General features: G+C 71.2%; 105 protein-coding genes, 3 tRNA genes and 1 riboswitch (2 of these 109 running past the window's edge). Of the genes, 50 read left to right on the plus strand and 58 right to left on the minus strand.

All coding sequences use genetic code 11. The features are described from left to right. Positions 1-790 carry the 5' portion of a non-homologous end-joining DNA ligase gene (gene ligD / locus ABEB12_RS01090; protein ID WP_221497741.1) on the minus strand. It extends 98 nt beyond the left edge of the window, so 790 of the gene's 888 nt are visible here — the first part of the coding sequence; it begins with the start codon at positions 788-790; the stop codon falls past the left edge of the window. Positions 791-849: 59 nt separating this feature from the next. Between ligD and ku the strand changes: the two genes are divergently transcribed. Next, complete coding sequence (gene ku / locus ABEB12_RS01095; RefSeq protein ID WP_185058506.1) at positions 850-1,785, plus strand: non-homologous end joining protein Ku; 936 nt, start codon at positions 850-852, stop codon at positions 1,783-1,785. 169 nt (positions 1,786-1,954) lie between these two features. Here ku and ABEB12_RS01100 read toward each other — a convergent pair whose 3' ends face one another. From ABEB12_RS01100 to ABEB12_RS01110, 3 genes are all read right to left on the minus strand, one after another. Next, positions 1,955-3,364, minus strand: a complete 1,410-nt coding sequence (locus tag ABEB12_RS01100) for a CoA transferase (protein WP_185058507.1) — start codon at positions 3,362-3,364, stop codon at positions 1,955-1,957. Positions 3,365-3,627: 263 nt separating this feature from the next. After that, positions 3,628-4,614: an LCP family glycopolymer transferase gene (locus ABEB12_RS01105; RefSeq protein WP_185058508.1), complete on the minus strand. Its 987-nt coding sequence runs from the start codon at positions 4,612-4,614 to the stop codon at positions 3,628-3,630. 257 nt (positions 4,615-4,871) lie between these two features. Then, positions 4,872-5,831, minus strand: a complete 960-nt coding sequence (locus ABEB12_RS01110; protein ID WP_185058509.1) for a pirin family protein — start codon at positions 5,829-5,831, stop codon at positions 4,872-4,874. Positions 5,832-6,062: 231 nt separating this feature from the next. Between ABEB12_RS01110 and ABEB12_RS01115 the strand changes: the two genes are divergently transcribed. After that, positions 6,063-6,722 (plus strand): TetR/AcrR family transcriptional regulator, encoded by a 660-nt coding sequence (locus tag ABEB12_RS01115; protein WP_185058510.1) that lies wholly within the window; start codon positions 6,063-6,065, stop codon positions 6,720-6,722. Positions 6,723-6,736: 14 nt separating this feature from the next. Here ABEB12_RS01115 and ABEB12_RS01120 read toward each other — a convergent pair whose 3' ends face one another. From ABEB12_RS01120 to ABEB12_RS01155, 8 genes are read right to left on the minus strand one after another with little or no spacing between them, the layout of a single operon-like run. Beyond that, the gene (locus ABEB12_RS01120; protein WP_221497522.1) at positions 6,737-7,942 is read right to left on the minus strand and encodes an AGE family epimerase/isomerase; all 1,206 of its coding nucleotides are present in this window, start codon (positions 7,940-7,942) and stop codon (positions 6,737-6,739) included. 56 nt (positions 7,943-7,998) lie between these two features. Next, entirely contained in the window at positions 7,999-9,147 is a 1,149-nt protein-coding gene (locus ABEB12_RS01125; RefSeq protein ID WP_185058512.1) for a GNAT family N-acetyltransferase, read from the minus strand. Between the two features lie 58 nt (positions 9,148-9,205). Then, positions 9,206-10,375 carry a thiolase C-terminal domain-containing protein gene (locus tag ABEB12_RS01130; RefSeq protein WP_185058513.1) on the minus strand — a complete coding sequence of 390 codons (1,170 nt, stop codon included), beginning with the start codon at positions 10,373-10,375 and terminating at the stop codon, positions 9,206-9,208. Then, a complete protein-coding gene (locus tag ABEB12_RS01135) occupies positions 10,372-10,827 on the minus strand; it encodes a MaoC/PaaZ C-terminal domain-containing protein (RefSeq protein WP_185058514.1) in 456 nt (151 codons plus the stop codon). The genes ABEB12_RS01130 and ABEB12_RS01135 overlap by 4 nt, the downstream gene beginning before the upstream one ends. Further along, the gene (locus ABEB12_RS01140; RefSeq protein ID WP_185058515.1) at positions 10,824-11,726 is read right to left on the minus strand and encodes an OB-fold domain-containing protein; all 903 of its coding nucleotides are present in this window, start codon (positions 11,724-11,726) and stop codon (positions 10,824-10,826) included. Before ABEB12_RS01140 ends, ABEB12_RS01135 begins: the two co-directional genes overlap by 4 nt. After that, the gene (locus ABEB12_RS01145; RefSeq protein ID WP_185058516.1) at positions 11,723-12,892 is read right to left on the minus strand and encodes an acyl-CoA dehydrogenase family protein; all 1,170 of its coding nucleotides are present in this window, start codon (positions 12,890-12,892) and stop codon (positions 11,723-11,725) included. Before ABEB12_RS01145 ends, ABEB12_RS01140 begins: the two co-directional genes overlap by 4 nt. A 13-nt stretch (positions 12,893-12,905) precedes the next feature. Beyond that, a complete protein-coding gene (locus ABEB12_RS01150; protein ID WP_345702467.1) occupies positions 12,906-14,015 on the minus strand; it encodes an acyl-CoA dehydrogenase family protein in 1,110 nt (369 codons plus the stop codon). Positions 14,016-14,073: 58 nt separating this feature from the next. Then, positions 14,074-16,314, minus strand: coding sequence for an acyl-CoA dehydrogenase family protein (locus ABEB12_RS01155; RefSeq protein WP_185058518.1), 2,241 nt, complete (start codon positions 16,312-16,314; stop codon positions 14,074-14,076). Between the two features lie 106 nt (positions 16,315-16,420). Here ABEB12_RS01155 and kstR point away from each other — a divergent pair, with 106 nt between their 5' ends. Both kstR and ABEB12_RS01165 read left to right on the plus strand, forming a co-directional pair. Continuing rightward, complete coding sequence (gene kstR, locus ABEB12_RS01160; protein ID WP_185058519.1) at positions 16,421-17,011, plus strand: cholesterol catabolism transcriptional regulator KstR; 591 nt, start codon at positions 16,421-16,423, stop codon at positions 17,009-17,011. A 26-nt stretch (positions 17,012-17,037) separates the two neighbouring features. Then, positions 17,038-18,441: an MFS transporter gene (locus ABEB12_RS01165; protein WP_185058520.1), complete on the plus strand. Its 1,404-nt coding sequence runs from the start codon at positions 17,038-17,040 to the stop codon at positions 18,439-18,441. Here the strand turns inward: ABEB12_RS01165 and ABEB12_RS01170 are convergent. Then, positions 18,408-19,124 (minus strand): GntR family transcriptional regulator, encoded by a 717-nt coding sequence (locus ABEB12_RS01170; protein WP_185058521.1) that lies wholly within the window; start codon positions 19,122-19,124, stop codon positions 18,408-18,410. The genes ABEB12_RS01165 and ABEB12_RS01170 overlap by 34 nt on opposite strands. Before the next feature lie 98 nt (positions 19,125-19,222). Between ABEB12_RS01170 and ABEB12_RS01175 the strand changes: the two genes are divergently transcribed. Further along, the gene (locus tag ABEB12_RS01175) at positions 19,223-20,191 is read left to right on the plus strand and encodes a hypothetical protein (protein WP_185058522.1); all 969 of its coding nucleotides are present in this window, start codon (positions 19,223-19,225) and stop codon (positions 20,189-20,191) included. A gap of 27 nt (positions 20,192-20,218) precedes the next feature. On the opposite strand, the gene ABEB12_RS01180 is transcribed toward ABEB12_RS01175, so the two are convergent. Both ABEB12_RS01180 and ABEB12_RS01185 read right to left on the minus strand, forming a co-directional pair. Further along, entirely contained in the window at positions 20,219-21,115 is an 897-nt protein-coding gene (locus tag ABEB12_RS01180; protein ID WP_185058523.1) for an SDR family NAD(P)-dependent oxidoreductase, read from the minus strand. Positions 21,116-21,144: 29 nt separating this feature from the next. Beyond that, positions 21,145-22,161 carry an alcohol dehydrogenase catalytic domain-containing protein gene (locus ABEB12_RS01185; protein ID WP_185058524.1) on the minus strand — a complete coding sequence of 339 codons (1,017 nt, stop codon included), beginning with the start codon at positions 22,159-22,161 and terminating at the stop codon, positions 21,145-21,147. 70 nt (positions 22,162-22,231) lie between these two features. Here ABEB12_RS01185 and ABEB12_RS01190 point away from each other — a divergent pair, with 70 nt between their 5' ends. After that, positions 22,232-23,104: a LysR substrate-binding domain-containing protein gene (locus ABEB12_RS01190; protein ID WP_185058525.1), complete on the plus strand. Its 873-nt coding sequence runs from the start codon at positions 22,232-22,234 to the stop codon at positions 23,102-23,104. Positions 23,105-23,168: 64 nt separating this feature from the next. Then, the gene (locus ABEB12_RS01195) at positions 23,169-23,297 is read left to right on the plus strand and encodes a hypothetical protein (RefSeq protein ID WP_345702468.1); all 129 of its coding nucleotides are present in this window, start codon (positions 23,169-23,171) and stop codon (positions 23,295-23,297) included. Between the two features lie 55 nt (positions 23,298-23,352). Here the strand turns inward: ABEB12_RS01195 and ABEB12_RS01200 are convergent. The 4 genes from ABEB12_RS01200 to ABEB12_RS01215 all read right to left on the minus strand — a co-directional run bounded on the left by ABEB12_RS01200 (position 23,353) and on the right by ABEB12_RS01215 (position 26,645). Further along, a tRNA-Arg gene (locus ABEB12_RS01200) sits at positions 23,353-23,425 on the minus strand. A gap of 38 nt (positions 23,426-23,463) precedes the next feature. Continuing rightward, positions 23,464-23,553 (minus strand) — tRNA-Ser (locus ABEB12_RS01205). Positions 23,554-23,651: 98 nt separating this feature from the next. After that, positions 23,652-25,628: an acetoacetate--CoA ligase gene (locus ABEB12_RS01210; RefSeq protein ID WP_185058526.1), complete on the minus strand. Its 1,977-nt coding sequence runs from the start codon at positions 25,626-25,628 to the stop codon at positions 23,652-23,654. 312 nt (positions 25,629-25,940) lie between these two features. Continuing rightward, the gene (locus ABEB12_RS01215) at positions 25,941-26,645 is read right to left on the minus strand and encodes a dienelactone hydrolase family protein (protein WP_185058527.1); all 705 of its coding nucleotides are present in this window, start codon (positions 26,643-26,645) and stop codon (positions 25,941-25,943) included. Between the two features lie 59 nt (positions 26,646-26,704). Between ABEB12_RS01215 and hisC the strand changes: the two genes are divergently transcribed. After that, positions 26,705-27,760, plus strand: a complete 1,056-nt coding sequence (gene hisC, locus ABEB12_RS01220; protein WP_185058528.1) for a histidinol-phosphate transaminase — start codon at positions 26,705-26,707, stop codon at positions 27,758-27,760. Between the two features lie 113 nt (positions 27,761-27,873). On the opposite strand, the gene ABEB12_RS01225 is transcribed toward hisC, so the two are convergent. Beyond that, positions 27,874-28,140 carry a GlsB/YeaQ/YmgE family stress response membrane protein gene (locus ABEB12_RS01225; RefSeq protein ID WP_185058529.1) on the minus strand — a complete coding sequence of 89 codons (267 nt, stop codon included), beginning with the start codon at positions 28,138-28,140 and terminating at the stop codon, positions 27,874-27,876. A gap of 187 nt (positions 28,141-28,327) precedes the next feature. Between ABEB12_RS01225 and ABEB12_RS01230 the strand changes: the two genes are divergently transcribed. After that, positions 28,328-28,762, plus strand: coding sequence for a DUF1905 domain-containing protein (locus ABEB12_RS01230; protein ID WP_185058530.1), 435 nt, complete (start codon positions 28,328-28,330; stop codon positions 28,760-28,762). 1 nt (position 28,763) lies between these two features. Here ABEB12_RS01230 and ABEB12_RS01235 read toward each other — a convergent pair. Beyond that, a tRNA-Ser gene (locus ABEB12_RS01235) sits at positions 28,764-28,848 on the minus strand. Positions 28,849-28,957: 109 nt separating this feature from the next. On the opposite strand from ABEB12_RS01235, the gene ypfJ reads away from it, so the two are divergent. After that, positions 28,958-29,917: a KPN_02809 family neutral zinc metallopeptidase gene (gene ypfJ, locus ABEB12_RS01240; RefSeq protein WP_185058531.1), complete on the plus strand. Its 960-nt coding sequence runs from the start codon at positions 28,958-28,960 to the stop codon at positions 29,915-29,917. 612 nt (positions 29,918-30,529) lie between these two features. On the opposite strand, the gene ABEB12_RS01245 is transcribed toward ypfJ, so the two are convergent. Beyond that, positions 30,530-32,476: an Hsp70 family protein gene (locus ABEB12_RS01245; protein WP_185058532.1), complete on the minus strand. Its 1,947-nt coding sequence runs from the start codon at positions 32,474-32,476 to the stop codon at positions 30,530-30,532. 215 nt (positions 32,477-32,691) lie between these two features. Here ABEB12_RS01245 and ABEB12_RS01250 point away from each other — a divergent pair, with 215 nt between their 5' ends. The 4 genes from ABEB12_RS01250 (at position 32,692) to ABEB12_RS01265 (ending at position 38,221) form a co-directional block, all read left to right on the plus strand. Further along, positions 32,692-33,456 (plus strand): IniB N-terminal domain-containing protein, encoded by a 765-nt coding sequence (locus ABEB12_RS01250; protein ID WP_185058533.1) that lies wholly within the window; start codon positions 32,692-32,694, stop codon positions 33,454-33,456. Between the two features lie 449 nt (positions 33,457-33,905). Continuing rightward, complete coding sequence (locus ABEB12_RS01255; RefSeq protein ID WP_185058534.1) at positions 33,906-34,730, plus strand: IniB N-terminal domain-containing protein; 825 nt, start codon at positions 33,906-33,908, stop codon at positions 34,728-34,730. 129 nt (positions 34,731-34,859) lie between these two features. Beyond that, positions 34,860-36,728 carry a dynamin family protein gene (locus ABEB12_RS01260; RefSeq protein WP_185058535.1) on the plus strand — a complete coding sequence of 623 codons (1,869 nt, stop codon included), beginning with the start codon at positions 34,860-34,862 and terminating at the stop codon, positions 36,726-36,728. After that, positions 36,725-38,221 (plus strand): dynamin family protein, encoded by a 1,497-nt coding sequence (locus ABEB12_RS01265; protein ID WP_345702469.1) that lies wholly within the window; start codon positions 36,725-36,727, stop codon positions 38,219-38,221. Before ABEB12_RS01260 ends, ABEB12_RS01265 begins: the two co-directional genes overlap by 4 nt. A gap of 98 nt (positions 38,222-38,319) precedes the next feature. On the opposite strand, the gene ABEB12_RS01270 is transcribed toward ABEB12_RS01265, so the two are convergent. Beyond that, positions 38,320-41,013 carry a LuxR C-terminal-related transcriptional regulator gene (locus ABEB12_RS01270; RefSeq protein ID WP_185058536.1) on the minus strand — a complete coding sequence of 898 codons (2,694 nt, stop codon included), beginning with the start codon at positions 41,011-41,013 and terminating at the stop codon, positions 38,320-38,322. Between the two features lie 352 nt (positions 41,014-41,365). Further along, entirely contained in the window at positions 41,366-42,508 is a 1,143-nt protein-coding gene (locus tag ABEB12_RS01275) for an N-acetylmuramoyl-L-alanine amidase (RefSeq protein ID WP_185058537.1), read from the minus strand. A 272-nt stretch (positions 42,509-42,780) separates the two neighbouring features. On the opposite strand from ABEB12_RS01275, the gene ABEB12_RS01280 reads away from it, so the two are divergent. Further along, positions 42,781-44,601 carry an acyl-CoA dehydrogenase C-terminal domain-containing protein gene (locus ABEB12_RS01280; RefSeq protein WP_185058538.1) on the plus strand — a complete coding sequence of 607 codons (1,821 nt, stop codon included), beginning with the start codon at positions 42,781-42,783 and terminating at the stop codon, positions 44,599-44,601. 171 nt (positions 44,602-44,772) lie between these two features. Continuing rightward, positions 44,773-45,684 (plus strand): DUF559 domain-containing protein, encoded by a 912-nt coding sequence (locus tag ABEB12_RS01285; RefSeq protein WP_185058539.1) that lies wholly within the window; start codon positions 44,773-44,775, stop codon positions 45,682-45,684. A gap of 45 nt (positions 45,685-45,729) precedes the next feature. Here ABEB12_RS01285 and ABEB12_RS01290 read toward each other — a convergent pair whose 3' ends face one another. Then, a complete protein-coding gene (locus tag ABEB12_RS01290) occupies positions 45,730-46,587 on the minus strand; it encodes an EamA family transporter (protein WP_345702528.1) in 858 nt (285 codons plus the stop codon). Positions 46,588-46,665: 78 nt separating this feature from the next. Between ABEB12_RS01290 and ABEB12_RS01295 the strand changes: the two genes are divergently transcribed. Beyond that, positions 46,666-47,286, plus strand: a complete 621-nt coding sequence (locus ABEB12_RS01295) for a cupin domain-containing protein (RefSeq protein WP_221497523.1) — start codon at positions 46,666-46,668, stop codon at positions 47,284-47,286. Positions 47,287-47,369: 83 nt separating this feature from the next. Here the strand turns inward: ABEB12_RS01295 and ABEB12_RS01300 are convergent, their stop codons facing one another. The 5 genes from ABEB12_RS01300 to ABEB12_RS01320 form a co-directional block, all read right to left on the minus strand. Continuing rightward, complete coding sequence (locus ABEB12_RS01300; RefSeq protein ID WP_185058541.1) at positions 47,370-47,804, minus strand: CBS domain-containing protein; 435 nt, start codon at positions 47,802-47,804, stop codon at positions 47,370-47,372. Positions 47,805-47,871: 67 nt separating this feature from the next. Next, positions 47,872-49,926: a VanW family protein gene (locus ABEB12_RS01305; protein WP_185058542.1), complete on the minus strand. Its 2,055-nt coding sequence runs from the start codon at positions 49,924-49,926 to the stop codon at positions 47,872-47,874. Positions 49,927-49,953: 27 nt separating this feature from the next. Continuing rightward, entirely contained in the window at positions 49,954-50,247 is a 294-nt protein-coding gene (locus tag ABEB12_RS01310; protein WP_185061051.1) for a co-chaperone GroES, read from the minus strand. Between the two features lie 263 nt (positions 50,248-50,510). Then, a complete protein-coding gene (locus ABEB12_RS01315) occupies positions 50,511-51,701 on the minus strand; it encodes an AAA family ATPase (protein ID WP_185058543.1) in 1,191 nt (396 codons plus the stop codon). Positions 51,702-51,772: 71 nt separating this feature from the next. Next, positions 51,773-52,453, minus strand: a complete 681-nt coding sequence (locus tag ABEB12_RS01320) for a nitroreductase family protein (RefSeq protein WP_185058544.1) — start codon at positions 52,451-52,453, stop codon at positions 51,773-51,775. A 111-nt stretch (positions 52,454-52,564) separates the two neighbouring features. Here ABEB12_RS01320 and ABEB12_RS01325 point away from each other — a divergent pair, with 111 nt between their 5' ends. Further along, a complete protein-coding gene (locus tag ABEB12_RS01325; protein WP_345702529.1) occupies positions 52,565-53,065 on the plus strand; it encodes a DUF4262 domain-containing protein in 501 nt (166 codons plus the stop codon). A gap of 48 nt (positions 53,066-53,113) precedes the next feature. On the opposite strand, the gene ABEB12_RS01330 is transcribed toward ABEB12_RS01325, so the two are convergent. Beyond that, on the minus strand, positions 53,114-53,632 hold the full coding sequence (locus ABEB12_RS01330) for an FxsA family protein (RefSeq protein WP_185058546.1): 519 nt from the start codon (positions 53,630-53,632) through the stop codon (positions 53,114-53,116). Positions 53,633-53,711: 79 nt separating this feature from the next. Here ABEB12_RS01330 and ABEB12_RS01335 point away from each other — a divergent pair, with 79 nt between their 5' ends. Continuing rightward, positions 53,712-54,560 carry an alpha/beta fold hydrolase gene (locus tag ABEB12_RS01335; protein ID WP_185058547.1) on the plus strand — a complete coding sequence of 283 codons (849 nt, stop codon included), beginning with the start codon at positions 53,712-53,714 and terminating at the stop codon, positions 54,558-54,560. A 224-nt stretch (positions 54,561-54,784) separates the two neighbouring features. On the opposite strand, the gene ABEB12_RS01340 is transcribed toward ABEB12_RS01335, so the two are convergent. The 5 genes from ABEB12_RS01340 to ABEB12_RS01360 all read right to left on the minus strand — a co-directional run bounded on the left by ABEB12_RS01340 (position 54,785) and on the right by ABEB12_RS01360 (position 60,572). Then, positions 54,785-56,323 carry a 2-oxo acid dehydrogenase subunit E2 gene (locus ABEB12_RS01340; protein ID WP_185058548.1) on the minus strand — a complete coding sequence of 513 codons (1,539 nt, stop codon included), beginning with the start codon at positions 56,321-56,323 and terminating at the stop codon, positions 54,785-54,787. Next, positions 56,320-57,303, minus strand: a complete 984-nt coding sequence (locus ABEB12_RS01345; protein ID WP_185058549.1) for a transketolase C-terminal domain-containing protein — start codon at positions 57,301-57,303, stop codon at positions 56,320-56,322. Before ABEB12_RS01345 ends, ABEB12_RS01340 begins: the two co-directional genes overlap by 4 nt. A 119-nt stretch (positions 57,304-57,422) precedes the next feature. Continuing rightward, positions 57,423-58,922 (minus strand): glucose-6-phosphate dehydrogenase, encoded by a 1,500-nt coding sequence (zwf, locus tag ABEB12_RS01350; RefSeq protein ID WP_185058550.1) that lies wholly within the window; start codon positions 58,920-58,922, stop codon positions 57,423-57,425. Between the two features lie 24 nt (positions 58,923-58,946). Then, a complete protein-coding gene (gene pdhA / locus ABEB12_RS01355; protein WP_185058551.1) occupies positions 58,947-60,125 on the minus strand; it encodes a pyruvate dehydrogenase (acetyl-transferring) E1 component subunit alpha in 1,179 nt (392 codons plus the stop codon). A 159-nt stretch (positions 60,126-60,284) separates the two neighbouring features. Then, complete coding sequence (locus ABEB12_RS01360; protein ID WP_185058552.1) at positions 60,285-60,572, minus strand: Rv0909 family putative TA system antitoxin; 288 nt, start codon at positions 60,570-60,572, stop codon at positions 60,285-60,287. 190 nt (positions 60,573-60,762) lie between these two features. Between ABEB12_RS01360 and ABEB12_RS01365 the strand changes: the two genes are divergently transcribed. From ABEB12_RS01365 to ABEB12_RS01390, 6 genes are read left to right on the plus strand one after another with little or no spacing between them, the layout of a single operon-like run. After that, positions 60,763-61,689: a transporter substrate-binding domain-containing protein gene (locus tag ABEB12_RS01365; RefSeq protein ID WP_185058553.1), complete on the plus strand. Its 927-nt coding sequence runs from the start codon at positions 60,763-60,765 to the stop codon at positions 61,687-61,689. A gap of 7 nt (positions 61,690-61,696) precedes the next feature. Continuing rightward, entirely contained in the window at positions 61,697-62,629 is a 933-nt protein-coding gene (locus ABEB12_RS01370) for an ABC transporter permease subunit (protein WP_185058554.1), read from the plus strand. After that, a complete protein-coding gene (locus ABEB12_RS01375; protein WP_425572182.1) occupies positions 62,626-63,399 on the plus strand; it encodes an amino acid ABC transporter ATP-binding protein in 774 nt (257 codons plus the stop codon). The genes ABEB12_RS01370 and ABEB12_RS01375 overlap by 4 nt, the downstream gene beginning before the upstream one ends. A 30-nt stretch (positions 63,400-63,429) precedes the next feature. Then, positions 63,430-63,696: a ribbon-helix-helix domain-containing protein gene (locus ABEB12_RS01380; RefSeq protein ID WP_185058555.1), complete on the plus strand. Its 267-nt coding sequence runs from the start codon at positions 63,430-63,432 to the stop codon at positions 63,694-63,696. After that, positions 63,693-64,070, plus strand: a complete 378-nt coding sequence (locus ABEB12_RS01385; protein ID WP_185058556.1) for a twitching motility protein PilT — start codon at positions 63,693-63,695, stop codon at positions 64,068-64,070. The genes ABEB12_RS01380 and ABEB12_RS01385 overlap by 4 nt, the downstream gene beginning before the upstream one ends. 45 nt (positions 64,071-64,115) lie before the next feature. Then, on the plus strand, positions 64,116-64,787 hold the full coding sequence (locus ABEB12_RS01390; protein ID WP_185058557.1) for a DUF4383 domain-containing protein: 672 nt from the start codon (positions 64,116-64,118) through the stop codon (positions 64,785-64,787). 226 nt (positions 64,788-65,013) lie between these two features. Here the strand turns inward: ABEB12_RS01390 and ABEB12_RS01395 are convergent, their stop codons facing one another. Then, positions 65,014-65,604: a peroxidase-related enzyme gene (locus ABEB12_RS01395; RefSeq protein ID WP_185058558.1), complete on the minus strand. Its 591-nt coding sequence runs from the start codon at positions 65,602-65,604 to the stop codon at positions 65,014-65,016. A gap of 53 nt (positions 65,605-65,657) precedes the next feature. On the opposite strand from ABEB12_RS01395, the gene ABEB12_RS01400 reads away from it, so the two are divergent. Beyond that, positions 65,658-66,002, plus strand: coding sequence for a DUF3024 domain-containing protein (locus tag ABEB12_RS01400; protein ID WP_185058559.1), 345 nt, complete (start codon positions 65,658-65,660; stop codon positions 66,000-66,002). A 19-nt stretch (positions 66,003-66,021) separates the two neighbouring features. On the opposite strand, the gene ABEB12_RS01405 is transcribed toward ABEB12_RS01400, so the two are convergent. The 3 genes from ABEB12_RS01405 to ABEB12_RS01415 all read right to left on the minus strand — a co-directional run bounded on the left by ABEB12_RS01405 (position 66,022) and on the right by ABEB12_RS01415 (position 70,730). Continuing rightward, positions 66,022-68,004: a hypothetical protein gene (locus tag ABEB12_RS01405; protein WP_185058560.1), complete on the minus strand. Its 1,983-nt coding sequence runs from the start codon at positions 68,002-68,004 to the stop codon at positions 66,022-66,024. 321 nt (positions 68,005-68,325) lie between these two features. Further along, on the minus strand, positions 68,326-68,526 hold the full coding sequence (locus ABEB12_RS01410) for a YbdD/YjiX family protein (protein WP_345702470.1): 201 nt from the start codon (positions 68,524-68,526) through the stop codon (positions 68,326-68,328). Then, positions 68,523-70,730: a carbon starvation CstA family protein gene (locus ABEB12_RS01415; protein ID WP_345702471.1), complete on the minus strand. Its 2,208-nt coding sequence runs from the start codon at positions 70,728-70,730 to the stop codon at positions 68,523-68,525. The genes ABEB12_RS01410 and ABEB12_RS01415 overlap by 4 nt, the downstream gene beginning before the upstream one ends. A 231-nt stretch (positions 70,731-70,961) precedes the next feature. On the opposite strand from ABEB12_RS01415, the gene ABEB12_RS01420 reads away from it, so the two are divergent. Further along, complete coding sequence (locus ABEB12_RS01420) at positions 70,962-72,182, plus strand: ABC transporter permease (protein WP_185058561.1); 1,221 nt, start codon at positions 70,962-70,964, stop codon at positions 72,180-72,182. A gap of 69 nt (positions 72,183-72,251) precedes the next feature. On the opposite strand, the gene ABEB12_RS01425 is transcribed toward ABEB12_RS01420, so the two are convergent. Further along, on the minus strand, positions 72,252-74,075 hold the full coding sequence (locus tag ABEB12_RS01425; protein ID WP_185058562.1) for a phosphoenolpyruvate carboxykinase (GTP): 1,824 nt from the start codon (positions 74,073-74,075) through the stop codon (positions 72,252-72,254). A 318-nt stretch (positions 74,076-74,393) separates the two neighbouring features. On the opposite strand from ABEB12_RS01425, the gene ABEB12_RS01430 reads away from it, so the two are divergent. Next, positions 74,394-74,819, plus strand: a complete 426-nt coding sequence (locus ABEB12_RS01430; protein ID WP_185058563.1) for a DoxX family membrane protein — start codon at positions 74,394-74,396, stop codon at positions 74,817-74,819. Positions 74,820-74,846: 27 nt separating this feature from the next. Here ABEB12_RS01430 and ABEB12_RS01435 read toward each other — a convergent pair whose 3' ends face one another. The 3 genes from ABEB12_RS01435 to ABEB12_RS01445 are packed head-to-tail and all read right to left on the minus strand — an operon-like array spanning position 74,847 to position 78,665. Further along, positions 74,847-76,256, minus strand: a complete 1,410-nt coding sequence (locus ABEB12_RS01435; protein ID WP_185061055.1) for a metallopeptidase TldD-related protein — start codon at positions 76,254-76,256, stop codon at positions 74,847-74,849. Between the two features lie 2 nt (positions 76,257-76,258). Next, positions 76,259-77,770, minus strand: coding sequence for a metallopeptidase TldD-related protein (locus tag ABEB12_RS01440; protein ID WP_185058564.1), 1,512 nt, complete (start codon positions 77,768-77,770; stop codon positions 76,259-76,261). Further along, positions 77,754-78,665: a helix-turn-helix domain-containing protein gene (locus tag ABEB12_RS01445; protein WP_185058565.1), complete on the minus strand. Its 912-nt coding sequence runs from the start codon at positions 78,663-78,665 to the stop codon at positions 77,754-77,756. Before ABEB12_RS01445 ends, ABEB12_RS01440 begins: the two co-directional genes overlap by 17 nt. Before the next feature lie 497 nt (positions 78,666-79,162). Here ABEB12_RS01445 and ABEB12_RS01450 point away from each other — a divergent pair, with 497 nt between their 5' ends. From ABEB12_RS01450 to ABEB12_RS01490, 9 genes are all read left to right on the plus strand, one after another. Next, positions 79,163-79,720: a hypothetical protein gene (locus tag ABEB12_RS01450; protein ID WP_185058566.1), complete on the plus strand. Its 558-nt coding sequence runs from the start codon at positions 79,163-79,165 to the stop codon at positions 79,718-79,720. A 143-nt stretch (positions 79,721-79,863) separates the two neighbouring features. After that, positions 79,864-80,370, plus strand: coding sequence for a diaminobutyrate acetyltransferase (gene ectA / locus ABEB12_RS01455; RefSeq protein ID WP_185061056.1), 507 nt, complete (start codon positions 79,864-79,866; stop codon positions 80,368-80,370). 18 nt (positions 80,371-80,388) lie between these two features. Next, the gene (gene ectB, locus ABEB12_RS01460; RefSeq protein ID WP_425572184.1) at positions 80,389-81,660 is read left to right on the plus strand and encodes a diaminobutyrate--2-oxoglutarate transaminase; all 1,272 of its coding nucleotides are present in this window, start codon (positions 80,389-80,391) and stop codon (positions 81,658-81,660) included. 2 nt (positions 81,661-81,662) lie between these two features. Next, entirely contained in the window at positions 81,663-82,073 is a 411-nt protein-coding gene (locus ABEB12_RS01465) for an ectoine synthase (protein WP_185058567.1), read from the plus strand. Between the two features lie 14 nt (positions 82,074-82,087). Next, on the plus strand, positions 82,088-83,659 hold the full coding sequence (locus ABEB12_RS01470; RefSeq protein WP_221497524.1) for an AMP-binding protein: 1,572 nt from the start codon (positions 82,088-82,090) through the stop codon (positions 83,657-83,659). Next, positions 83,656-84,894: an acyl-CoA dehydrogenase family protein gene (locus ABEB12_RS01475; protein ID WP_185058569.1), complete on the plus strand. Its 1,239-nt coding sequence runs from the start codon at positions 83,656-83,658 to the stop codon at positions 84,892-84,894. The genes ABEB12_RS01470 and ABEB12_RS01475 overlap by 4 nt, the downstream gene beginning before the upstream one ends. Positions 84,895-84,905: 11 nt before the next feature. Beyond that, entirely contained in the window at positions 84,906-85,652 is a 747-nt protein-coding gene (locus ABEB12_RS01480; RefSeq protein ID WP_185058570.1) for an enoyl-CoA hydratase-related protein, read from the plus strand. Positions 85,653-85,719: 67 nt separating this feature from the next. Continuing rightward, positions 85,720-86,664 (plus strand): VOC family protein, encoded by a 945-nt coding sequence (locus tag ABEB12_RS01485; RefSeq protein WP_185058571.1) that lies wholly within the window; start codon positions 85,720-85,722, stop codon positions 86,662-86,664. Further along, positions 86,665-87,720: an acyl-CoA dehydrogenase family protein gene (locus ABEB12_RS01490; RefSeq protein WP_185058572.1), complete on the plus strand. Its 1,056-nt coding sequence runs from the start codon at positions 86,665-86,667 to the stop codon at positions 87,718-87,720. On the opposite strand, the gene ABEB12_RS01495 is transcribed toward ABEB12_RS01490, so the two are convergent. Beyond that, positions 87,714-88,505: a GDSL-type esterase/lipase family protein gene (locus tag ABEB12_RS01495; protein ID WP_185058573.1), complete on the minus strand. Its 792-nt coding sequence runs from the start codon at positions 88,503-88,505 to the stop codon at positions 87,714-87,716. The genes ABEB12_RS01490 and ABEB12_RS01495 overlap by 7 nt on opposite strands. A gap of 151 nt (positions 88,506-88,656) precedes the next feature. Here ABEB12_RS01495 and ABEB12_RS01500 point away from each other — a divergent pair, with 151 nt between their 5' ends. Both ABEB12_RS01500 and ABEB12_RS01505 read left to right on the plus strand, forming a co-directional pair. Further along, positions 88,657-89,346 (plus strand): DUF3159 domain-containing protein, encoded by a 690-nt coding sequence (locus ABEB12_RS01500; RefSeq protein WP_185058574.1) that lies wholly within the window; start codon positions 88,657-88,659, stop codon positions 89,344-89,346. Between the two features lie 208 nt (positions 89,347-89,554). After that, positions 89,555-90,394, plus strand: coding sequence for a hypothetical protein (locus tag ABEB12_RS01505; protein WP_185058575.1), 840 nt, complete (start codon positions 89,555-89,557; stop codon positions 90,392-90,394). A 153-nt stretch (positions 90,395-90,547) separates the two neighbouring features. Here the strand turns inward: ABEB12_RS01505 and thiE are convergent, their stop codons facing one another. After that, positions 90,548-91,228, minus strand: coding sequence for a thiamine phosphate synthase (gene thiE, locus ABEB12_RS01510; protein WP_185058576.1), 681 nt, complete (start codon positions 91,226-91,228; stop codon positions 90,548-90,550). A 29-nt stretch (positions 91,229-91,257) separates the two neighbouring features. Then, positions 91,258-91,368, plus strand: a riboswitch (TPP riboswitch). Between thiE and thiO the strand changes: the two genes are divergently transcribed. From thiO to thiG, 3 genes are all read left to right on the plus strand, one after another. Then, a complete protein-coding gene (gene thiO / locus ABEB12_RS01515; RefSeq protein ID WP_185058577.1) occupies positions 91,362-92,573 on the plus strand; it encodes a glycine oxidase ThiO in 1,212 nt (403 codons plus the stop codon). It overlaps the preceding riboswitch by 7 nt. After that, positions 92,551-92,751 (plus strand): sulfur carrier protein ThiS, encoded by a 201-nt coding sequence (gene thiS, locus ABEB12_RS01520; protein ID WP_185058578.1) that lies wholly within the window; start codon positions 92,551-92,553, stop codon positions 92,749-92,751. Before thiO ends, thiS begins: the two co-directional genes overlap by 23 nt. Positions 92,752-92,753: 2 nt before the next feature. After that, the gene (thiG, locus tag ABEB12_RS01525; protein WP_185058579.1) at positions 92,754-93,512 is read left to right on the plus strand and encodes a thiazole synthase; all 759 of its coding nucleotides are present in this window, start codon (positions 92,754-92,756) and stop codon (positions 93,510-93,512) included. 26 nt (positions 93,513-93,538) lie between these two features. Here thiG and ABEB12_RS01530 read toward each other — a convergent pair whose 3' ends face one another. Beyond that, complete coding sequence (locus ABEB12_RS01530; RefSeq protein ID WP_185058580.1) at positions 93,539-93,991, minus strand: MarR family transcriptional regulator; 453 nt, start codon at positions 93,989-93,991, stop codon at positions 93,539-93,541. A 57-nt stretch (positions 93,992-94,048) separates the two neighbouring features. Between ABEB12_RS01530 and ABEB12_RS01535 the strand changes: the two genes are divergently transcribed. Then, positions 94,049-94,912: a Gmad2 immunoglobulin-like domain-containing protein gene (locus ABEB12_RS01535; RefSeq protein WP_185058581.1), complete on the plus strand. Its 864-nt coding sequence runs from the start codon at positions 94,049-94,051 to the stop codon at positions 94,910-94,912. Between the two features lie 21 nt (positions 94,913-94,933). On the opposite strand, the gene ABEB12_RS01540 is transcribed toward ABEB12_RS01535, so the two are convergent. From ABEB12_RS01540 to ABEB12_RS01550, 3 genes are all read right to left on the minus strand, one after another. Next, positions 94,934-95,560, minus strand: coding sequence for a hypothetical protein (locus ABEB12_RS01540; RefSeq protein ID WP_185058582.1), 627 nt, complete (start codon positions 95,558-95,560; stop codon positions 94,934-94,936). After that, complete coding sequence (locus tag ABEB12_RS01545; RefSeq protein WP_185058583.1) at positions 95,557-96,090, minus strand: gamma carbonic anhydrase family protein; 534 nt, start codon at positions 96,088-96,090, stop codon at positions 95,557-95,559. The genes ABEB12_RS01540 and ABEB12_RS01545 overlap by 4 nt, the downstream gene beginning before the upstream one ends. A 69-nt stretch (positions 96,091-96,159) precedes the next feature. Beyond that, the gene (locus ABEB12_RS01550; RefSeq protein WP_221497751.1) at positions 96,160-96,873 is read right to left on the minus strand and encodes an alpha/beta fold hydrolase; all 714 of its coding nucleotides are present in this window, start codon (positions 96,871-96,873) and stop codon (positions 96,160-96,162) included. A 120-nt stretch (positions 96,874-96,993) separates the two neighbouring features. Between ABEB12_RS01550 and ABEB12_RS01555 the strand changes: the two genes are divergently transcribed. Beyond that, the gene (locus tag ABEB12_RS01555; RefSeq protein WP_185058585.1) at positions 96,994-97,863 is read left to right on the plus strand and encodes an MBL fold metallo-hydrolase; all 870 of its coding nucleotides are present in this window, start codon (positions 96,994-96,996) and stop codon (positions 97,861-97,863) included. 1 nt (position 97,864) lies between these two features. Here the strand turns inward: ABEB12_RS01555 and ABEB12_RS01560 are convergent, their stop codons facing one another. The 3 genes from ABEB12_RS01560 to thiC are packed head-to-tail and all read right to left on the minus strand — an operon-like array spanning position 97,865 to position 101,194. Next, positions 97,865-98,671, minus strand: a complete 807-nt coding sequence (locus tag ABEB12_RS01560) for an ion transporter (RefSeq protein ID WP_185058586.1) — start codon at positions 98,669-98,671, stop codon at positions 97,865-97,867. 21 nt (positions 98,672-98,692) lie between these two features. Beyond that, positions 98,693-99,532 (minus strand): bifunctional hydroxymethylpyrimidine kinase/phosphomethylpyrimidine kinase, encoded by an 840-nt coding sequence (thiD, locus tag ABEB12_RS01565; RefSeq protein WP_345702472.1) that lies wholly within the window; start codon positions 99,530-99,532, stop codon positions 98,693-98,695. Next, complete coding sequence (gene thiC, locus ABEB12_RS01570) at positions 99,533-101,194, minus strand: phosphomethylpyrimidine synthase ThiC (protein ID WP_185058587.1); 1,662 nt, start codon at positions 101,192-101,194, stop codon at positions 99,533-99,535. It abuts the gene before it with no gap. 190 nt (positions 101,195-101,384) lie between these two features. Between thiC and ABEB12_RS01575 the strand changes: the two genes are divergently transcribed. Next, complete coding sequence (locus tag ABEB12_RS01575) at positions 101,385-101,978, plus strand: Uma2 family endonuclease (RefSeq protein WP_185058588.1); 594 nt, start codon at positions 101,385-101,387, stop codon at positions 101,976-101,978. A gap of 4 nt (positions 101,979-101,982) precedes the next feature. On the opposite strand, the gene ABEB12_RS01580 is transcribed toward ABEB12_RS01575, so the two are convergent. Next, positions 101,983-102,903, minus strand: a complete 921-nt coding sequence (locus ABEB12_RS01580; protein WP_185058589.1) for a trypsin-like peptidase domain-containing protein — start codon at positions 102,901-102,903, stop codon at positions 101,983-101,985. 92 nt (positions 102,904-102,995) lie between these two features. Here ABEB12_RS01580 and ABEB12_RS01585 point away from each other — a divergent pair, with 92 nt between their 5' ends. After that, positions 102,996-104,141 (plus strand): low temperature requirement protein A, encoded by a 1,146-nt coding sequence (locus tag ABEB12_RS01585; RefSeq protein WP_185058590.1) that lies wholly within the window; start codon positions 102,996-102,998, stop codon positions 104,139-104,141. Here the strand turns inward: ABEB12_RS01585 and ABEB12_RS01590 are convergent. Then, positions 104,107-104,694 carry a peptide deformylase gene (locus ABEB12_RS01590; protein WP_185058591.1) on the minus strand — a complete coding sequence of 196 codons (588 nt, stop codon included), beginning with the start codon at positions 104,692-104,694 and terminating at the stop codon, positions 104,107-104,109. The two genes, ABEB12_RS01585 and ABEB12_RS01590, sit on opposite strands and share 35 nt — an antisense overlap. 320 nt (positions 104,695-105,014) lie before the next feature. Between ABEB12_RS01590 and ABEB12_RS01595 the strand changes: the two genes are divergently transcribed. Further along, positions 105,015-105,290 carry a DUF3263 domain-containing protein gene (locus ABEB12_RS01595; RefSeq protein ID WP_185058592.1) on the plus strand — a complete coding sequence of 92 codons (276 nt, stop codon included), beginning with the start codon at positions 105,015-105,017 and terminating at the stop codon, positions 105,288-105,290. Next, positions 105,287-106,246 (plus strand): LytR C-terminal domain-containing protein, encoded by a 960-nt coding sequence (locus ABEB12_RS01600; RefSeq protein ID WP_345702473.1) that lies wholly within the window; start codon positions 105,287-105,289, stop codon positions 106,244-106,246. The genes ABEB12_RS01595 and ABEB12_RS01600 overlap by 4 nt, the downstream gene beginning before the upstream one ends. Before the next feature lie 336 nt (positions 106,247-106,582). On the opposite strand, the gene pssA is transcribed toward ABEB12_RS01600, so the two are convergent. The 3 genes from pssA to moeA form a co-directional block, all read right to left on the minus strand. Further along, a complete protein-coding gene (gene pssA / locus ABEB12_RS01605) occupies positions 106,583-107,605 on the minus strand; it encodes a CDP-diacylglycerol--serine O-phosphatidyltransferase (RefSeq protein ID WP_185058593.1) in 1,023 nt (340 codons plus the stop codon). 10 nt (positions 107,606-107,615) lie between these two features. Further along, positions 107,616-108,338, minus strand: a complete 723-nt coding sequence (locus tag ABEB12_RS01610; protein WP_185058594.1) for a phosphatidylserine decarboxylase — start codon at positions 108,336-108,338, stop codon at positions 107,616-107,618. Between the two features lie 397 nt (positions 108,339-108,735). Further along, positions 108,736-109,995 carry a molybdopterin molybdotransferase MoeA gene (gene moeA, locus ABEB12_RS01615; protein ID WP_345702474.1) on the minus strand — a complete coding sequence of 420 codons (1,260 nt, stop codon included), beginning with the start codon at positions 109,993-109,995 and terminating at the stop codon, positions 108,736-108,738. Positions 109,996-110,111: 116 nt separating this feature from the next. Here moeA and ABEB12_RS01620 point away from each other — a divergent pair, with 116 nt between their 5' ends. Together ABEB12_RS01620 and groL are read left to right on the plus strand one after the other, a co-directional pair. Further along, on the plus strand, positions 110,112-110,315 hold the full coding sequence (locus tag ABEB12_RS01620; protein WP_185058596.1) for a cold shock domain-containing protein: 204 nt from the start codon (positions 110,112-110,114) through the stop codon (positions 110,313-110,315). A gap of 244 nt (positions 110,316-110,559) precedes the next feature. Next, on the plus strand, positions 110,560-111,190 hold the 5' portion of the coding sequence (gene groL / locus ABEB12_RS01625; RefSeq protein ID WP_185058597.1) for a chaperonin GroEL. Its footprint extends 1,001 nt past the window's final position; 631 of the gene's 1,632 nt are visible here — the first part of the coding sequence; it begins with the start codon at positions 110,560-110,562; the stop codon falls past the right edge of the window.

Consider the following 111,190-nt stretch of genomic DNA (forward strand, 5'->3'; position numbering starts at 1 on the left):
ACCACCGCGCGCCGGTCGCGTCCAGCTTGGGCAGCGGCTCGGTGAACGGCGACTCGGCCCGGTCCACCAGCGCCGTCCGCAGTGCCCGCTGCATCGCGTCCCCGGCGACCCCGGACCCGACCCGCCCGGCGAACTTCAGGCCGTCGTCCCCGGGCACCCCCAGCAGCAGCGCGCCGATCCGGGACGGGTGGTCCTTCTCCGTGCGCCAGCCGCCGACCAGGCAGTCCTGGGTACGCCGGTGCGCCACCTTCACCCAGGAACGCGTGCGCTGGCCCGGCCGGTAGATGGCGTCCCGGCGCTTGGCCACCACTCCCTCGAGGCCCTGCCGCTCGGTGGCCGCGAGCAGCGCCCCGCCGTCCTCGTACGCCGGCGAGAGCAGCACCCGGACCAACTCGTCGAAGGCCAGCCGGTCCAGCGTGTCCCGCCGCTCCTGCTGGGTGCGGGAGAGCAGCGGCACACCGTAGAGGCGCAACATGTCGAACACCATGTAGACCACCGGCCCGGCGGCCACCTCCGCCGGCGTCGGCACCCGGTGGAACCGCTCGGACAGCGCGGCGAACGACGGCCGCCCGCCGACCATCTGCACCACCTCGCCGTCCAGCAGCACGTCCGGGGCGAGCGCGGCCAGCTCGGCCAGCTCGGGGAAGTGCGCGGTGACGTCCCGCCCGGTGCGGCTGGTCAGCCGCAGGCCCCGCTCGGCGGAAAGGTCGGCGAGCAGGCGCATGCCGTCCCATTTCACCTCGTAGTACCACTCCGGACCGGCCGGTAACGGGCCAGGGGTGGCGAGCATGGGGTCCACGCCTTCATGCTGTCACTGGAGCACCTTGTCGGCGGGGAGAGGTGGGCTCTATGCGCGCGATGTGGACGGGCGCGGTGTCATTCGGTCTGGTCAGCGTCCCGGTGAAGCTGTACTCGGCGACGGCCAGCCACGACATCCGGTTTCACCAGGTGCACGGTTTAGACGGCGGCAGGATCCGCTACCGGCGGGTGTGCGAGGTGTGCGGCCAGGAGGTCGACTACGCGGACATCGTCAAGGGGTACGAGACCGAGGACGGCGAGCTGATCACCCTGGACGAGGCCGACCTGGAAACCCTTCCGGTGGCGGGCGGCCGGGAGATCGAGGTGCTCGAGTTCGTCCCGGCCGACCAGGTCGACCCGTTACTTTTCGAGAAGAGCTACTACCTGGAGCCCGAGTCGAAGGCGGCCAAGCCGTACGCCCTGCTGCGTGAGGCGTTGCGGGAGACCGACCGGATGGCCGTGGTGAAGGTCGCGCTGCGGCAGCGGTCCACGCTGGCGTTGTTGCGGGTGCGGGACAACGTGATCGTGCTGCAGACCATGCTCTGGCCGGACGAGGTGCGTGCCCCGGAGTTCGACATCCTGGACGCCTCGGTGGAGCTGCGGCCGCAGGAGATGCAGATGGCCGCGTCGCTGATCGACAGCCTGGGCGCGGAGTTCGACCCGACCCGGTTCACCGACGAGTACCTGACCGCGGTGGAGGACCTGCTGGAACGCAAGCGGTCCGCCGGGGACACCCGGGAGGCCCCAGCGGCCGCCTCGGCGGGCGGAGGCGCCGGCGGCGACGGGATGAGTGACCTGCTCACCGCCCTGCAGCGCAGCGTGGAAGCCGCCACCGCCAAGTCCTCCGGCGCACCGTCCCCCAAGGTCCCGGCCCAGCGCCCCAAGCCGAAGTCCGACACCACAAAATCCGAGCCGGCGGCCAAATCACCCAAGAAACCCAGCACCCCCAAGTCCCGCACCAAACCCACCACCCGCAAAGGCGCCTAACCACCCACCCTCCCCCGAACCCCCCCGCGAGTCGGCCTCCCGTACTCAGCGAGTCGGGGATCTGGGTACGGCGAGTCGGGGTTTCGGGTACAGCGAGTCGGGGATCTGAGTACGGCGAGTCGGGGTTTCGGGTACCGGAATCTCGGGGTTTGAGGTGCGTCGCGGCGGCTTACCAGCGCGCGTCGGCGGCGCCGTATGCGATGAGCTCGTCCGGCCACCCGAGCTGACGGCCGTCGATGGCCCCGGGCGGGGCCACGGTGCGCACTCGCCCACGATCCCCGCGCAGGTCGACCAACCAGTCTCCGTCGGCAACCGGTTCCACGCCGGGGGCGGCCGGGATCGAGGGCTGGCCGAGCAACCAGTGCGCGGTCCGGGCAAGGGACAGCTCACGCAGGTAGCCGCCACCCGACTCGGCCTGGCGGCGCAGGCCGTCCAGTGCGGCTGCGGCACAGAGGTAGCCCGTGCCGTGGTCGAGCAGCTGACAGGGCAGCGCGCCGGGGCGCCCGTCGCCGGGTGACTCGCGCGCGGCGATGCCCACGCCTGCCTGCACGATGCTGTCGAACCCCCGGCGGTCGCCCCACGGACCCCGCCCTCCCCAGGCCGACAGCGTGACGACGACCAGGCCGGGATGCCGTTCCGCGAGGGTTTCCGCGTCCAGGCCGAATCGGTCCAGAGCGCCCGGCCGGTACCCGTGAACCAGCACGTCGGCCCCCGCCAGCAGCTCGTGCAGCGTGGTCCGGCCGGCGCGGGTGGACGCATCGAGCAGCGCGCTGCGCTTGCCGGGCAGGCCGTCGTACCGGTGCAGGGTCAGCTCGGGGCGGTCCGGCGGGTCGAGCCGGAGCACATCCGCGCCGAGCGCAGCCAGGTACCGGGTGGCGACCGGCCCGGCGATCACTCGGGTCAGGTCCAGCACCCGCACTCCTTCTGCCGGCAGCGGGCCGCCGGCGGGGCGTGGGCGTGGCCGTCCGGGCTCGTGCCGGGTGAGTCCGATCAGCGGTTGCTCCGCGACGACCCGGCCGTGTGGGTGACGCAGCCACTCGTCCGGGGTGCGCATCGCGGCGGCGACCCCGCCGGCCTCGACGACTATCCGCTCGACCTCGGCGGCCGGAAGCTCACCGAATACGGAGGCCAGTCGCTCCGCCAGTTCGGTGTCATCGGTCCCGTGGTCGGGCAGCCCCACCGCACCGAGGAGCGCGCGGCGGTGCCAGGGGTAGTTGGCGTGCGTGCGCGCCCAGCCGTCGGCGGTGCGCCAGAACCGGGACAGCGGTGCGAAGCCCGGTCCGGCCGCTCGGCCGCCCACGGTCAGATAACTCTCACTCCGCACCGCCGCCGCCAGATGATCACCGCGTAGCGAAGCTGCCCGGCTGCTCCCGGCCTGGTCCTCCGGACCCTTACCGAGCGCCACGGCGGCCAGGAGCGCCGCGCCGATACAGGCGATGGCGGTGTCCGCAACCGGCACGTCGGCGGGGAGTTGATCACGCGGCACGTGGTCGACGCTGAGGTGGGCCGGGAGTGGTGCCTCGCCGGCGACCGCTCGCCAGGCCTCGGCGAGCAGATCATGCCAATCCGCGCTGGTCACGAGATCGATCCTGGCACGGTTCGAGGAACCCGGCCGGCCCCGAATCGCCGCCGCCGAGCCGTCCGTTGAGCCGTGACCCTGCGTACCCAGATTCCCGACTCACCGTGCGCGAAATCCCGACTCACCGTGCACCAAGTCCCGACTCACCGTGCACGAATCCCCGACTCGCCGTGCACGAATCCCCGACTCGCCGTGCATGAATCCCCGACTCGCCGTGTGCGAAAGCCCGACTCGCCGGGTGCGGGGGCCGGGTTTTGGGGTGGTTAGTTGAGGAGGGACTTGGGGACGGGGCGGTCGGCGGCGAGGGTGGAGAAGAGTTGCTTGGCGCGGCCCTTGTCCCAGCGGACGATGGATGAGCCGTTCACCGTGCCGGTGCCGCCGATCGGCACCGTGGTCGTCGCCCCGTCGCCGGCGGAGAGCCCACGCATAGCCAGACCGAGGCTGGCCAGGTGCCAGACGTGGTCGCCGGAGTCGATCTTGAGCGCGCCCGGGATGGCCTCGCCGAGGGCGACCAGGCGCACCGGGTTGGCCAGTGTGAACGGGCTGACCAGGCGTTTCATCAGTGCGGACAGGAAGAGGCGCTGGTGCTCGATGCGGTCCAGGTCGGCGCGCGGGGTGGCCCGGCTGCGCACGTAGCCGAGGGCGGTCGGGCCGTTCAGCTCCTGGCAGCCGGCCTTGATGTTGAGCCCGGCCAGCGGGTCGCGCATGGCGGACGGGATGCACATGTCCACCCCGCCGACCGCGTCCACGACCTGCACGAATCCCTCGAAACCGATCTCCGCGTAGTGGTCGATGCGCAGGCCGGTGGCCTGTTCCACGGTCCGGGTGAGCAGTTGGGCGCCGCCGGCGGAGAAGGCCGAGTTGAGCTTGTTGGCGTTCCGGCCGGGGATCGGCACCAGCGAGTCCCGGGGCAGGCTCACCAGCGTGGTCCCGTTGCTGCCGGTGTGCAGCAGCATGATCGTGTCGGTGCGCTGGCCGGAGCTGTGCCCGGTGGCGAGGCGTTCTTCCTGCTGCTCGGTGAGATCGGCGCGGCTGTCCGAGCCGACGATCAACCAGTTCGTGCCCTCGCTGCTCGGCCGGCCGGCGTAGCTGGTCAGCGTGCTGTCCCGGCTCAGCTTGGTGTCCAGGTAAGCGCCGTAGCCGAGCATCGCCAGCACCAGGACCAGCAACAGGGTGACCAGCCGGCGCCCCCAGCGCGGTCGGCGCGGGGGCGGGATCGGCGTGCGGTACGGCGCGGCGCCGGGGGGCATTCCGCCGGGCACCGCGTACTGCCCGTCGGGTCGGCGTGGTGGCGGCGGCCGGTGTCCGGGTGGCCGGTAGCCGGGTGGCGGCCCCGGCGGGCCGTACCGGCCCGGCGCACGCGGCGGACCGGACTGCCGGGGAGCCGACGGCGGTGGACGGCCCCACGAACGAGGTCCACCGCCACGGTTCATGCCGAACACCCTCCCTCGTGGTTACACCGTACTTCTACAGGGTGACGTATCGGGGAGGCGTTCGGTTGCGCGTGTCAGTTCTCCGGGATCTGCCCGAAGCGGCCGGCCTGGTAGTCCTCGAACGCGGTCAGCACCTCGGCGCGGGTGTTCATCACGAACGGACCGGTCCAGGCGATCGGCTCGCGGATCGGCTCGCCGCCCAGCAGGACCACGTCCAGCCCGGGGTGCCGGGACTCCTGGCGCGAGTCGGCGGCGATGGTGATCGCGTCGCCGGGTCCGAACACCGCCAGCTGGCCGGTGCCGATCGGGCGCGCTTCCGCACCCACCGAACCGGCACCGGACAGCACGTAGGCCAGCGCGTTGAACTCCGCCGGCCAGGGCAGCCGCAGCCGTGACCCGGGCGCCAGGGTGGTGTGCAGCATGGCCATCGGCGTGTAGGTGGAACCCGGTCCGCTCACCTCGGCCACCCCGGGCACGGAGCCGGCGATCAGCCGCACCAGCGTGCCGCCGTCCGCGCTGCTGAGCAGGCCGACGGAGTTTGCCCGCAGGTCCTGGTACCTCGGCGCGACGGCCTTCTTCGCGCGCGGCAGGTTCACCCACAGTTGCAACCCGTGGAACAGGCCGCCGCTGGTTACCAGGGCCTCCGGCGGGCGCTCGATGTGCAGGATCCCGCCGCCGGCGGTCATCCACTGGGTGTCGCCGTTGGTGATCGATCCGCCGCCGCCGTGGGAGTCCTGGTGCTCGAAGGTGCCGTCGATGATGTAGGTGACGGTCTCGAAACCCCGGTGCGGGTGCCAGGGCGTGCCCTTCGGCTCGCCCGGGGCGTACTCCACCTCGCCCATCTGGTCCAGGTGGATGAACGGGTCCAGCTGCGACTGCGGTACCCCGGCGAACGCCCGGCGCACCGGGAAGCCTTCGCCCTCGAAGCCGGAGGGAGCCTCGGTCACCGAACGCACCGTGCGCTCGCTGGCGGTGGGTCCAGGCTCGGGAATGCGGGGCAGGGTAGTGATATCGGCCACAGTGATCGCCGGCATGTCGGCCCTCCTAAGTCGTTCAACGTTCAACTAACGGTGTGATTTCTAAACACCGTTCGAGGTCATGGCATTCCCGCATGCCCCGACCGGGTGCGATCACGTGGTGAGTACATACTGCTTACCGGGCAAGAATGTCACGCTGGGTATCGTTCTGAATATCTGGTAAAGATCGAAACGAGCCGTTACGGTGCATTCGCTCGGCGCTGGCCGGGCTCGCACACAGGGACACCGATGCCGTTGACCGAGACCCCGGGTCGCCAATACGGCGGGTTGAGCGCCGCTGATCGCGCTGCACAGCGGCGTCGACGGCTGCTCGAGGCAGCGCTCGGCATCATGGCCGAGGACGGCTGGCGGCAGATCACCGTAGAACGCCTATGCGGTGAGGCCCGGCTCAACAAGCGTTACTTCTACGAGAGCTTCACCGACCTCGACTCGGTGGCCGCCACGGTGGTCGAGGATCTCGCGGACCAGCTCATCCGGGAGGCGGTGCGCCCGTTCGTCGAACAACGGGACCTGCCGATCGACGAACTGGTCCGGCGCGGGCTCAGCCGGCTGATCCGCTACCTGATCTCCGACCCGCGCCGCGCCAGGGTGCTCTGGGGCGGGCTGGCCAGCACACCGGCGATCAACCGCTACCGCGCCGTCGCAATGAGCGCGCTGACCCGGTCGGTGGTCCAGTTCGGGCTGGACCGGCCGGACTCCGGCCAACCCGACCCGATCTTCGAGATCACCGCGGCGATGCTGCTCGGGGGCACCGGGGAGACGGTCTTGCAGTGGTTGGACGGCACGATCGATGTGTCCGAGCAGCAACTGGTCGAGGAGCTGTCGGCGCACTGGTTGCGCGCGGGCCAGACCCACGCCGCCCGCCTCCGGGCCCAACGTGCCGACTGAACCGCCTTAGTGGTTCAGTCGGCGCCCGGCAGCTCGATGTCGGTGTCCCGGAGCGCGCCGGCGATGGACGGGCGCAGTGGCAGGCGCGGCAACAGCGTCGCCTGCACCGCGTGGTAAGCGTCCACCTTGCCCGGCCACACCACCGCGCTCGGCCGGTTGTTCCGGTCCAGCTCGTGGTGCCAGGAGCCCAGGTCGCGGTCGAGCAGGTACTCCTCGGCGTACTCCCACCACTGCCGGTAGCGGTCCAGGTATGCGTCGTCACCGGTCACCGCATGCAGTGCGGCTGCCGTGCCCACCGCTTCGGCCAGCACCCAGTGCATGCGCAGGTGCACCACGGGTGTGCCGTGCCAGTCGACCGTGTACACGAAGCCGGGCGCACCGTCGACCGCCCAACCGTCCGCGACGGCCCGGCCACACAACTCCCGAGCCCCGTCGACCAGCCAGGACGTGTCGGTGTCGGCACCCAGCGCGACCCGCAACTGCAGGCACAGGCGCGCCCACTCGAGCCCGTGCCCGATGGTCGACCCGTACGGGCGGAACGGGTCGTCGGGCTTGTCGGCGTTGTACTCCGGCAGTGCGTGCCAGGCCGGGTCGAAGTGTTCCGGGATGCGCCAGCCGTTCGGCGCGGTGAACTCGCGCACCACCCGGTCGGTGATTCGCCGCGCGTGATCGGCCCAGCGCGCGTCCCCGGTGGCGTCGAACGCGGCCAGGAACGCCTCGACGCCGTGCATGTTGGCGTTGACTCCGCGATAGGCCTCCTCGGTCTGGAACTCCTCGTCCCAGGTCTCCCGGAGCATGCCATCGGGGTCTGACCAAAACCGGTTCTCGAACAGTTCCAACGCGTCGTCCAGCAGCTCTCGTCCGCCGGGCAGGCCCGCGATGCTCGCGCTGGCGGCCGCCAGCACGACGAACGCGTGCTGGTAGCACTCCTTGTCGGTGGTGATCGGGCCGTCCCAGCCGACCCTCGGGTACCAGCCGCCATGGGCGGTGTCCCGGAGCAGGCCGCTCAACGCGGTCAATCCGTGCTCGGCCAACGCCACGCTGCCGGGGTACCCGAGCAGCGCACCGAGCGCGTAGACGTGCGTCATCCGGCCGGTCAGCCACAGCTCGACGGGGGCATCGAGCATTCGTACGCCCCGGTCGTCCTGCCGGGCGAAACCACCCAGCGGGTGCCAGGAACCCTCGGCGAACTCCAGCAGCCGCGCCGTCTCGGTACCCAACCACTCAGGATCTCCCGGCCCAACCACCACGCCAGCCTATCTCCCGTATCAGCCGGTCAGTTGGACCGAGTCGGCAGGGCGAGTTGCACCGCGTCGTGCACCGGTCGGTAGCCCAGCCGGGGGTAGATGCCGTTGGAGATCGGGTTGGCCAGGTCGGTGAACAGCACGACGTGCCGTGCCCCGGCGTCCAACGCCCAGCGGGTGGCCGCCGAGGTGACCGCGCTGCCGTAGCCCCGCCCGCGCCGGTCCGGCGGGGTGTACACCGGCCCGATCCGGGACATCGCCTCGATCGGCGCCGACGCCCCGGCCAGCGCCACCGGTTCACCTCCGTCCAGCCAGAGCAGCAGTGCACGCAGCTCGCCGGGCCGTTCCAGCGGCCCGCGCAGCGTCTCGGGTTCCGGGCTCGGCGCCTCCGGCGCGGCCTCGGCGTGGAACTCACGCATCCACTTACCGACCAGGTCGAGGTCGGCCGGTCCAGCGAGGCGGGCGGTGCCCGAAACACCCTCGGGCGGGACCAGCGTGCCGAGCCGGAACAGCCGCAGCCGCACCTCCTCCACCGCACCTGGCGGCGCGGCGGGAGCTGGCACCTCGACGGTGGCCGACGTCGGGGACTGAGCCGGGTTGGGGGCATGCGCTGAAGCCGCACCCGAACCCGGCGCCGGAGCTGAAGCCTCACCCGAAGCCAGCGCCGGAGCTGAGGCTTCCCCCGAACACGGCGCCGGAGCCGAAGCCGCATCCGAACTTGGCGCCGGAGCCGAGGCCGCACCCGAACTTGGCGCCTGAACCGCCGCCACGGTCGGTCCCGTTGAGGCTCCCGCTGCGGTCCCCGATGGGATCACTGCGCCGGTTTGCTCGAGGTATGCCGCGAACCAAGCAGCGGCGAACGCGGTCGCGCGGTCCTTCGGGCCGCTCACCGCCGCGAGCTCCGGGTCGTGTTCCAGCAGCGCCCGCGCCACCGGCTCGGCCGACTCGGGCGGCAATCCGCTGGCCAGCAGGGGCCAACCGGCAACGCGCAGCGTCGCCCCCACGGCCCGGCCGCCATCGTGCACGGTGAGCAGAGTGCGCGCGTCCTCGATCGGGTACCAACCGCTGCGCAGCTGGGCGAGCACGGTCAGTGCGACGGTGTGCGTCACCGCGTCGGTGCGAAACAGCGGTTCGGCCACCGACGCGAACGCGTCGAGATCACGGTGCAGCCGGGGTTGCATGGCTGAACACCTTGGCCCGGTGGGCCGCGCCCGCCAACCGACTTTCCAGCGGTGCGGTTCAGGCTGTGGTGAGTACCAGGGCGCTGGTGGGCACCCCGGTGCCGGCGGTGACCAGCACATTGGCCACGTCGGGCAGCTGGTTCACCGAGGTACGGCGGAGCTGGCGGACCGCCTCGGCGATTCCGTTCATACCGTGGATGTACGCCTCACCGAGCTGGCCGCCGTGCGGGTTCACCGGCAGCCGGCCATCCAGCTCGATGCCGCCGTCCGCGATGAACCCCGGCGCCTCGCCGCGCCCGCAGAAGCCCAGCTCTTCCAGCTGGACCAGCACGAACGGGGTGAAGTGGTCGTAGAGCACGGCCACCTGCATGTCCGCCGGGGTGAGCCCGGTCTGCGCCCACAGCTGCCGGCCGACCAGGCCCATCTCGGGCAGGCCGGCCAGCGACTCGCGGTAATAGCTGGTCATGGTGAACTGGTCGGGACCGCTGCCCTGCGCGGCGCCGGCCACCAGGGCGGGCGGATGGGGCAGGTCGCGGGCGCGCGCGGCGCTGGTCACCACCACCGCGACCGCGCCGTCGCTCTCCTGACAGCAGTCCAGCAGGTGCAACGGCTCGACAATCCACCGGGAGGCCTGGTGCTCGGCCAGGGTGATCGGACGGCCGTAGAACCACGCGTTCGGGTTAGTCGCCGCGTGGCGGCGCATGGCCACGGCGACCCGGCCGAAGTCCTCGCTGGTCGCGCCGTACTCGTGCAGGTACCGCCGGGCGAACATGGCCACCGTGCCGGCCGGGGTGCTCAGCCCGACCGGGTAGTGCCAGCCGTTGTCCACACCCGCCGAAGTGGCCGCGGCGACCGCCGCCGCCTGGACCCGGCCGAACCGCGACCCGGAGCGCTCGTTGAACGCCCGATAACAAACCACCACTTCGGCCATGCCGGTGGCCACCGCCATCGCGGCGTGCTGCACGGTCGCGCAGGCCGCGCCCCCGCCGTACGGGATGCGGCTGAAGAACCGCAGCTCGGGCACGCCCATCTCCCGGGCCACCGCGATCTCCGCGTTGGCGTCCATCGCGAAGGTCACCATGCCGTCCACGTCGGCCGGAGTCAGCCCGGCGTCATCCAGCGCGGCTCGGCAGGCCTCGCCGGCCAACTGCAGCTCGCTCCGCCCGGACTCCTTGGAGAACTCGGTGGCGCCGATCCCGGCGATCGCGGTCGCACCGGAGAAGCTCATCGCCCCGCCTCTGGCGCCGATGTTTCACGTGAAACATCTGTTCGAATGTCGGCCCAGTTCAGTCGAACACGCCCGGTCACATGGTCGCCCAGTCCGCACCGGCCGACCACGTCGACCACCACCTCGGGTTCGGTCTGGGTAACCCGCCCGGACAGGGTCAGCGTGTCGCCGGCGTAGCACGGCACACCCAGCCGCACCTTGACCCCGAGCACTCGCCCCCGCGAGCCGGCCCAGTCGGTGACGCAGCGCTGCACCAGGCCGGTGGTGGTCAGGATGTTCAGGAAGATGTCCTTCGAGCCCCTGGCCACGGCGGCGTCCCGGTCGTGGTGCACGTCCTGGAAGTCCCGGGTGGCCAGCGCGGTGGACACCACGAAGGTGGGCGTCACGGACAGTCGCAGCTCGGGCAGCTCGTCACCGACGACCGGGCCGGTCACGGCAGTCACATCGGTCATAGGGGCCGCCAGGCCGGGAGCGTCAGCTCGTCGTCCACCCGGTCGAACTCGATCCGCACCGGTAGGCCGATCCGCACCGACGCGGGGTCCGCGCCGAACAGCTCACCCATCACCCGCACACCCTCCTCCAACTCCACCAGTGCGATCACAAACGGCGGCTCGTGCCCGGGCACCGGCGGGTGGTGGTGCACCACGAAGCTGTATACCGAGCCGCGCCCGGAGGCCACCACGTGCGAGGGGGTCGTCGCGCCGCACCGGGGGCACATCGGCCCGGGCGGGTGGCGCAGCAGGCCGCACCCACCGCACCGCCAGATCCGCAGCTCGCCGGCCCGCAGCCCGGCCCAGAAGTACTCGGTGTCCCGGTTCACCACCGGACGGAGCACGCCGCGCGGCGCCGCCGGCGCGGGTTTGGCCGACGGTGGCCGGAACTTGAGGATGCGGAACATCATCTCGGCCACCGGCTCGGTGTCCGGGCCGGTGGCCACCGTCCACGTGCTCAGCGTGGTGACGAACCAGCCCTCGCCCAGCGCGGTGCGCTTCGGCCCGGTCACCTCGGTGAGCCGGCTGCGCACCGCGACGTGCTCGCCCGGACGCAGGTATCGGTGGTAGGTCTGCTCGCAGTCGGTGGCCACCACCGACGTGTAGCCGGCCTCGTCCAGTACCCGGGTCATCACGGCCAGCGGGTCGTCCGGCGGGCGGCTGCCGTGCAGCCCGCGCATGGTCCACACCTGCACCATCGCCGGAGGGGCCAGGTCCGGGTAGCGCGGATCCGCGTCGCCCAGCGCCTCGGTCCAGTTGTTGATCATCGGCACGTTCACCGGGTCGCGGGCCGGGTACGGCGCGCTGTCCCCCTGCGCGTAGAGCTTCTCGGCCGCCGCCAGGATCTGCGCGGAACTCATCGCGGCACCCGGGGCAGGCTCAGCCCGAAGGCGGCGATGAACTCGCGCTGGATCTCGTTGACGCCGCCGCCGAAGGTCATCACCAGGTTCCGCTTGGCCTGCACGTCCAGCCAGCGGACCAGGTCGGCGGTTTCCTCCTCGGCCGGGTCGCCGTGCCGGGCGACGATCTCCTCCAGCTCCCGGCCCAGCCACTGCAGCACCTCGGAGCCGAAAACCTTGGTGGCCGAGGCGTCCGCCACGTCCACCGCGCCGACCGCCGCCGCCACCTGCCAGTTGAGCAGCTCGTTCACCCGGCACGCCGCCCGTCCCCGGGCCAGCGCGCGCCGCACGTCGGGCAGCTCCAGCAGCGGGGTCCCGTCCGGCGCCTGGCGCGAGTCGGCCCAGGAGCGCACCCGGTCCAGCTGCGCGGCCACCCGGCCCGCCGGACCCAGCATGACCCGCTCGTGGTTCAGCTGCGTGGTGATCAGCTTCCAGCCGCGGTTCTCCTCGCCCACCAGCATCGACTCGGGCACCCGCACGTCGCTGTAGTAGGTGGCGTTCACGTGGTGCGCGCCGTCGCAGGTGATGATCGGGGTCCAGGAGTATCCGGGGTCGGTGGTGTCCACGATCAGGATGGAGATCCCCCGGTGCGCGGGCGCCGCCGGGTCGGTGCGCGCGGCCAGCCAGATGAAGTCCGCGTCGTGCCCGCCGGTGGTGAAGATCTTCTGCCCGTTCACCACGTAGCCGCCGGACGGATCGCGCACCGCCGAGGTGCGCAGCGAGGCCAGGTCGGTGCCCGCCTCCGGCTCGGTGTAGCCGATGGCGAAGTGCACCTCGCCCGAAAGGATCAACGGCAGGAACCGTTCGCGCTGCTCGGGCGTGCCGTACTCGAGCAGGGTCGGCCCGACGGTCTGCAGGGTCACCGAGGGCAGCGGGACGTCGGCGCGCGCCGCCTCGTTCACGAAGATCTGCTGTTCCACCTGGCCGAAGCCGTGCCCGCCGTGTTCCACCGGCCAGCCCACGCCCAGCCAGCCGTCCCGTCCCATCCGCCGGACCACGTCCCGGTAGACCGGGCCGTGTCGCTCGGTGAGCATCACCACCCGTTCCTCGGGGGTGATCAACCCGGCGAAGTAGGAGCGCAGCTCGCCGCGCAGCCGCCGCTGGTCGGCGGTCAACTCCAAATGCACCCGAACCCCCAGGTCACGACGCCAGTCCGGCCAGTCGGCGGTCCACCCCGCCGACGAACCGGGTGAGGTCCTTGGTCATCGCGTAGTGCCGGTGCAGCGGATAGCTCACGTCCATGCCCAGCCCGCCGTGCAGGTGCTGGCACACGTGCAGGGCCGGGAGCGCGCGTTCGGCCAGCCAGTACCCGGCGACCTCCACGTCACCCGACTCGGCGCCGGCGTCAGAAGATGAGGAGTCCAGCTCCCAGCAGGCGGCCAGCGTGGCCAGGTGCAGCGTCCGGGATGCCAGGTAGGCGTCCGCCACCTGCTGCGCGACCGCCTGGAACGTGGCCAGCGGGCGCCCGAACTGCTCGCGTTTGCGCAGGTGGTCCGCGGTCAGCTGGAGCGCCCCGGAAAGCAGCCCGTCACCCACCGCGCACGCGCCGACCAGTGCCGACCGGTGCAGGCCGGCCAGGACCACGCCGCTCCGGTCGTCTCCGAGCAGCGCATCCGACGGCACCCGAGCATCGGACAGGTGCACGGTGAACTCGGCCGTCCCGGCGGAGGTCCGGGTGGCGGTCCGGGTCACCCCGGGAGTCTGGGGGTCGACCAGTAGCACCCCCGTGCCGGTCGGGTCTCCGTCGGGCGCCGAACCGGGCGCCCGCGCTCCGCCGGCGAGCGTGGCCGGCACCAGGATCCGGTGCGCCGAGCCGGCCGAACGGACGCCGACCAGCGTCCCGGACACCACCCAGCCGCCGGAGGGGTCAGGGAGGGCGGTGGTCCGGGGCGTGGCGGGCAGGGGAGCGGACGGCTCGGTGATGGCCGCGGTCAGCGTGGCCCCCTCGGCCACCGCGCCGAGCAGCGTCCGGCGCTGCTCCTCGGTGCCGGCGCGGGCGATGGGCAGCGCACCGAGGGCCAGGGTCTCCAGCGCCGGGACCTGGACGGCCTGCCGGCCGACCTCGGTGAGCACCAGAGCGGTCTCCAGCACGCCCAGCCCGGCGCCGCCGAACCGCTCCGGGGTGGCCAGGGTGAGCAGTCCGGCCTGGCTCAACGCCCTCCAGGCAAGATATGGCTCGGTCTCCCGGGTGAGCACGTCGCGCGCCAGGTCGACGATCTCCCGCTGTGTCTCGTCCAGCGTGAAGTCCACCGTGCGCTCCCTCAGGTGCCGACAAAGACTGAAACGTGTTCTAGTATTCATACTCGGGTCAACGCTCGCGGGGCAACCCCAGGATCCGTTCACCGATCAGCGTGCGCAGGATCTGGGTGGTGCCGCCGGCAATGGAGTGACACCGGCTGAGCAGGAACTCGTGCACCAGCGGAGCGGTCGCGCCTTCCGACGACGCGCCGGCCGGCCCGGCCAGGTCCAGCGCGGCCTCCGCCACGTCCTGGCGGTGGGCCACGCCGACCAGCTTGCGCACCGACGACTCCGGCCCAGGGTCCCGCCCGTCCAGCCGGCGCAGCGTGCCGCGCAGCTCCAGCAGGGACACCGCGAGCCCCTGCGCGACCAGTGCGCCGACCCGTTCCTCCGGCTCCGCCGCCCAGGCGAGCAGCCGTTCCACACCCTCGCCGAGCGCCGACCCGCCGCCCATCGCCACCCGCTCGTTGGCCAGCGTGGTGCGGGCCAGCGCCCAGCCCCCGGTGGGCGAACCGACCAGGCAGTCGGACGGCACGAACACGTCGTCCAGGAACACCTCGTTGAACATCGCCTCGCCGGTGATCTCCCGCAGCGGCCGGATGTCGATGCCCGGCGAGGTCATGTCCACCAGGAAGTAGCCGATGCCCCGGTGTTTCGGCGCGTCCGGGTCGGTGCGGGCCAGGCAGATCGCCCAGTCGGCCTGCCGGGCCAGCGAGGTCCACACCTTCTGTCCGGTGAGCCGCCAGCCTCCGTCCACCCGCGCGGCGCGCGTACGCAGGGAAGCCAGGTCTGAGCCGGCCTCCGGTTCGCTGAACAGCTGGCACCAGGTCAGCTCGCCGCGCAGGGTGCGGGCGGCGAAGCGGTCGATCTGCTCGGGCGTGCCGTGGCGCAGCAGCGTGGGCACGGCCCAGCCGCCGATCACCAGGTCCGGCCGGGTGACCCCGGCGCGTCGCAGTTCGGCGTCTATCAGCAGCTGCCGGGCGGGGGAGGCGTCCTGCCCGTACGGTGCCGGCCAGTGCGGGGTGAGCAGCCCGGAGTCGGCCAGCGCCACCCGGCGTTGTGCCTCCGGCAGTTCCGCGATCGCGGCCACCGAAGCACGCACCGCCGGCCGGTCCGCCTCGGTCGCCGGGTCCAGCGCCACGCCGAGCGTGCGCCGGTCGCCGCGCCGCGCCAGCTCGGCCAGCCGCAGCCGCCATCCGGCGCCCGGCCCGAGCAGTGAGCGGGTGGCCAGGGCGCGGCGCAGGTACAGGTGGGCGTCGTGTTCCCAGGTGAACCCGATGCCGCCGAGTACCTGGATCGCGTCCTTGGCCGTCTGCACGGCCGCATCCAGCGCGAACGCGCCGCAGGCGGCGGCCGCCAGGGGCAGCTCGCCGGGGTCTTCGTCGGCGGCGCGAGCGGCGTCCCAGGCCAGCGCGCTGATCTGTTCGGCGTGGCACAGCATCTCCACGCACAGGTGCTTGACGGCTTGGAACGACCCGATCGGCCGCCCGAACTGCTCGCGCAGCCGCGCGTGCTCCACCGCGGTCCGCAGGCACCAGCCGGCCACGCCGGACAGCTCGGCGGCGGCCAGGGTGACCGCCAGCGAGCGCACCCGCTCGCCGGTCAGCCGGGTGACAACCCGGTCGGCCGGCACCGCCACCTCGCGCAGCGTGACCACCGCCTGCGGGCGGGCCGGGTCCACCGACTCCCGGGGCGTGATCCGGACGCCGGGGGCCGAGGCGTCCAGGGTGAACCAGCGCTCGTCCCCCGAACCGTCCCGCGCGCCCAGCAGCAGCTCCGCCGTCACCTCGGGCGCCGGCGGGCGGCCGTCGCCGAGCAACGCGTGCACCTCACCGGTGACGACCAGGCCGTCCGCCGTCGCGGTGGCGGTCAGCTCCGAAGGGTCCAGGCCGAGGGAGAACGACAGGGTGCCCTCGGAGCAGGCGCCTTGTGAGTGATTTGTGTGGCTATAGCCACACAAATCACTCACGGGCTGCTCGCCGGCACCGGCGAGCAGCAACCCACCGACCACCGTGGGCAGCACCGGCCCGGGCACCAGCTCGGCGCCGCACCGCTCCAGTGCGGTGGAAGCGTCCAATACCCCGCCACCCGCCCCACCGTGAGAAGGGGGCAGTGCCAGGCCGAACACGCCGACCGAGGCCAGCCCCGACCAGCACTCGCCGGCCGCCTCCGGGTCGGCGGAACGCACGGCGGCGACCGGCCGGGTCTTCGCCGCGACCTCGCCGATGGCGGCGGCCAGCGCGCGCCGTTCCTCGGTGTCCGCCACCGGGGTAGCCGCGCCGGACGGCGCCGTCGTCTTGCCACTGCTCATCGTCCGAGCATAGAACGTGTTCCAGTTTTCGCCCAACGACTGATACTGTCGTAGCACTTCCTATACTTTCGTCCCAATGCGGAACAGCCTGCAATAACGGAGCACGATGAGCGCACTGACCGAGGAGGACCTCGGCTCCCCCGCCCAGCGGGATCGACGTAAGCGGATCCTGGACGCGACGCTCGCGCTCGCTTCCAAAGGGGGCTACGACGCGGTCCAGATGCGCGCCGTAGCCGAGCGGGCCGATGTTGCCCTCGGCACCCTCTACCGGTACTTCCCCTCCAAGGTTCACCTGCTGGTCTCCGCGTTGATCCGGGAGTTCGACCAGGTGTTGGGCCGGCTGGAGCGGATGACCATCCCGGGCGCGACGGCCACCGAGCGGGTGCTCTACGTGCTCGTCCGCAACACTCGTTCGCTGCAGCGCGATCCGCAGCTCACCGAGTCGATGACCAGGGCGTTCATGTTCGCCGACACCTCGGCGGCCGCCGAGGTGTCCCAGGTTGCCCGGCAGCTGGAGCGGATGATCACCCTCGCCATCGGGGACGCCGAGCCGACCGAGGAAGACAAGATCGTCGCGCGGGTGATCGGTGACGTGTGGCTGTCCAACCTGGTCGCCTGGGTCACCCACCGCGCCTCGGCGGACGACGTCGCGGCCCGTCTGGCGCTCACCGTCCGGCTGGTCCTGCGGGAGGACTGACCCGGGCACGCTCTAATGTGATAACGGTGCGCACCCGCCCGCCGTTCACCGTCTGGGTTCTCGGCGCGGTCGTACTGCTCTACGACGGCTACGAGTACGGCGTTTACGGCGCCGCGCTGCCGTTCCTGCTGCAGCGCCCGGACTGGGCGTTCACCCCGGAGTACGCCGGCCTGATCGGCTCGCTCGCGGTGGTCGGCATGGTGCTCGGCGGGCTGGTCGGCGGCCCGCTCACCGACTACCTGGGCTGGGGGCGGGTGCTGCCCGCCTGCGTGCTGCTGCACTCGTCCGGCTCGGTGCTGTGCGCCCTGGCCCCGAGTCCGGAATGGCTGCTGGCCGGGCGCGTGCTGGTCGGGCTGGGGGTCGGTGCGTTCACCCCGACCGCGCAGTCGATGATCATGCGGTACTCCCCGCCGGGCCGGAAGTCGTTCAACTTCGCCGTGGTCGCCACGGTGGCCGGTGCGGGAGGCGCGGTGGCCGCACTCGCCGCTCTGTGGGTCGCGCCGGCCTTCGGCTACCAGGCGCTGTTCTGGCTGGGCGCGCTGCCGCTGCCGCTGGTGGTGTCGGTGCTGGTGCCGCGCTTCCCGCGATCGGTGCACCGGCTGGTCCGGGAAGGCACGACCGAGACCCGCCCGGCAAGCCCGCTGGTCGCGCCGCGCGCGTTGCTGGACCGGACCCACCTGCGGGCCACGCTGCTGTTCTGGCTGGCCGGCGGGTTGGCCCTGCTGCTGACCTTCGCGGCCACCACCTGGCTGCCCACCATCATGATCCAGGCCGGCTACGGGCTCGGGTCCTCGCTGGTGTTCCTCGCGCTGATGCAGCTGGGCGCGGCGGCCGGGTCGTTCGGGGGCGGGCTGATCGCGGACCGCCGGGGCAGCAAGGGGGTCGTGCTGGTCACCTTCGGCTGCGCGGTGCTGGCTCTGGCCGCGATCGCGGCGAAGCCGCCCGCGCCGTGGGTACACCTGTTGGTGCTGGTGGTCGGGGCCGGCTCGATCGGCTCGCTGAACCTGCTCATGGCCTACATCGGCATCTACTACCCGGACGCGATCCGGGGCAGCGGGCTGGGCCTGGTGTTCACCTTCGGCCGGTTGCTCGGCGCGGCCGGGCCGGCCATCGGCGGGCTGCTGCTGGCTGGCGGCGCGACCGCCCCGGAGTCGTTGCTGGTGTTCGCGGCCGCCCCGCTGCTGGCCATCGGGGTGCTCGCGTTCGGCCCCCCGGTGTCCCCGGCCGGCCCCCGCGCGCCGAGCCCCGGCCATCGCCCGCCAAACCCGAGCCCGCCGATCCCGAGCTCGAGCCTGCCGGGCCCGATCTCGCCGAGTTCGATCCCGCCAAGCCCGATCCCGCCGAGTTCGATCCCGCCGAGCCCGAGCCCGCCAAACCCGAGTCCGGGCGCGCCGGGTCAGCCCAGCCGCAGCGTCCGCCGGGACGGGTGACCGGCCTCGAAGCTCAGCTCGGCGACCTGCTGGCCGCGGCGCCGGAACTCGGTGATCACCGCACGCAGGCCGGCGACGTCCTGGGCCAGGTAGCGGTCCAGAAGGTCGTGGCACAGCGCGTTGCGGTCGGAGTCCTCCGCCCGCCGGGACCGGCCGGGCGCGGAGCCGCCCTCGATCACCTGGAAGCCCAGCCGCAGGTAACGCTGCAGGTCGCGGCGGATCTCGTCGTATATCCGCAGGTCCCACCCGGAGGCGGCGGGGCGGCACAGCTCGGTGAGAAAGTTGATCACAACGGCGGAACTGGTCTGCCGGTCGTCGCCGTCGCCCGGGATCATCGCGCGCAACCGCTCGAGCTGTTCCGGGCGCGCCAGGGCGCTGGCCCGGGTGATCAGGTCCGGTTCCAGCCGGCGCAGCAGTTCGTAGGCGGAACGCACCTCGCCCAGATCCAGCGGCGCCACGACGGCCACGTCGCCGCGCAGGGTGAGCAGGCCCTCGCGCTCCAGGCTGGTGCAGGCCATGACCAGCGCGCGGGTGCGAATTCCGCGCCGTTCGGCGAGCTCGCGCAGCCGGACGACCTGGCCGGGCACCAGGTCGCCCTGGCGAATCCGCCGCGCGAGGTCGGTGACCACCCGGTCGGCCTCGCCGCGGCCGTCGATCGCGCGCACGTCAGCCAGTCGGTCCACGCCCACCTCCGTCCGATGCCACCGACGTGGTAATCGACGATTACGTTACGTCACCAATCCGGGATACCCTTCGTGGGCCACGTAGAGGGGGGCCACACGTGACCAGGAACAAGCCCATTCTGTGCTGCGCGCTGCTGGCGGTGACCGTGCTCAGCGGTTGCGCGGCCACCGAGGTGGAGCCGGATGCGATCGGGCTGCACTACACGGCGGGCAGCTTCGAGGGGCAGCAGTTCGCCAACGTGGTGGAGCCCGGCGACGTCGAGTGGGTGGCCAACGACAACATCTACAAGCTCACCACCGCCCAGCGCAGCTTCATCGTGCGCCGGGACGAGCGGGCCGACATCAACACCGTGATCAGCGTGCCGGCCGGCGGCACGGCGGAGACCAGCGGCACGCTGGTGGACTTCGAGATCAGTGCGGCGTTCAAAATCAACACCCGCGACGACGACATACCCGGCTACCCGGGTGGCACGCTGCGCCGGTTCTTCGAGGACGTGTGCAAGCACTACAACTGCCAACTGGACGACACCGGGCAGGACACCGAGGGCTGGCGGCGGCTGCTGCGGGAGAAGCTGTACCCGCAGCTGGAGTCGGCGTTCAAGGACGAGGCGCGCCGGTACGACGGCGATGCCATCGTGAACAACCTGCAGATCGGCGGTTCGGACACCGGCGCGCTGACCCTGCTGCAGGCGGACGTCGGCCGGCGCTTCCAGGATTATCTGGAGCGCCAGACCGGCGCCCAGTTCTTCTGCGGACCCTCGTTCAACCGGGACAACCCGGGCAACCCGAAGGCCACCGACCCCCGGCTGCTGCCCTGCCCGCCGGTGGAGCTGCTGATCATCAGTGCGGACTACACCGACCCGAAGATCCGCGAGGCACGGAACGCCAAGAAGTCGGCGGTCGACCTGGCCGCCGCCCAGGCCCAGCTGTCCCGGGCGCTGGGCGACCCGAACTACCTGGAGTACCTGCGCATCGAGGCGGCCAAGGAATGCGCCCGCTCCGCCAAGGCGGTGTGTGTGTTCGCGCCGGGCGGCACCGCCCCGGTCGCCGTGCAACCGGGGCGCTAACCGCGACCCGGCCCGCCCGCCGACGGGTCAGCCCGCTGATGGGTGCCAGAGGTCGTCGATGCCCAGGCGCTTGGCGAAGTCGACGCGGACCCGCTCGGTGACCTCCAGTACCTCGGCGGCGCCGTCGCCGACCGGGTCGACCAGGGTGCGGAACGGGCGCTGGCCGTGCGGGGTGGCCACCACCGAAGCGACCGCGTCCGCCACCGCCTGCGCGGTCGGCGCGTCCGCCGGGGTGAGCTCGGCCAGCCGCCGGCCCACCTGGGCGTCCAGCCCGTCGTAGCGGCCGTCATAGACAACGGCCAGCGACGAGTCGGCGGGGTGGGAGGCGTGCGGGAAGTGCTCGGTGCCGGCGGTGAACGCGCCCGGCACCACGGTGGCCGTCTCGATACCGAACCGGGACACCTCCATGGCCAGCGTGCGCAGCAGGCCCTCCACGGCGGCCTTGGTGGCCGCGTAGGCGCCCATGAACGGCGGGTAGCCGCCGAACACCGTGGTGCTGCTGATCCACAGCAACAGGCCCTGACCCTGGTCGCGCATCACCGGCAGCGCGGCCCGGTTCACCCGGTGGGTGCCCAGCACGTTGGTGTCGAACAGCCCGGCGATCTCCTCGGTGCTGAACGCCTCGGTGGGGCCGACGGTCAGGTGGCCGGCGTTGTGCACCACCACGTCCAGGCGGCCGCACTCGTTGACGATCTGCCGGACGGCCGCGTCGGCGGACACCTGCGAGAGCACGTCCAGCTCCACCGTGCGCAGGTCCACGCCGGACTCCTCGGCCCAGGCCCTGACCTCGGCGACGCGGGGGGCGTTGCGGCCGGCGGTGTCCCGCATGCTCGCGTAGACGGTGTGCCCGCCTCGGGCCAGGGTGCGCGCGATCAGGTTGCCGAACCCGCTGGATGCGCCGGTGACCAGGACGACCTGGGACATTGGTGGTTCCTTTCCGAACTCGGGAAACCTCAGAAGTGGATGACGTGACGGCCCCGGGAGGAACCGGCGGCCATGTCCGTCAGCACCGAGGGCGCTTCGTCCAGGGAGACCGGGGTGACCTGGGGGAAGATGCCGTGCGCGGCGGCGAAGGAGAGGGTGTCGCGCAGGTCGTGCGGCGAGCCGGACGGGTTGGCCAGCACGTGCAGCCGGCCGAGCACCATGGGCATGGTGGGCAGCACCAGCGGGTCCGGGCCGTAGCCGAGCAGCAGCAGCGTGCCGTCCGGGGCCAGCCCGCCGAGGGTGGCAGCGGCGGCGGCGGAACTGGGCGCGCCGTTGACGATCAGGTTGGCGCCGCCCTCCCAGGCCCGCAGCGCCTCGGCCGGGTCCTGCTCGGCGGTGGCTCCGATATTGACGTACCGCTCCGCGCCCAATTCCTTGGCGGCTTCGGCACCGTCGGCCGACCGGCCCAGCACGGCCACCCGGGCGCCCATGGCCACGGCGAACCGCACCGCCAGCCCACCGACCCCACCGGCGCCGATCACCGCCACCCGCGCGCCGGCCCGCGCGCCGCCCTGGCGCAGCCCGTTGAACGCGGTGATCCCCGCGCACATCAGCGGCGCGGCGGCCACCGGGTCCAGGCCGTCCGGCAGCGGAGTGACGAAGCCTTCCCGAGCGATCATGTACTCGGCGTATCCCCCGTCCACGCCGATACCGGTGATCCGCTTGTTCGGGCAGAGGATCTGCTCGCCGCGCACGCAGTAGTCGCAGTGCCCGCACGAGTCGTAGAGGAACTGGGCGCCGACCGGGGTGCCCACCGCCGGCCAGCTCACCCCCGTGCCGAGGGCGGCCACGGTGCCGGTGATCTCGTGCCCGGGCACCACCGGGAACCGGGCGAACGGGTAGTGCCCCTCCACCAGGTTGACCTCGGTGAAGCACATCCCGCAGGCATTGACCTTGATCAGGATCTCGCCCGGACCAGGTTCCGGCACCGGCCTTTCGACCAGCGACAACGTGGTGTTGGGGGCGTCCAATTGCGCGGCTCGCATGAATCAAGCATGTTCTGGTTCGCCCGGTCGGGTCCAAGACCTTTGTCGACGCGATCGATACCCTGCGGGCATGGATCTGGATCTGCGCAAGCTGCGCTACTTCGTGGAGGTCGCCGAACAGCTCAACTTCGGCCGGGCCGCCGCCGCGCTGCACATCGCGCAACCGGTGCTCAGCCGGCAGATCGGCCGGCTGGAACACGAGCTGGGCGTGCCCCTGTTCACCCGCACCAGCCGACAGGTGGACCTCACCGCCGGCGGCCGGCAGCTGCTGGACGAGGCCCGCTCGCTGCTCGCCTCGGCGGACGCGGCGCAACGCCGGGTCAAGGCCGCCGGCCGGGGCAACCGCACGCTCAACGTGGGCTTCATGGCCGGCATCCCGGTCACCTCGGCGGTGGCGGCGTTCAACCAGGCGCGGCCGGAGGTGACCGTGGAGCTGCGCCGCATCGAGTGGTACGACCAGGCGGAGGTGCTGCTGGACGGCACCGTGGACATCGCCTACATCCGGCTGCCCATCGAGGAACGGGGCCTGCGCATCCACCGGCTCTACTCCGAGCCCCGGCTGGCCGTGCTGTACGCCGACCACCCGCTGGCCGGCAAGACCAGCCTCAGCATCCTCGACCTGGCTGACGACCCGGTGGTCATGCACCGCGACGCCAGCCCGGCCTGGGACGCGTTCTGCAACACCGACCCGCGCCCGGACGGCCACCGGGTCAAACCCGGCCCGGCCATCCGCACGATGGACGAGAAGCTGGAACACGTGGCGGCCCGGCGGGCGATCACCTTCCTGCCCGCGTCGGCCGCCGCCTACTACCACCGGCCGGAAATCGTCTGCGTGCCGGTGGTGGACATCCCGCCGCACCCGGTCTGCCTGGCCCACGCGGCCGCCCGGCGGGACGACCTGCTGGACGCGTTCGTCGAGGCCGCCACCGGCGTGGCCGGGTAGCGACACGCGTTGTTCAGCCGGTCGGGTGATGGTTCACGATCTTCACCGGGTAGATGCTCAGGCAATGCTCACCGACTCGCTGCGGGGCCTGGCCTACGGGCTGGCCGCCGAGGATGTCGCGACGCTGGTGCGGAACCAGGTCCTCTCACCGTTCCCCGAGCTCGAAGACGTGGACGACGACGAGGACACCTGAGCGCCCACTGAAAAACGGCCGCCGGTTGACCCGACAGCCGTCTCGTACTTGAGAGCGCGCTCGGCAGGATTCGAACCTGCAACCTCTTGATCCGTAGTCAAGTGCTCTATCCGTTGAGCTACGAGCGCATGTTCAGTTGTCCGCCCGGCCGAAGCCGAACGTCACGCGGAGGCTCCGGGATTTGAACCCGGGATGGGGGGTTACCCCAAACCGCATTAGCAGTGCGGCGCCATAGACCAGACTAGGCGAAGCCTCCCGGGGCCTTCTCGGCCTCCAGGTGGATAGGTTACACAGCGACTTCCCGCCGGATCAAAGCGGTATGCCCTTAGCCGCCCTTGTGGGCGAACACCCAGGTCAGGATGGGGTGGCCAGGGCGACGAACGGCTCCAGGGCGGCGGGGTTGGCCAGTGCGCCCCGGCTCACCGCGCGGTCCACCGGAACCCCGGAGAGGATCTTCTTCACCGGCACCTCGCACTTCTTTCCGTTCAGCGTCCTGGGGACCTCGCTGACCTCGACGAACCGGTCCGGCACGTGCCGGGGGGACAGCTCGCGGCGCAGCGCGGTGCGCAGTTTCGGCTCCACGTCGGCCAGCTCGGCGTCGGGCGCGAGTACCAGGAAGCACAGCAGCGCGCCTTCGCCCTCGGTGCCCAGTGCGGTGGTGTCGATCACCAGCGAGTCGCTGACCTCGTCGAACGCCTCGACGACCGCGTAGAAGTCGGCCGTGCCCATGCGAACTCCACCCCGGTTCAGGGTGGAGTCGCTGCGCCCGTAGATGATCGACGAACCGCGCGGTGTGATCTTTATCCAATCCCCGTGCCGCCAGACGCCCGGGTAGTCCTCGAAGTACGCCGCGCGCAGCCGGTCGCCGTCCGGGTCGTTCCAGAAGAACACCGGCATGCACGGCATCGGCTCGGTCACCACCAGCTCGCCGACCTCGTCGACCAGTGCGTTGCCGGCCTCGTCGTACGCCTCCACCTTCGCACCCAGCAGCGCGCAGGACAGCTCGCCCAGCCACACCGGCACGGTCGGCGCGCCGCCGACGAACGCGGTGCACATGTCGGTGCCGCCGGACATGCTGACGATCTGGATGCCCGGGTCCACCGCGTCGGCGATCCACCGGAAGCCCTCCACCGACAGCGGCGCGCCGGTGGACCCGATCGCCCGGATCTCGCGCAGGTCGTACTCCTCGCGCGGGCGCAGCCCGGCCTTGAGGCAGGACTGGATGTACGGCGCGGAGACGCCGAACACGTTCACCCGGTGCCGCTGGGCGAGTGCCCACAGCGCGCCGAGGTCCGGGTACCCGGGGTTGCCGTCGTAGAGCACCACGGTGCCGCCGACCAGCAGCCCGGAGATGATCAGGTTCCACATCATCCAGCCGGTGGTGGTGAACCAGAACAGCCGGTCACCGGGGCCGATGTCGTAGTGCAGGCTCAGCTGCTTGATGTGCTCGAGCACCATGCCGCCGTGGCCGTGCACGATGCCCTTGGGCAGCCCGGTGGTGCCGGAGGAGTAGAGCACCCACAGCGGGTGGTCGAACGGCACCGGGTCGAACACCAGCGGTGCCTCGCGGTCTTCGGCGAACTCGCCCCATCCGATGGTGCCCTCGGCCGTGGCGGTCTCGTCGAGGTACGGGATGAGCACGGTGGCGCGCAGGGTGGGCAGCTGTTTGCGCAGCTCGGCCAGGCGTTCCCGGATGTCGAAGCGCTTGCCGCCGTAGGTGTAGCCGTCCACCGCGACCAGTACCACCGGCTCGATCTGCGCGAACCGGTCGTACACCGCGCGCGCCCCGAAGTCCGGCGAGCAGGACGACCAGGTGGCGCCCAGGCTGGCGGCGGCCAGGAAGGCGACCAGGGTCGGCACGCAGTTCGGCGCCAGTGCCACGACCCGGTCGCCCTTCTGGACGCCCAGCTTGCGCAGGCCGGCGCGGGCGGCGGCGACCTCCCCGCGCAGCTCGCCGTAGCTGACCCTGCGCTCCTGGTCGTCCTCCCGGACGAAGATCAGCGCGGTGTCGTCGTCGGCGCGCGGCGCGTTGGGGCCGCCGGGAGTGAGGGCGTGCTCGGCGTAGTTCAGCGTGGCGCCGGGGAACCACTGCGCGCCGGGCATCTCCCGGCTCCCGAGCACGGCGGTCGGCCGGTCGTGGAAGCGCACCCCGCCGAACTCGGCCACCGCCGACCAGAACCCGTGCAGGTCGCGCACCGACCACCGGTGCAGGGTGGCGTAGTCCTCGGCGCCGTCCACTCCCCGGTGCTCGGCGACCCACCGGCCGAACTCCGCCAGCGCAGTGGCCTTCGCCCGCTCCGGATCAGGTGCCCAAATCCGCTCCGCATCCATCCCCACATCCTCACCCACCGCGAGTCGGGGATCCAGGTACGGCGAGTCGGGCTTTCGGGTACGGCGAGTCGGGGATTTGGGTCCGGCGAGTCGGGACTTCAGGTGCAGCGAGTCGGGTTCAGGCGTCCCGTGTGGCGGGCTCGAATGTCCCGGTGCGTCGGGCCGTAGCTTGTACCTCGGTGGGTCAAGCCGTGCGCCAAGAGAGTCGACTCGGGGTGCTGAAACCGTCAACTCGGTGTGCCGAGATCCCCGACTCGCCGTACCCCAATCCCCGACTCGCCGTACCTGAAGTCCCGACTCGCGGGGGTGGGGTTAGCGGAGGTGGGAGTCGAACCAGTTGAGGGTGCGGTGCCAGGCGTCGGCGGAGGTGTCGGGGTGGGCGTCGAAGCGGTGGTCCACCTCGGGGTAGACGACCACGTGGCTGGCGGTGCGGGCGTCCTGCGCCGCCGCGCGCAGTTTCTCCACGTCGTCCACCGAGGGGTCGGTGGAGCGCTCGCCGAACAGGCCCAACCACGGACAGGTCAGCTCCGGCGCGGCACCCAGGGGCGACGGCAGGTCGGCGCCCAGAGGCTCGGCCACGTGGTTGCCGGCCACCGTCACCGCTGCGCCGAGGCGACGCTGCGTGGCCACCACCAGGGCCACCGAGCCGCCCAGGTCGAAGCCGATCACGCCGATCTGGTCGGCGCCGATGCCCCGGTCGGCCAGCCAGCCGAAGGCGGTGTCGGTGTCCGCCATGACGCTGTCCCCGGTGAGCCGGCTGACCTGGTCACGCACCTGCTCCTCGGAGTGGCCGGCGTCCAGTTCGTCGGCGCCGTCCCGGTGGTAGAGGTGCGGCGCGACCACCTGGTAGCCCTCCTGAGCCAGGCTGTGCACCAGCCACCGCACCCCGTCGGTGACCCCGCGCGATTCGTGCAGCACGACGATCCCGCCCCGAGCCGAACGGTCCGGGTCGGCAACCGTGAGACGCAGCTTGCTGCCGTCGTCCAGCGGCACGGTTTCGGTGCGGAGCTCGGTCATGCGCACAGCGTCGCACGTTCCGGCCGCCAACGTGTGGCACGACGGCTAACGTAGCGGCCATGGACCCCATCCTGCGGGCCGGAATCGAAGCCCTCCCCTCGTACGTTCCGGGGCGCACCATCCCGGGCGCCATCAAGCTGGCCAGCAACGAGGTTTCGTTGCCGCCTCCGGAGCGGGTGCTCGCCGCGATCGCCGAGGCGGCGGCGGCCGGGAACCGGTACCCGGACAACGGCGTGATCGGTCTCACCGCCAAGATCGCCGAGCGACGCGGGGTCTCGCCGGAGCAGGTGGCGGTGTCCTGCGGGTCGGTGAGCCTGCTGCCGCAGCTGCTGCAGATCACCTGCACCGGAGCCGAGGACGAGGTGCTGTTCGCCTGGCGCTCGTTCGAGATGTACCCGATCGTGTCCAAGGTCATCGGTGCGACGCCGGTGACCGTCCCGCTGGACGCGGACGCCCGCCACGACCTGGCCGCGCTGGCCCGCGCGGTCACCCCCCGGACCCGGGTGCTGTTCCTGTGCAGCCCGAACAACCCGACCGGCCCGGCCATCCGGCGTGACGAGCTGCTCACGCTGTTGGACGCGATCCCGCCGCGCGTGCTGGTGGTGCTGGACGAGGCGTACCGGGAGTTCGTCACCGACCCCGACGCGCCGGACGGCATCGACCTGCTGCCCGGCCGCCCGAACCTGGTCGTGCTGCGCACGTTCTCCAAGGCGTACCGGCTGGCCGGGATCCGGGTTGGCTACGCGGTCGGGGCGCCGCAGGTGATCTCCGCGCTGCGCAAGGTGTACGTGACGTTCAGCGTGAGCTCGCTGGCCCAGGCGGCGGCCGGTGCGGCCCTCGACTGCCTGGACGAGCTGGAGCCGTCCTGGGCCGAGATCACCAAGGAGCGGTCAAGGGTGTTGGGCGCGCTCGGTGAGGCCGGTTTCGCGGTTCCGGAGAGCCAGGCGAATTTCGTCTGGCTGCCGTTGGGGGACGACGCGGTGCCATTCAGCGAGCATTGTGAGCGGCACAAGGTGGTGGTGCGTCCGTTTGCCGGCTCGGGTGTGCGGGTTTCGGTGGCCGGTGCCGAGGAGAATGACGCATTCCTGGCCGTCGCCCGGGCCTGGTCGGGGTGACGGGAATTTTGAAAGAGTTTTTCCGCACCGTGAACACTGCGCGACAAATACAAAGCACCGCGCCGTCCCCGGACGGGTGACCGGGGACGGCGCGGGGAAGAGCTCTCGGGAGGCTACGCCCTGGCGCGTGCCTTGTTGATGAGCCGCCAGATCAGCAGCAGGATCAGCGATCCGACCAGCGCAAGACCCCAGGTCCGCAGGTCGAAGAAGTTGCCGAGCCCGGCACCGAGGATCTTGCTGCCGAGCCATCCGCCGAGGAAGGCGCCCAAGATTCCGATAATCATCGTGACGATAATGCCGCCGGGGTCTTTACCCGGCATGATCAACTTGGCCAGCGCGCCCACAATAAGGCCGAGCACGATGAAACCGAGAATGCCCACGGACCCACCTCCATGTTCTGGCCAGAACAAACTGGCGGTCCGGGCCTCTAGGTGCCGGGACCGCACTTAATGCGATCAAGATTTACCCAGCGTAGGGCACAGTAAACGTATCCCGCAGCACCGTCGCACGATCGTGATGTCGCCCGTCAGGTGAATTCTTCTCGATGGCGGATGGCATGCTCGTCCGGTGCGATTCGAGTCGATTGTGGAGTTGGGCGGCAAGACGGCCACCGGGATCCGGGTGCCCGCCGAGGTGGTCGAGGGGTTGGGCTCCCACCGGCGCCCGCCGGTCCAGGTGACCGTCGGCGGGCACACCTACCGAACCACCGTGGCGCCCATGTCCGGGGCGTACTTCGTGCCGCTCAGCGCGGAGAACCGGGCCGCCGCCGGGGTGGCCGCCGGCGACCGGGTCACCGTGGACATCGAGCTTGACACCGAGCCCAGGATGGTCGAGGTCCCGGCCGACCTGGCCGAGGCGCTGGCCCGCGTCCCGGCCGCGCGCGACCGTTTCCGGGCGCTGTCGTACAGCCGGCAGCGGGCGCACGTGCTGTCGGTGGAGGGCGCCAAGACCCCCGAGACCCGAGCCCGCCGGGTGGTAAAGGTCCTCGACGAGCTGAGCTGAGCGGAAGCGGAGGGATTCGAACCCCCGAGTGGTTTCCCACTGCTCGCTTTCAAGGCGAGTGCATTCGGCCGCTCTGCCACGCTTCCACGGACAGCGTAGCGAGCGGCCGCGTCACGCTCGACCGGCGCCGGTGGCTGTGGTGGGATCGGCACGTCACGCACGGGCGGATCGGACGCCCCGGCCCGGGAGGACACCGTGGATTTCAACTCCGATGCTGAGCTGGACACCTCTCAGGTCGAGGACCTGAGGGGCAGCGGCGGCGGTGGGGGTGGCGGCTTCGGCGGCCGGGTGGCGCTGGGCGGCGGCGGGGTCAGCCTGGTCGGGTTGCTGCTCTACTTCGTGCTCTCCCAGGTGGGCGGGGCGGCCGGGATCGACCCGAGCATCCTCACCGGCGGCGCCCCGGGCGGGACCGCCAGCCGGTCGCAGTCGCAGAGTGGCCAGGTCAGCGACGAGGCACTGCGGCAGCGCTGCCAGCGGGGCAGGGACGCGGCGGCCAACCGGGACTGCGAGGCGGTCGCGGTGATCAATTCCATCCAGGCCTACTGGACCCGCGAGTTCGCCAGCGAGGGGCGCCGCTACCAGCCGGCCAACACCCGGTTCTTCTCCGGCGGGGTGAACACCGGTTGCGGCGCGGCCAGCTCGGACACCGGCCCGTTCTACTGCCCGGCCGATCACCTGATCTACATCGACCTGACCTTCTTCCAGGAGCTGGAGCAGCGGTTCGGGGCCAAGGGCGGCCCGTTCGCCCGCGCGTACGTGCTGGCCCACGAGTACGGCCACCACGTGCAGAACCTGCTCGGCACCAACCGGCAGGTGCGGTCGGGGGCGACGGGCGCGACGTCCGGCTCGGTGCGCCTGGAGTTGCAGGCCGACTGTTATGCGGGCGTTTGGGCCAACCACGCCACCCAGACCACCAGTGCCTCCGGCAAACCGCTCATCCAAAACGTCACGTCCACCGATATCGCCGCCGGAGTGGACACCGCGGAACGAATCGGTGACGACTTCATCCAATCCGAACTGGCCGGTCAGCGCGTGGACCAGAGCAAATTCACCCATGGAAGCTCGGCGCAGCGAGAGAAATGGCTCCTGGCCGGCATTCGGTCCGGTGACCCGGGGCAGTGTGACACCTTCGCCAAAGGTACGGACCTAGGCTAACTATTACCCGGAATTCGGCGGTCCCTCGGGCCCGGCCCGGCGGGGGCGCCCCGGCGTGTCCCGGGCGGAGGCTCCGGAACCGATCCAGTGGGGGCGCAGCGACATCCGGAGGCGCTATATCCGCGCGCGCCAAACCGGGGAGAGGTGGTGGTGACCGGGGTCGGGCGGGGGCTCCCATTCCACGCCGACCCCGGTCACTCTGATCTGGTAACGACGCGGCGGCGGTTTCGGTTCGGGATGGATACCCCGAAATCGCCTGCCTCTACACCTAAAACGGGCAACGGAAAGGGCAAGCTAATTCGGCACGAAGGGCACGACCGGCCGTTCTCGTGCGGTGAATTGCGGTCAGTGACGGCTCACTTGTGATGGCAAAGTCCAGGTAAGCCCGGTTTGGGCCGGTTGACCGGCACCTAACTGATCGCCGAACGGTCGGCGGCGGAGATGTGTTCCATCTGATTACGCTCGGCGATGGACTGCCGCCATCGATCGCCGGGAAAAGTGTGACATAAAGCACTGACCTGGTCGGTTTAGAAGTATCCGACCAGGTCAGCGGGTTTTGATATCGATCTTTGGCGCCGCACTAGAACACGTCGGGCGACGCCGGTGTGTGGCTTATGCCACCGGTCGGGTGATCGGCTGGCTGTGGTTGCGCCAGGACTGGCCGACCGGCGGCGCGGTGCTGGCCACCCCGGCACCGGGGGAGTCGTAGCTGTAGCCGTACTCCGACTGCGGGGTGTCCAGCGTGGACGGGGTCGCCTGCGGCGTCGGGGCCGCGCCCTGGTCGCTGGGCAGGCTGTTGTTGGTGGCGTCGTCGCCGGTCGAGCCGCTGGCGCCGCCGGTACCGCCCGGAGCGCCGTTCGCGGTGCTCGGCGCGTTGTCCTCGCCGCCGCTGTTGTTCGGCGTGGTCTTCGGGGTGGTCGGCGTGGTCTTCGGCGTCGACGGCGTGGTGGACGTGGACGGCGGCTTGGTCACCGTCGTCGTCTGGTTGTGGGTCGTGGCGGCCGGCGGCTTGGGCTTGGGCTTCGGCGTGGTGTGCTTGGCCGGCTCCGGCGCCGAGGTGGTGGCCGGCGCGCTGGTCTCCGGGGTCAACGTGTTCGAGGTGTTGTCCGGGGTGTCGGAGCTCTTCGGCCAGAGGAAGATCGCGGCCAGGATGGCGCCGATGGCCACCACCGCGCCGACGCCGATGAGCATGCCGTTCTGCTTCGGCTTGCTCTGCTCGGCGTACTGCTCGCCCTCGTGGCCGCCGTCGGCGAACGCGGCCGGGGCCACGTCCGGGCGTTGCGGCTCGGCGATCGACGGACGCTGCGGTTCCGGTCGCTGCGGCGGAGGCGGCGGACCGCCCTGCCCACCCGCGCTCTGGCCGCCCGAAGCGGGGGGCGGACCGGAGCGGAACGCGGCGCCACCGATCGCGCCGGCCGCGCCGACGCCGGCCTGGCTGGGCCGCAGCCCGCCGCTGCCCTGCACCCCCGGGGGCGGACCCGGCTGCGGCGGAGGCTGGGGGGAGATGGCCAGGGCGGCGCCCATCGCGATCGCCGTCTTGGGGTCGGCGTCCACCGCGACCGGCCGGCCCAGCTCGTCGGACACCAGCTGGGAGACCAGCGGGATCCGGGACGAACCTCCGACCAGCAGCACGGCCGAGAGGTCGGCCGGGGTCAGCCCGGCGGAGTTGATCGCCCGGCGCAGCGCCAGGATCGTCTCCTCCAGGGCGGGGCGGATCATCGCCTCGAACTCGCCCCGGGTGATCCGGCTCTGCGAACGCAGGTTGGGCAGCAGCACCGGGATGGTCGCCTCGGTGTCGCTGGACAGCGCCTCCTTGGCCTCGACGCACTCGCGGCGCAGCCGGGCCACGGCGGTGAGCACGTCCGGGTCCTCCGGGTCCAGCCCCTCCAGCTGGCCGCCCAGGCTCTCCCGCACGTGGCTGAACACGGCCTCGTCGAAGTCGACGCCGCCCAGCCGCTCCAGGCCCTCCGGCTGGCCGAGCAGCTCGAACCCGCCGTTCTGCGTCTTGCGCACCACGGCGGCGTCGAACGTGCCGCCGCCCAGGTCGTAGACGGCGATCGTGGAGCCCACGTCGACCCGCTCGGCGGACGCGTAGCTGACCGCCGCCGCCTGCGGCTCGGCCAGGAAGGTGACGGAGAGGCCCACGTCGTGCAGCGCCCGGCCCAGCAGGTCCTTCTTGTGCGCGCCCCACGCGGCGGGGTGGGTGACCGCGATGCGCCGGGGCGGGCCGCCCTCGCGCTCCGAGACCAGGTCGACCACCCAGCGGGTCATCCGGGCGCCCAGTTCGTGCGCCTGGTACTGGCGGGAACCGATGAGCAGCGGGATCTCGTCGCCGATGCGCCGCTTGAACTCGCGGACCACCCGGTCCGGGTCGGTCAGCGCGCGCCGCTCGGCGGACTCGCCCACCAGTACGGACCCGTCGTCGGCCAGGTACATCACGGATGCGACCGTTGCCGACCGGGCGCCGAGGGTGACCACGTCCGGTGTCCGTTGACCGGCGCGGCCGATGGACGCCGCCGTGTAGGTGGTGCCCAAGTCGATGCCGAGCTGGTACGTCATCCCGCGTTCCCCTTACCGATCACGCCAATCCCCTCCCGAACGCATTGGTGTCGCCCGGACACAGTCCGGACCCCCCAATCCCCCAATGGGCAGACTCCCATACCCCGTATCCCGCCCCGCACCGAACCCTGCTCGTTCCCCGATGCGCCGGGCGCCCGAACGGCCTATCGTGACGTGATATCAGCGGTCGTCCGGGTTCGGTTAGGGGGTAGGCGGTGTCTGCCCCTTCCTCGCTGCTGGACTGGTTGCACAGCATCATGAGCGACCCGGAGGCCAGCGCGGCGTTCCGACACGACCCCGAGGGGTACGCCTCGGCGCACGGCCTCGCCGACCTCACCGCCGCGGACCTGCACGACGCGGTCGCGCTGCTCGCCGACTCCGCGCCGGCCGACTACCGCGAATGGGTCGCCAGCCGCACCTTCCCGGAGGCCTCCGCGTTCGGTGAGTCCGAGCCCGACTTCGGGACCGGCTCCGTGCCCGGTGAGACGGGGCTCGGCCACAGCGGTCTCGACGAGGGCGGCTTCGGGCACGGCAGCCTGGACGAGGCCGGCGTCGGGCACGGCAGCCTGGACGAGGCCGGCGTCGGGCACGGTGAGGCCGGGTTTGGCCACGAAACCCTCGACGAGGGCGGGTTTGGGCACGTTGACGGCGGCCAGGCCGGGTTCGCGCACGACGGAGTGGACGAGCCGGACTTCGGGCGCGGCGGCGGCCAGGACGGCTTCGGCCGTGAGGGACTGGGCGAGCCGGGCTTCGGACACGGCGGTTTCGAGGACGGCGGTTTCGAGGATCCCGGCTTTGGCGAAGGCGGAGCCGACCAGCCTGGCCTGGTCCACGGTGATCTGGGCGAGGCCGACTTCGGCCATGGCGAGCCGGATCTGGGGCACGACGACGTCGACCAGGCCGACTTCGGGCATGGCGATCCCGATCTGGGGTCCGATGACGCCGACCCTGCCGACTTCGGGCACGGCTGGTCGGCCTAGCGCGCCTCTACCGGGGTGATCGCCGTCCGTGGCGGTCCAGCCTCGATATTCGACGCTGAACCGCCACGAACAGCGATCAACCGGCGCGACAGGCCATGAGCCGACCTTCGACGCCGGAATCCCGCCGGCGCGCGGGCCCAGGAGTCTCAGGAGTCTCAGCAGCCTCGGGAAGTGACGGTGGCTCGGGCGGTCGCGCGGGCGCTTGAGCGGTGTTATTGCCCTTCCCTCCCAGTGCTAGCGTGACGCGAACGTGTTGCAGTAGCCGGGACGTTGGGCGCAATCCCCCTAATCCCCGCAATCCGCCCGGGTCCCACCCCCGTAGGGCCGGTCGATCGGAACCCTGTCCGATCCCCGATGGCCCGGACGCCGGTGAGCCATAGCTTTGGTGCCAACGCCGGAACCCCCGTCCGGCCCAGCAAGACTTCACAACCCATTCAGGAGACAACACGATGGCTACCTCGACTGAACTGCTGGACTGGCTGCTGGACCTGCTGCGCGACCCGGACGCGCGGGCCGCGTTCATCGACGACCCGGAGGGCTACCTCAACGAGTGCGGGTTCGGCGACGTGAGCTCCGGCGACATCCGGGACGCCCTGCAGGTGATCTCGGACAACGACCACTACCACAACGACCACCACGTGCACTGGCCGCCGCCGCACAACGACCACCACGACGATGCCCCGGCGACCTACCTCAAGACCTACGTGACGAACAACCACACGGTCATCGAGGACCACAGCACCAACATCGACAACTCCATCCACCAGAACATCGACACCGATGGTGGTGACTTCAACCAGGTCATCGACAACGACCCGGTGGTCGCCTCGGGCGACGGCTCGGTGGCGGCGGGTGACGACATCCGCGACAGCGACATCACCACCGGCGACCACAACGTGGTCGGCGACAACAACCAGGCCGTGACCGGCGACGACAACACCACCTCGTTCGGCTCCGGCGACGCCACCAGCTCCAACATCGGCCACGCCAACTTCGGTGACGGTGGCTCGCTCTCCGTCGGCGGCGACTCGCACGGCTACAACAGCGACAACGACACCAACACCTCGGTGCACAACTCCGGCGACGGGGACACCGCGGTGAACGTGGCCGGCGACGGCGGCCACGCCGACCAGGGCGTGGACCAGAGCCACACGGACAACAGTGAGTACTCGAACTACGAGGACCACAGCCGCACCGACAGCCACGACGACATCAACTCGCACAACGACGTGCGCGACGTCGACAGCCACAACACGGACGTCACGCACATCTGAGATATCAAGTGCCGCGACCAAGCGGTTGGCTGAACGGCCGGCCCCACCATGGGGCCGGCCGTTCGCTGTGCAAAGGGAGGCAATTAGGCTGCCACCCGATAGTGAAGGCGACTGGCGGAGGTGACTGGCGTGGCGCTACCCGATGCGGTCGCGCTGGTGGAACTGGCGCTCAAGGCCACGGCGGCGTACAAGCGTCCGGACCTGGCCCGCCGGTTGCAGCAGATCCGGGTCCGGCTGCTCGACCCCAACGTGCGTGTGCTCGTGGTCGGCGAGTTCAAGCAGGGCAAGAGCCAACTGGTGAACGCGCTGGTCAACGCCCCGGTCTGCCCGGTGGACGACGACATCGCGACGGCCATCCCCACCGCCGTCCGGTACGCCGAGACGGCGTCGGTGACGCTGGTCCGGGAGTCCGAGTCGGACTCCGGGGAGCCGTTGCCCGCGCAGCGCACCGAGGTCCCGGTGGACCAGCTGGCCCAGTACGTCTCCGAGGCGGGCAACCCGGGCAACCGGCAGCAGCTGACCTACGCCGAGGTGGGGATTCCGCGCAAGCTGCTGCAGGGCGGCATGGTGCTGGTGGACACCCCCGGCGTCGGCGGTCTCGGCTCGGCCCACGGCGCGGCGACGATGGCCGCGCTGCCCAAGGCCGACGCCGTGCTGCTGGTCTCCGATGCCGCGCAGGAGTACACGGCCCCCGAGCTGGACTTCCTGGAGTCGGCCCGCCAGCTGTGCCCGAACGTGGCCTGCGTGGTCACCAAGACCGACCTGTACCCGCACTGGCGGCGGATCGTGGAGCTCAACCACGGGCACCTCCGCCGGGTCGGCGACTCGAGCGTGGCAGGAGCGCCGGTGTTCCCGGTGTCCTCCACGCTGCGGCTGCACGCGCTGCGGGGCGAGGACTCGGCGATGATGCAGGAGTCCGGCTACGTGGAGCTGATCCAGTTCCTGCAGCGGGACGTGGTGGCCCGGTCCGACGAGCTGGACCGCCGGTCCACCAGCCAGGCCGTGGTGGCGGTGGCCGAGCAGATCTCCACCGCGTTCTCCTCCGAGCTGATGACCCTGGAGGACCCGCACAAGGCCGCCGAGCTGATGGACCAGCTGAAGCGGGCCAAGGCCGCCGCCGACGACCTCAAGCAGCGCTCCGCGCGCTGGAACATCACCCTCAACGATGGCGTCGGCGACCTCAACTCGGACGTCGAGTACGACCTGCGGGACCGGCTGCGCGCGGTCTCGCGGGAGGCCGAGCGCATCGCCGAGAGCAGCGACCCGAAGGACACCTGGGACCAGCTGGTCAGCTGGACCGAGCAGCAGGTCTCCCAGGCGGCCACCCAGAACTTCGTGTGGGCCATCCAGCGGGCGCAGTACCTGGCCCAACAGGTGGCCGACCACTTCAGCTCCAACGCGGTGCTGCCGGACCTGAGCTTCGGGCAGAACGACTTCTCCTCCGGCGAGCTGCGCAACATGGAGAAGCCCGAGCTGGAGGTCATGGGCGTCGGGAACAAGCTGTTCTCCGGCCTGCGCGGCGGTTACGGCGGCATGGTGATGGTCGGCATGGCCACCGGCCTGGCCGGCATGTCGCTGCTGAACCCGCTGTCCGCCGCCGCCGGCCTGGCCTTCGGCGGCAAGACCGTCGCCGACGAGCTGAAACGTAACAAGCAACGCCGGCAGTCGGACGCCAAGATGGCCGTGCGCAAGTACATCGACGACGTCACGTTCCAGATGGGCAAGGACACCCGCGACATGCTCCGCCAGGTGCAGCGCACGCTGCGTGACCACTTCTCGCAGGTCGCCGAGGAGATGTCCACCTCGCTGGCCGAGGCGGTCTCCTCGGCGGGCAGTGCGGTGAAGATGGACGAGACCCAGCGCGTCGCCCGGATCCGGGACCTGAAGGCCGAGCTGGAGCGGATCGAGAACATGGCCCAGCGAGCGCGCGGCCTGGCCGGCGCCGCCGGCGCCGGCACCAACGCGCTGGCCGCCAGCTCGCGGGCGGGGGCGCTGTGACGGTCTCCGGCACGGGCCCGCAGGGGGCGCTGAACCTGGGCAACGCGGTGCGCGGCCTGATGCAGCAGGCGATCCAGGTCTACGGGGACTCGCCGCAGGCGGTCGGCTGGCTGCGCATGCACCTGGCCCGGTTCGAGGAACCGCTGCGGGTGGCCATCGCCGGCAAGGTCAAGGCGGGCAAGTCCACCCTGCTGAACGCGCTGGTCGGCGAGGCGGTGGCGCCCACCGACGCCGGCGAGTGCACGCGGATCGTCACCTGGTACCAGGACGGGCACGCGCCCCGGGTGATGATGCACCCGCGCGGCGGGCAGCCCAGCCAGCTGTCCATCCACCGCCGCGACGGGGCGCTGTCCTTCGACCTGGCCGGCACGTCGCCGGACCAGGTGGACCGGCTGGTGGTGGACTGGCCCTCGCAGAGCCTGCGCGGCACCACGCTGATCGACACCCCGGGCATCGACTCGCTGTCCCGGGACGTCTCGGCGGTGTCCCACCAGTTCCTCGCCCCGGAGGACGCGCCGACCGCCGCCGACGCGGTGGTCTACCTGATGCGGCACCTGCACTCCGGCGACGTGCGGTTCCTGGAGTCGTTCTACGACCAGGGCGTGGCGCGGGCCACGGCGGTGAACACCATCGCCGTGCTGTCCCGGGCGGACGAGATCGGTGTCGGCCGGCTGGACGCGCTGATGTCGGCCAAGAAGATCGCCGCCCGCTACCGCACGGACGACAAGCTGCGCGACCTGGCGCAGACCGTGGTCGCGGTGGCCGGCCTGCTCGCGCAGACCGGGCGGACCATGAAGCAGTCCGAGTTCGCCGCGCTGATCCAGCTGTCCAAGCTGGAGCGGGCGGACATGGACAAGCTGCTCCTGTCCGCCGACCGGTTCTGCGCACCGGACGGCAGCGACGTGCTGACCGGCGACGAGCGGCGCAAGCTGCTGGACCGGTTCGGGCTGTTCGGCGTGCGGCTGGGCGTGACGCTGATCCGCCAGGGCGTGGACGACCCGGCGAAACTGTCCGCCGAGCTGGTCCGCCGGTCCGGGCTGGACGACCTGCGCGAGGTGTTGAACATCCAGTTCACCGAGCGCCGGGACCTGCTGAAGGCCCGGTCCGCGCTGCTGGCGCTGGACCTGGTGCTGCACCGCGAGCCCCGCACGCAGGCGCAGCACCTCGCGGTGGAGCTGGAACGGATCATGTCCGGCGCGCACGAGTTCAACGAGCTGCGGCTGCTCACCGCGCTGCGGTCCGGCGCGGTGAAGATGCCGGAGGAGGCGCGCAACGAGGCGGAACGGCTGCTCGGCGGCGAGGGCGGGGTGGCCTACGCGCGATTGGGCCTGGACGCCAACGCCGACCTCTCCGAGTTCCGCAACGCCACCCTGGAAGCCCTCTCGAAGTGGCGCCGCCGCGCCGAAAACCCCCTCTCCACCCGAGCCCAGACGGACGCCGCTCGCGTGGTCATGCGCTCCTGCGAAGGCATCCTCGCCACCCTCCCCCGCTGATTCAGTGGGTTTGGCACGGTGATTCAGTGCTTTCCGCAGGCTGATTCAGTGACTTCAGCAGGGTGGTTCAGTGACTTCGGCAGGGTGATTCAGTGACTTCAGCGGCCGGCGGGCTGGACGATAAGGCGTAGCTGGGCGATCAGCTCGCCCCGGCTGTTCGAACCGAGGCGCTGGCGCATCCGCGCCACGTGGTGTTCCACGGTCTTCGCCGAGATGAACAGCCGCTCGCCGATCTGCTTGTAGGTGAGGCCGTCCAGCACCAGCTCGGCCACCTCGCGCTCCCGGTCGCTGAGCGTGCCTTCCTCCGCGCCGTCCCGAGTCGGGGGCGCCACCGGCGCGGCCGGTCGGGGGTCGGGGGCTCGCCCGGGGACCGGGGACACCGCTGCCGCGGCGGGTTGTGGTGCCGGGCCGGTGTTGGGTGGTGGGGCGGCGGCGTTCTGGCCGGCGTTCTGCAGGCCCCGGGCGCAGGCCAGGAGTGCGCTCATCGCCTTCCGGTCGGGGGTGCGGATGGCGCCCTGGCCGGCCAGCTTGCCGCCGTCCCAGGACAGCCCGACGGCGTGCAGGCCGCGCGCGGCCGAGTCGACCGCCGCCGGGTCCACCTTGCCGTCCCGCATCACCGCCAGCCAGCTGCGCGCGGCCACCGCCATGGCGGCGGCGTACCGACTGTGCGGCGCCGCCTCCTCCAGCCGTTCCGCCTGCAGTCCGGCCTCCGGCCAGTTCTCCGCCGCGATCGCGGCGTGCAGCTCCGACCAGTACAGCGAGGCCGACCACAGCACCGGATAGTCCAGCGCGGAGAGCAGCGCGTGCGCCTCGTCCAGGTGCGGGCGCACCCAGGTCTGCTCGCGCAGCCGGGCCGAGGCCACGATCAGCTCGCCCAGTGGTTGCAGCACGTAGAGGTCCACCGGGTGGCGCACGATCGCCTCGCGCGCGCGGCTCCACGCCGTCATTAGCGCGGCCAGGTCACCGGCCCGCCGGGCCAGCCCCACCTCGAGGGCGGCCGCGACCAGTTCGTCCCGGGGCTCCAGCACCTTGCTCGGGTCGTCGACCTCGGCGAGCAGCGTGCGGGCCACCCCGGTGGCTCCGGAGGACATCGCGATCCACGCCTGCAACAGCCGGTGCCGGGCCGCCGCGGCTCGGCCGCCGAGGCCGATCGCCACCGCCCGGTCGAGTACCGAGCGGGCCACGTCCAGCTCGCCGCAGTGGGCCGCGACCAGTGCGGCCAGTGCGGCCGGGGTGTCCGGCAGGAGCACCGCCCGCGCGGTCGGTTCGAGCAGCGCGGCAGCCCGGGCCAACTGGGACAGCGCGGCGGTCGGCGAGCCGGTGATGGTGTCGTAGACGCCCCGGGCGAGCAGCGCCTCGGCGCCGGCTATCAGGGTGGGCGGGTGGGTTAGAGCGGGATGCGGGTGGGCTGAGGAGGGATGCGGGCCTGAGCCGGGTTGCAGCAGGGCGCGCGCCTCGGCCAGTGCGCCGGTGCCGAGCAGGGCGGGCACCGCGACCACCGCGTTGGCGCCCAGTGCGCTCGCCCCCAGCCACCGGTATAGCTCCGCGCTGCGCGCCAGCAGACCCCGCTGGGCCAGCGCGGCGGCGGCCACGCTCACCGCGCGCGCCCGGTCCGCCTCGGGCACCTCACCGGAGGCGGAGAGCACCTGGTCGGCCAGCTCCAGCGCGCGGTCCAGGTCTCCGGCCCGGGCGGCGGCCTCCGCGCCGCGCGCGGCCAGCGGCAGGGTCGGCGCGCCCGCCTCGATCGCCGCGTCCAGCAGCCGGGAGGCCATCGCCGGATGCTCGGCCAGCGCCTCGTCGGCGGCGGCGGTGAACACCGAAGCGATCCGTTCCCCGCTCGCCCCGGTGTCCAGCAGGTTCTGGGCGGCGGCGAGCACCGATCCGCCCTGTTCGAGCTGGATCTCGGCGAGCTGGCGGCGTACCGCGAGCCGGTGCACGGCGGGCGTGCGGCGCAGCGCCGCGCGGGCCTGCAGTGGGCGCAGCTCGCCGGCCGAGTCCAGCAGGCCGGCCGCCCGCGCCTGCTCGGTCAGCTCGGCCACTTCGGCGGCCGGCAGGTCCAGCAGCGGTGCCAGCACCTCGCCGTCCAGCGGCGCGCCGACCGCGAACGCCAGGGTCAGCCGCAGCACCGGCTCGGGCAGCCGGTCCAGCTCGTAGGACAGCTGCTCGATCAGCCCGCGCGGCGGCTCGGACCAGTCCGGGCGGCGCGGGTCGGCCTCGCGCAGCGCGTTGAGCAGCCGGTCCACCAGCAGCGGGAGGCCACCGGTCTGCTCGAACACGTAGTCCACGAGCGCGGTGGTCGGCCGGCCCTCACTGTGCATCGCGGCGCGTCCGGCCACCCCGGTGCGATCCAGGTTGCCCAGCACCAGCGGCGCGCGGCCCCGGGCCAGGTCGGCCCCGAGCGCGGCCAGTTCGGGCGAGCGGGGCCAGGGCCGGTGCGCCACCACTACGCGGCGCGGCTCGCCGGTGGTGGCCAGCCGGGTGCGGATCCCGGCCAGCGTGGCGTCGGGAAGCAGGTGCGCGTCGTCCACCAGCAGGACGGCGTCCGGGTCGTCCGGTGCGGGCTCGAGGCCGGGACGCAGGCGGTGCACGACCGCGCCCGGGTGGGCGAACCGTTCGGCCAGCGCGTCCAGGAGGACGCTCTTTCCCGAGCCGGACACGCCGACGACATCCAGCCGCAGGTCCGCGCCGGGATCGGCGGCCACCTGCTGGTACAGCCTCCGGGCGGCGGGCGACCCGGTGAGGGACGTCTCGCCGGCGGGAGCCGCCGAGGTGCGGGCACTGCCACGTAACAAACTGGGACCCCATCTCGCACTGTCGACCACTGGGAGTGACCCCTGATCGTGTCGAGCAGTCCGAGAATACTGCGGGCGCGGTCACACCCCGACACCACCCGGCCCACCCCAGGCCCACTCGCGCGACCCCCACCCCGCGAGTCGGGGATCCAGGTCCGGCGAGTCGGGGATCTAAGTCCGGCGAGTCGGGGTTCTGGGTACGGCGGAGTCGGGGATCTGGGTACACCGAGCCGCCGTACCTGAATGCCCGACTCGCGGTACCTGAATGCCCGACTCGCGGTACCTGAATGCCCGACTCGCGGTACCTGAATCCCCGACTCGCCGTACCTGAATCCCCGACTCGCGGGGTGAGTCAGGCTAGGAGGCGTTGCCAGGTGGGGTGGTCGATCACTGCCGGCGCTTGGGTGGCGGGCGTGTTGGGGCGGTGCAGGAGGGCTTGGGCGGCCAGGTCGGCCTCGCCGCCCTGACCCGGGCGCACGTCGACGGCCAGGAGCGGCCACGAGCCGCCGGCGATCATGCCGGTGCGCTCCATGTTGTTGCGCGTCTGGAAGGCCAGCACGCCCTGGGATGTGCTGGCGCCGAAGGTGCCGTCGGCCGGCACGCCCGCCACCCCGGCGGCGCGCAGCAGGTGCTGCGCGGCGAGCACCCGGGGGCCGGTATCGGCCGGGCGTAACAGCGGCCAGGTCGGTGCGGCCATGGCCAGCCGGGCGCCCTCGGTGGCCTTGCCGAGCTGCTGGGCGACCTCGTTGCGCAGCTGGGGCAACATCCCGTAGAGCTTGTCGCCCGGGCAGGCGGTATCCCGGAAGTCGCGGTGGCCGTAGATCATGTCGGCCTCGATGCCGTACTGCTGGCACACGTAGACGCACAGTGACCGCAGCGAGGAGTACAGGGCGGCCGGCGGGTTCACCTCGGTGTAGGTGCCCTGGTTCTCGATGCCCACCGCGATGTCGTTCTGGTCCGGGCAGTGGGTTCCCTCGATCATCCACTGCCGGCCGAGCAGCGTGGCCAGGCTCTGGTGCCGGCCCTCGGCGATCAGTCCGCCCCGGTTGACCAGGAAGTGGTGGCCGGAGTCGATCCAGCCGTTGGTGTCCATGTGGAAGTCCTGGATGGACTTGGCCAGCACCACCAGGTCGTCCTCGCCGACCTCGGACCGGTTCGCGGTCGCCGTGTGGTGCACCAGGATCTTCACCGGGCGCTGCTTTATGATCTTGACGTCTTTGGAGGGGTCGCGCGCGTTCCAGTCGTCGCAGCTGGCGATCGACGGCACGCCGGGCCGGGCGGGAGCGGGCGCGGCGAGCTGCCCGTCCGAACCGGTGATCGGCTCGGCGTCGGAGACCAGCCGGACCCGCGCGGCCTCCGCCCGGGACCGCGAGCCGAACAACGCGCCGGTGATGGCCAGCGCGGACAGTCCGCCCATCAACCCCCGCCGGGACAGCCGGGAGCGACCCTCGGACTCACCGCCCGCCGAGGGTGACGCGGGGCAACCTGGGCACATCGCGTCCCCCTTTTGTCCGCCTTCAAACCAAGCGGGAAAACCATCGCTCACCGTGATCTCGCCGCCGGGCACTCTCCCCCGAATGGGCGATCGCTTGGGCGTGTCACGTTGCCAGGGGTGATCGGACGTCCGAATTGTCAACCCCGTCGGCATTGCCGTTTGGTCACGGTGCCCTCGCTCGTGACGTGCGTCTCAGACGTCACGGTCCAGCTTGCTTGCCGGGGTTACCCGTCAGTAATACTCTGGACCTACCCGCGAGTAGGGAGCCAACGATGGGTCACTACAGGCCTAATGTCCGCGACCTGGAGTTCAACCTCTTCGAGGTGTTCCGGGTGCAAGACAACGTCCCGACGTCCGAGGAGACCCCGGACGAGGAGACGATGCGCGGAATCCTGCACGAGCTGTCCGCGCTGTGCGCCGGCCCGCTGGCCGACTCGTTCGCCGAGGCCGACCGCACCCCGCCGGTGTTCGATCCGGCGACCCACTCGGTGGCCCTGCCGGAGACCGTGAAGAAGGCCTACAGGGCGCTCTGGGACGGCGACTGGTGGCGCCTGTCGGTGCCCGCCGAGCTCGGCGGCTACGGCATCCCGGCCACAGTGCAGTGGGGCGCCGCCGAGATGGTGCTGGGCGCCAACGCGCCGGTCTTCCTCTACCTGGCCGGCCCCAACTTCGCCTCCGTGGTGCACCGCAACGGCACCGATGAGCAGAAGCGCTGGGCGCAGCTCATGATCGACCGGGGCTGGGGCGCCACCATGGTGCTCACCGAGCCGGACGCCGGCTCGGACGTCGGCGCCGGCCGCACCAAGGCCATCCGTCAGGACGACGGCACCTGGCACATCGACGGGGTGAAGCGGTTCATCACCTCGGGCGACCACGACCTGACCGAGAACATCATGCACCTGGTGCTGGCCCGCCCCGAGGGCGCCGGACCCGGCACCAAGGGGCTGTCGCTGTTCCTGGTGCCCAAGTTCCACTTCGACGGCGAGACCGGCGAGCCGGGCGAGCGCAACGGCGCCTTCGTGACCAACGTCGAGCACAAGATGGGCCTGAAGGCGTCGGCCACCTGTGAGGTCAGCTTCGGCCAGCACGGGGTGCCAGCGGTCGGCTGGCTGCTGGGCGAGGTGCACGACGGCATCGCGCAGATGTTCGAGGTCATCGAGCACGCCCGGATGCTGGTCGGCACCAAGGCCATCGGCACGCTGTCCACCGGCTACCTGAATGCGCTGGAGTACGCCAAGGAGCGGGTGCAGGGCGCCGACCTGCCCCGGATGATGGACAAGACCGCGGCCCGGGTGACCATCACGCACCACCCGGACGTCCGGCGCATCCTGATGCTGCAGAAGGCGTACGCCGAGGGCCTGCGCGCGGTCTACCTGTACACCTCCACCTTCCAGGACCAGATCCGGGCGGGCGGTGAAGGCGCGGAGTTCGCCTCGCGGGTGAACGACCTGCTGCTGCCGATCGTCAAGGGCGTCGGCTCGGAGCGGGCCTACGAGATGCTCACGCTGTCCCTGCAGACCCTCGGCGGGTCCGGCTACCTGCAGGACTACCCGATCGAGCAGTACATCCGGGACGCCAAGATCGACAGCCTGTACGAGGGCACCACGGCCATCCAGTCCCTGGACTTCTTCTTCCGGAAGATCGTCAAGGACCAGGGCGGGGCGGTCGGCTTCGTGGCCGGCGAGATCCAGAAGTTCCTGGACTCGGAGTCCGGCAACGGCCGCCTCAAGCAGGAGCGGGAGCTGCTGCGCACCGCGCTGGAGGACACCCAGGCGATGCTCGGCTCGCTGATCGAGTACCTCACCGGAGCGGCCAGCGAGGCCACCGAGGTGTACAAGGTCGGCCAGCACAGCGTCCGGCTGCTGATGAGCGTGGGCGACCTGCTGATCGGCTGGCTGCTGCTGCGCCAGGCCGAGGTGGCCCAGACGGCGCTGGACGCCGGCGCGAGCGCGAAGGACGTGCCGTTCTACCAGGGCAAGATCGGGGTCGCCCGGTTCTTCGCCAGCACGGTGCTGCCCGAGCTGACCGCCCGCCGCGCCATCGTGGCCAACGCCGACAACGCCCTCATGGAGCTGGACGAAGCCGCGTTCTGATCCCGCGCGAGGGACGCCGCACAACCGCGGGGTGTGCGGCGTCCTCTCGCGACAGGTGCTCAGCCGCCGCCGAGATGGACGTGAAGGCCGTTCAGCTCTTGCTATAACATCCCTCTCGTCCATTTCGTCGAAACGGCCTCGCGCGGGTGCCGGATCGGTCAGGCTGGGCGCGTGCTGGATGGGCCGTTCCGGGGCAGCGAGGCGATCAGGCGCGGGGCGCTCACCCGGGCACGGCTGCGCGGGCGCCGGTTTCGGCGGGTGTTCCCCGACGTATACGTGCCCACCGACTGGCCGGATGACCTGCGCACTCGTTCACTGGCCGGGTATTTGCTGGTGCGCGGGCAGGGTGGTGTGTTGGCGGGCTACTCGGCGGCCCTGTTGTGCGGCGTCGACTGCGCGCCGCGTGGCGCGCCGGCCGAGGTGTTGATCACCGGCGATGCGCGGGCGCACCCCGGGCTTCGGGTATCTCGCGGCCGAGTGGATGACCTGGACCTTGCGGTTGTCCACAGTTGTCGCATGACTCGACCGGTGCGCACCGCCTGGGACCTGGCCCGCCGGCTGCCGCTGCTGGAAGCGGTCGTCGCCGTGGACGGGCTGGCTCGGCAGGGCCGCTTCGACCCCGCCGAGTTGCTTGCGCGCCGACGGGACGGGCCGGGCGCGCGCGGCTGCCGCCGGCTGGACGCGGTGGTCGACCTGGCCGACCCGCGCGCCGAGTCGCCGCCGGAGACCCGGCTGCGGGTGCTGGTTGTGCGGGCCGGCCTGCCGAAGCCCGAGGTGCAGTACGAGGTCCGGGACGAGTACGGCTTCACCCTGGCCCGGGCCGACCTGGCCTACCCGGATGCGCGGCTGGCGATCGAGTACGACGGCGCCGTCCATTTCGACCGGCTTCACAACCAGCGTGACCAGGACCGCGATGCGCGGTTGGCCAGCCACGGCTGGTTAACCCTCTGGGTGCGAGCCGACGGACTCGGCAAAGGCGCACTCAACACGGTGGCCCGGATCGCCCGCACCCTCGCGATCCGCCTGGCGGCCCGCTACGCCGGCATCGAGATGGACAGGGAGGCTGTTTTCGCTCTGCTATAATAACCCTGGTGTCCATCTCGCCGGGTTGGGCGGGTCTCGGCCGGGTCAGCCGGCGCCGACCATGAGGAGGGCGGGGATGGCCAGGACCAGGCCGACCCGTTGCAGGGGGGCGATCTTCTCGCCGTCCAGCCAGCGGGCCAGCAGCACGGTGGACGCCGGGTACATGCCCATCAGCGCGCCCATCACGGCCAGTTGGCCCTGCTGCACGGCGAGCAGGTAGAGCGCGTTCGCGGCGGCGTCCAGTGCGCCGCAGGCGGCGGCCAGGCGCCAGGCGCCGGCGTTGGGCCGCAGCGCACCGACGGTCAGCCCCCCGCCGCGCAGGGCGGCCAGCAGTACCAGGACGGCCAGCACCGTGCCGGTCATCCGGGCCACGGTGACCGGCCACAGGCCGCCCTCGGCCGGCGCCTGGGCGACCAGCGTGTAGAAGCCGCCGAAGCACACCCCGGACACCAGTGCCAGGGTGATCCCGGCCAGCGCGCCGCGCGTCGACCGCTCCGAAACGGGCTCCGGGGCGGTCATGCCGACCACCACGCCGGCCACCACGGCCAGCGCGATGCCCGCCCACGCCGTCGCCGAGGGGCGCTCCCCGAGCAGCGTGCCGACCAGCACGGGCAGCACCGACGAGGTCAGCGCGACCAGCGGCGCGACCACGTTCATCGGGCCGGCGGCCAGCGCGCGGTACAGCAGGGGGATGCCGGCGCCGCCGGCGGCGCCGGCCAGTGCGCCCCACAACAACGCCGCCGGTACGAGCGCCGAGGGCAGCGCGAACAGCACGGTCAGCAGTAGGATGAGGCCCGCTACCTGCGCCAACACGGCGACGACCACGGACGGCACCCGGCGCGCGGCGGATCCGCCGAGGAAATCCGCCACCCCGAAGGTCATCGCGGCCACCCCGGCCAGCACAATCGGCAACTCGAAACCCCTCAATCAGTACAATGAAGTGAAATAACCAGTTCATCATACCGACCGAGGCGAGCGAGTTTGACCGATCGCGATGTGAGCCCGGCCCCGTCCGAGGCCGGAGCCGATCACGCCCGGGTGAGCCACGCGGTGGCCACCAACCTGCGCACGCTGCGCGCCGCCCGGAGCTGGTCGCTGGACCGGCTGGCCCAGCGGTCCGGGGTGAGCAAGGGCGTACTGGTCGCCCTGGAGGCCGAGCGCGGCAACCCGAGCCTCACCACGCTCTGCCGGCTGGCCGACGCGTTCTCCGTGTCGCTGACCGACCTGGTCGAGGTGCACCGCAAGCCGGAGCTGCGGCACGCCACGCTGGACGAGGCGACCACGCTCTGGCGCGGGCCGAACGGCGGCAGCGGGAGGCTGATCCTGTCCACCGACCCGCCGGGCGCGGTGGAGCTGTGGTGGTGGCGGCTGGAACCCGGCGAGGCCCGGCACAGCGAGGCGCACGCCTCGGACACCCGGGAGGCGCTGTTGGTGATCGCGGGCGAGGTGACCGTGCATACCGACAACCGCACCCTCACCGCATCCGCCGGCGGAGCGCTCACCTGGCCCGGCGACAAGCCGCACGTCTACCGCAACGACACCGACCAACCCGCCGAGCTGGTCCTGATCGTCACCGTGCCCGAGTCTTCCGCACGCGCCTGACTGGACGCGTGCTCGGCAGCGCGTTCCGCGAGTTTCCCGCACGCGCCTAACTGGGCGCGTGCTCGGCAGCGCGTTCCGCGCAGTCAGGAGCCGGCGGCCAGGTACGAGTGCAGGTGCGCGCGCTCCTCCTCGAGCTCGCCGATGCGCGCCTTCACCAGGTCACCGATGCTGACGATGCCGATCAGCCGGCCGTCGACCACCACGGGCAGGTGGCGGATACGGCGCTCGGTCATGGTGCGCATCAGCGTGTCCACCGCGTCCTCGGGCACGCAGGTGACCACGTCGCGGCTCATGATGTCGGAGATCGGTGTGTTCAGCAGCTGGCCGCCGCGCCCGTAGACGCAGTGCACCACGTCCCGCTCGCTGACGATTCCGACGACGTCGTCGCCCGAGGTCACCACGGCCGCGCCGATATTGCGCCCGACCAGCACCGCCAGCAGCTCGGACACCGGGACATCCGGGCCGACGGTCACAACCTCGGCACCCTTGTTGCGCAAAACGTCGGAAATCCGGCTCATCTGCCACCTCGCTCAGTGAGTCGATCCAGTGCCCCTCCGACCCCAGAGTAGGTGACACGAGCCACAGTTATCTAGGTGGAGCACCCGCTTGATCAGCAGGGCCGCCGCAGACCACCTTGGGTGAGGGTTTGTACCGGACGGTTCGCGTGGTGCTCTTGGACTGCCCGGTGTCCAGGTTGCGCATGGTGCGGGTGTCAGTGGCGGTGAAGCCCTGGCCGCCGGCGCTGGGCGAGCAGTCCTTGCCCGCCGGCATGGTCAGCGTCGGCGGCGGCACCGGGTTGCTGCGCGGCGAGGGGGCCGAGGTCACCTCGTACTGCTTGGTGCCCCAGAACTTCACCGTGATGCTGGTCGGCGTCCACACGGTCTGCAGGTAGACGCCGTGCTCCAGGTCGTTGCGGAACTTGAGGTCGATCGCGCCCTCGTACACCGTGGCCTCGCGGGCCACCGGGTACCGGCTGATGTAGTAGCTGTGCTCCTTGTGCCCGGCGTCGGTCATGCCGGCGAAGTAGGCCGCGTTGTACAGCGTGGTGGCCAGCTGGGAGACGCCGCCGCCGATGCCCTTGGCCGGGTGGCCGTCCTCGATGATGCCGGCCGGCACGTAGCCCTGCGGAGCCTCCCGGGGGCCGGTGGCCTCGTTCAGGCTGAACGTCTCACCCGGCTTGATGATCTTGCCGTTGATCGTCTCGGCGGCGCGGCGGATGTTCACCCCGGAGTCCTGCGCGAAACCACCGGTGCTGAACGTGCTGACCAGGTCCTTGATGCCCAGCTCGCGCAGCTGCTCGGTGGTCAGCTTGGCCGGCTGCTCGGTGTAGATGGCGGTGACCTGGCGATCGGTGGGCTTGCGCAGGATGTCGGCGAGCCCGGCGAAGGTGGCCGGGTAGTCGATGCCCCGGCCGTCCTGGGAGGGCTGGACCTGCGGGGCGCCGCCGGCCAGGGCGATCGTGGCGTCCTTGGCCGGCTGCTCGGTGCGGGCCAGCTGCGGGCGCACCGCGTCGGCCAGCTTGAGCGCGTCGACGTTGGGTTTCAGGCCGCCCGCGCCGTCCGGCGAGAAGCTCAGCGCGCCGGCGATCGCGGCCGGCTGGATGGTCCCGACGACCTCCCGCCCGGTGCGGTCCGGGGTGCCCGGGTCGGTCGGGTCCGGCAGGGCCGGGTCCTCGGGGAAGGCCGGGTCGCGCAGGCCCGGGGGCGGGGCGGCCGGGCCGAGCTGCTCCCGGCCGAGCACCCGGACCGGAGCGGCCACCGCCGGCTTCGCCACCTCCGCGATGGCCCGCTGGATGGCCGCGTCGCTGACCCGCCCCGGCGGCGCCACCTCGCGCACCGGCAGCTGCACCGCCGCCCCCCTGGACCAGTCGCGCATCACCTGCGCGGCGGCGCCCGGGACGTCCAGCTCGGCGCCCGGCGTGGGTTGCACGGCGACCGGTTCCAGTCCCTCGAAACGCACCCCGCCGTCCACCGGCGGCTTGCGCACCAGGCCGGCGATGCCGTCCAGCGCGTCGTCCAGGGCCGTGCCGTCCGCACTGGTCAGCACCTCGTGGTCGGTGCCGCCGAAGAACGAGGAGAGCCGGGTGAACGGGTTCAGCGGCTGGTCGCCCACCGCCGCCACCGTGCCCGGCCAGTTCGCGGTGAGGCCGGCGGTCTTCGGGGAGAGCGTGGTGCGCACCACGCCGGCCTGGATCGGCACGTCCTTGCGCAGCGCCGGCTCCAACCGGGCGCGCAGGGTCCGCTCGGCGGCCGTGCGGTCCAGGCCGCCGATGTCCACGCCGGCAACCGTGACGCCCCGGGGCACGTCGCCGCTGGTGGCGAGCAGGTCGACCAGGTAGAGCAGGCCGAGGGCGGCGACCGCCGCGGCCGGCCAGATCCACCGGGGGCGGGGTTTACCGGGCGCGCGGCGCTTCCCCGGGCCGGGCAGGTTGGGCCGATCCACCGGCTGGGTGGCGCCGGCACCGGCCTGGGGGCCGCCGTTCTGGACGGCACCGGCCTGGGCGCCGATCTGCTCCGGGCTGGGCAGCGAGTGCTTCTTGGAACCGGGGAGGCTGGGCGGATCGTTCGCCGGACTCCGGTGCCGCCCGACGGGACGGATCACCTCGGTCGCCTGGTTGTCCCACTCGGACGGATCCGGCACTCGTTCGTCCCTCCCGCTGTGCTGCGCCTACAGGTAGAGCCCCGTGCCGTCCTCGCTCGGCTCGGCGGCCACCGCGTGCAGGTCGCGCTCCCGCATCACCAGGTACGCCCGTCCCTGCACTTCCACCTCAAACTGATCGTCGGGGCTGAACAGCACCTTGTTACCGACCTTGACCTGCCGGACGTGGTTGCCCACCCCGTACACCTCGCCCCAGACCAGGCGTTTTGCCATCTGCGCCGTGGCGGGAATGACGATGCCCGCGCTGCTGCGGCGTTCCCCCGCGCCCGGCTTGACCTGCACCATCACGCGGTCGTGCAGCATCTGGATCTCGAGTTTCGGGTCAGTTCCGTCCGACACCGTGTTGATGCTACGGACCTGCGGGTTTGCCGGGCGAGGAGGGGGAAAGAGAGAGCCCCGCGGGAGCCGTCAGGTCGGGGGTCCGACAGCGCCGCGGGGCTATCCATGTATTCGTCGGTGCTCCGAGCGGTGTTACAACGCTTGAGCATCTTTCCCGGGTTCACTCGTACGAGTTACCCAAGAAAACCGTTCGGCGGTGTAAAAGCCCAGGTCATCGCCTGTTTGGACTAGTCTTGGGTCAGCAGGTAACGGCCGAAGTGCGGGACCGTGAACGCGATGTGCCCGCGCTGGGCGGAGAAGACCAGGCCCTTCTTCATCAGGCTGTCCCGGGCCGGGGAGAGCGAGGACGGCTTGCGCGCCAGGTGCTCGGCCACCGTCGCGGTGCCCACCGGCTCGTCCCGCCCGCCGGCCAGCTCGGCCATCGCGCGCAGGTACTCCCGCTCGCCCGGGGTGGCCCGCTCGTAACGCGAGCCGAAGAAGCCGACCGCCAGCTCGGCGTCCGCCTCCGGCGCGGCGTGCCGGACGTCCTCCGCCGTGATGGGGCTGGTCGGCGCGGCGTCCCAGGCCGCCTTGCCGTACGCCTGCACGAAATAGGGGTAACCGCCGGAGCGGCGGTACAGCTCGTCCAGGGCGTCGGTGTCGAACTTGGCGTCCTCGTCGGCGGCCGGCACGGTGAGCGCCCGGTCCGCCTCGTCCCGGTTCAGCCGGTCGATGCGCAGGTAGCGGAACAGCCGCTCGGAGTACGACTTGGACGCGGACAGCACCGACGGCAGGTGCGGCAGCCCGGCGCCGACCACGACCAGCGGGGCGCGCGACTGGGACAGCTCGTGGCAGGCGGCGCACAGGGCGGACACGTCGTCCGGCTGGATGTCCTGCATCTCGTCGATCAGCACCGCGACGCCCGCGCCCACGTCCTTGGCCAGCTCGGCGACCTCGGCGAACAGCTCCACCAGGTCGATCTCCATGTCCCCGGAGTCGGCCCGGCCGGTGACCGTCGGCGCGTCGATGCCCGGCTGCCAGCGGTCCCGCAGCTTGGAGTCACTCGGCGCGGCCCGCAGCGCGAACGCCTTCAGCACGCCCAGCACGTGCTCCACCCGGTCCGGCGCACGATGCCTCACCGCGAGGTCGCGTACCGCCCGGTGCAGCGCGGCCGACAGCGGCCGGCGCAGCCCGGCGTCCGGCCGGGCCTCCACCTTGCCGGCGCCCCAACCGTGCCGCAGCGCCATCGAGCGCAGCTCGCCGAGCAGCACCGTCTTGCCGACCCCGCGCAGCCCGGTGAGCACCAGCGACCGCTCCGGCCGTCCCCTCGACACGCGCTCCAGCACGACGTCGAACGCGTCCAGCTCGCGGTCCCGGCCGGCCAGTTCGGGCGGCCGCTGGCCGGCGCCGGGCGCGAACGGGTTCCGTACCGGGTCCATAGCCATCGGACTGTATCCGGCCGTATAGGCGTGGCCGTAGATTTCGCTAGTTTCCGGTATGCGTGTCGCGCTTACCCGGTGAACGTGGCGCCGTCGAACCGGTCGGTCACGGTGAACTCCTCGACCGGGGCGCGCTTCAGCTTCGTGATCACCTTCTGGGGGTGGCCGAGGGCGAGCAGGCCGGCCAGCGCGAAACCCTCCGGGATGTCGAGCAGCTCGCGCACCTCGGGCTCACGCCGGGCCAGTACCGAGGTCAGCACGCCGCCGAGCCCCTCGTTGCGCGCGGCCAGCAGCAGGTTGTGGCCGAACGGATAAATCGACCCGCCGCCGATGAAACTCTGCCGGTCCAGGCCGTTGTCCACGCAGGCCAGCGTGCCGAGCTCGACCACGAGCAGGAGCAGCGCCGGGACGTGCTCCAGGTTGTCGCCGAACTCGTTGGGGGCCGGGGTGGCGCGCGCCTCCTCCAGGTCCACCGCCGGGCCGGGCCAGCGGCCGTGCTCGCGCGGCGCGAACGGCACCAGGCCGGCCCGCACGTGCGCCGTGTACTCCCGCCAGGACAGCTGGTAGAGCTCGCGGATCCGGCGCCGGATCTCCGGGTCCTTGAGGACGATCACTCGCCAGCCCTGGCGGTTGCCGCCGCTGGGCGCGAACCGGGCGTTGTCCAGCATCCGGTAAAGCGTCGCGTCGTCGATCGGTTGGTCGGTGAACGCCCGGGTGGCGGGCGTGGTGCGCATCGCGTCGTAAAGCTCCACGCCCGGATCATCCGCCGGTCGTTCCCCCGGCGCGCGCCGGGGACCGGTTTGTGTCGGCCCCTCCGGCTATGATGCGAACATCTGTTCGACAAGGAGGTTGCCGTGTGTGAGATGTGTGACGACCCGACCATGACTCCGAGGGAAGCGCTGGAGCGGACGTACCGGCGGGTGATGAACTACGGCTGGGCGATCGAGTACATCGAGCCGGAACGTGGTCGCCCACCCTGGGCGTACACCGTCGGGCTCACCGAGGCCGGCCTGCCGGAGCTGTTCCTCACCGGCATGGGGACGAAGGGCACCGCCCGGGTGCTCAACGGCTATGCGGGGCACCTGCTGCACGCCGAGCCGGCGGCCCCGGGCGACCAGTTCCGCCTGCGGGGCGGCCCGTTGGTGGAGATCGTCGAGCTGTCGAACCCGGATGCGCACCTGCTCACGGCGTGCACCTTCTACGGCGCCGAACGGGTCCGTGCGCTGCAGCTGGTCTGGGCGGACGACCGCCAGCGCCTGCCGTGGCACTCCGGATTCCACTGCCGCCGGGGCGGGCAGCCGGTGCTCGGGCTCCGCGCACCGGTGCGGCGGCGGGTGGACGGCGGTAGCCGTGTATTCATCTAGCTAGCGAATCCGCTAGAGAGGGCAATACTCCGCTCGACGGCGGCCGGCTCAGCCCTCGACCGCGCGCCGGGGGTACGGCGGTTCGCGCCGGGTGCGGTCGTCGTGGACCGTGCCGTCGATCACCTGTCCGTCGATCACCTGTCCGTCGACGACCGGGCCGCCGACCACCGTGCCGTCGACCACCGGACCGCTCTGGCGGATGCGCGCGGTGCGCAGCACCGGGGAGTGTCGCTCCGCCGCCCGCACCAGCCAGCGGCGGGCCAGGGCGCGGGTCGGCGGCAGCACCAGCAGCAGACCGAGGAGGTCGCTCACCACCCCCGGGATCAGGATGAGGATGCCGGCCAGGCCGATCAGGGCGCCGTCGGTCAGTTCGACGTGCGCCACCCGGCCGCCGCGCACGGCATCGGCCATGGCCAGCGCGGCCCGCGCACCCTCCCGGCGGACCAGCCACATGCCCACCACCGCGCTGGCCAGCAGCAGCAACAACGTGCCGGCCAGCCCCAACCAGTAGACCGCCATCACCAGGGCGGCCACTTCGATCACGGCGTAGAGCAGGAATACCGGCATGCGTGCCTCCTCGGACGGGCGTTCACCCGTTACAACGCATGAGCGGGCGTTCCTGCTCCCGAGCCGGCATACTGCCGGTATGGACGCGCCGAGCCGCACCATCCAGGTCAGCAGGGACAACCTCGTCTTCAACGTCACCGAGTCCGGCCCGCCGGACGGCGAACCGGTGCTGCTGCTGCACGGGTTCCCGCAGCACAGCGACAGCTGGAACGACATGGTCGGCCCGCTCAACGAGGCCGGCTACCGCACGCTGGCCATGGACCAGCGCGGCTACTCCCCGGGGGCCCGGCCGTCCGGCCGGCGGGCGTACCGGATATCCGAGCTGGTCGAGGATGCGGCGGCCGTGATCGACCAGGCCGCCGGCGGTCGCGCGCACGTGGTCGGCCACGACTGGGGTGCCGGGATCGCCTGGGTGCTGGCCAGCACCCACCCGGATCGGGTGCACACGCTGACCGCGCTGTCCGTGCCGCATGTGGGCGCGTTCCTGCGCGCCATGGTGACCAGCGTGCAGGGGCTCAAGTCGTTCTACATGTACCTGTTCCAGCTGCCCTGGCTGCCGGAGCTGGTGCTGCGCCGGTACGGGGTGTGGGGGCTGCTGCGCACCGGGCAGACCGAGGAACGCGCGCGCCGGGACATGGCCGCCCTCGCCGCGCCCGGCGCGCTCACCGCCGCACTGAACTACTACCGGGGCATGGTCTTCATGGACCCGCGCCGGGCCGACGCGCCGATCACCCGCCCCACCCTGTTCATCTGGAGCGACCGGGACAGCGCGATCGACCGGCGCGGCGCGGAGCGCACGGAACGCTACGTGCGCGGCCCCTACGAGTTCCACATCCTGCACGGGGTAAGCCACTGGATCCCCGAAGAGGCCCCCATCCGCACCGCCGAGCTGGTCATAGCCCACCAACGCAAACACCCCCACCCCTGATTCAGTCACTTCAGCAGGCTGATTCAGTCACTTTGGCACGCTGATTCAGTCGGTTTGGCACGCTGATTCAGTCGGTTTGGCAGGGTGATTCAGTCGGTTTGGCAGGGTGATTCAGTCGGTTTGGCAGGCTGATTCAGTCACTTTGGCACGCTGATTCAGTCACTTTGGCAGGGTGATTCAGTCACTCCAGCAGAGTGATTCGGTCGGTCTGGCCGGGCTTTCGGTCAGTAGGTGATCGCGCGGCCGGGGTCGGCGAGCAGCGCGCCGACGTCGGCGAGGAACCGCGAGCCCTGCTCGCCGTCCACCAGCCGGTGGTCGAAGGACAGCGCCAGCTGGCAGACGGTGCGCACCGCGAGCTGGCCGTCCACCACCCACGGCGCCTGCTTCACCGCGCCCAGCGCGAGGATCGCCGCCTCGCCCGGGGGGAGGATCGGAGTTCCGGTGTCCACCCCGAAAACGCCGACGTTGGTGATGCTCAGGGTGCCCCCGAGCATGTCCGCCGGCGGGGTCTTGCCGGCGCGCGCGGTGGCGGTGAGCTCGGCCAACGCCTCGGCCAGCTCGCGCAGCGACATTCCCTGCGCGTGACGGATCTTGGGCACCACAAGTCCGCGCGGGGTCGCCGCCGCGATGCCCAGGTGTACGTGGTCGTAGTAGACGATCTCCTGCGCGTCCTCGTCCCAATGCGCGTTGACGTCGGGAGTGCGCCGTGCGGCCAGGCAGACCGCCTTGGCCGCGAACACCAGCGGCGAGAGCTTCACGTCACGGAACTCCGCCGTGCCGCGCAGCCGGTCTCGCAGCTCCAGCATGGGTGTGACGTCAACGGTGAGGAACTCGGTCACGTGCGGCGCCGTGAACGCGCTGGAGACCATCGCGGCGGCGGTCGCCTTGCGCACGCCCCGGATCGGTTCCCGCCGTTCGCCGCCGCCCGGTGCCACCGGTCGCACAGGGGTGTCCACGGCGCCGTTCGTGCCGCCGGCCGGGGTCGCGCCGGCGTTCAGGTCGTCCCGGGTGATCGAGCCGCCCGGGCCGGAACCGGCGAGCGTGCTCAGGTCCACGCCCAGATCCTTGGCCAGCTTGCGCACCGGGGGTTTGGCTAGCGGCCGGGCGCTCGGGGCGGGGGCGTCGGATGTGGCCGGGGCGGGAGCCTCGGGGGTGGCCGGCGCGGCCGCTTGGGGTGTGCCGGGAGCGTCGACTCGGTGTGCTGAGACCGTCGACTCGGTGTGCTGAGACTGTCGACTCGGTGTGCTGGGAGCGTCGACTCGCGGGGATTTGCGGGCGCGGCGCTGGACGGTGCCGGGGCGGGGGCCGTAGCCGACCAGGGTGGCGATGCGGCCGTCCGCGCCGGCTTCGCCGATCTTGGCGCCGGTCGGTTCCCCGGCGGCTGGCTCCCCGGCGGCTGGTTCCGCGCCGGTGGGCTGTGCGCCGGCTGGTTCCGCGCTGGTCGGTTCGGCGGCGGGTTTCGAGGTGGCCGGGTTCTCGGTGGGAGGCGCCGGGGTGGGGGCTTCGGCGGTGGCTGGGTCGCCGATGGCGATGATCGGGGAACCGACGTTCACCGTGTCGCCGGGTGAGGCGAGCAGTTCGAGGACCGTGCCGGCGTAGGGGGAGGGCAGCTCCACCGCCGCCTTGGCCGTCTCGATCTCCACGATGACCTGGTTGACGGTGACCGTGTCACCCACCGCGACCTGCCAGGACAGGATCTCCGCCTCGGTCAGCCCCTCGCCGACGTCGGGCAGGTTGAAGATCTCTCGACTCACCGCGTTCACCAGGCCAGCGAGCGGTCGACGGCGTCCAGCACCCGGTCCAGGTCGGGCAGGTACTCCTCCTCGCACTTGGAGGGCGGGTACGGGGTGTCGAACCCGGTCACCCGGAGCACCGGCGCCTCCAGCGAGTAGAAGCAGTCCTGTTGCACGCGCGCGGCCACCTCGGCGGTCACCGACGACTCGGACGGCGCCTCGGACACCACCACCAGCCGCCCCGTCCGGCGCACCGACTCGCACACCGGCGCCAGGTCCAGCGGGGACAGCGTGCGCAGGTCGATCACGTCCAGCTCCCGGCCCTCGGAAGCTGCGGCGGTGGCCGCGTCCAGGCAGGTGCGGGCCATCGGGCCGTAGCCGGCCAGGGTGAGCACGGCTCCCGGCGCCGAGCGAAGCACCCGCGAGGTGAACAACGGCGGGGGCGTCGCGGAAAGGTCCAGCGAAGCCTTCTCCCAGTACCGCCGCTTCGGCTCGAAGAAGAGCACCGGGTCGTCGCACTCGATGGCCTGCTGGATCATCCAGAAGGCGTCCACCGGGTTGCCGCAGGCCACCACCTTCAGCCCGGCGACATGGGCGAACAGCGACTCGGGGGACTCCGAGTGGTGTTCCACCGCGCCGATCCCGCCACCGAACGGGATGCGCACGACCACCGGCATCGGCACCCGCCCCTGCGAGCGGAACCGCAGCTTGGCCAGCTGGGAAACGATCTGGTCGAACCCGGGGAACACGAACCCGTCGAACTGGATCTCACACACCGGCCGGTAGCCGCGGATCGCCAGCCCGACCGCCGTACCGATGATGCCCGACTCGGCCAGCGGCGTGTCCAACACGCGCTGCTCGCCGAAGTCCTTCTGCAGTCCGTCGGTGATCCGGAAGACGCCGCCCAGCTTGCCGACGTCCTCGCCCATCACCAGCACTTTCGGGTCGCGCTCCATCGCCGCGCGTAACCCGTTGTTGAGGGCCTTCGCCATCGTGATCGTGGCCGACATGACGCTCCTCCTAGCACGGCCGCTTGTGGCGGCGCCCTGACCAGGGCGGCGACCCCCGGCCGGGTAAGGCCGGTTCGCCACCGCTGGGCCTCATCCTGACACGACCCCGCGCCGAACGCTCATCCCCGTTTCTCCCGCCAGGCTCGCTCGAAGGGCAGGCGCCAGGCGTTCGGGGCGATGAGCTGGTGGATGGCATTCGGGCCCCAGGTACCGGGCGGGTAGTTCTTGACCGGCGGTGGGTCGTCGAGCAGTGGGGTGGAGCGTTCCCAGAGTGACTCGATGCCCTCGGCGGTGGTGAACAGGGTGTGGTCGCCGCGCATGGCGTCCAGGATGAGGCGTTCGTAGGCTTCCAGGACGTCGCCGGCCTGGTCGGTTTCCTGGGTGGAGAACTGCATCGACAGTTTCTCCAGCCGCATTCCGGGGCCGGGGCGTTTCCCGTAGAACGACAGCGACACCCGGGACGCGTCGGCCAGGTCGAAGGTCAGGTGGTCGGGGCCCTGCTGGCCGACGCCGGAGCCGGCGGGGAACATGGTGCGCGGGGCCTCTTTGAACGCGATCGAGATGATGCGCATCCCCTCGGCCATCTTCTTGCCGGTGCGCAGGTAGAACGGGACGCCCGCCCAGCGCCAGTTGTCGATGCCGACCTTCAGCGCAATGAACGTCTCGGTGTCGGAGTCGCGCGCGACTCCTTCCTCCTCGCGGTAGCCGCCGTACTGGCCCCGCACCACGTCGTTGCTCCGGATCGGCAGCATCGAGCGGAAGACCTTGTTCTTCTCCTCGCTGATCGCGCGCGGCTCCAGCGCGGTTGGCGGCTCCATCGCGACGAATGCCATGACCTGCATCAGGTGGGTGACCACCATGTCCTTGTATGCGCCGGTGGCCTCGTAGAAGTTCGCCCGCTGGTCGAGGCCGAGGGTCTCCGGAATGTCGATCTGCACGTGGTCGATGAAGTTGCGGTTCCAGATCGGTTCGAACAGGCCGTTGGCGAACCGGAACGCCAGAATGTTCTGCGCCGCCTCCTTGCCGAGGAAGTGGTCGATGCGAAAGATCTGTGACTCGTCGAAGGTCTCGTGCACGAAGTCGTTGAGCCGCACGGCGCTGGCGAGATCCTCGCCGAACGGCTTCTCCATCACCACCCGCGCGTTGTGGACCAGCCCGGCGTCCCGCAGCATCGTGACCACCGACTGGGCGGCCTTGGGCGGTACCGACAGGTAGTGCAGCCGGCGGGCCTCCGGACCGAGCAGCGCCTCGGCCTCGGCGACGGCCTTGGTCAGACCCTCCGGACCGGCGCTCTGGGGGACGTAGGTGAGCCGGTCGTCGAACTGCGCGCGGGCCTCCTCGCTCATCGCGTGGGTCCCGAAGCTCGCGACCGCGGACTGGGTGAGCCGGCGGAACTGCTCGGTGCTCAGCTCGTCCATCGCCGTGCCGATGATCCGGACGTCCGGCGCGAAACTCGACTGCTGGAGATACGCCAAACCGGGCAACAGCTTGCGTTTGGCGAGGTCACCTGTTGCGCCGAACAGCACGATGACGTGCGGGGCGAGCGAATCCAGACCTTGCCTGGCCGCACGGGCGCCGGGCGACGGGTAGGCGATCGTCTGCGGGCGGGGCTCGGTCACGCTTGCTCCTACTGACGACGCTGGCTACTCGAAGGAGGCGTGGTAGGCGAGGAAGTCGTCGCGCTGCGCGTCCACCACGGGGGACGGCTCGGCGTAGACCTCGGAGAACATCCGCTCCGGGCCGGGTTGCGGCATCGCGACACAGTATGCCCGGAACCGGGCGGCCAACTCGTCCGACTCGGCGGCCACGGAGTCGAAGAAGTCCTGGCCCACCTCGTGCTCGCGGACCAGGTTGACCCGCACCCGCTCGATCGGGTCCTTCAGCTTCCACAGCTCCAGCTCGTCGGCCAGCCGGTAGCGGGACGGGTCGTCGGACGTGGTGTGCGCGTCCATCCGGTAGGTGAACGCCTCGATCAGCACCGGGCCGTTGCCGGTGCGGCATTCCTCCAGCGCCCACCGGGTCACGGCCAGCGTGGCCAGCACGTCGTTGCCGTCCACCCGGATGCCGGGGAAGCCGTAGCCCCGCGCGCGCTGGTACAGCGGAACCCGGGTCTGCCGCTCCAGCGGTTCGGAGATCGCCCACTGGTTGTTCTGGCAGAAGAACACCACCGGCGCGTCCCACACCGCCGACCAGACGAAGCCCTCGTGCACGTCGCCCTGCGAGGTGGCGCCGTCACCGAAGAAGCAGATGGTGGCCTGGCCGTCCTCCGCCGAGCCGACCTTGCCGTCGAACTTCTGGCCCATGGCGTAGCCGGTGGCGTTCAGCACCTGGTTGCCGATGACGATGGTGTACAGGTGGAAGCCGGTCTCGGCCGGGTCCCAGGAGCCGTGGTCGGTGCCCCGGAAGATGCCGAGCAGCTCGGTCGGGTCGATGCCCCGGCACCAGGCCACGCCGTGCTCCCGGTAGCTGGGGAAAGCCATGTCGGTCGGCCGCAGCGCCCGCCCGGCGCCGACCTGCGCGGCCTCCTGGCCGAGCAGCGGCACCCAGATGCCCAGCTGGCCCTGCCGCTGCAGCGCGTTGGCCTCCCGGTCCACCCGGCGCACCAGCACCATGTCCCGGTAGAGGCCCTGCAGCGCGGCCGCGTCGATGTCTTCCAGGTATGCGTCCAGCTTGGGCCGGTGCAGCCGCTCGCCCTCCGGCGTGAGCGCCTGGACCAGGTCCTCGCCGCCCTCCACGGTGGCCCGCAGGCCGGCGATCACCTGCTCGGGCGTGGGCTCCGGTTCGTGGAAGCCGGGTTGGGAAATACCGGAAACTCCGGGCATGTCGGTCTACCTCCGGTGACGTTTCCCCGGACCACTTGTGGTGGCCCGGGGCACTCGGCAATCACGGCGCCACCGGCCGGGCAGCCCGGGTAAGGGTGTGGCCGGTGTGTCGACGTTGACGCGCCGCCGGACATCGTCGCATGCCGGCGGCGCGACCGCTCAGTGCTCCGGCTTGTACGGCTTCGGCTCGTAGGGCTTGGGCTGCTGCTGGTACGGCTGGGTGCCGTAGTTGTGGCCGCCGGTGTCGCCGCCGAAGCCGCCGGCGTTGGCCACGCTGCGCTTCACCGACTCGATCTGGCCCCGGTACTTGCCCTTGGTCTGCTTGTCGGCGAACGCGGCGGCCTTGTTGGTCAGGTCGCGGGCCTTCTCCGGGTTGTTGCGCGCGAACCGGCGCGCGGCCTCGGCGGCGGCGCCCAGCACCGCCAGCTTGCGGAACATTCCTGCCATGGCGAATCCCCTTCTCTCGCCCTGTCAACGTAGCGGACCCGGATCGGAGTTCCGGACGTACAGGCGGACGTTAAGCCTTGCCCAAAACCCACGATCGTTACGCGCTCGAGCTGAATTCCGGGCGGCAGAGTGGCACGATTCGGGGAATTCGCGGCATCGAGGCCGTAGCACTGTCCGGAGGGGACGTCACATGTTCAAGGCATCTACCCGGGGGCTGGGTGCGGCGGCGGCGGTCGCCGCGCTGGTCCTGCTCGCCGGCTGCGGCGCGGGCGGTTCCGGGGCACCCAGCGGTTCCGGGACTTCCGGCGATGCCGCCGGCGGGGCGGTGGACATCCCGGCGGTGGCCAAGGACGACGCGCTGGCCAAGCTGGTGCCCCAGGAGATCGCGGCGGACGGCAAGATCGCGGTGGGCACCAACGCGTACTACCCGCCGAACGAGTTCTTCGACACCGACAACCGCACGGTGATCGGCATGGACGCCGACCTGGCCCGCGCGGTCGGGCAGAAGCTGGGCGTCCCGGTGGAGTTCCAGAACACCACGTTCGACGGGATCATCCCGGGCCTGACCGCCGGCAAGTTCGAGTTCGGGATCTCCTCGTTCTTCATCAACCCGGAGCGGGTGGCCACCGTTGACATGGTCAGCTACCTGAACGTGGGAACCCGGATGGGCGGGCTGAAGGGCAACCCCGAGGGCCTCACCGTGGAGACGCTGTGCGGGAAGGCGGTGGGCGTGCAGAAGGGCACCGCCCAGGTCGAGGAGCTGGACAAGCGCAGCCAGAAGTGCACCGCCGAGGGCAAGCCGGCGATCAACATCACCCAGCTGCAGGAGCAGACCGAGGTGAACGTGGCGCTGACCTCGAAGCGGGTGTCCGCGATGCTGGCCGACTCGCCGGTCATCTACTACGCCACCAAGGTGACCAACGGCGCGGTCGAGCCGATCGGGCCGACCTACGACAACACCCAGTACGGCATCGTCCTGGCCAAGAACAAGGGCCAGTTCGGCGAGGCCATCCAGGGCGCGCTGCGGGCGCTGGTCGCGGACGGCACCTACGCCAAGATCCTGGAGAAGTGGAACCAGGCCGAGGGCGCCATCCCGGCCCCCGAGCTGAAGCGCTGATCCGGCCATGAGCACGTCCACCGTGGGCGCCTCCGTGCCCGATCAGCAGCCCGAAGCGATCAAGGCGGTCCCGGTAAGGCACTACGGCCGGTGGGTGTTTGCCGTCGTGCTGGCTGTGCTCGCCGCGATGCTGGTGAACACGCTGGTCACCAACCCCCGGTTCGGCTGGCCGACGGTCGGCGAGTACGTGCTCTCCGAGCCGATCCTGGCCGGGCTGAAGAACACCCTGATCCTGACCGTGCTGGCCATGGTCATCGCCGTGGTCGGCGGGCTGATCCTGGCGATCATGCGGCTGTCCCCGAACCCGATGCTCAAGGGCGCGGCGTCCGGGTACATCTGGTTCTTCCGGGGCACCCCCGTGCTCACCCAGCTGATTTTCTGGAACTTCCTGGCCGCGCTGTTCCCCACCCTGGGCCTGGGCATCCCGTTCGGGCCGGAGTTCGTCACCTTCGACACCAACCAGCTGATCGTCCAGTTCACCGCGTGCCTGCTGGGCCTGGGCCTGAACGAGGCCGCGTACATGGCCGAAATCGTGCGCAGCGGCATCCAGTCGGTCGACCACGGGCAGACCGAGGCGGCCGGCGCGCTGGGCATGTCCCGCACCCAGACGCTGCGCCGGATCGTGCTGCCGCAGGCCATGCGGGTGATCATCCCGCCGACCGGCAACGAGACCATCGCCATGCTCAAGACGACTTCGCTGGTCGTGGTGATCGGCTACTACGAGCTGCAGACGGCGGCGCAGTCCATCTACTCACGGAACTTCCAGACCATTCCGCTGCTGATCGTGGCGGCGCTGTGGTACCTGCTGATGACGTCGATCCTCACCGTCGGGCAGTCGTACCTGGAGCGGTACTACGGCCGGGGGGCGACCCGCGTCGAGCACACCGCGCTGCGCACCCGATGGCTGGGCATCGGCGGACCGAAGGGCGGGGGCGTATGAGCGAGCCTGGTGTGCCGATGGTGAAGGCCGAGCAGGTGTGCAAGAACTTCGGCTCCAACCGCGTGCTGCGCGGGATCAGCCTGGAGGTGCAGCCGCGCGAGGTGATGTGCATCATCGGGCCGTCCGGGTCCGGCAAGTCCACCTTCCTGCGCTGCATCAACCACCTGGACAAGGTGAGCGCGGGGCGCCTGTACGTGGACGGCGAGCTGGTCGGCTACCGCGAACACGGCGGGAAGCTGCACGAGCTGCGGGAGTCGGAGGTGGCCAAGCGGCGCCGGGACATCGGCATGGTGTTCCAGCGGTTCAACCTGTTCCCGCACCGCACGGCGGCGGAGAACATCATGGAAGCGCCGATGACCGTGCGCCGGACGTCTCGTGCGGACGCCCGGGCGCAGGCCGCCGAGCTTCTCGAGGGCGTCGGGCTGGGCGACAAGCTGGACCACTACCCGGCCGAGCTGTCCGGAGGGCAGCAGCAGCGGGTGGCCATCGCCCGCGCGCTGGCCATGAAGCCGAAGCTGATGCTGTTCGACGAGCCGACCTCCGCGCTGGACCCGGAGCTGGTCGGCGACGTGCTCGGCGTGATGCGCCAGCTGGCCGAGGACGGCATGACCATGGTCGTGGTGACCCACGAGATGGGCTTCGCCCGGGAGGTCGGCGACTCGCTGGTGTTCATGGACGGCGGCGTGGTGGTGGAGACCGGCAAGCCCCGGGACGTCATCACCGAGCCCCGCCACCAGCGGACCCAGACCTTTCTCTCCAAAGTGCTCTGAACTCGCTCATACCTTGCTACGCTTTTCGGTATGAGCACGACCGAACGCGTCACCGTGTCGCTGCCGGACGAGGTCCGGCAGGCGGCGCAGCGGATCGCCGCCGAGCGCGGGGTCTCGTTCTCCTCGCTGGTCAGTGAGGCGCTGGTGAGCTGGATGCGCGGCCGGTTGGTGGACACCTGGCTGGCCGAGTACCAGGCCGAGCACGGCGCCTTCAGCGAGGAGGAGCTGCGCGCGCTGGCCGAGGAGTCCGGCGTGCCGTACCTGCCGCCGGGCCGCGCCGCCGAGCCGGCCGCGTGAACCTGGTGCTGGACGCCGGGGCGTTGATCGCCCTGGAGCGCCGTGACCGGAAGGTCGCCGGGCTTATCGAGCTGGCTCGCCGGGCCGATGCCGGCCTGGTGACCAGTGCGCCGGTCTTGGGCCAGGTCTGGCGGCACGGCGGTCGACAGGTCGCGCTGGCCAGGTTGATGCCGTTGCTGGACGTGCGGGCCGCCGGCATCGCGGAGGCGCGTGCGGCCGGTCGCCTGCTGGGACGCAGCGACACCGCCGACGTGGTCGACGCGCTGCTCGCGCTGGTCGCCGTGCCGGGTGACCAGATCCTCACCGGTGACCCGGACGACCTGCGCCTACTCGCCGAGTCGCGGGAGATCCCGGTGACCGTCGTCGCGGTGTAGCGCGCATGGTGTGATCTGCGCCATACTGGTCGCGGGTGACCACTGATGAGCATGTTGCATCCCAGGCCCGGACCGCACCCGGTGCACACCGTCCACCGGGTGAGCGCCCTCGTGCTCGGCGCCTTCCTGTGCGTGTTCGGCGTGCTCGGCTTCGCGCGGGGGCAGCCGTTCTTCTCCACCGAGGGCTCGGTGGTGCTCGGGCTCTCCTCGAACGGCCTGCTGGCGGCGATATCCGTGCTGGTCGGGTTGGTCCTGATCGGCTCGGCGGCGCTCGGCGGGAACGCCGCGTCCACGATCTCGCTGGTGATCGGCGGGCTGTTCGTGCTGTCCGGGATGGCGAACAGCATGGTGTTGGGGACCGACCTGAACGTGCTGGCGTTCCGCATGCCGAACATCCTGTTCAGCCTGGCGGTCGGCGCGGTGCTGCTGATCACCGGCGGGTGGGGGCGGCTGACCGGCGGGCTGCCGGATGACAACCCGTACCACGCCGACCCGGTGCCTTCACCGGAGACGGAGGCCGAGCAGGACCACTGGCCCGCCGCCCTGTCGGCCGAGCTGGCCGAGGCCGAGCGGGCGTACGCCCTGCACTACGCCACACCCGAGCAGCTACGCCGCCTGGACCTGGTCCACCGCTACCGCTCGCCCGCCGACCGCCGCCGCATCTGGCAAGACTCCGCCCCGCCCCAACCCCCTGATTCAGTCACTCCAGCACCTTGATTCAGTGACTCTGGCACCTTGATTCAGTGCCTCTGGCACCTTGATTCAGTGACTCTGGCACCTTGATTCAGTGACTCTGGCACCTTGATTCAGTCACTCTGGCAGCCTGCTTCGGTCACCCTGGCCCTGCTGAAGGCACTGAATCACCCTGCTAAAGGCACTGAATCAGGGTGCCAGAGGCACTGAATCAAGGTGCCGAAGGCACTGAATCAGGGTGGGGTTGGGGTTAGCGGCCTAGGAGGAAGAACTCGGGGTTGGGGCGGAGGGCCGTTAGGTGGGCTAGGCGGTTGGACATGGCGAAGAGGGCGGTGATCGCGCCTACGTCCCAGATCTCCTCGGCGGTGAGGCCGGCCTCGCGGGCCGCTTCCAGGTCGTCTTCGCGCAGCGTGGCCGAGTCGGTGGCGATCTGCAGCGCCAGGTCCACGATGGCCCGTTCCCTCGGTGGCAGGTCGGCGCCGTAGGGGTTGGCCGCGACCACGTCGGGCAGCTCGGGGTCCTTGGCCCGGATCCGCAGGATCGCGCCGTGCGCCACCACGCAGTAGGTGCAGTGGTTGGCCCCCGAGGTGGCCACCACGATCAGCTCCCGCTCGGCGGCCGACAGCGTCGGACCGTCGTCGGCCGGCGTCATCAGGGCGTCGTGGTAGTCCATGAATGCGCGCAGCTCGGCCGGACGGCGGGCCAGCGCGCGGAACACATTCGGCACGAAACCCGTCTTCTCGACGATCTTCTCGATGCGTTCTCGCAGGTCATCCGGCAGGTCGGCGGGCTCGACCGTGCCGAACCGGCTGGCCGGGCGGGCGGGCGCGGTATCACTCATGCAGACCAACGTATCTGCTCGCGTCCGGCGGGCGACCGCGGAATCATGAACGCATGGGGGAAACCGCGGAAACCAGGGTCGAGGCGAAGGCCTACCAACCCGTGCTGTCCCGGTGGTGCGCCGAGCGCGTGCCGGCCGCCGCGCGGCATTCGCGGCAGGTGGCGTACACCATCCACGAGGGCGTGGTGACGATCGTGGACCGCCGCCCGCCGACCTTCCCCGAGCTCACCTCCGCGTGGACCCGCACCCCGATCGCCCAGCTGCGACTGGACACCGAGGGTCAGTGGCACGCCTACCGCCGCGCCGGCGACCGCTGGGAGCCCTACGCCCCCCACCCGACCGGCCCACTGGAGGACCTGCTGACCGAGATCGCCGCCGACCCCCGCTTCTGGCGCTAACGGCGAGCGGGGCTGGGGACTAGCTGGCCGAGGAGTGGATGGTCTCCTGGGTGGGGATCTCGCGCTGCGCGGGTACCACCGGCATGGCGGGTTCCGTCGGTTCGGCCGGCTTTGACTGGTCGTCCGCCGCGACGATGACCGGGACACCGGCCCGGCGCAGCGCGTCCAGCACGGTCTCCGGCGGGGTGGCGGGGTTGGGTGGTTCGGTGGAGGCGAAACCGCCGGCCACCGCGAGGACGCGGGGGGCGGCGGCGGCCACCAGGAGGTGCTCCATGCCCAGTGCGCCGGCGTCCAGCAGGACGACCAGGTCGGCGGTGTCCGCCTCGGGCAGGGCGCCGAGCAGCGCGTCCGTCTCCATGAACCGGACGGTGCCCGGGCTGCGCCGTTCCTCGGCCGCCTGGGCCCACCGCCGGGCCAGCCCGGGAGCGCGCTCGCGCAGCCGGTCCAGCAGCTCCACCATCCGCCGCTGATCGACCCGCTCGCGCAGTGCGGCGGCCAACCGGGGCAGCGCCTCCCGGTACTTGGGCAGGCTGTGCTGGCGCAACGCGCGGACCAGCGCGTCCACCTCGGGGCCGGTCGGGCCGGGGGTCGCCCGGACCATCCCGTCGGCCAGCGCGGATAGCTGGTTGCGGGCGTCGGTGAGCCGCTCGGTGTCGCTGCACTCGACGATCGTGCGGGCCACCGTCTCGATGCTGGCCATGTCGGCCAGCGCCATCACCCGCACCGGGCTGGCCGGGTGGGCGAACTGCACCTCGCGGCGCAGCTCCTCGGCCTTCAGGCCGGCGTCCTTGATCCGGACCAGCTGCTTGTGCAGCGCGTCCACCGTCGGCACGTCGGTGGGCGGCGGCACGCCGAGCTTCCCGCCCAAGTCGCCGACCTCGCGCATGGCCTTGACCAGCTCGATGAAGGTGAGCGCCTGGCGGATCACCGAGGCGTCCTGCACCGGGGCTTCCAGGCGCAGCTTGCCCAGCACCGGCTCCACCGCGCGCTGCCGGGCGGACCGGAAGTAGCTGCGGGAGCGGCCGCCGGAGTCCAGGAAGTTGGCGTAGTCGCGGAGCAGTTCCTGCTCCTCGTCGGAGATCTCCCCGGTGACCGCCATCTGGTCCCCGGCGTCGCGCAGCTTGTCGGCGGTCTGCACCACGTCGGCGGTGCGCCGCAGCAGGTTGGTCAGTGCGGTCCGGCCGGAGCCGAACACCACCCCGGACAGCGCCTCCCGGCTCCACGGGGTGTCCTCGTCGTCCTCGGCGTCGACCGCGTCCAGCGCGGTCACGCAGCGGGTTGCGGCCGTGCGCAGGGTCGATAATCGGGGCGGCTCGAGGGAGCCGACCAGCTCCGGCACCAGCATCGCCGGGCCGACGGTCTCCGGGGTCTCCGCCGCGTCGGCCGCCGGGCCGCACTCACCACCGGCCTCCCGGCACAGCCGGGCGACCTCCTCGGTGGACGGCAGCTGCTCCGATTCGGGCAGCGCCTGCTCCAGCCGGGCCCGGCGGGCCGGGGTGGCGGTGATGAGCAGGCTGCGCAGTTCCCGCTGCTCCGAGTCGGACAGCGGGAGCGCCTCGTCGAGGCACAGGTCGGCGGCGGTGTCCGGTAGCGCCCGGCGCACCAGGCGCAGCGTCTCCGCGTCGGTTCCGCTGACCAGCACCCGCTTGCCGTCCATGAGCACGGCTTCCAGGGTGCGGGCCAGGCCGGCCGGCGTGGCGATGTCCAGCAGCGCGCACGGGTAGCGGCGCACCACCTCGACGATCAGCTCGGGGTCATCGGTCAGGGCTTCCACGCTCGCCGATACCTCGCCTCCGGAGTCACTCGGTCGGGCGAGCACCTCGGACAGCCGGTAGAGGCCGATCGGCGTGCGCCCGTTCTCCCGGCGGCGACCGATCTCGGCAACGGCCTTCGCCGGTGCACCCTCGTTCGCCGTACGTGCGGCCAGCACACCGACCAGTTCTTCGGTCGGATCGGTGGGGGAGCCAGCCTGCCGCGAAGACTCCGCGGCGCCCAGATCCAACACTCGTCACCTCCACGGGCAGGTTCTGGAGACTCTAGGGCCCCGACAGCGGTCACATAATGTATCGGCAAACCGCCCGGATCGTTCCGCTGTCTGGAGGAATATCTGCGGGATCGGTGACTCTCCGCGATTCTCGGTAGGTCCGTGTGGGTCCTCGGTCGCCGCGCGAGCGCCCATTCGGACCAGCCGCTCCTCCGCCGGACGTGGCAATTCGGCCGTTTATCCGGAGCATTCAGCGGGTACTCGTTTGATATAATACGAAGGGCACTCCGTGAGCGGCATAACACCAGCGTTCAACGGAGTTTGTTAGGCCGAACGGGGTCAGCAGCAGCGCGCGCCGGGGCGGGCCGACTGCTCGGCCCGCCACCGCTCGAACTCCCGCCGGCCCATCGTCGGCTCGCCGGGATGCGCCCGTTGCTGGTGCTCCAGGTACCGCTCGTACCCGGACTCCCCGGTGAGCTCGCGCAGGTACCAGAGCACCCCGCGCAGCCCTCGGAGCACCTCGCCGGCCAGCCGCCTCACGGCGCCGGCTCCCGGTCGCCCGTGCCGCCGGAGCCGCCCGGTGCATCCGGCCCCTCGGCGCTCGAGGAACTCGGCCCGCCGACCAGGGCCGGCTCACCCCGGCCGGACCAGCCGGTCGGCGTGGGGATCTTGGACTCCACGAACGGGGCCTCCGAGCTGGACAGCGGGGCGGGGGCCCGCAACGCCCCGACCCAGATCCGCGCGGCGTCCAGGATGACGATCACGATCAGCGCCGCGAACAGGATGGACAGCACCCCGTCCACGGTGGAGTTGGTGACCACCCGCTCCATGTCGGCCAGGCTCTTCGCCGGGGCCAGCACCTGCCCCTGCTCCAGTGCGGCGGCGAAGCGCTCCCGCTGGGCGAAGAAGCCCAGCTTGGGGTCGGCCGAGAAGATCTTCTGCCAGCTGGCGGTCAGGGTCACCGCCGCGTCCCAGGCCAGCGGGATCCCGGTCACCCAGGCCCACTTGGCCTTGCCGTTCTTGATCAGGATCGTGGTGCACACGGTGAGTGCCACGGCGGCCAGCAGCTGGTTGGCGATGCCGAACAGCGGGAACAGCTGGTTGATGCCGCCCAGCGGGTCGGTCACGCCGGCGTAGAGGAAGTAGCCCCAGGCCAGCACGACCACCGCGCTGGTGGCGTAGAGGCCGGGCTTCCAGGAGACGTTGCGCAGCGGCTTGTAGACGTTGCCCAGGGTGTCCTGGAGCATGAACCGGCCGACCCGGGTGCCCGCGTCCACCGTGGTGAGGATGAACAGGGCCTCGAACATGATGGCGAAGTGGTACCAGAACGCCTTCAGCGCGGCGCCGCCGAACACGGCGGAGAAGATCTCCGACATGCCCATGGCGAACGTGGGCGCACCGCCCGTGCGGGCGACCAGCGTCTGCTCCTCGACCGAGGCGGCGGCCGCCGACAGGGCCTCCGGGGTGATCGAGAAGCCGAGGTTGTTCACGGCGGTCGAAGCGGTCTGCACCGTGTTCCCCAGCAGGCCGGCCGGCGCGTTCATCGCGTAGTACAGGCCGGGCTCGATGATGCAGGCCGCGATCAGCGCCATGATCGCCACGAACGACTCCATCAGCATGGCGCCGTAGCCGATCACCCGGACCTGGGATTCCTTCTGGATCATCTTCGGCGTGGTGCCCGACGAGATCAGCGCATGGAACCCGGACAGCGCGCCACAGGCGATGGTGATGAACACGAACGGGAACAGCGCGCCGGAGAACACCGGGCCGGTGCCGGAGGAGGCGAACTTGGTGATCGCCTCGGTCTGCATGACCGGCGCGGCCAGCAGCACGCTGATGCCGAGCAGCGCGATGGTGCCGATCTTCATGAAGGTGGACAGGTAGTCGCGCGGGGCCAGCAGCATCCACACCGGCAGCACCGAGGCGGCGAAGCCGTAGATCACCAGCCAGATCACCAGCGCCCTCGGGGACAGGGTGAACATGGGCGCCAGCGCGGACTCGGCCACCCAGCCGCCGGCGACGATCGCCACCAGCAGCAGCGCCACGCCGATCACGCTGGTCTCCAGCACCTTGCCCGGCCGGAAGACCCGCAGGTAGAAGCCCATCAGCAGGGCGATCGGGATGGTCATCGCGATGGAGAAGGTGCCCCACGGGGACTTGGCCAGCGCGCCGACCACGACCAGCGCCAGCACCGCCAGCAGAATGATCATGATGGCGAACACCGCGACCAGCGCGGCGATGCCGCCGATCGGGCCGATCTCGTCGCGGGCCATCTGACCCAGCGAGCGGCCGTCCCGCCGCATGGAGAAGAACAGCACCACCATGTCCTGCACCGCGCCGGCGAAAATCACGCCGGCGACGATCCAGATGGTCCCGGGCAGGTACCCCATCTGCGCGGCCAGCACCGGGCCGACCAGCGGGCCGGCGCCGGCGATCGCGGCGAAGTGGTGGCCGAACAGCACCCGGCGGTCCGTGGTGTGGTAGTCGATGCCGTTGTCCAGGCGCTCCGCCGGAGTGGCCCGGCGGTCGTCCACCTGCAGCACCTTGCGGGTGATGAACCGGGCGTAGAACCGGTAGCCGATGGCGTACGAGCCGAGTGCCGCCGCCAGCAGCCAGATGGCGGAGATCTTCTCGCCCCGGGACAGCGCGAGCACTCCCCATCCGACCGCGCCGACCAGGGCCACGGCGGTCCAGATCAGGATCGAGCGCACGTTGATGCTTCGCGTCTTTGCGACCGTCATCATCCCGAGCCCCTCCAAAGGGTGATTCCGATGGAGTGCAGTCTCTCTCTTTCTGTCGGTCAAGGCGATCACAAGTAGATAACCGGTTTGATCAACATTAAATCGGCACAAAGCTGGCGTCGTCTTTCACCAGCGAAAACCGGTCGATGGGCGGCCCGGGCGCGGACTACACTCGGCCGCGCGCACCGGCCCCGACCAGGGGGGCCGGCGTCAACGGGGACGGGCGGCGCACCGATGTACTTCGCCGAAGCGGTCACGATGGCCTTCCGGGCGTTGCGGACGAACCGGTTGCGCTCGGCGCTGACCACCCTCGGCATCGTGATCGGTGTGTCGGCGGTGATCCTGCTGGTCGGCCTGGGCACCGGCATGCGCAACGGGTTCAACGAGGCCTTCGGCGCCTACGCCCGGGTCATCACGCTGACCAAGGTCCAGGGCTCGGTCCCCGGAGGCGGCCAGCCCAGGGACCTGCGCGACGCGGACGTGACGGCGTTGCAGGACCGGCAGGCGGCGCCGGACATCTCCGCCGTCGAGCCGCAGCTGAGCGGCCGCACCATCATCTCGGCCGGCGCCGGCAGCCAGATCACCGCCATAGTCCAGGGCGTCGGGCCGAACTTCCTCACCGTGGCCAAGCGGGACATCGTCCTCGGGCGCATGTTCACCCCGACCGAGGCTCAGGACCGGGAGCGGGTCGCGCTGATCGGGCCGGAGGTGGTCAGGGACCTGTTCGGCGGCGACAACGCCAAGGCGCTCGGTTCGGTGGTGCGGATCGACCGGGGATCCTTCGAGGTCATCGGCATCCTCAAGTCGGCCGGCGAGTTCGACAACGTGGCGCTCATGCCGCTCAGCGCCGCGCGCTCGTACCTGCTCGGCGGGGCGGACAAGGTCACGTACGTCATGGTCCAGGCGGCCACCGTCCCGCAGGTGCCGGCGGCGCTCGAGCAGGTCGAGCGGATCATGGACCAGCGGCACAACATCGCCGACCCGGGGAAGCGCGACTACGAGACCGAGGCGCTGCAGAAACAGCTGGACGAGATCAACACGTTCATGGGCTTCCTGAACGCCTTCACCGTGGCGGTCGCCGCCATCTCACTGCTGGTCGGGGCCATCGGGGTCGCCAACATCATGCTGGTCTCGGTCACCGAGCGCACGCGGGAGATCGGCATCCGCAAGGCGCTCGGCGCGCCGAGGGCCGCGATCATGAAGCAGTTCCTGATCGAGTCGGTCGTGCTGGCCGGGATGGGCGGACTGGCCGGCGTCACCGTCGGGGTGAGCCTGGTCCTCGCCAGCCAGGAGATCATGCGCCGGGCGGCTCCGGACTTCGGCACGCCGGAGCTGTCCTGGGTCGCCGTGGTGGTGGCGTTCACGGTGAGCATGGTGATCGGGCTGGTGGCCGGCGGGTACCCGGCCTACCGGGCGGCCACGCTGCGGCCGGTCCAGGCGCTGCGTTACGAATGAAGCTGCGTTACGAATGAACGAGCGCGGGCGGAGTTGGTCAGGCCCCGCCCGCGCTCGATGGCACCGAGATCAGCCGAGGCGCTGCTTGAGCGCCTCCAGCTCGTCCCGCATGGACGACGGCAGCGACTCGCCGATCTGCTCGAACCATTCCTCGATCAGCGGCAGCTCGCGGCGCCAGTCCTCGGCGTTCACCGCGAGGCTGGCCTCGATGTCGCTTGCCTCGGCGGCCAGGCCGTCCAGGTCGATCTGCTCCGGCGTGGGCACGAAGCCGATCGGAGTCTCCACGGCGGCGGCCTTGCCCTCGATCCGCTCGATCATCCACTTCAGCACCCGGCTGTTCTCGCCGAAGCCGGGCCACAGGAAGCGCCGGTCCTCGCCGCGCCGGAACCAGTTCACGCAGAAGATCCGGGGCAGCTTGGTGGCGTCCGCGCCCTTGCCCACGTCGATCCAGTGCTGGAAGTAGTCACCGGCGGCGTAGCCCAGGAACGGCAGCATGGCCATCGGGTCGCGGCGCACCATGCCCACCTTGCCGGCGGCGGCGGCGGTCTTCTCCGACGACAGCGTGGCGCCGACGAAAACGCCGTGCTGCCAGTCCCGGGACTCGGCCACCAGCGGCACGGTGTCCGCCCGCCGGCCGCCGAAGATGATCGCCGAGATCGGCACGCCGTTCGGGTCGTCCCACTCCGGCGCGACCACCGGGCACTGGGAGATGGGCGTGGTGTAGCGGGAGTTGGGGTGCGCGGCGTTGAAGTCCGAGTCGGGAGTCCACTCCTGGCCGGTCCAGGCGGTGGCCCGCTCCGGGGCGTTCTCCAGGCCCTCCCACCAGATGTCGCCGTCCTCGGTCAGCGCCACGTTGGTGAACAGGGAGTTGCCCTGCTCGATGGTGCGCATCGCGTTCGGGTTGGTCTGGTAGTTGGTGCCGGGGGCCACGCCGAAGAAGCCGAACTCCGGGTTCACCGCGTACAGCCGGCCGTCCTGGCCGAACCGCATCCAGGCGATGTCGTCGCCCACGGTCTGCGCGGTCCACCCGGGCACGGTGGGCTGCAGCATGGCCAGGTTGGTCTTGCCACAGGCACTCGGGAACGCCGCCGCGACGTAGTAGTCCTTCTTCTCCGGGCTGGTCAGCTTGAGGATCAGCATGTGCTCGGCCAGCCAGCCCTCGTCGTGCGCGATGGCCGACGCGATGCGCAGCGCGTAGCACTTCTTGCCCAGCAGCGCGTTGCCGCCGTAGCCCGAGCCGAAGCTCCAGATCTCCCGGGACTCCGGGAAGTGGCTGATGTACTTGGTCTCGTTGCACGGCCAGGCCACGTCCCGCTGGCCGGGCTCCAGCGGGGCGCCGACGGAGTGCAGGCAGGGCACGAACTTGTCACCCGCCGGGCCGTCGAACAGCGGAAGCACCCGCGAGCCCATCCGGGTCATGATCCGCATGGAGGCGACCACGTACTCCGAGTCGGTGATCTCCACGCCCAGCATCGGCTGTTCGGCGTCGGTCGGCCCCATACAGAACGGGACGACGTACATGGTCCGGCCGCGCATGCAGCCGGTGAACAGCCCGGTGAGGATCCCGCGCATCTCCGCCGGGTCCATCCAGTTGTTGGTCGGGCCGGCGCCCTCGGGGGACTCCGAGCAGATGAACGTGCGCTCCTCCACCCGCGCCACGTCCTTCGGGTCGGAGGCGCACCAGAACGAATTGGGCTTCTTCTCCGGATTGAGGCGCTTGAAGGTCCCCGCGTCCACCAGCGCGGAGGTCATCCGGTCCCACTCCTCCGCCGAACCGTCCGCCCAGACAATGCGGTCCGGCGTGGTCAGCTCCGCAACCTCTTTAACCCACTTCAGCAGGCGTTTATTGGTGGTCGGGGCATTATCTATGCCGGGAACCGTGGCTGCGGTCATGTTCGCGTCTCCTTGTAGCGGACGGTCGGTGAAAACGACTTAACGGCCCGCCGCCGGTGGGCGGCGACGGGCGGGTGGTGAGTGGGATGAGGTCCAGAAGGTTAGTCCCGCCTGTGCCTCGGCACAGCACCCCTCGACTGTCGGATCACTCACAGGAGCGATCAAGGGAAACGATTCAGATGAGAGATTGCGGGATACCTCACAGCGGTAAGCGCTTAACCGGGTAACCCCTGAGGTCACGTCCGGGTAACGGTCCGGTGCGGCCAGGGGTGCTTTTCGACCGGGAATGTCGGGGGTGCGCAGTAGTGTTCCGGAGCTATGAGCACAATCCCCCCTCAGTTCTTTGCAAACCGCGTCACGGGCGGCCTCGCGGTCGTCGCCACCGTCATTCGCATCATTGTCGGGTTAGGCTTTATAGCGGCCGGCGCGATGAAATTCGTCGACCTCGACCTGGCTACCCAGGGCATGGCCGCCGCCGGTTACCCGAACACCCCGGTGATCGCGATTCTGCTCGGCCTGAGCGAGCTAGGCTCCGGGCTGCTGCTGACCATCGGCCTGGCCACCCGGCTGGCGGCGGGCTGGCTGGTGATCGTCATGATCGGCGCGACCATCGCCAACTTCATGACCATGCCGCCGGCCGCGCCGATCACCATCGTGCTGCTGATCCTCAACGCGTTCCTGCTGTGGGCCGGCCCCGGCAAGGCCGCCATGGACAACAAGCTGGCGGCCCGCCAGGCGGTGTGAGCCCGCCGCGGCCGTGCGGGCCCCGGCTCAGGTGGCCTGGCTGACGCTGGCCATGTTGAAGTCGGGGACCCGCACGGGGGCGGTCACGGTGCGGGTGAACCAGTCCTTGAACTCCCGGGGGAGGGTTCGTTCAGACGCGCCGACCTGCTGCGCCCGGCGCAGCAGGTCGAGCGGTGACTCGTTGAACCGGAAGTTGTTCACCTCGCCGACCACCTCGCCGTTCTCCACCAGGTAGACCCCGTCCCTGGTCAGGCCGGTGACCAGCAGCGTGGCCGGCTCGACCATCCGGATGTACCACAGGCAGGTGAGCAGCAGGCCACGCTCGACGCCGCGCACCAGCTCGGCGGTGCTCTCCGGGCCACCGCCGCTGACCAGCAGGTTGTCCCCCGGCACCGTGAACTCGGCGCCGAACTCCTTGGCCGCCGCGCGCGGGTAGGCCAGCGCGTTGACCACGCCGTCGCGTAGCCAGTCCACCCGGCGCAGCGGGGCGCCGTTGTCGAACACGCTGACCTCGTCGCTCGAGTGCGTGGTGACCAGGAACGGGGCGGTCTCCAGGCCCGGGGCGAACGGGTCGCTGGTCATGCTGACCGGGATCTGGGTGATGCGTTCGCCGATGCCGCCGATCCCGTCGGCCCCCTTGGCGAACGCGCTGCGCCCCTCCTCGGCCGGTCGGCCCACCATCTCCCAGCACATGTACGTGAGTAGGTCGGCCATCGCCGACGGGGGCAACACGGTGTCGTACCGGCCGGCAGGCAGGTCCACCCTGCGCTCGCCCCAGGACAGCCGGGTGGCCAGCTCGGCGTCCAGGGCGAGCAGGTCCAGCGCGGCGTAGTCCCCGGCGGTCGGCGTGGACCGGCCGCCCCACGCGGAGCGGGCCAGGTCGGCGGTCTTGGCGTTCAGCTCCACCGACCCGGTCGGCTGGGTCCACCGCCGGCGCACCCCGGTGGAGGTGCCCAGCCAGGTGGTGGTCACCTCGTGGCTGGCGAACCCGTACAGGATCCGGCCCTCGGCCTTGCCGCGCCCGAAGCCCTCGGCCAGCTCCTCGGCCAGCCGCGCGTACACCGCGATGGAGGTCTCGCCGGCCGGGTCCGCCCAGCCGTCACCGTTGCCGTCGCCGGGCTCCGGCAGGTCCGCCACGTCGCGCGCCGGGCCGGCCTGGCGGGCGGCGGCCTCGGCGGCGCGCACCGTGGTCTCGATCTCTTGTGGGTCGCTGACCTGTGCGGACGAGCTGACCACGCCGGCCGCCGTGCCTCCATCCAGCCGGATGAAGGCGATCACCGCCCAGCTCAGCGCGGTGCTGTGCCCGTTGGTGGTCATGGTGTTGTTGGCCCAGCGCAGCACCGCCTCGCTGGACTCGTTGACCACCACCACCCGGCCGGCGGTGTCCGCGCCGCCGGGCACGGCCAGCGCCCGCTCGACCAGATCCTGTGCGCGCATGCTCACCGGCCCCCCTCGCGTGCCGTGTTCAGCACGTTGACCTGCTCGAACAGCGCGGGCGGGCAGCCGTGACTGACCGCCGCCACCTGGCCCGGCTGGGCCTTCCCGCAGTTCAGCGCGCCGCCGAGCACCCAGGAGGACGGCCCGCCGATGCCGCGCATCGAGCCCCAGAAGTCGGTCGTGGTTGCCTGGTAGGCGACGTCGCGCAGCTGTCCGGCCAGCTTTCCGGCCTCGATGCGGAAGAACCGCTGCCCGGTGAACTGGAAGTTGTACCGCTGCATGTCGATCGACCAGGATTTGTCGCCGACGATGTAGATGCCCTTCCGCACGCCGCCGATGAGGTCGTCCAGCGTGGTGTCGTTCCGCCGGTCGGGTTGGAGTGACACGTTCGCCATCCGTTGAATCGGCACATGGTGCGGTGAGTCCGCGTACGCGCAGCCGTTGGAGCGGTCCAGGCCGAGCCGGGGGGCGAACGTGCGGTCCAGCTGGTAGCCGACCAGCACGCCGTCGCGCACCAGGTCCCACTCGGTGGTGGCCACGCCGTCGTCGTCGTAGCCGACGGTGGCCAGGCCGTGCTCGACCGTGCGGTCCCCGGTGACGTGCATCAGCTCGGAGCCGTAGCGCAGCGTGCCGAGCTGGTCCGGGGTGGCGAAACTGGTGCCGGCGTAGGCGGCCTCGTAACCGATCGCCCGGTCGTACTCGGTGGCGTGGCCGACCGACTCGTGGATGGTCAGCCACAGGTTGGACGGGTCGATGACCAGGTCGTACGCCCCCGGCTCGACGCTCGGCGCCTTCATCTTCTCGGCCAGCAGCTCGGGCACGCGGGCGATCTCGGCGTCGAAGTCCCAGCCCGTGCCGGTGGCGTACTCCCAGCCCCGGCCGGCCGGCGGGGCCAGCGTGCGCATGGTCTCGAACACGCCGGCGGCCCGGTCCACGGCGGTCGCGGTGAACCGGGGCTCCAGCCGGATGCGCTGCTGGATGGTGCGGGTGCCGGCCAGGTCGGCGTAGTACTTGATCTCCTTGACCTGTGGGCAGGCCGCGTCCACGTGGTCCACCCCGTCGGCCGCCAGCAGGCGCTCCGACCAGTCGGCGAGCAGCGCGATCTTCTCCTGGGTGGGCACGCCGAACGGGTCGATCTCGTACCCGGAGACCCAGCTGGCGTCGGCGTGCACCGGTTCCTCGGCGCGCGCCACGGGCTCGGTGTTCACCGCGCGCAGGGTGCGGGCGACGGTGACCGCCCGCTCTGCCGTCTCGGCGGCGTCCGCGCTGGTCAGCCGGTGCGTGGAGGCGAACCCCCAGGTGCCGTCCACGATCACCCGCACGGCCAGGCCCACGGTGACCGAGTCGGCGGCGGTGGAAACCACGCCGTCGCGCAGCGCCAGGCTCTGGCTCTGGATGCGTTCCACCCGCAGATCGGCGTGCGCCGCGCCCAGCCCGGCGGCCCGGCTCAGCGCGGCGTCGGCCAGCGCGTCCAGGGGCAGCGCGCGGAACTCGGCATCAATCCGCTCCCTCATGCCGACCGAACCTACCGGCCGCCGCCCGCGCGCCCGGGCCGAGACCGGCCGGCTCGCCCCGGTCGTCGGCGAGTAGCGCGGCCAGGTCGACAACCGGCAGGGCCAGGCCCTGGAACTCGACCTCGGCCGGTCGCAACAGGCGGGTCGCCGGCCGCACCGGGCCGGTGCACAGCAACGCGAAGTCGCCGCCACAGCGCAGCAGCGCCGGCCGGTCCGCCACGGCCGGCCGCACCCACTGGTGACGCCGCCGGCCCAACCCGCGCAACCTGGGTAGATGCTCGCCGCGCAGGTGCAGCACCAGGTGCCGGGTGCGCAGCGGCACGCCCTGCAGCACCGCCGCCACCTCCCCACCGACCACGACGTCCACGCCGTCATCGGCCGCGATGGCCGCCGTGACCAGCAGGTCGATCAGCCGATCGCCGATCAGGTCGGCGAGGATGCGCGGCCGGTCGAACGCCGCGTTGATGGCTTCGCCGGTTGGGGTCAGGCCGAGCACCGGCCGCCAGCCCAACGGCTCCAAGGCGGCGCGCAGGCTGGCCAGGCGAGGCTCCCGCGCGCCGGTGAGCCACCGGGACAGCTGCTCCGGGCGCACCCGGCAGCGCTCCGCCAGCTCGGCCTGATCCAGGCGGAGGTGGTCACACAGGTAGAGGAGCAGTTCCGGAACGGCCGCGAACCGCACCCGGTCCGGCGCCACCCGGTCGACCCCCAACCCCAGCCTCGGCGGGCGGAGGTCCGGCTCCTCCGGAACCGGATGCCGCGCCGTCCTCGGCTCGGATTCGGGCAGACCCGCTCCGCCGCGCGCCGGGTTCAGGCTGCCGTCGGCCGGGTTCGCTCCGGCGTGGGCCTGATTCGCGCTGCCGTCGACCCGGTTCGAGCTGGCGTCGATCTGGCTCATGCGTCGAACGACCTGAGAGTGTCCGGCGGGCGGCCGGCATCGGTTGCCGCTTCCGGCAAAGAAACGCCGTTACATATGCCGGAAGCGGCAATCGTTCGGACCGACCCGGCCGACCCTCGGGTGCCTGAGGGACGAAAGAGGCAGCTGGGGCCAGTGAAGCGGCTTGGCGGGCTCGATCTCGCCCGCGCGATGGCGAGGTCGTGGGCCGTGGAAGGGAGGCGATCAAGGTTGGCCTCAGGGGCGCGGGGTGATGGCGGGCGGTGGGTCATGGGTCCAGGGTGGCGGGAGCGAGGGCCTGGTGGCGGGGATCGGCGGGGTTTGTGTGCCGTCGCGAACGGTGCCTACCGAGGGGGTGGGGTGGGGGTGTTTGCAATTGCACATGCAAGTTACGGAAGGGGGCGTGCGGGGGTGTGGACGTGGTTAGCGTCGCGGTGTGCGTCGGGTTCGGCGCTATCCGTCACGAGCAGAGTCCGGGGAGCGCGAGCGCGATGGCGATCATGGCGACAGTCGAGACGGAGCGGGCCGCGCTGTTGGACGAGGTGACCGCGTTGCTGGCGGTCAGCACCCGGCGGCTGGCCGTGGTACTGCGCGCGCGGCATGCCGATGCACCCGTGCTGCTCGCCTCGGCCCGGCACGGGCTGTTCGCGGTCATCCACGGCGGCCGGATACTGGCCGAGATCAGCGAGGCGGACGCCGACGCCTGGCGGCTGGCCGGCCCTCGGACCGTGGCGATCGGTGACGCGCTGCCCACGCTCGGTGCACCGGTGCATGGCCTCGGCCTGGACCAGGGCGAACGGCCGGCCGGGTGCACCGACGGGCTGACCTCCGCGATGTGGGGGCCGTTCGCCGGGCCGCTCACCGTGGTGGGCACCGCGACCGTCCCCACGCTGCGCACCTCGATCATCGCGGCGGCCGCGATGCTGGCGATTCTGCTGGACGTGGCCAGCCGGCGGATGGCCGATCCGATGGACGCGAGCAACTGTGCGCACGCCGCGCGAATGGCGAACGAGCTGGCCGGGTATTGGACCCGGCGCGCGGCCGTTAATATGGCGTAAGGCCCGCAGGTGAGCGCGCCGCTACCCACTTTCGGCGCGTTCAAACCTGTGTGTATTGCTCTTCACAATAGTTTTGTATTATCGCAGGTCGACGGCGCTGGGCACTGCATCGGGCGACACATGCTGTTAACTTATTGAGCATCATGATAGCCGCCGCCGACCAAAAGATCCGCATTGAAAAGCCGACCGTTGCCGATGGTGTCGAGTGCTGGCGCCTGGCCGACGAGTCAAAGGTGTTGGACGTCAACTCGAAGTACGCGTACCTGTTGTGGTGCCGCGACTTCGCGGAGACCTCGGTGGTAGCCCGGCGGGCCGAAGACCAGGCCGTCGTCGGCTTCGTCACCGGGTTCCGTCGGCCGGACAGCCCGAACGTGCTGCTCGTGTGGCAGGTCGCGGTGGATCCCTCCGCCAGGGGGGAGGGGCTGGCGGTCCGAATGCTGGACACGCTGTTCCACCAAGTGGCGGACGTGGACCGGATGGAAACCACCATCACTCCCGACAACAAGGCGTCCATCGCCTTGTTCACCGCATTTGCCGAGCGCAATGGCGCGCCGATCGAGAGAAGCGAGCTATTCGGCCCGGACCTACTCGGTGCCGATCACCAGCCGGAGCATCTGTACCGCATCGGACCTATCGGATCGGGAAGCTGACTGAAGATGACCATGAGTATGGATAAAACCGAGGAAGATCTCCTGCGCACGTTCGAAGAGCGTGAGTCCGAGGTGCGCAGCTACTGCCGGGGATGGCCGGTGGTGTTCGACAACGCCGTCGGGTCGCACATGACCGACACCGAAGGCCGGCGGTATCTGGACTTCTTTGCCGGCGCGGGTGCGCTCAACTACGGGCACAACAATCCGGCGATCAAGGGCCCGCTGCTGGACTACCTGTCCGGTGACGGGGTGATCCACTCGCTGGACATGCACACCAGGGCCAAGGCGGCGTTCCTGGAGACGTTCACCGAGCTGGTGCTCAAGCCGCGCGGGCTCAACTACAAGGTGCAGTTCCCCGGCCCGACCGGCACCACCGCCGTGGAGGCCGCGCTGAAGCTGGCCCGCAAGGTGACGGGCAAGGAAGCGATGATCAACTTCACCAACGCGTTCCACGGCATGACGCTGGGTTCGCTGTCGGTGACCGGGAACTCGATGAAGCGGGGCGGCGCCGGCATCCCGCTGGTGCACGCCACGCCGATGCCTTACGACAACTACTTCGACGGCCAGGTGCCGGACTTCCTGTGGTTCGAGCGGGTGCTCGAGGACGCCGGGTCCAGCCTGAACGAGCCGGCCGCGGTGATCGTGGAGACGGTGCAGGGCGAGGGCGGCATCAACCCGGCGCGGGCCGAGTGGCTGCGCGGCCTGGCCGACCTGTGCCGCCGGCACGAGATCCTGCTGATCGTGGACGACGTGCAGATGGGCTGCGGCCGGACCGGGCCGTTCTTCAGCTTCGAGATCGCCGGCATCGAGCCGGACATCGTGTGCATGTCCAAGTCGATCAGTGGCTACGGGCTTCCCATGGGCATCACGTTGATCCGTCCCGAGCTGGACATCTGGGGGCCGGGCGAGCACAACGGCACCTTCCGGGGCTACAACCCGGCGTTCGTCACCGCCTCCGCCGCGCTGCGCGAGTACTGGAGCGACGACAAGCTGGAGCGGAGCACCCTGGAGAAGGGCGAGGTCGTGCACACCGCGCTGACCGAGCTGGTCGAGTCGCTGCCCGGCGCGGACCTACAGGTCAAGGGGCGCGGCCTGGCCCGTGGCCTGGAGTTCGGCAAGAGCGATCTGGCCGACCGGGCGGCCTCCGCCGCGTTCGAGCGCGGGCTGCTGCTGGAGACCGCCGGCCCGGACAGCGAGGTCGCCAAGATCATGCCGGCGCTCACCATCACCGAGGCCGAGCTGGCCGAGGGCATGGACATCTTCGCCGACGCCGTGCGGAGCGTGGTCTGAGGATGATCGTTCGCACGTTGGAAGAGATCACCGGCACGGACCGGGACGTGATCACCCCGCACTGGCAGAGCAAGCGGATCGTGCTCGCCGGTGACGGGGTCGGGTTCTCGCTGCACGAGACCGTTCTGGACGCCGACTCGGTGAACGACTTCTGGTACGCCAACCACATCGAGGCGGTGTTCGTCACCGAGGGCTACGGGGAGCTGTACGACAAGGACAACGACGTCACGTACCAGCTCGGCCCGGGGTCGATGTACCTGCTCAACGGGCACGAGAAGCACCAGCTGCGGCCGAAGACGCAGATGCGCACGGTTTGTGTGTTCAACCCCCCGGTCACCGGCCGGGAGGTGCACGACGAAAACGGGGTCTATCCCTTGATTGTAGACAATCAGACTGTTACCAATTCTGAGTGATGCCTGATGGACGCTTGGAGGACTTGGTAGTTGGAGATCTGCTCGCCGCCCGCGCGCGCGAGCAGGGTGCGTCGCCCTTCCTGGAGTTCGCCGATGGGAAGTGCACGTACGGCGAGGTCGACGAGCTCGCCAACCGGGTGGCGCAGGGACTGATCGCCGCCGGGGTGCGGCCGGGACATCACGTCGCGGTGATGCTGCCGAACTGTCCGGACATCGTGTTCACGATGTTCGCGTTGGCCCGGATCGGGGCGATCGCGGTGCCGGTGAACACCGCGTACCGGGGCGAGCTGCTCCGGCACGTGCTGGCCACGGCCTACTGCTCCACGCTGGTCGTGGACGCGGCCTACCTGGACCGGCTGCCGCCGCTCGCCCCGGAGCTGCCCGACCTGCTGCGGGTGATCGTGCGCAACCCGGAGCCGACCGGGATGGACCGGTTGGGCAAGCCCGCGGTGTCCCTGGCCAGCCTGCTCGGCAACGGCGCCGAGCGGCCGGATCACCGGGCCAGCTTCTCCGACCTGCTGGCGATCATGTACACCTCCGGCACCACCGGGCCCTCCAAGGGTGCGCTGGTCCCGCACGCGCTGGCGCTGACCTGCGCGTACGACTCGCTGACCTTCCTGGGCCGGTGGGGCAAGAAGATCTACTGCCCGCTGCCGCTGTTCCACGCCGCCGGGCTGTGGGACGGGGTGTACGCCGCGCTGCTGTGCGGCGGGGAGATCGCGGTGGTCGAGCGGTTCTCCGCCTCCCGGTTCTGGGAGGACGTGCGCCGCTACCGGGCGCAGGTGTGCATGAGCGTGTTCTCCATGATCCCGATCCTGCTGTCCGCCGAGCCCCGGCCGGACGACAAGGAGCACCCGCTGGAGATCTTCTACATGGGCAAGTCCACCCTGGACGCGCCGCTGTACGAGCGGTTCGGGGTGCGCTCGGTGGAGACCTACACGTCCACCGAGGCCGGGATCCCGCTGGCCAGCCCGTTCGGGCAGTGGCGGCTGGGTTCCTGCGGGCAGGCCAACTCCGAGCGGTTCGAGGTCGGCGTGGTGGACGACCGGGACCGGCTGCTCGGGCCGGGCGAACCGGGCGAGCTGGTGCTCCGGCCGAAGCAGCCGTCGGTGATCACCGCCGGCTATTACGGCCGCTTCGAGGCCACCGCCAGTGCGTTCCGCAACATGTGGTTCCACACCGGGGACCGCGTCTGGTTCGACGACGACGGCTACTTCTACTTCCTGGACCGGATGGCCGACGCGATCCGCCGCCGGGGGGAGAACATCTCCGCGTTCGACATCGAGTCGGAGGTGAACCTGCACCCCGCCGTGCTGGAGTGCGCGGCCATCGGCGTGCCGTCCGAGCTGGAGGAGGAAGAGGTCAAGCTGGCCGTGGTCCTTCGGCCCGGGGCCTCGCTCTCCCTCGAGGAGCTGGCCGAGTACTGCGGGGAGAAGCTGCCCTCGTTCATGGTGCCCCGGTTCCTGGAGGTCGTGGAGGCACTGCCCCGCACGCCCACCGACAAGATCGCCAAACACGTGCTGCGCGAGGCCGGGATCACGCCGGGTACCTGGGATCGGGAGAACCGCTTGCGAGGTGTCTCATGAACTGGGCTGATACGCCCGAACAGGCCGAGTTTCGCGCCCAGGTGCGGCAGTTCATCGCGGAGGAGTTCCCACCGGAGTACCGGCCGGACACCGAGGCGGAGCAGAGCCTGGAGCCGGAGGACGTCCTGGGCTACAACTGGCCGGCCGACCGGAACTCGGCCGACCCGTCCCGGGCCGAGGGCGCCCGGAAGTGGGCGGCCGCGCTGACGGCGAAGGGCTGGATCACCCCCGGCTGGCCGGCTGAGCTGGGCGGGGCCGGGCTGTCCGTGCTGGACGAGTTCATCCTGTCCGAGGAGATGATGCGGGCCGGGGTGCCGACGGTCGGCAGCATCGGTGCCTTCCTGCTCGGCCCGACGCTGATGGCGCACGGCACCGACGAGCAGAAACGCGAGCACCTGCCGCCGATCGCCCGGGGTGAGCGCACCTGGGCGCAGGGGTTCTCCGAGCCCGGTTCCGGCTCCGACCTGGCGTCCTTGCGTACGAAAGCGGTACGGGACGGGGACGCCTACCTGGTCAACGGGCAGAAGGTGTGGACCTCGCTGGGCACCCACGCGGACTGGCTGTTCGTGCTGGTGCGCACCGACCCGGCCGCCGAGAAACCCCACCGGGGCATCACCTTCCTGCTGGTCGACGTGACCACGCCGGGGGTGACCATCCGGCCGATCACCGACATCCGCGGTGACCAGCCGTTCGCCGAGGTGTTCTTCGACGACGCCCGGATCCCGGTGACCAACCGGGTCGGGGAGGAGAACCGGGGCTGGTACGTGGCGATGGACGCGCTGTCCTTCGAACGGGCCGGGATCGGCGCGACGATCAAGTACGAGCAGGCGCTGCGCCGGTTGGTCTCCTACGTGGCCTCGGAGGAGGGGCGGCGGTACCTGCGCCCGGACTTCGCCGCCGGTGGCCGCCGCGAGGTGGCGCGCCGCTACACGGAGATGCGGGTGCTCTACAACCTGGCCCGGCTCACCGTGTCCAAGCAGGCGGCCGGGGAGGTGCCCGGCTACGAGGCGTCGGTCAACCAGCTGTTCTCCGCCGAACTGCACCAGCGGCTGGCCCGCACCGGGGCGCGGGTGTTCGGCCGGCACGCCGGGCTGTGGCAGCGGGCCGACGCCCCGCTGGGTGCCGTGTTCACCCACCAGCGGATGGACGCCGTCGCGGCCACCTTCCTCGGCGGGACCGCCGAAATTCAACGCAATGTGATCGCTACCCGGGGCCTGGGTCTGCCCCGTTCCTAGGAGGAACACGCATGTCGTACGAAGGACTGGACGTCCAGGTCAAGGACCGGGTGTGTTGGCTCACCCTGGACCGGCCGGACAAGCTGAACGCGCTGACGCCGGAAATGATGCACGCGATGCGCCGGCTGTTCACCGAGATCGACGACGACCCGGACGTGAACGTGGTGGTGCTGCGCGGCGCCGGCGAGCGGGCGTTCTGCGCCGGCATGGACCTGAAGTGGTCCGAGTCGCTGACCAAGGCCGACCGCATCGAGCAGGGTCGCCTGGGCGAGAAGACGTTCGCCATGATGGAGCGGCTGTCCATCCCGGTGTTCGCCGCGGTGCACGGCTACGCGGTCGGCGGCGGGCTGGAGCTCGCGCTGGGCGCCGACTTCATCGTCGCCCACGAGAACGCCAAGATGGGCCTGGTCGAGATCACGCTGTCCGCGCGGCCGCCGTACCGGCCCAAGATGACCGAGGACGGCGACCCGGACCAGCCCGAGTTCGGTGGCAACGCGCCCGGATGGGGCGGGGTGAAGCGGCTGCCGGCGCGGGTCGGCAAGGCGCTGGCCAAGGAGATGCTGTTCACCGGCGTGCGGCTGGACGCCGCTCGCGCCCTGAAGATCGGCCTGGTGAACGACGTGTTCACCGCCGACGACTTCGACACGCGCGTGGCGGAGCTGGCGGAGCGGATCGCCGCGATGAACCGCTACAACCTGCGCCTGGTCAAGGAACTGGTCACCGGTGGTTACGACTGGATCGAGCCGCACCCCGTTTAGCGCGGAACGCGCTTGCCGAGCGCGCGCCCAGTTCGGCGCGCGCGGGAGACTTAGGAAGGATCGAGCAATGCTCCGGATCTACCGGATCGACCACGTCGCCGTGGTGACGCCCGACCTGGACAAGCACGCCGGCCTGTTCGAGGGCCTGTTCGGGTTTCGGCGGGTCAGTGAGTGGGACAACCCTTCGGCGGGTGTGCGCGGTGTGCGGTTCGCCGTGCCGGGCGCGTTCGGGCAGTACTGGGTGGTGCTGACGCCCTCTGGTGCCGACTCGGCGTTGGCCGGATGGCTGGACGAGCACGGCGGGCGGGCCGGGCTGCACCACGTCGGCGCCGAGGTGCCGGACCTGGACGCGGCGGTCGGCGAGCTGGAGTCGCGCGGCCTGAAGGTCACCGACTTCGCGCCGGGCCGCTGGGTGGAGGCGTCGCTGTCCCCGCCCGAGCACGGCCCCGGGGTGCTCTGGCGGCTGCGCGGGCCGGGTGACCTGCACATGCTGGGTGACGAGTCGGCGACGCCGGTCTCCTCGCCGGAGCCGGCGCGGCCCGTGCTGGGCATTCTCGGCATCGACCACATCTGCCAGGCCTTCCACGACCGCGACGAGCTGGCCCGCTGGTACACCGAACTGGCGGGGTTCGTGCAGGTGTGGCGGACCGCCGAGGACGAGATCCCGGACATGGCCGACCTGGTGCTGAACATCCCCGGCTCGTCCATCTGCTGGGAAGTGATCACCGGGCGGGGCGAGGACTCGTTCGTGGACAAGTTCCTGGCCCGCTCCGGCCCGGCGGCGCACCACGTCACCTTCCAGGTGAGCGACTGGGATGCCGCGCTGGCCGCGTGCGAGGCCCAGGAGGTGCCGACCTTCGACTACGAGGACGGCGTGAAGGACGGCGCGGCCTGGAAGCACACCTTCATCCACCCGAAGCACGCCGCCGGCGTGCTGGTGCAGCTGTTCTGGGAGGAGCAGCCCGGGGTGTGGGTGCGGTCGGACAAGATTCCACCCCCGGTTGGAGCCTGAGTGGACCTGAACCTGACCGAGGAGCAGCGGCTCATCGCGGACACCGCGCGCGAGCTGTTGACCGCCCGCGCGGGAGTCGCCGGGACCCGGGCGCTGGGTGACGACCCGGCCGGGTATTCGGCGGAGCTGTGGAAGGAACTGGTCGAGCTGGGTTGGTGCGAGGCCGAGTTCACCGAGGCCTGCCTGATCATCGAGCAGCTCGGCGCGGCCCGGGTGCCCTCGCCGTACCCGGCGGCGCTGGGCTGCGTGGCGCCGGTGCTGGCCGCGTTCGGTACGGCGGAGCAGGCTGCACTGGTCGGTGAAGGCCGGGTGCTCAGCTACGCGTTCACCCCGCCCGGTGGTGAGCTGGCCACGCTTTCCGGAGGGCTGCTGCTCCGGGGGGCGGCCGAGTTCGTGCCGTTCGGCGGGTCGGCGTCCGATGTGCTGGTGGTCGCGGTCGGGCCGGGTGACGGCGAGCGGACGGCGGTGCTGGTGGACGCGACGGCCGCCGGCGTGGCCCGTACCCCGTTGGCCGCCGTCGGCGACGACCGCCCGTGCCACCTGACCTTCGCCGACGTCGCGGTGCCGGCGGGACGGGTGGTCGGTGGGATCGGAAAAGGCGCGGCGGTGGCCGGGTCGCTGGCGCTGCACGGGGCGGCGGCGACCTGCGCCGAGATGGTCGGCGGGGCGCAGCGGGTGCTGGACCTGACCGTGGACTACGCCGGGACCCGCGCCCAGTTCGGCCGGCCGATCGGCTCGTTCCAGGCGGTTCAGCACCACTGCGCGAACATGACGATCGACGTGCTCGGTGCCCGCTACCTGGCCTACGAGGCGATCTGGCGGGTGGCCTCGGGGGATGCGGGAGCGGAGCTGACCGTGGCCGCCGCCAAGGCCTGGTGCAGCGACGCCTACCAGCGGGTCTGCGATCTGGGGCACCAGGTGCACGGAGCGATCGGGTTCACCGAGGAGCACGACCTGCACCTGTACCTGCGGCACGCCACCGCGACCGCGTTGGCGTTCGGGGATGGCGACGAGCAGACCGACCGCGTCGCCGACGCGATCGGTTTACCTCAGTAGGCGGCTTCGCGGGAGGAGGGGTCGAACATCGGCATCAGCTGGGGGCGCTTCGGCGCGAAGCCTTCGCCGGTCTGGCGGCCGCGCGCCCAGTTGGCCAGGAACGGCACCAGGTAGTTGCGCGCCCAGTCCAGGTCCTCCTGGCGGCGGCGCGCCCAGGGGTACGGGTCGGCGACCGCCAGCGGCTCCCGCCAGTTCTCGGTGACCGGGAGGCCCAGCACCTCCAGGGTGCGCAGGGCGACGCGGCGGTGCCCGTCCGGCGTCAGGTGCAGGCGGTCTCGGCCCCAGGACCGGGGATCGGAGAGCGGCTGCATCGCCCACAGGTCCACGACCCGGCAGCCGCGCGCGTCGGCGATGGTGCGGAGCAGCTCGTTGAACGTGGCGATGCGGCCGCGGATGGTGGACAGCATCGGCATCCGGCGGGTGTCGAACCCGGCGAAGATCACCACGTCCGCCCCGGTGGCCACCAGGCGGGCCAGCGCCGCGTCGAACCGCTCGGCCACCGAGTCGGGCGAGCAGCGGGGCCGGATGATGTCGTTGCCGCCGGCGCTGAACGTGATCAGGTCCGGGCGCAGCCGCTCGGCCACCGGCACCTGGTCGTTGACGACCTGGTCCAGCAGCTTGCCGCGCACGGCGAGGTTGGCGTAGCGGAAGTCCGGCGCATCCTGGGCGAGGCGTTCGGCGAGCCGGTCGGCCCAGCCGCGCGGGGTGCCGTCGTCGCGCCGGTCGTCGAGTCCCTCGGTGAAACTGTCGCCGAGCGCGACATAGCTGCTCCAGGTGGTACGCACCGTCGCTCGCCCCCCTCCGTGCGCGTTGGCCCGGCTTGTTCAGGCCTGATTCACCATTCTGTCAGCAGCCGGTCTTTCAGGATTACGTTTTTGCTCGTGTCGCGCCACCGGGTCGCGAAACAGTTATGCGGGACTGGGGCAGAGTAGGGGCATGACGCGAGAACCGGAGGCCGCCGCGTCGCCGTTGGCCGAGGTCCTGGGCGGACGGACCGGCGCGCTGGACGCCGGCGTACCCGCTGTGGCATTTGTCACAGGTTGGGCCATCGCCGGGGCCGGCTCGACCACGGACAGCACGAACGCGGTGCTGTGGGGCGCGGGCGCGGCGTTGGCCGCCGGGGTCGTGATAGCAGTCATACGGCTGGCCCGGGGCCGCCGGCCGGCGGCGGTGGTGTTGGGCCTGCTGGGCGTCGCGGTGGCGTCACTCGTTGTATTGCGCACCGGGCGGGCGGCCGACTTCTTCCTGCTGCAGATCGCCTCGAACGTGCTGTCCACGCTGGTCTGGGCGGCCTCGGTGGTGATCAGGTGGCCGTTACTCGGAGTCATCGTCGGGCTGGCACTCGGGCAGAAGACGCGGTGGCGCGCCGATCCGTGGCTGCTGCGCGGGTATTCCCGGGCCAGCTGGGTGTGGGCGGCGCAGTACGTCGTGCGGGTCGCCGTTTTCGTCCCGCTCTACCTCTCTGACCAGGTCATAGCGTTGGGAATCGCGCGCGCATTGACCTGGGTTCCGCTGGTGGCCTGCGTGGCGTTGTCCTGGCCGGTGATGCGCACAGCCCTACCGGAAGATCATCCCGGCATCCGCTACCCTCGGTCCCGGTCGGGTGAAAGCACGCACGATCAGTGATCGCGGGTGCGGCCATCCGGCGCAACTGACCACACTGACCGTACGCGCAAGCAACCGGAGCCATGACCTTCCAGTGAACCGCGCCCAGCCCGCACGACAAGCTCCCCATCAGCAAGCACGGCGCATTCCCCGCCAACCCAACCGGCCGGTGCCCACTCCCCGGCAGTTCCCGGCGGCGAACCAGGCGGCCCCCGTGCGACCTCCGGCCATGCCGCTCAGCGGGCCGGTGCCCACGCCGGTCGTGGGACCGGTTGTCGGGCCCGTCACCGGGCCGCACCCGCCCGCCCAGCCGGCGCACCAGTCGGCCGGCGCCCGGGTGAGCGCCGTGGCCGCCGACCTGACCATGAGCAAGGTGGTGGCCGGTGGCATGGCCGCCGCCACCTCGTCGGTGTTCGGCTCGTACTTCGGTGCGCTGGGTACGGTCGGCGGCGCCGCCGTCGGGGCCGTGGCCACCACCGTGGCGACCAACCTCTACCAGCGGTCCATCGAGCGCACCAAGGACTCGGTGCGCAACCGGGTGCGCCGGGGCGCCGGCCTGCCGGACACGCCGACCTACGCGGACGCCGCCCGCGCCGCCAAGCTGGCCAAGCAGCGGACCGTCCGCCTGGACCCCGCGCTCGCCGCCCCCGCCCCTGCCCCCGCCCGCCCGCGCCGCACGTGGAAGGTGCTGGTCGGCGCGCCGTTGATGATCTTCGCGCTGGCCCTGGCCGCGGTCACCGGGATCGAGCTGGCCAAGGGCTCGATGCTGTTCGACAACGAGGGCCGGACCAGCATCCAGCGGGTGCTGGACCCCAAGCCGGCAGTGGTAACGCCTTCCCCGGCACCGGCCCCGGTCGCCCCGCCGAACGAGTCCGAGCACGACTCGAGCGAGGGCAACGACTCGCGGGACCACTCGGACTCGCGCGACGAGCGGGACGACTCGAACTCCCGTGACGACCGCGGCGGCCTGCTCGACCCGAAGCGGGACACCGAGGACCCGACCGACAAGCTGCGCCCCACCGACTCCAACACCCCACCCCCGATCCTCCCCAACCTCCTCGGCCAGTAACCACGCCCCCCAAGCCTGATTCAGTGGGTTTGGCAGCGTGATTCAGTCGGTTTGGCAGGGTGGTTCAGTGGGTTTGGCAGCGTGATTCAGTGGGTTCTGGCTGCTGAAACCACTGAATCAGCCTGCTGAAAGCACTGAATCAGGCTGCGGGAGTCATTGGATCGGGGATTGGCGGAGGCGGGTGGTGAGGGCTCGGGCGGCGGCGGTGGGGTCTTCGGCCTCGGTGATGGCGCGCACCACGACTATGCGCGTTGCGCCGGCGGCGAGGACCTCGTCCAGCCGTTCCTCGCGGTCGATGCCGCCGATGGCGAACCAGGGGCGGGCGGTGCCGCTGGCCGTGACCTCGCGGATCAGGTCGATGCCCGGCGCCGGGCGGCCGGGCTTGGTCGGCGTGGGCCAGCACGGGCCGACGCAGAAATAGTCCACGCCCGGTTCGCCGGCCGCCGCGATCGTCTCGGCGGAGGCGTGCGTGGACCGGCCGATGACCGGATCGTCGCCCAGGATGCGCCGGGCCACCGGCACCGGCAGGTCGTCCTGGCCGAGGTGCAGCACGTCGGCGCCGGCGGCCAGCGCCACGTCCGCCCGGTCGTTCACCGCGAGCAGCGCGCCGTGCCGGGCGCAGGCGTCGGCCAGCACCTCCAGCAGGGCCAACTCGTCGCGAGCCTCCAACGCGGCGCCGGACTTGTCCCGCAGCTGCAGGATGTCCACCCCACCGGCCAGTGCGGCGTCGGCGAACTCGGCCAGGTCACGGCGGTCCCGGCGGGCGTCGGTGCACAGGTACAACCGGGCGTCGTCCAGCCGGGCGCGTAGCTTCTGGGCATCGAAGACAGGCACGAGCCCGACGGTAGCGCGTAAGCTGGACGGTGGTTACGCACGGGAGCCCACTCGCACCGGGCTGAGAGGGGACTGACGCGGTCCCGACCGTCGAACCTGATCCGGGTCATGCCGGCGCAGGGAGCGGGAGGTTATGGCGACACAGCAAACACACCGTCCGGGGCGGCTGGCGATCGTGGGCGCCGGGGTGATCGGGTTGAGCTGCGCGTGGCGGGCCGCCGAGGCCGGCTGGCGGGTGGAGGTGATCGACCCGGCGCCGGGCAGCGGGTCCTCCTGGGTGGCCGGCGGCATGCTGGCCCCGGTCACCGAGGCCTGGCCGGGCGAGGAGGAACTGCTCGAGCTCGGGGCGGAGTCCCTGGCTCGCTGGCCGGTGTTCGCCACAGCGCTGCGGGAGGCCGCCGGCCGGTCGGCCGGGTTGCGGGAAGAGGGCACGGTGGTGGTCGCGGCGGCCGCCGGAGACCGCGCCGAGCTGGACGACCTGGCCGAGTACCTGGGCGGGTTGGGCCGTGATGTGGACCGGCTCACCGCTCGTGAGCTGCGCAGACTGGAACCGGCGATCGGGCCGGACGTGCGCGGCGGGCTCTCCGTTCCCGGTGATCTGGCGGTGGACAACCGGACCCTGCTGGCCGCGTTGCGGGCGGCCGCCGAGCGGGCCGGTGTGAAGTTCGTCGAGGCGCACGTGGCGCGGGTGATTTCCGGCGGGGTGGAGCTGGCCGCCGATGTGCCAGAACGACTGAATCAGCGTGCTGAAGTGACTGAATCGGCGTTGGTGGCGGGGGCGGATGTGGTGTTGGTGGCGGCGGGGGCGTATTCGGGTGGGTTTCATCCGGCGTTGGGTGGGGCGGTGCGGCCCGTGAAGGGGGAGATTCTGCGGTTGCGGCACCGGGCGGGGGCTCTGGCGCCGCCGGGGCGGACGGTGCGCGCGGTGGTGGATGGGCGGCCGGTGTACGCGGTGCCGAGGGACGGCGGTGGGCTGGTCATCGGGGCCACCCAGTACGAGGCCGGGTTCGACACCGAGCCGGCGGTGAACGGGGTGCGCGACCTGCTGCGCGACGCGGAACGGGTGCTGCCGGGCATCGCCGAGTACGCGCTGGTCGAGGTCACCGCCGGGCTGCGCCCGGCCACGCCGGACAACCTGCCGCTGATCGGCGAGCTGGAGCCGGGCGTGCTGGTGGCCACCGGCCACGGCCGCAACGGCATGCTGCTCGCCCCGCTCACGGCGGACGCGGTGCTGGCCCAGCTGTCCGGGGAACCGGTGCCGGCGCCGGTCAAGGCGGCCGACCCGGCCCGGCTCGGCGGTAAGGGCGGTAAGGAGGTGACCGATGCAGGTCTGGATCAACGGTGACGTCCGGGAGCTGGCCGACCCGGCCAGTGTGGCGGACGCGCTGGACGCGGCCGAGCTGCCCCGCACCGGGGTGGCGGTAGCGGTGGACGGCGAGGTGGTGCCGAGGGCCACCTGGGCGTCGTTCGCGCTGGCCGAGGGTTCGCGAGTGGAAGTGCTTACCGCGGTACAGGGAGGCTGAGGATGCAGGACGCGCTGGTCATCGGCGACCGCAAGATCGAATCACGGCTGATCATGGGCACCGGGGGCGCCAACAACCTGGCCGTGCTGGAGCGGGCGCTGGTCGCCTCGGGCACCGCGCTGACCACCGTGGCGATGCGCCGGGTGGACGCGGCCACCGGCACCGGCGTACTGGATCTGCTGCGCCGGCTGGGCATCGAGGTGCTGCCCAACACGGCCGGCTGCCGGACCGCCGCCGAGGCGGTGCTCACCGCGCGGCTGGCCCGCGAGGCGCTGGAGACCGACCTGGTCAAGCTGGAAGTGATCGCCGACGAGCGCACCCTGCTGCCCGACCCGATCGAGCTGCTGGACGCGGCGGAGCACCTGGTCGCCGACGGGTTCACCGTGCTGCCCTACACCAACGACGACCCGGTGCTGGCCCGCAAGCTGGAGCAGGCCGGGTGTGCGGCGGTGATGCCGCTCGGTTCGCCCATCGGCACCGGGCTGGGCATCCGCAACCCGCACAACATCGAGATGATCGTGGCGGGCGCGGGCGTGCCGGTGATCCTGGACGCCGGCATCGGCACCGCGTCTGAGGCGGCGCAGGCGATGGAGCTGGGCTGTGACGCCGTGCTGCTGGCCACCGCGGTGACCCGGGCCGGCGACCCGGAGCGGATGGCGCACGCGATGCGCCTGGCCGTCCAGGCCGGCCACGCCGCCCGCGCGGCCGGCCGCATCCCGCGCCGCTACTGGGCCCAGGCTTCCAGCCCGTCCGTCGACTGACGCCTCCAGCCCGTCCGTGGACTGACTCAGTCGCGGTCCAGGTCGGCGTTCAGCCTGGTCAGCCCGTTGACGAAGACGGCGAGCTCGTCGGTGGTCCAGTTGTCCAGCCGGCCGCGCCACTCGATGCGCCGCGCGTCGGTGACGGCGGCCAGCCGGCGCCGCCCGTCCTCGGAGGGGCGCAGCAGGAAGGCGCGGCCGTCCTGCGGGTCCGGCTCACGGCAGACCAGGCCGAGCTGGATCAGCGAGGTGACGTGCCGGCTCATCGTCGACTTGTCCAGGCCGAACTCCTCGGCCAGATCGCCCAGCCGCAGCGGGGCCGCCTGGGTGAGGACCATCAGCACCGGATAGCCGCTGGCCTCCATCTCCGGGTGCACGCGCTCGGCGAAGCGGCGCATGGACCGGCGGGAGCGGCGCAGCAGCACGCCGAACTGGTCCTCGAGCCGATTGAGCTCAACCTCGCGGGCGGGGTCGGTCGACACGCCCGGACAGTAGCGGCTGCCGGGGCTTCCAGGCTATGGGGCGGTACACAGGTACCCATGCGCGCAACCCGAGCGGCGGTCGGCCTGGTTATCGCGGGAGCGCTGCTGGGAGGTTGCGGCACCTCGGAAACGGGTGCGCCGACCGGTGGCACCGAGTCGTCCGGACCCGGCCCTTCCAGCTCCGAGGAAGCCCCCGGGAACGCGGTGCCGGTTTACTACGGGGCGAAGACCGGGGCCGGCTGGCGGCTGTACCGGGAGTTCCACAAGACGCATGACGACGACGCGGCCACGTCGGCGGTGCGGGACGCGCTGTCCGGCGACGCGGCGGTGGACCCGGACTACAAGTCGCTGTGGCCGTCCGGCTGGGCGCCGCGGGGGCCGGTGAAGCACGCCGGCGGCGTGATCACGGTCGACCTGACCGAGCCGAACGACGAGGGCGAGGAAGCGACCAAGGAGACCACCGACCTGGCGGTGCAGCAGCTGATCTACACGGCGCAGGGGGCGTTGCAGTCCAAGGACCCGGTGCGGATCCTGGTCGCCGGCAAGCCGGTCGAGCACCTCTTGGGATTCGTGTCCACGGCGAAGCCGATCTCCCGCGTCGACCCGACGAAGGTCCGGTCGCTGGTGCAGATCGACAACCCGATGGACGGCGGCACGGTCGGCCGGAGCGTCAAGGTGAGCGGCGAGGCCCGGGTCTGGGAGGGCAACCTGCTGTGGCGGGTGGTGCGCGGCGGCGCGGCGTCGGGCGACGTGGTGCAGAAGGGGCACACCACGACCCGGTCCGGCATGGAGTTCGCGCCGTACTCGTTCACGGTGACCCTGGAGCCCGGCGAGTACACGCTGGTCGCCGAGGAGTCCGACGAGTCGGACGGCCAGGGCCGCGCCCCCTACTCCGACACCAAGAAGATCACGGTCCGCTGAGCGTGTGCTGGAAGCTCCGACTCAGGGTGCTGAAAGCTCCGACTCGCGGGGTTGCGGAGGGTGGAGGCCCAGGCGGGTTAGTTCCAGGGCGGCCAGGGCGTTGATCGTGTCCGGGTCGGCCCGGCGCCAGGCGGTGGCCGGTTGCTCGGTGATCGTGCGGAGTTGGCCCAGGGGGGCGTTGGTGAGGGCGCGCAGGGCCAGCAGGTCGGGGTCGCCGGTGCGCAGGGCGGCCGCCTCGCCGGCGGTGCGGGCGTAGCGCAGCCGGATCGGCAGCCAGAGCACGGCCGGCACCAGGATGCCCAGCAGCACCGCCACCATCGCGCTGTTGGTGGCCACGGTGCTCACCAGGTCGAGCTGCTCCTGGCCCGCCCCGGACAGCGCCTGGCCGGCCGACTGGCCACTGCGCAACGCGCTGGCCAGGGTGTCCCCGATGAACGGCACCATGGAAGCGCCCTGGGCGGCGACGCCGAACGCCTCACCGATCGCCGCGCCCGCGTCCACCAGCCCGGTGGCCGGCGCGCGCAGCCGCAGCAGCTGGTCCCGGATGTGCAGTCCGACCAGGCAGAACACCAGCAGCCAGGCCAGCGCGAGAAGGTCGGCGACCAGCTGCCGGGCCAGCCGCGAGGGTTGTTCGGCGTAGAACTTCACCGCGCCCCCTCGGAAATCGGCGACGCGGTGGCCCGGTGCCGCGCGGCCAGCTCGCGGTAGATCGCCGGGTTGGACTCCACCCACCACTTGGCCGACTCGGTGAGCGGCCCGCGCAGCTTGGCCGGCGCACCGAGGACGAGCTGGTCGTCCGGCACCACCATGTTCGGCGGGACCAGCGAGCCGGCGCCGATCAGGCAGTGGTCGCCGATGCGCGCGCCGTCCTGCACGGTGGCCCCGTTGCCGATCACCGACTCGGTGCCGATGATGCAGTTGTGCACCACGCACAGGTGTCCGACCGTGGTTCCGGGGCCGACCACCAGCGGGTCCGGCCCGCCGTGCAGCACCGAGTTGTCCTGGATGTTCGCCCCGGCACTGATGACGATCGGCCCGAAGTCCGCGCGGATCACCGCGCCGTACCAGACCGAGGCCTCCGCCTCCACCCGCACGTCGCCGATCAGGGTCGCGGTTGGCGCGATCCAGGCGGACCCGTGCACGGTGGGCGCGGCGCCCTCGAAGGAATACAGCGGCATGCCCGCACCCTATGTTGCGGCCTTCGGCCGCCCGTGAGTGGCAAGTAGCGCTATAGCGTCACTCGCCACTCACGGGCGGCGTTCCGTCAGGAACGCCGCAATGGCCGCGGTAGCCGACGGCAGGTGCTCCGGCTCCTTCCACCGCCGCACCAGCCGGGCGCCCGGGACCGATGCGGCCAGCAGTTCGGACGCGCTGGCCGGGTGGTACTGGTCGTTGCCGCGCAGCACCAGCAGCGGCTGGCCGATCGTGGACAGGAACGAGACCGGCACGCTGAACAGCACGTCCTCGGTGTCGTACATCGCCGACCGGTAGGCCGCCCAGGCCTCCTCGGTGGCCTCCGGGTGGTTCGGCGCCAGCTCGTCGCGCCAGCCGTCGAACATCTCGTGGAACGCCTCGCGGTTGCCGTCCAGCCCGATCGGCTGCAGGGCCACCACGCGGGCGAACCGCTCCGGCGCCGCGCGCAGCAGGCCGAGCAGGAACGGCCCGCCGATGCACATGCCCACCACGTGGCAGCGCTCGATGCCCAGGTGGTCCAGCAGGGCCAGCTGGTCGGCGGTGTAGGTCGGCCAGCCCTCCCGGCCGGTCACCGGCGCGGTGGAGGACCCGGCGTTGCGCTGGTCCATGGTGATCACCCGGTAGTCGCCGGCCAGCGAGCGCACCGGACTCCAGGGCACCTTCTCCCAGTAGTCGGCGGTGGACCGCATACCGCCGGGCGAGAGCGCGAGGATCGGGAAGCCCGCGCCGTGCTCCTCGTAGTGGATGGTCGCGTCGTCACGTTGCATCGTCGGCACGCCGCCAGCATAAACCAATTGTGTGAAATTGCTTGACGGGCTCCGGAATGTGCTATCTGCGAATTCTTCGAGTTGTGTGCAAATTGATTGGCGCGGACCTAGGCTGGATTTATGGAAAATGGTTGGTACGTGGATGGCCGGTGCTTCAACTGCGACGTGGCCCGGCAGCTGGCGCCCGGGCTGATTGCCGAGGTAAACGGCCGTTCCGAGGTGGTGAGGCAGCCCCGTGACGAGGCCGAGGTGGCCGCCGTGAGGGCCGCCGCCTTCGCCTGTCCGACGCGTTCGATCCGCCTTGCCGATAAGCGGCTCGACCCGGCCTGGGACCCATTTCCGGTGGCGCTGGACGAAACGGTGATGCTGTGCGGGCACAATTCGTCGCACACCGCCGGGGCGAATGCCTACCTGGTGCGCCGGCCGGGCGGGCTGTTGATGGTCGACACGCCCCGGTGGAGCGAACCGCTGGCCGCCCGGTACGCGGAGTTCGGGCCGGTCACCCACGTGCTGCTCACCCACGCCGACCACGCCGCGCACGGCCGCCGCTACGCCGACCGGTTCGGCGCCCGGCTGTGCATCCACCAGGGTGACCTGGACTCGGCGCCGGACGCCGACCTGGTGCCGAGCGGCACCGCGCCGGTGCGCATCGTGGACGGCGTGTACGCCCACCCGCTGCCCGGGCACACCGAGGGCAGCATGCTCTACCTGGTGGACGACCGGTACTGCTTCACCGGGGACAGCCTCTACTGGTCGCGCGCGGACGACGATCTCGCCGTGGCCGACGCCGTCACCTGGTACTCGATCACCGAACAGGCCGCCTCGCTGGCCCGGGTGGCCGGCGAGCTCCGGTTCGAGTGGCTGCTGCCGGGGCACGGCGGGCGCATCCGGCTGCCCGCCGAGGAGATGGCGCGGCGGATGCGCGCACTGGCCGGGCGGGTCGCCGGGCTGGCGCCCCGCCCGGTCGACTTCACCGCCGTCCGCTGGTGAGCTAGCGGTTGGACGCCGCCCGCAGCTCCCGCAGCTCGGCGCGCAGCGAGCGCAGCTCGGCCAGGATCTCCCGGTTGGCCAGCTGTTCCTCGGCGGCGTTGGCCGCCTCCTCGGCCCGCGCGTCGGCCATCACCTGGCCCTCCATGGCGCTCACGGTGACCGCGATGAACAGGTTCAGCACCATGAACGAGGAGATCAGGATGTACACCACGAAGAACACCCAGGCCGACGGCTCGACCGCCATCACCTCGCGGGCCAGGTCCGGCCACGCCTCGCCGGTCATGGTCTGGAACAGGGTGAACAGCGAGGTGGCCAGCGAGCCGAAGTGCTCCGGCGCGATCCGCCCGTACAGCGTGGTGGCGATCACCGCCGAGACGTAGATGATCAGCCCCAGCAGCGCCATGATCGACCCCATGCCGGGCAGCGCGGCGAGCAGCCCGCCGACCACCCGGCGCATGCTCGGCACCATGGACACCAGGCGCAGCGCGCGCAGGATGCGCAGGGTCCGCAGCACGCTGAACTCGCCGGTGGCCGGGGCTATCGCGACCACGATGATGACCAGGTCGAACACGCTCCACGGGTCGCGGAAGAACCGCCACCCGTGGGCGTAGATGCGCAGGCCCAGCTCGAGCACGAAGATGCCCAGCGCGATCCGGTCGACCAGGTGCAACAGGTCGCCGTGCCGCGCCATCAGCGAGCCGGACGTCTCGCAGCCCAGGGTGACCGCGTTGACCACGATCACCGCGATGATGAACTGCTGGAACCGGGGGTTCTCGACCGTGTCGCGGATCCGCTCCCGGGAAACCATGGGGGTGATGTTAAGCGGGCCTCAGACGGGCTGGTCGCTGACCCGCCAGAGCTGGGAAACCGGGCCGTGCCCGGCGCCCAGCGGGTACGAGTGCTGAACCGCCCGCACGATGTACCGCTTGGCGAAGGCGACCGCGTCCGGCACCGACCGGCCGCAGGCCAGCGCGGACGCGATGGCCGCCGCCATGGTGTCCCCGCCGCCGTGGGTGTTGCCGGTGTCGAACCTCGGCCCCGGCAGCTCGACGAACGTGGAGCCGTCGTAGAGCAGGTCCACGCAGTCCTCGTCGGTCTTCATGTGGCCGCCCTTGACCAGCACGTATTTTGGGCCGAGGGCGTGCAGCGCGCGGGCCGCCTCGTACTGCGCGGCCCGGTCCTGCACGTTCACCTGGACCAGCAGGCGCACCTCGTCCAGGTTCGGCGTGACCACGGTGGCGCGCGGGAACAGCAGCGTGCGGAACGCGTCCAGCGCGGCGTCGGCGAGCAGCTGGTCACCGTGCATGGACGCGGCCACCGGGTCGATCACCAGCGGCGTCTTCCCGGCCGCACCGATCTCCGCCCGGTCGCAAGCGTGCGCAACCGCTTCGATGATCTCCCGCGAGGCCAGCATCCCGGTCTTCGCCGCGCCGACCCCGATGTCCCCGGCGACGGCGGCGATCTGGGCCGCCACCGTCTCCGGCGGGATCGGGTGGAAGTCGGTGACCCCGACGGTGTTCTGCACGGTCACCGCGCACACCGCGAGCATCCCGTGCACCCCGCAGGTGGCGAAGGTGCGCAGGTCGGCAGCGATGCCCGCGCCGCCGCCGGAGTCGGTGCCGGCGATGGTCAGCGCGGTCGGCGGGGTCAGCCCGATGGTTTTGTCCACTCAGTCACCCGCCACCGGCAGATAGATCCGTTCGCCGCCGGCGCTGAACTCGTCCGACTTCTCCGCCATCCCCGCCTCGATGGCCTCCACGCTGGTCAGGCCGTGCTTCTCGGCGTAGTCCCGGACGTCCTGCGTGATCTTCATCGAGCAGAACTTGGGGCCGCACATGGAACAGAAGTGCGCGGTCTTGGCCGGTTCCGCCGGGAGCGTTTCGTCGTGGTACGAACGCGCGGTGTCCGGGTCCAGGGAGAGGTTGAACTGGTCCTCCCAGCGGAACTCGAACCGGGCCTGGGAGAGCGCGTCGTCCCGGCCCTGGGCGTGCGGGTGCTCCTTGGCCAGGTCGGCGGAGTGCGCGGCGATCTTGTAGGTGATCACGCCGGTCTTCACGTCGTCCCGGTTGGGCAGCCCGAGGTGTTCCTTGGGGGTGACGTAGCAGAGCATCGCGGTGCCGTGCTGGGCGATGATCGACGCGCCGATCGCGCTGGTGATGTGGTCGTAGGCCGGCGCGATGTCGGTGGCCAGCGGGCCGAGGGTGTAGAACGGCGCCTCGCCGCACCACTCCTCCTCCAGCCGCACGTTCTCGGCGATCTTGTGCATCGGCACGTGGCCCGGGCCTTCGATCATGACCTGGACGTCTTTCGAGCGGGCGATGTGGGTGAGCTCGCCGAGGGTCTTCAGCTCGGCCAGCTGCGCGGCGTCGTTGGCGTCCGCGATCGAGCCCGGGCGCAGTCCGTCACCCAGGGAGAACGTCACGTCGTACTCCCGCAGGATGTCGCACAGCTCCTCGAAGTGGGTGTAGAGGAAGCTCTCCTTGTGGTGGGCCAGGCACCACGCGGCCATGATCGACCCGCCCCGGGAGACGATCCCGGTGACCCGCTTGGCGGTGAGCGGCACGTAGCGCAGCAGCACGCCGGCGTGCACGGTCATGTAGTCCACGCCCTGCTCGCACTGCTCGTAGATGGTGTCCTTGTAGACCTCCCAGCTCAGCTGGGCCGGGTCGCCCTTCACCTTCTCCAGCGCCTGGTAGATCGGCACCGTGCCGATCGGCACCGGCGAGTTCCGCATGATCCATTCGCGGGTCTCGTGGATGTTCTTGCCGGTGGAAAGGTCCATCACGTTGTCCGCGCCCCACCGGGTGGCCCAGACCATCTTGTCCACCTCCTCCTCGATGGAGGAGGTCACCGCGCTGTTGCCGATGTTGGCGTTGATCTTCACCAGGAACTTCTTGCCGATGATCATCGGCTCGGACTCCGGGTGGCGGTGGTTGGCCGGGATCACCGCCCGGCCTCGGGCGACCTCGGAGCGGACCAGTTCGACGTCCACGCCCTCGCGGATGGCGATGAACCGCATCTCCGGCGTCACGATTCCGGCCTTGGCCCAGGCCAGCTGGGTCGCCGCGCCGTCGATCGGCTCGCGGGCGTCGATCCAGGGCTGCCGCAACTTGGGCAACCCGGCCCGGACGTCGATCGCGGCGGCTGCGTCTTCCCCGGTGTACGGCCCGGAGGTGTCGTAGAGGTCGAAGTGCTCGCCGTTGGTCAGGTCCACCCGGCGCACCGGCACCCGGATCCCGTCCGGGCCGTCGACGTAGACCTTGCGCGAGCCCTGGATCGGGCCGGTGGTCACACTGGGGGTGACGGAACGGTCGTTGAGCAGGCCAGTCATGGCGTTTCCTCCCTACGCCGGCATTACCCGGTCAGGTTCGTACGGTCGGCGGCGCCGTGGAATCACAGCCGCCCTCTCAGCCCGGTCTTCCGAGCTCCCGCGATCTGCAGTTGTGCTCTGACCGTAACCCGGCGCCGCCGATCCCGCCAGACTCGGCGGAATTGTCGGTCCCCCGTGGGAGACTCGCGTCATGACCGCCGCACGGTTCGAGCTGCCGCACCCGATGCCTACCCGGCTGCTGACGGTTGCCGAGTACGCCGCGCTCGGGGAGACCGAGTTCGGCTACACCGAGCTGCTGGAAGGGCGCCTCCTGATGTCTCCGAGCCCTGGTCTGGCGCACAACGACGCCATGGGTGAGCTCTTCGTTGCGATCAAGTCGGCGCTGCCGACGGGGTTTGGGGTCACCCAGGACCTCGACCTGGATCTCGAGATCAACCCGCCGGACCAGCCAGGTTTCGTCCGCAGGCCCGATCTCATCGTGTTTCACGCCGAGGCGCGGCAGCGTATCCGGGAACAAGGTGGACTGCTGCGTGCCTCGGACGCGGTGCTTGTCGTGGAGATTGTTTCGCCGAGTTCGAAGCGAACCGATTACCACGATAAGCGGGGTGATTACGCCGAGGCGGGTGTGCCGTACTACTGGGTCGTGGACCTGGAGCCGCCGGTGAGCTTGCTTGCCTGCCACGAGGCCGGGGAGTTCGGTTACGCCGACGACGGCGAGTTCACCGGGATATTCCGCTCCACCCAGCCGTTCCCGTTCGAGTTCGACCTGGACACATTGGTCTGAACGATCAGCCGGCTAGTTCGGAGGGGACGGCGATTACGTCCACCATCGCCCCGTTGCGCAGCACGGTGACCGGCAGCGCGGTGCCGATCGAGTCGGCGAACAGCTGGCGCTGGATGCCCTGCGCGTCGGTCACGGGTTGCCGGCCGACGGACAGCACCAGGTCACCGGCGCGCAGGCCGGCGCGGGCGGCCGGGCTGCCCGGCACCACTTCGACCAGGCGCAACCCCTTCCGCCGCTGGTAGCGCTCGGCCACGGCGGCGGGCACCGGCGCGGGGGTGCCGACCAGGCCCAGGTAGCCGCGGCGGACCCGCCCGTCGGCGAGCAGCGTGGCCACGATCCGCCGGGTGGTGGAGTTCACCGGCACCGCCAGGCCCAGCCCGACGCCGGCCACGGCGGTGTTGATGCCGACCACCTCGCCCCGGCCGTTGGCCAGCGCGCCGCCGGAGTTGCCCGGGTTCAGCGCGGCGTCGGTCTGGATCACGTCTTCCACGACGCGGGCGGCGCGGCCGCTGCGCGTGGGCAGCGAGCGGCCCAGGGCGCTCACCACGCCGGCGGTCACCGATCCGGCCAGGCCCAGGGGGTTGCCCACCGCGACCACCAGCTGCCCGACCACCAACCGGTCGGCGTCACCCAGGGTAGCCGCCTTCGGGGTGTCGCCCCGGGCGCGCAGCACCGCCAGGTCGGACAGCGGGTCGCCGCCGACCACGTCGAACTCGGTTTCCGTGCCGTCCGCGAAGGCCGCCTCGCCGCGCTCCGCCGTGCCCACCACGTGCGCGTTCGTCAGGAGTAGCCCGTCATCGGTGAAAACCACCGCCGAGCCGGCGCCGCTGGCCCGGCCCCGGTTGATCCGCACGGCGGCCACGTGCGGGGTCACCGCCGCCGCGACCGCGGTGACTGTCCGTGAGTAGGCGTCCAGCTCGTCCATCTCGGCCTCGCCTCCGGGAATTACATCATTACATCAATGAACGCGCGATGCCGGAACCGTGTTCCGGAACGGATCAAGGGCATGATGCGGGCATGACCGGGAATTGGGTGCGGCCGATGCTCGCGCGGGAGCGCACCGAGGAGCACCGGACGGCCACCGCGCTGGAGCTGTTTTTCGACCTGTGTTTCGTGGTCGCCGTGGCCCTGGCCGCTTCCGGGCTGCACCACGCGCTGACCGAGGCCCACGTGGGTGCCGGCGTGCTGGGCTACCTCATGGTGGTCTTCGCCATCTGGTGGGCCTGGAACAACTTCACCGCGTTCGCCTCGGCCTACGACAACGACGACGGGCTGTACCGGCTGACCACGCTGGTGCAGATCGTCGGGGCGCTGGTGCTGGCCGCCGGCGTGCCGGCCGCGCTGGAAAAGCGGGACCTCCTGGTCGTCACCGCCGGCTACGTGATCATGCGGCTGGCCATGGTGGCGCAGTGGTTGCGCGCCGCCCGCAGCGATCCGCCCCGCCGGGCCACCGCGCTGCGCTTCGCCGCCGGCATCACCGCTGTCCAGGTCGGCTGGGTGCTGCGGCTGGCGCTGCCCGGGGCCTGGGGGGTGGCTGGGTTCGTGGTGCTGGCGCTGGCCGAGATGGCCGTACCGGTCTGGGCCGAGCGGGTCGAGCCGACCACCTGGCATCCGGAGCACCTGGCCGAGCGGTACAGCCTGTTCACCCTGATCGTGCTGGGCGAGGTGGTGCTCGCCTCGACCTCGGCGATCCAGCACAGCCTGGCCGACGGTGAGCACCTCGGCACGCTGCTCGGGCTGGCCGCCGCCGGGGTCGTGATCGTGTTCGCGATGTGGTGGCTGTACTTCGACCGCCCGGCGCCGCGCGCCCTCGACTCGCTGTCCGCCGCGTTGCCCTGGGCGTACGGCCACTATCCGGTGTTCGCGGCGGTGGCCGCCGTCGGCGCGGGGCTGGAGGTCGCGGTGGACTTCGACACCGGGCAGACCACGCTCACCCCGATGGCCGCCGGTTGGGCGACGGCCGTGCCGGTGGCCGTGTACGTGCTGGTCGTGTGGCTTCTGCGGATCCGGGGCGGGGTCATGCCGGCCTGGTTGAACGCGTCCTACCCGGTGGTCGCGCTGCTGGTGCTGGCCAGCCCGTTCAGCCACGCGCCGATCCACGTGACCGCGGTGCTGCTGGCCGCGCTCGTCACCGCCCGCTCGCTGGGTCAGCGGCGGGGCTAGCCGGTTCCGGGGTCCAGGACAGGCCGGGGACGCCCCAGCCCTCCTTCTTCAGCATCTTGCGGGCGGCGCGCTGGTTGCGGCCGATCAGCCGGTCGACGTAGATCGTGCCGTCCAGGTGGTCGGTCTCGTGCTGCAGGCAGCGGGCGAAGAAGCCGTGGCCGGACTCCTCGACCGGGTTGCCGTCCAGGTCGACGCCGGTGACCTTGGCCCACTCCGCCCGGCCGGTGGGGTAGTGCTCGCCGGGCACGGACAGGCAGCCCTCCAGGTCCTCGTCCGGGTCGGGCATGGTCTCCGGGCGCTCGGAGGTTTCCAGCACCGGGTTCACCACCACGCCCCGGCGCATCTCGCCGGTGGTCTCGTCCGGGCAGTCGTAGACGAAAACCCGCAGGTCCACGCCCACCTGGTTGGCCGCCAGCCCGACCCCGTCGGCGGCGGCCATGGTGTCGAACATGTCCGCGACCAGCGTGCGCAGCTCGTCGTCGAACTCGGTGACCGGGCGAGTGGGGTTGTGCAAAACCGGGTCGCCGATGATGCGAATGGGTCGGACTGCCATGGCCTCGACCCTATCCAGCGCGGAACGCGCTGCCGAGCGCGCGCCCAGTTCGGCGCGCGCGGGAGACACCGCGGAACGCGCTGCCGAGCGCGCGCCCAGTTCGGCGCGCGCGGGAGACACCGCGGAACGCGCTGCCGAGCGCGCGCCCAGTTCGGCGCGCGCCGACGATACGGCGCCGGTTGGCCAGCGGTAGGGTTTGCCCGCTCGAGGCACCAGGTGGCGTGTTGGTTGCCTCGCATGGTGTAATAGCGCCCGAATTACATGGGTGTTGTTACAGTGGTGTTGTTTTGGGGCAGAGTCCGACAGGTCGAGGAGCGCGTATGAACTCCGTCGAGACGTTGGCCGAGCTTGACCGCCGCGAGCACGAGATCCTGGCATTCGAGGCCCGCTGGTGGAAATACGCGGGCGCCAAGGAACAGGCGGTCCGCGAGCTCTTCAACCTCTCCCCGACCCGCTACTACCAGATTCTCAACGCCCTGTTGGAGAAGCCCGCCGCGCTGTCGGTTGACCCGATGCTGGTCAAACGGCTGCGCCGGCTGCGGGTGAGCCGCAAGCGCACCCGCGCCGCGGCCCGATTCGGCATGCAGGCCCGGTGACCCAAACCCCCATGAACCAGGACTACTCGGACGAGGACCTCGCCGAGCCGGACGAGCACGCCGGCTACGGCGGCGGTGGCGCCTCGCCGCTGCGGCTGGCCGGGTACGCGCTGCTCGGCGTCGCGGCCGTGGCGGCCGTGGTCGGCCTCGTCTCGCTGGCCGGTGGCGGCGACGCACCCACTCCCAACGCCGCCCCCGCGCCCAGCCAGGCCGCTCCCGCTCCTGAGGCTCCGGCGCCCGGTGCTCCTGCTCCGGGGGCGCCGGCCGGTGCCGCTCCTGGCGCGCCGGTCCCCGGTGCCCCGGCTCCGGGCGCTCCGGTTCCCGGTGCGCAGGTTCCCGGTGCGCCCGATCCAGGTGCGCAGGTCCCCGGTGCTCCGGCTCCGGTCCCGGGTGCTCCGGCTCCGGCTCCGGGTGCTCCGGCTCCGGGTGCTCCGGCCCCGGGTGCCCCCGCTCCTGGCGTTCCCGCGCCCGGACCGCAAGCTCCGGCCGCGCCTCCGGGCGCTCAGGCCGTCCCCGCCCCGGGCGCTCCCGCCCCTGGCGTTACCGCCCCGGGTGCTCCGGCGCCCGGCGCTCCGGCAACGGCGACTCCACCGGCCGCCGCTCCCCAGCCACAGAAGCCGTTGCCGGGCGCCGGGCTGCCGCCCGAGAACGAGGCCCCGACCGAGCTGGTCAAGGCCCCGATCCGGGTTTACAACAACAGCCTGATCAAGAACTTGGCCGAGCGGGCCGCCGGGGAGTTCCGGGACTCCGGCTGGACGGTCACCGAGGTGGGCAACTACGCCCAGGGCAACATCGCGACCAGCACCGTCTACTACCGCGCCGGAACCAGTGAGCAGGCCGCCGCCCGCTCCCTGGCCAGCAGCTTCGGCATGCGCGCCGAACCACGCTTCGCCGGCATCGCCGACGCCTCACCCGGCCTGATCGTCATCCTCACCAAGGACTTCCAACGCCGCTGACGCCGCGCCGGCGGTGATCGGGCTTGATCGCCAGTCCCATCACGTACCACTCGTGAAACACAAGTGACGCGAGGGACGTGCCCGACCTCGGGTTCATGGTCATGTCGCAGCCAGAGACGTTTCCAGTCGGCAAAACGTCTCTCACCGCTACCTGACCATGAAACGCCCCCGACCGACCAACCGCCACGGGCGGCACCCCAGCGCCTGGCACGTTCGCCGACTGAACAGCCTCAAATGGCGGCTGATTCGCCAGAGACGACGATCATCCAACGGCACTCCAGGCCAGGTCGCCAAAGACCACCGCCCGGGCCGGACCGGGCGCGCCGAACAGGCCGGCTAGCGGGGGCGGCGGATCTTGCGCAGGCCCAGTCGGCCGCTGCGGCGGCGGCTGCGCCAGGAACCCAGGCCGGCGGGCGAACCGTCGCCGGGGCGTTCGGCCGGGGGCGGGGTGAGTGCCTCGGTCTGGCCGTTGGCGGCACCGTTCTCCCGGCGGCGGCGCGGGTAGTTGAGGGCGGCCGCACGGGCCTTGGCCGCACCGGCGACCCGGCGGCGCAGGGGTGGGCGCCGACCCAGGGGCCGGGTGGCGCGCACCGCCGCGCGGCGCTGCCGCGCGGCGACGTACCACGCCTCGGGATGCCGGGCCAACCACCGGTACCGGTAGACCGCGTACGGCAGGTGCGCCAGGTACAGCAGCACGGCTAGGGCCAGGGCCAGGAACGGCACGGTGATCAGCAGCGCCGCCGCCAGGCAGACCAGCACGAGCAGCGGCGCGATCAGGCTGGCCGGCACCCGCACGGTCTTGAAGGAGAGGGTGCGCAGCCGGCTGATCATCAGTGCGCCGACCAGCAGCAGCCACACCCCGACCACCACCGGCGAGGACCACGGGCCCGGTCCGATCTGCAGCTCGATGAGCAGCGGGGTGACCGCGAGCAGCGCGGCGGCCGGGGCCGGAACGCCGACGAAGAACTCCTTGTCGTACGGCGGCTGCTCGTTCGAGTCCAGCAGGGTGTTGAACCGGGCCAGGCGCAGCGCCGCGCACACCGCGAACACCAGCGCGACCACCCAGCCGAACCGGTTCCCCTCCAGCCGCCAGATGAACACCAGCAGCGCCGGGGACACCCCGAACGAGACGCAGTCGGCCAGCGAGTCCAGCTCGGCGCCCATCTTGCTGGTGGCGTCGAGCAGCCGGGCGATCCGGCCGTCCAAGGCGTCCAGGATGGCCGCCACGGTGAGCGCGGCGATGCTCAGCTCGTACCGCTGCGAGAGGGCGAACTGCACCGCGGAGAGCCCGGCGCACAGCGCCAGCACGGTGATCGCGTTCGGCAGCAGCCGGACGCCTCGGGATGCGTTCACGGCCATTTTGCCCGCCTCAGCTGCCGTTCCGGTCCAGTTCGGCGATCACCGTCTCGCCACCGATGGTGCGTTGTCCAGGAGAAACCAGCACCCGCGCGCCGGGCGGCAGGTACGTGTCGACCCGGGAACCGAACCGGATCAGCCCGTAGGTCTCCCCGGCGGCCACCTCGGACCCCTCGTTGACCTGGCAGACGATCCGCCGGGCCAGCAGCCCGGCGATCTGCACCACGCCGATCCGTTCCGGCCCATCGGCCAGGCGCAGCAGCAGCGAGTTGCGCTCGTTGTCCTCGCTGGCCTTGTCCAGGTCGGCGGAGAGGAACTTGCCGGGCCGGTAGACGACCCGTTCCACCCGCCCGTCGCTGGGGATGCGCTGCACGTGCACATCCAGCACCGACAGGAACACGCTGACCCTCGGCAGCTTCTCCTCGGGCAGGCCCAGCTCGGCGGGCGGCAGGGCGTGGTCGACCAGCGCCACGGTGCCGTCGGCCGGGGCGAGCAGCGCGCCCGGCCGGTCCGGCGCGACCCGGGTGGGCTCGCGGAAGAACGCGGCCACGGCGGCGGTGGCGGCCAGCCCGAGCAGCGTGCCGCGCCCGGTGATCGCGCGCAGCAGCAGCGCGGCGGCGCCCACGCCGGCCACGACGGGACGGCCACCGGGGTGCATCGGAGGAATGGCGGAGCGGATCAGACCGGCGATGTGCGCCAGGTCCGGCGCGTTCGACGGCGAGTCTGGTGCGTCCATGAAGGTGAGTCGAGTCCTCTGCGGGGCCGGGTGCGGGGCGGTGCACACGCTACGCGGGAATTAAAAGGCCGGGGCCGTCATCCCCCGAGACGACGACCCCGGCCGTGGAACCGCTCGTCCGCTCCCCAGCGACAAGCGGTAGGTCCGTGTGGTGGTGTATTACCCACCGTGGCTCAAAGTATTCCCGAGCGCCCGCTCGGTGGTCCAGAGAAACGGCGGAAACTCCGCTGTACATGGACCGTTCGGACGAACGCTTACATCTATGGTGACGCGCCACGCCGCCCAGATGTTGCATGGAGGTGGTGTGACCTTCGTCACACTCGATGAAATTACTGGTAGTGACGCTGCGTTGAGGTGGCGAGACCTGCGTCGGCGTGTCCGATTCACTCGATCAGCGCTAGAGCAGCCACACTTCGACCCGGTTGCCGACTTCGTGGCGCTCCGTTTCCTCGGGCAGGATCAACAAGCAGTTTGCCCTGGCCAACGCGGAGAGCAGGTGTGAACCCGGGCCGCCGACCGTGCGCACCGTGTTACTCGACGGGTCGTAGGTCCCCCGGCGGAACTGGCGCTTGCCGACCGGTGACCGCAACTCCTCGCCGAGCGAGGCCCACACGACCGGACGAGCCGAGTCCGGGTGCCCCATCGCCGCCCGTAGCGCGGGCCGCACGAACACCTCGAAGGACACCCAGGAGCTGACCGGGTTGCCGGGCAAGGTCACTACCGCCGGGTAATCCGCCGTTTGGGTCTTAACACTCGCCGGACCGGCCAAACGGGTGAGTCGGCCCGCGCCCTGCGGCCCGCCGGGCTGCATGGCCACCCGGATGAACTCCACGCCCCGCTTCGCCAGCGCGTCCTTCACCACCTCGTAAGCCCCCGCGCTGACCCCGCCGGAGGTGAGCACCAGGTCCACCGGGCCGTCCTCATGGCCCGGCCCCAACCGCTCGCCGAGCACCGCGAGGAACTCCGGCACGTCGTCCGGCACGAACCGCAGCTGCTCGACCACCGCGCCGGCCTCTCGGGCCGCCGACGCCAGCATGACCCCGTTGGACTCGTAGATCTGCCCGTGCCGCAGCGGCTTCCCCGGCGGCACCAGCTCCGACCCGGTGGACAGCACCAGCACCCGGGCCGGCCGGTGCACCCGCACCTCGGCCACCCCGACGGCGGCGGCCAGCCCGATCCGGGCCGCGCCCAGGTCCACCCCGGCCGGCAGCACCAGCTCGCCGGCCGAGACGTCCTCGCCGGCCCGCCGCAGGTGCTGCCCCGGCGCCACCGCCCGGTCGATGCGCACCTCGCCGCCCGGGGGGCCGCCGTCGGTGTGCTCCACCTGGACTATGGCGTCCGCGCCGTCCGGCATCGGTGCGCCGGTCATGATCCGGTGCGCGGTGCCGGGCGCCAGGGTGGGGTGGTCCGTGCGGCCGGCCGGGATGTCGGTGGTGACCGGCAGCCGCACCGGCGCGGCCTCGGTGGCGTCGGCCACATCGGCCGCGCGCACGGCGTACCCGTCCATGGCGGAGTTGTCGAACGGCGGCAGCGACACGGCCGCGCGCAGCTCCTCCGCCAGGACCAGTCCCAGCGCCTCGGCCAGTGGTCGGGTCTCTATCGGGGTGGGTTTCAGCAGCGCGGCAACGGCCGCGCGGTGCTCGTCGACGGTGCGCACAGAAGCATCCTCCCGCATCCCAGTTACCTGAGATGGCCGGTGAACGAAAGGGGTCAAAATTGGATCAGTCTGGGGTAGCGTCGGGCCGAGTTGTCAGCAACAAAATGGAGGATGCCGTGGCCCAGGGCACGGTCAAGTGGTTCAACTCGGAAAAGGGCTACGGGTTCATCGCGACGGATGGTGGCCCCGACGTCTTCGTGCACTACAGCGCCATCCAGATGGAAGGTTTCCGGACCCTCGAGGAAGGCGACCGGGTGGAGTTCGAGACCACCGCCGGTCGGGATGGCCGCAGTCAGGCGGAGGCGGTACGCCGGATCTAGTTGCACCACGCACGGGACGAGGGGTCGACCAACCGGTCGGCCCCTCGTTTCGCGAGCGGCCGGATCCAGGGCGGGTCTGCTTGCACTCGGCGGGGGAGAGTGCTACACACGGGACTGGCACTCGGCACGCCTGAGTGCCAGAAATGGGTCGGCCCGGTGAGATCGTGCGCAGGGTTGCCGATCGTCCGTCGCGGGCGCCGTCGCCGACCGTCTCGTGTCATCCCTACCGGAGGACCACACCGCAATGGCGAAGATGATCGCGTTCGACGAGGAGGCGCGCCGCGGGCTCGAGCGCGGCATGAACACCCTCGCCGACGCCGTCAAGGTGACGCTCGGCCCGCGCGGCCGCAACGTCGTGCTGGAGAAGAAGTGGGGAGCGCCCACCATCACCAACGATGGTGTGTCGATCGCCAAGGAGATCGAGCTCGAGGACCCGTGGGAGAAGGTCGGGGCCGAGCTGGTCAAGGAAGTTGCCAAGAAGACCGACGACATCGCGGGTGACGGCACCACCACGGCCACCGTGTTGGCCCAGGCGCTGGTCCGCGAGGGTCTGCGCAACGTCGCCGCCGGTGCCAACCCGATGGCGCTGAAGCGCGGCATCGAGAAGGCCGTCGAGGCCGTCGCGCAGGCGCTGCTGAAGACCGCCAAGGAGGTCGAGACCAAGGAGCAGATCGCGGCCACCGCGAGCATCTCCGCGGCCGACAACTCGATCGGCGAGCTGATCGCCGAGGCCATGGACAAGGTCGGCAAGGAAGGCGTCATCACGGTCGAGGAGTCGCAGACCTTCGGGCTCGAGCTCGAGCTCACCGAGGGCATGCGCTTCGACAAGGGCTACATCTCGCCCTACTTCGTGACCGACGCCGAGCGCATGGAGG

The sequence above is a fragment of the Actinospineispora eucalypti genome (genome assembly GCF_039543365.1).
Classification (GTDB): domain Bacteria; phylum Actinomycetota; class Actinomycetes; order Mycobacteriales; family Pseudonocardiaceae; genus Pseudonocardia; species Pseudonocardia eucalypti.

Excerpts from the sequence above, each read along its gene's own strand:
- ABEB12_RS01370 (WP_185058554.1), top strand. The coding sequence starts at position 61,697 with ATGAGCACGTCCACCGTGGGCGCCTCCGTGCCCGATCAGCAGCCCGAA.
- ABEB12_RS01140 (WP_185058515.1), bottom strand. The coding sequence starts at position 11,726 with ATGAGTTCCGCGCAGATCCTGGCGGCGGCCGAGAAGCTCTACGCGCAG.
- ABEB12_RS01425 (WP_185058562.1), bottom strand. The coding sequence starts at position 74,075 with ATGACCGCAGCCACGGTTCCCGGCATAGATAATGCCCCGACCACCAAT.
- thiC (WP_185058587.1), bottom strand. The coding sequence starts at position 101,194 with ATGACTGGCCTGCTCAACGACCGTTCCGTCACCCCCAGTGTGACCACC.
- ABEB12_RS01215 (WP_185058527.1), bottom strand. The coding sequence starts at position 26,645 with ATGACCGAGCTCCGCACCGAAACCGTGCCGCTGGACGACGGCAGCAAG.
- ABEB12_RS01480 (WP_185058570.1), top strand. The coding sequence starts at position 84,906 with ATGTCGTACGAAGGACTGGACGTCCAGGTCAAGGACCGGGTGTGTTGG.
- thiG (WP_185058579.1), top strand. The coding sequence starts at position 92,754 with ATGCAGGACGCGCTGGTCATCGGCGACCGCAAGATCGAATCACGGCTG.
- ABEB12_RS01380 (WP_185058555.1), top strand. The coding sequence starts at position 63,430 with ATGAGCACGACCGAACGCGTCACCGTGTCGCTGCCGGACGAGGTCCGG.
- ABEB12_RS01245 (WP_185058532.1), bottom strand. The coding sequence starts at position 32,476 with ATGACGTACCAGCTCGGCATCGACTTGGGCACCACCTACACGGCGGCG.
- pssA (WP_185058593.1), bottom strand. The coding sequence starts at position 107,605 with ATGGCCGTGAACGCATCCCGAGGCGTCCGGCTGCTGCCGAACGCGATC.
- thiS (WP_185058578.1), top strand. The coding sequence starts at position 92,551 with ATGCAGGTCTGGATCAACGGTGACGTCCGGGAGCTGGCCGACCCGGCC.
- ABEB12_RS01560 (WP_185058586.1), bottom strand. The coding sequence starts at position 98,671 with ATGGTTTCCCGGGAGCGGATCCGCGACACGGTCGAGAACCCCCGGTTC.
- ABEB12_RS01365 (WP_185058553.1), top strand. The coding sequence starts at position 60,763 with ATGTTCAAGGCATCTACCCGGGGGCTGGGTGCGGCGGCGGCGGTCGCC.
- pdhA (WP_185058551.1), bottom strand. The coding sequence starts at position 60,125 with ATGCCCGGAGTTTCCGGTATTTCCCAACCCGGCTTCCACGAACCGGAG.
- ABEB12_RS01545 (WP_185058583.1), bottom strand. The coding sequence starts at position 96,090 with ATGCCGCTGTATTCCTTCGAGGGCGCCGCGCCCACCGTGCACGGGTCC.
- thiO (WP_185058577.1), top strand. The coding sequence starts at position 91,362 with ATGGCGACACAGCAAACACACCGTCCGGGGCGGCTGGCGATCGTGGGC.
- ABEB12_RS01575 (WP_185058588.1), top strand. The coding sequence starts at position 101,385 with ATGACCGCCGCACGGTTCGAGCTGCCGCACCCGATGCCTACCCGGCTG.
- ABEB12_RS01190 (WP_185058525.1), top strand. The coding sequence starts at position 22,232 with ATGGATCTGGATCTGCGCAAGCTGCGCTACTTCGTGGAGGTCGCCGAA.
- ABEB12_RS01450 (WP_185058566.1), top strand. The coding sequence starts at position 79,163 with ATGGCGACAGTCGAGACGGAGCGGGCCGCGCTGTTGGACGAGGTGACC.
- ABEB12_RS01400 (WP_185058559.1), top strand. The coding sequence starts at position 65,658 with ATGGGGGAAACCGCGGAAACCAGGGTCGAGGCGAAGGCCTACCAACCC.
- ABEB12_RS01475 (WP_185058569.1), top strand. The coding sequence starts at position 83,656 with ATGAACTGGGCTGATACGCCCGAACAGGCCGAGTTTCGCGCCCAGGTG.
- ABEB12_RS01445 (WP_185058565.1), bottom strand. The coding sequence starts at position 78,665 with ATGAGCCAGATCGACGCCAGCTCGAACCGGGTCGACGGCAGCGCGAAT.
- ABEB12_RS01195 (WP_345702468.1), top strand. The coding sequence starts at position 23,169 with ATGCTCACCGACTCGCTGCGGGGCCTGGCCTACGGGCTGGCCGCCGAG.
- ABEB12_RS01155 (WP_185058518.1), bottom strand. The coding sequence starts at position 16,314 with ATGAGCAGTGGCAAGACGACGGCGCCGTCCGGCGCGGCTACCCCGGTG.
- ABEB12_RS01310 (WP_185061051.1), bottom strand. The coding sequence starts at position 50,247 with ATGCTGCACGACCGCGTGATGGTGCAGGTCAAGCCGGGCGCGGGGGAA.
- ABEB12_RS01360 (WP_185058552.1), bottom strand. The coding sequence starts at position 60,572 with ATGGCAGGAATGTTCCGCAAGCTGGCGGTGCTGGGCGCCGCCGCCGAG.
- ABEB12_RS01110 (WP_185058509.1), bottom strand. The coding sequence starts at position 5,831 with ATGCCGGCGATCACTGTGGCCGATATCACTACCCTGCCCCGCATTCCC.
- ABEB12_RS01300 (WP_185058541.1), bottom strand. The coding sequence starts at position 47,804 with ATGAGCCGGATTTCCGACGTTTTGCGCAACAAGGGTGCCGAGGTTGTG.
- ABEB12_RS01185 (WP_185058524.1), bottom strand. The coding sequence starts at position 22,161 with ATGCGAGCCGCGCAATTGGACGCCCCCAACACCACGTTGTCGCTGGTC.
- ABEB12_RS01130 (WP_185058513.1), bottom strand. The coding sequence starts at position 10,375 with ATGAGCTTCTCCGGTGCGACCGCGATCGCCGGGATCGGCGCCACCGAG.
- ABEB12_RS01485 (WP_185058571.1), top strand. The coding sequence starts at position 85,720 with ATGCTCCGGATCTACCGGATCGACCACGTCGCCGTGGTGACGCCCGAC.
- ABEB12_RS01255 (WP_185058534.1), top strand. The coding sequence starts at position 33,906 with ATGGCTACCTCGACTGAACTGCTGGACTGGCTGCTGGACCTGCTGCGC.
- ABEB12_RS01550 (WP_221497751.1), bottom strand. The coding sequence starts at position 96,873 with ATGCAACGTGACGACGCGACCATCCACTACGAGGAGCACGGCGCGGGC.
- ABEB12_RS01180 (WP_185058523.1), bottom strand. The coding sequence starts at position 21,115 with ATGTCCCAGGTCGTCCTGGTCACCGGCGCATCCAGCGGGTTCGGCAAC.
- ABEB12_RS01395 (WP_185058558.1), bottom strand. The coding sequence starts at position 65,604 with ATGAGTGATACCGCGCCCGCCCGCCCGGCCAGCCGGTTCGGCACGGTC.
- ABEB12_RS01345 (WP_185058549.1), bottom strand. The coding sequence starts at position 57,303 with ATGTCGGCCACGATCACGATGGCGAAGGCCCTCAACAACGGGTTACGC.
- ABEB12_RS01435 (WP_185061055.1), bottom strand. The coding sequence starts at position 76,256 with ATGCGCGCACAGGATCTGGTCGAGCGGGCGCTGGCCGTGCCCGGCGGC.
- ectB (WP_425572184.1), top strand. The coding sequence starts at position 80,389 with ATGGATAAAACCGAGGAAGATCTCCTGCGCACGTTCGAAGAGCGTGAG.
- ABEB12_RS01430 (WP_185058563.1), top strand. The coding sequence starts at position 74,394 with ATGAGCACAATCCCCCCTCAGTTCTTTGCAAACCGCGTCACGGGCGGC.
- ABEB12_RS01585 (WP_185058590.1), top strand. The coding sequence starts at position 102,996 with ATGACCGGGAATTGGGTGCGGCCGATGCTCGCGCGGGAGCGCACCGAG.
- ABEB12_RS01555 (WP_185058585.1), top strand. The coding sequence starts at position 96,994 with ATGGAAAATGGTTGGTACGTGGATGGCCGGTGCTTCAACTGCGACGTG.
- ABEB12_RS01135 (WP_185058514.1), bottom strand. The coding sequence starts at position 10,827 with ATGACCGATGTGACTGCCGTGACCGGCCCGGTCGTCGGTGACGAGCTG.
- ABEB12_RS01330 (WP_185058546.1), bottom strand. The coding sequence starts at position 53,632 with ATGCCGGTATTCCTGCTCTACGCCGTGATCGAAGTGGCCGCCCTGGTG.
- ABEB12_RS01415 (WP_345702471.1), bottom strand. The coding sequence starts at position 70,730 with ATGATGACGGTCGCAAAGACGCGAAGCATCAACGTGCGCTCGATCCTG.
- ABEB12_RS01280 (WP_185058538.1), top strand. The coding sequence starts at position 42,781 with ATGGGTCACTACAGGCCTAATGTCCGCGACCTGGAGTTCAACCTCTTC.
- ABEB12_RS01115 (WP_185058510.1), top strand. The coding sequence starts at position 6,063 with ATGCCGTTGACCGAGACCCCGGGTCGCCAATACGGCGGGTTGAGCGCC.
- ABEB12_RS01210 (WP_185058526.1), bottom strand. The coding sequence starts at position 25,628 with ATGGATGCGGAGCGGATTTGGGCACCTGATCCGGAGCGGGCGAAGGCC.
- ABEB12_RS01335 (WP_185058547.1), top strand. The coding sequence starts at position 53,712 with ATGGACGCGCCGAGCCGCACCATCCAGGTCAGCAGGGACAACCTCGTC.
- ABEB12_RS01105 (WP_185058508.1), bottom strand. The coding sequence starts at position 4,614 with ATGCCCCCCGGCGCCGCGCCGTACCGCACGCCGATCCCGCCCCCGCGC.
- ABEB12_RS01420 (WP_185058561.1), top strand. The coding sequence starts at position 70,962 with ATGTACTTCGCCGAAGCGGTCACGATGGCCTTCCGGGCGTTGCGGACG.
- ABEB12_RS01580 (WP_185058589.1), bottom strand. The coding sequence starts at position 102,903 with ATGGACGAGCTGGACGCCTACTCACGGACAGTCACCGCGGTCGCGGCG.
- ABEB12_RS01505 (WP_185058575.1), top strand. The coding sequence starts at position 89,555 with ATGCCGCTCAGCGGGCCGGTGCCCACGCCGGTCGTGGGACCGGTTGTC.
- ABEB12_RS01595 (WP_185058592.1), top strand. The coding sequence starts at position 105,015 with ATGAACTCCGTCGAGACGTTGGCCGAGCTTGACCGCCGCGAGCACGAG.
- ABEB12_RS01535 (WP_185058581.1), top strand. The coding sequence starts at position 94,049 with ATGCGCGCAACCCGAGCGGCGGTCGGCCTGGTTATCGCGGGAGCGCTG.
- ABEB12_RS01275 (WP_185058537.1), bottom strand. The coding sequence starts at position 42,508 with ATGTGCCCAGGTTGCCCCGCGTCACCCTCGGCGGGCGGTGAGTCCGAG.
- ABEB12_RS01375 (WP_425572182.1), top strand. The coding sequence starts at position 62,626 with ATGAGCGAGCCTGGTGTGCCGATGGTGAAGGCCGAGCAGGTGTGCAAG.
- ABEB12_RS01500 (WP_185058574.1), top strand. The coding sequence starts at position 88,657 with ATGACGCGAGAACCGGAGGCCGCCGCGTCGCCGTTGGCCGAGGTCCTG.
- ABEB12_RS01390 (WP_185058557.1), top strand. The coding sequence starts at position 64,116 with ATGAGCATGTTGCATCCCAGGCCCGGACCGCACCCGGTGCACACCGTC.
- kstR (WP_185058519.1), top strand. The coding sequence starts at position 16,421 with ATGAGCGCACTGACCGAGGAGGACCTCGGCTCCCCCGCCCAGCGGGAT.
- ABEB12_RS01440 (WP_185058564.1), bottom strand. The coding sequence starts at position 77,770 with ATGAGGGAGCGGATTGATGCCGAGTTCCGCGCGCTGCCCCTGGACGCG.
- ku (WP_185058506.1), top strand. The coding sequence starts at position 850 with ATGCGCGCGATGTGGACGGGCGCGGTGTCATTCGGTCTGGTCAGCGTC.
- ABEB12_RS01590 (WP_185058591.1), bottom strand. The coding sequence starts at position 104,694 with ATGGCAGTCCGACCCATTCGCATCATCGGCGACCCGGTTTTGCACAAC.
- ABEB12_RS01465 (WP_185058567.1), top strand. The coding sequence starts at position 81,663 with ATGATCGTTCGCACGTTGGAAGAGATCACCGGCACGGACCGGGACGTG.
- ABEB12_RS01125 (WP_185058512.1), bottom strand. The coding sequence starts at position 9,147 with ATGCAACCCCGGCTGCACCGTGATCTCGACGCGTTCGCGTCGGTGGCC.
- hisC (WP_185058528.1), top strand. The coding sequence starts at position 26,705 with ATGGACCCCATCCTGCGGGCCGGAATCGAAGCCCTCCCCTCGTACGTT.
- ectA (WP_185061056.1), top strand. The coding sequence starts at position 79,864 with ATGATAGCCGCCGCCGACCAAAAGATCCGCATTGAAAAGCCGACCGTT.
- ABEB12_RS01315 (WP_185058543.1), bottom strand. The coding sequence starts at position 51,701 with ATGGACCCGGTACGGAACCCGTTCGCGCCCGGCGCCGGCCAGCGGCCG.
- ABEB12_RS01610 (WP_185058594.1), bottom strand. The coding sequence starts at position 108,338 with ATGGACGCACCAGACTCGCCGTCGAACGCGCCGGACCTGGCGCACATC.
- ABEB12_RS01325 (WP_345702529.1), top strand. The coding sequence starts at position 52,565 with ATGTGTGACGACCCGACCATGACTCCGAGGGAAGCGCTGGAGCGGACG.